102 protein-coding genes and 6 pseudogenes are annotated in these 115,343 nt (G+C 59.6%); 56 read left to right on the forward strand and 52 right to left on the reverse strand.

All coding sequences use genetic code 11. The features are described from left to right. A partial coding sequence (locus PUT78_RS14215) for an IS5 family transposase (RefSeq protein ID WP_274352940.1) occupies positions 1-541 on the forward strand: 541 nt, incomplete at its 5' end. A gap of 149 nt (positions 542-690) precedes the next feature. Here PUT78_RS14215 and PUT78_RS23705 read toward each other — a convergent pair. Then, entirely contained in the window at positions 691-2,052 is a 1,362-nt protein-coding gene (locus PUT78_RS23705) for a GntR family transcriptional regulator (protein ID WP_337994686.1), read from the reverse strand. Between the two features lie 196 nt (positions 2,053-2,248). On the opposite strand from PUT78_RS23705, the gene dctP reads away from it, so the two are divergent. From dctP to PUT78_RS14260, 7 genes are all read left to right on the forward strand, one after another. Continuing rightward, the gene (gene dctP / locus PUT78_RS14230; protein ID WP_274352941.1) at positions 2,249-3,232 is read left to right on the forward strand and encodes a TRAP transporter substrate-binding protein DctP; all 984 of its coding nucleotides are present in this window, start codon (positions 2,249-2,251) and stop codon (positions 3,230-3,232) included. 82 nt (positions 3,233-3,314) lie between these two features. Continuing rightward, the gene (locus tag PUT78_RS14235; RefSeq protein WP_274352942.1) at positions 3,315-3,830 is read left to right on the forward strand and encodes a TRAP transporter small permease; all 516 of its coding nucleotides are present in this window, start codon (positions 3,315-3,317) and stop codon (positions 3,828-3,830) included. Position 3,831: 1 nt separating this feature from the next. Next, positions 3,832-5,124 carry a TRAP transporter large permease gene (locus PUT78_RS14240; RefSeq protein ID WP_274352943.1) on the forward strand — a complete coding sequence of 431 codons (1,293 nt, stop codon included), beginning with the start codon at positions 3,832-3,834 and terminating at the stop codon, positions 5,122-5,124. Between the two features lie 20 nt (positions 5,125-5,144). Next, positions 5,145-5,579: a type II 3-dehydroquinate dehydratase gene (locus PUT78_RS14245; protein WP_274352944.1), complete on the forward strand. Its 435-nt coding sequence runs from the start codon at positions 5,145-5,147 to the stop codon at positions 5,577-5,579. Positions 5,580-5,583: 4 nt separating this feature from the next. Then, a complete protein-coding gene (locus PUT78_RS14250) occupies positions 5,584-6,423 on the forward strand; it encodes a shikimate dehydrogenase family protein (protein ID WP_274352945.1) in 840 nt (279 codons plus the stop codon). Between the two features lie 76 nt (positions 6,424-6,499). After that, complete coding sequence (locus tag PUT78_RS23710; protein ID WP_337994688.1) at positions 6,500-6,799, forward strand: hypothetical protein; 300 nt, start codon at positions 6,500-6,502, stop codon at positions 6,797-6,799. Beyond that, positions 6,793-6,972 carry a winged helix-turn-helix transcriptional regulator gene (locus tag PUT78_RS14260; RefSeq protein ID WP_274352946.1) on the forward strand — a complete coding sequence of 60 codons (180 nt, stop codon included), beginning with the start codon at positions 6,793-6,795 and terminating at the stop codon, positions 6,970-6,972. The genes PUT78_RS23710 and PUT78_RS14260 overlap by 7 nt, the downstream gene beginning before the upstream one ends. 243 nt (positions 6,973-7,215) lie before the next feature. On the opposite strand, the gene PUT78_RS14265 is transcribed toward PUT78_RS14260, so the two are convergent. The 4 genes and pseudogenes from PUT78_RS14265 to tnpA form a co-directional block, all read right to left on the reverse strand. Next, positions 7,216-7,386, reverse strand: coding sequence for a hypothetical protein (locus PUT78_RS14265; RefSeq protein ID WP_274352947.1), 171 nt, complete (start codon positions 7,384-7,386; stop codon positions 7,216-7,218). Then, positions 7,386-8,334, reverse strand: a pseudogene (gene tnpC / locus PUT78_RS14270) (IS66 family transposase); the annotation flags it as partial. The gene PUT78_RS14265 and the pseudogene tnpC, both read right to left, overlap by 1 nt. A 123-nt stretch (positions 8,335-8,457) precedes the next feature. After that, positions 8,458-8,805 carry an IS66 family insertion sequence element accessory protein TnpB gene (tnpB, locus tag PUT78_RS14275; RefSeq protein ID WP_274352948.1) on the reverse strand — a complete coding sequence of 116 codons (348 nt, stop codon included), beginning with the start codon at positions 8,803-8,805 and terminating at the stop codon, positions 8,458-8,460. Then, the gene (tnpA, locus tag PUT78_RS14280) at positions 8,802-9,170 is read right to left on the reverse strand and encodes an IS66-like element accessory protein TnpA (RefSeq protein WP_274352949.1); all 369 of its coding nucleotides are present in this window, start codon (positions 9,168-9,170) and stop codon (positions 8,802-8,804) included. The genes tnpB and tnpA overlap by 4 nt, the downstream gene beginning before the upstream one ends. Before the next feature lie 121 nt (positions 9,171-9,291). Between tnpA and PUT78_RS14285 the strand changes: the two genes are divergently transcribed. After that, positions 9,292-10,332, forward strand: a complete 1,041-nt coding sequence (locus PUT78_RS14285) for an IS110 family RNA-guided transposase (protein ID WP_274352950.1) — start codon at positions 9,292-9,294, stop codon at positions 10,330-10,332. Between the two features lie 287 nt (positions 10,333-10,619). On the opposite strand, the pseudogene PUT78_RS14290 reads toward PUT78_RS14285, so the two are convergent. Both PUT78_RS14290 and PUT78_RS14295 read right to left on the reverse strand, forming a co-directional pair. Further along, positions 10,620-10,787 (reverse strand): annotated as a pseudogene (locus PUT78_RS14290) (IS6 family transposase); the annotation flags it as partial. 56 nt (positions 10,788-10,843) lie between these two features. After that, positions 10,844-11,050, reverse strand: a pseudogene (locus tag PUT78_RS14295) (helix-turn-helix domain-containing protein); the annotation flags it as partial. Positions 11,051-11,097: 47 nt separating this feature from the next. Between PUT78_RS14295 and PUT78_RS14300 the strand changes: the two are divergent. Further along, positions 11,098-11,793, forward strand: a pseudogene (locus tag PUT78_RS14300) (IS6 family transposase). Positions 11,794-11,827: 34 nt separating this feature from the next. Here PUT78_RS14300 and PUT78_RS14305 read toward each other — a convergent pair. From PUT78_RS14305 to PUT78_RS14315, 3 genes are all read right to left on the reverse strand, one after another. Further along, the gene (locus tag PUT78_RS14305; protein WP_274352951.1) at positions 11,828-12,145 is read right to left on the reverse strand and encodes a GNAT family N-acetyltransferase; all 318 of its coding nucleotides are present in this window, start codon (positions 12,143-12,145) and stop codon (positions 11,828-11,830) included. Between the two features lie 168 nt (positions 12,146-12,313). Then, positions 12,314-12,577 carry a YjhX family toxin gene (locus PUT78_RS14310; protein WP_274352952.1) on the reverse strand — a complete coding sequence of 88 codons (264 nt, stop codon included), beginning with the start codon at positions 12,575-12,577 and terminating at the stop codon, positions 12,314-12,316. 309 nt (positions 12,578-12,886) lie between these two features. Continuing rightward, a complete protein-coding gene (locus PUT78_RS14315; protein ID WP_274352953.1) occupies positions 12,887-13,252 on the reverse strand; it encodes a winged helix-turn-helix transcriptional regulator in 366 nt (121 codons plus the stop codon). Between the two features lie 125 nt (positions 13,253-13,377). Here PUT78_RS14315 and PUT78_RS14320 point away from each other — a divergent pair, with 125 nt between their 5' ends. Continuing rightward, entirely contained in the window at positions 13,378-14,019 is a 642-nt protein-coding gene (locus tag PUT78_RS14320) for a nitroreductase family protein (RefSeq protein WP_274352954.1), read from the forward strand. Between the two features lie 650 nt (positions 14,020-14,669). On the opposite strand, the gene PUT78_RS14325 is transcribed toward PUT78_RS14320, so the two are convergent. After that, positions 14,670-16,136 carry an MFS transporter gene (locus PUT78_RS14325; RefSeq protein ID WP_274352955.1) on the reverse strand — a complete coding sequence of 489 codons (1,467 nt, stop codon included), beginning with the start codon at positions 16,134-16,136 and terminating at the stop codon, positions 14,670-14,672. A 90-nt stretch (positions 16,137-16,226) separates the two neighbouring features. On the opposite strand from PUT78_RS14325, the gene PUT78_RS14330 reads away from it, so the two are divergent. Then, positions 16,227-16,799 carry a TetR/AcrR family transcriptional regulator gene (locus PUT78_RS14330; RefSeq protein WP_274352956.1) on the forward strand — a complete coding sequence of 191 codons (573 nt, stop codon included), beginning with the start codon at positions 16,227-16,229 and terminating at the stop codon, positions 16,797-16,799. 54 nt (positions 16,800-16,853) lie between these two features. On the opposite strand, the gene PUT78_RS14335 is transcribed toward PUT78_RS14330, so the two are convergent. From PUT78_RS14335 to PUT78_RS14355, 5 genes are all read right to left on the reverse strand, one after another. After that, positions 16,854-17,537: a class I SAM-dependent methyltransferase gene (locus PUT78_RS14335; RefSeq protein ID WP_274352957.1), complete on the reverse strand. Its 684-nt coding sequence runs from the start codon at positions 17,535-17,537 to the stop codon at positions 16,854-16,856. Further along, positions 17,538-18,425 carry an NAD(P)/FAD-dependent oxidoreductase gene (locus PUT78_RS14340; protein WP_274352958.1) on the reverse strand — a complete coding sequence of 296 codons (888 nt, stop codon included), beginning with the start codon at positions 18,423-18,425 and terminating at the stop codon, positions 17,538-17,540. Between the two features lie 3 nt (positions 18,426-18,428). Further along, positions 18,429-18,872 carry an RrF2 family transcriptional regulator gene (locus PUT78_RS14345; protein ID WP_274352959.1) on the reverse strand — a complete coding sequence of 148 codons (444 nt, stop codon included), beginning with the start codon at positions 18,870-18,872 and terminating at the stop codon, positions 18,429-18,431. 396 nt (positions 18,873-19,268) lie between these two features. Beyond that, positions 19,269-20,042, reverse strand: a complete 774-nt coding sequence (locus PUT78_RS14350; protein ID WP_274352960.1) for a class I SAM-dependent methyltransferase — start codon at positions 20,040-20,042, stop codon at positions 19,269-19,271. 92 nt (positions 20,043-20,134) lie between these two features. Then, entirely contained in the window at positions 20,135-21,295 is a 1,161-nt protein-coding gene (locus PUT78_RS14355) for an ROK family transcriptional regulator (RefSeq protein WP_274352961.1), read from the reverse strand. 309 nt (positions 21,296-21,604) lie between these two features. Between PUT78_RS14355 and PUT78_RS14360 the strand changes: the two genes are divergently transcribed. The 5 genes from PUT78_RS14360 to PUT78_RS14380 all read left to right on the forward strand — a co-directional run bounded on the left by PUT78_RS14360 (position 21,605) and on the right by PUT78_RS14380 (position 26,633). Next, positions 21,605-22,297 (forward strand): nucleoside/nucleotide kinase family protein, encoded by a 693-nt coding sequence (locus PUT78_RS14360; protein ID WP_274352962.1) that lies wholly within the window; start codon positions 21,605-21,607, stop codon positions 22,295-22,297. 78 nt (positions 22,298-22,375) lie between these two features. Then, positions 22,376-23,431 carry an ABC transporter ATP-binding protein gene (locus PUT78_RS14365; RefSeq protein WP_274352963.1) on the forward strand — a complete coding sequence of 352 codons (1,056 nt, stop codon included), beginning with the start codon at positions 22,376-22,378 and terminating at the stop codon, positions 23,429-23,431. Between the two features lie 45 nt (positions 23,432-23,476). Beyond that, positions 23,477-24,838: an ABC transporter substrate-binding protein gene (locus PUT78_RS14370; RefSeq protein ID WP_274352964.1), complete on the forward strand. Its 1,362-nt coding sequence runs from the start codon at positions 23,477-23,479 to the stop codon at positions 24,836-24,838. Positions 24,839-24,897: 59 nt separating this feature from the next. Next, entirely contained in the window at positions 24,898-25,791 is an 894-nt protein-coding gene (locus PUT78_RS14375) for a carbohydrate ABC transporter permease (RefSeq protein WP_274352965.1), read from the forward strand. Continuing rightward, the gene (locus tag PUT78_RS14380) at positions 25,788-26,633 is read left to right on the forward strand and encodes a carbohydrate ABC transporter permease (protein ID WP_274352966.1); all 846 of its coding nucleotides are present in this window, start codon (positions 25,788-25,790) and stop codon (positions 26,631-26,633) included. Before PUT78_RS14375 ends, PUT78_RS14380 begins: the two co-directional genes overlap by 4 nt. A 163-nt stretch (positions 26,634-26,796) precedes the next feature. Here the strand turns inward: PUT78_RS14380 and PUT78_RS14385 are convergent, their stop codons facing one another. Then, the gene (locus tag PUT78_RS14385; RefSeq protein ID WP_274352967.1) at positions 26,797-28,023 is read right to left on the reverse strand and encodes an ROK family transcriptional regulator; all 1,227 of its coding nucleotides are present in this window, start codon (positions 28,021-28,023) and stop codon (positions 26,797-26,799) included. Positions 28,024-28,205: 182 nt separating this feature from the next. On the opposite strand from PUT78_RS14385, the gene PUT78_RS14390 reads away from it, so the two are divergent. From PUT78_RS14390 to PUT78_RS14405, 4 genes are all read left to right on the forward strand, one after another. Continuing rightward, positions 28,206-29,234 (forward strand): sugar ABC transporter substrate-binding protein, encoded by a 1,029-nt coding sequence (locus PUT78_RS14390; protein ID WP_274352968.1) that lies wholly within the window; start codon positions 28,206-28,208, stop codon positions 29,232-29,234. A 95-nt stretch (positions 29,235-29,329) separates the two neighbouring features. Continuing rightward, positions 29,330-30,403 (forward strand): ABC transporter permease, encoded by a 1,074-nt coding sequence (locus tag PUT78_RS14395; RefSeq protein ID WP_274352969.1) that lies wholly within the window; start codon positions 29,330-29,332, stop codon positions 30,401-30,403. After that, on the forward strand, positions 30,400-31,170 hold the full coding sequence (locus PUT78_RS14400; protein ID WP_274352970.1) for an ATP-binding cassette domain-containing protein: 771 nt from the start codon (positions 30,400-30,402) through the stop codon (positions 31,168-31,170). Before PUT78_RS14395 ends, PUT78_RS14400 begins: the two co-directional genes overlap by 4 nt. A 200-nt stretch (positions 31,171-31,370) precedes the next feature. After that, positions 31,371-31,676 carry a hypothetical protein gene (locus PUT78_RS14405; RefSeq protein WP_274352971.1) on the forward strand — a complete coding sequence of 102 codons (306 nt, stop codon included), beginning with the start codon at positions 31,371-31,373 and terminating at the stop codon, positions 31,674-31,676. A 16-nt stretch (positions 31,677-31,692) separates the two neighbouring features. Here the strand turns inward: PUT78_RS14405 and PUT78_RS14410 are convergent, their stop codons facing one another. From PUT78_RS14410 to PUT78_RS14425, 4 genes are all read right to left on the reverse strand, one after another. Beyond that, positions 31,693-34,998 (reverse strand): error-prone DNA polymerase, encoded by a 3,306-nt coding sequence (locus PUT78_RS14410; RefSeq protein WP_274352972.1) that lies wholly within the window; start codon positions 34,996-34,998, stop codon positions 31,693-31,695. Then, positions 34,995-36,455, reverse strand: a complete 1,461-nt coding sequence (locus PUT78_RS14415) for a Y-family DNA polymerase (protein ID WP_274352973.1) — start codon at positions 36,453-36,455, stop codon at positions 34,995-34,997. The genes PUT78_RS14410 and PUT78_RS14415 overlap by 4 nt, the downstream gene beginning before the upstream one ends. Beyond that, positions 36,370-36,957 (reverse strand): ImuA family protein, encoded by a 588-nt coding sequence (locus PUT78_RS14420; RefSeq protein WP_274352974.1) that lies wholly within the window; start codon positions 36,955-36,957, stop codon positions 36,370-36,372. The genes PUT78_RS14415 and PUT78_RS14420 overlap by 86 nt, the downstream gene beginning before the upstream one ends. Before the next feature lie 111 nt (positions 36,958-37,068). Continuing rightward, entirely contained in the window at positions 37,069-38,427 is a 1,359-nt protein-coding gene (locus tag PUT78_RS14425) for a GntP family permease (protein ID WP_274352975.1), read from the reverse strand. A 419-nt stretch (positions 38,428-38,846) separates the two neighbouring features. Between PUT78_RS14425 and PUT78_RS14430 the strand changes: the two genes are divergently transcribed. Further along, complete coding sequence (locus PUT78_RS14430) at positions 38,847-40,115, forward strand: mechanosensitive ion channel family protein (protein ID WP_274352976.1); 1,269 nt, start codon at positions 38,847-38,849, stop codon at positions 40,113-40,115. Positions 40,116-40,485: 370 nt separating this feature from the next. On the opposite strand, the gene PUT78_RS14435 is transcribed toward PUT78_RS14430, so the two are convergent. Next, complete coding sequence (locus tag PUT78_RS14435) at positions 40,486-40,689, reverse strand: hypothetical protein (protein ID WP_274352977.1); 204 nt, start codon at positions 40,687-40,689, stop codon at positions 40,486-40,488. On the opposite strand from PUT78_RS14435, the gene PUT78_RS23810 reads away from it, so the two are divergent. After that, positions 40,659-40,967: a hypothetical protein gene (locus tag PUT78_RS23810; protein WP_420793503.1), complete on the forward strand. Its 309-nt coding sequence runs from the start codon at positions 40,659-40,661 to the stop codon at positions 40,965-40,967. The genes PUT78_RS14435 and PUT78_RS23810 overlap by 31 nt on opposite strands. A 247-nt stretch (positions 40,968-41,214) precedes the next feature. Here the strand turns inward: PUT78_RS23810 and PUT78_RS14440 are convergent, their stop codons facing one another. The 3 genes from PUT78_RS14440 to PUT78_RS14450 form a co-directional block, all read right to left on the reverse strand. Next, positions 41,215-43,227 carry a tripartite tricarboxylate transporter permease gene (locus tag PUT78_RS14440; RefSeq protein ID WP_274352978.1) on the reverse strand — a complete coding sequence of 671 codons (2,013 nt, stop codon included), beginning with the start codon at positions 43,225-43,227 and terminating at the stop codon, positions 41,215-41,217. Positions 43,228-43,301: 74 nt separating this feature from the next. Beyond that, a complete protein-coding gene (locus tag PUT78_RS14445; RefSeq protein ID WP_274352979.1) occupies positions 43,302-44,696 on the reverse strand; it encodes a Bug family tripartite tricarboxylate transporter substrate binding protein in 1,395 nt (464 codons plus the stop codon). 543 nt (positions 44,697-45,239) lie between these two features. Beyond that, positions 45,240-45,731 carry a YciE/YciF ferroxidase family protein gene (locus PUT78_RS14450; protein WP_274352980.1) on the reverse strand — a complete coding sequence of 164 codons (492 nt, stop codon included), beginning with the start codon at positions 45,729-45,731 and terminating at the stop codon, positions 45,240-45,242. A gap of 112 nt (positions 45,732-45,843) precedes the next feature. Here PUT78_RS14450 and PUT78_RS14455 point away from each other — a divergent pair. The 3 genes and pseudogenes from PUT78_RS14455 to PUT78_RS14465 all read left to right on the forward strand — a co-directional run. Then, positions 45,844-46,260: pseudogene (locus tag PUT78_RS14455) on the forward strand (aldehyde dehydrogenase family protein); the annotation flags it as partial. 111 nt (positions 46,261-46,371) lie between these two features. Next, positions 46,372-46,784: pseudogene (locus tag PUT78_RS14460) on the forward strand (FAA hydrolase family protein); the annotation flags it as partial. A 448-nt stretch (positions 46,785-47,232) separates the two neighbouring features. After that, positions 47,233-49,311 carry a hybrid sensor histidine kinase/response regulator gene (locus PUT78_RS14465; protein ID WP_274352981.1) on the forward strand — a complete coding sequence of 693 codons (2,079 nt, stop codon included), beginning with the start codon at positions 47,233-47,235 and terminating at the stop codon, positions 49,309-49,311. A gap of 104 nt (positions 49,312-49,415) precedes the next feature. Here PUT78_RS14465 and PUT78_RS14470 read toward each other — a convergent pair whose 3' ends face one another. Genes PUT78_RS14470 through PUT78_RS14500 form a run of 7 tightly spaced genes read right to left on the reverse strand, consistent with a single transcriptional unit; the run spans position 49,416 to position 58,115 of the window. After that, positions 49,416-50,354, reverse strand: coding sequence for an FAD:protein FMN transferase (locus PUT78_RS14470; protein WP_274352982.1), 939 nt, complete (start codon positions 50,352-50,354; stop codon positions 49,416-49,418). Between the two features lie 2 nt (positions 50,355-50,356). After that, positions 50,357-50,938: a nitrous oxide reductase accessory protein NosL gene (locus PUT78_RS14475; protein ID WP_274352983.1), complete on the reverse strand. Its 582-nt coding sequence runs from the start codon at positions 50,936-50,938 to the stop codon at positions 50,357-50,359. After that, a complete protein-coding gene (locus tag PUT78_RS14480; RefSeq protein WP_274352984.1) occupies positions 50,935-51,756 on the reverse strand; it encodes an ABC transporter permease in 822 nt (273 codons plus the stop codon). The genes PUT78_RS14475 and PUT78_RS14480 overlap by 4 nt, the downstream gene beginning before the upstream one ends. Further along, a complete protein-coding gene (locus PUT78_RS14485) occupies positions 51,753-52,646 on the reverse strand; it encodes an ABC transporter ATP-binding protein (protein ID WP_274352985.1) in 894 nt (297 codons plus the stop codon). The genes PUT78_RS14480 and PUT78_RS14485 overlap by 4 nt, the downstream gene beginning before the upstream one ends. Beyond that, the gene (locus PUT78_RS14490) at positions 52,615-53,958 is read right to left on the reverse strand and encodes a nitrous oxide reductase family maturation protein NosD (protein ID WP_274352986.1); all 1,344 of its coding nucleotides are present in this window, start codon (positions 53,956-53,958) and stop codon (positions 52,615-52,617) included. The genes PUT78_RS14485 and PUT78_RS14490 overlap by 32 nt, the downstream gene beginning before the upstream one ends. 1 nt (position 53,959) lies before the next feature. Then, positions 53,960-55,918: a TAT-dependent nitrous-oxide reductase gene (nosZ, locus tag PUT78_RS14495; RefSeq protein ID WP_274352987.1), complete on the reverse strand. Its 1,959-nt coding sequence runs from the start codon at positions 55,916-55,918 to the stop codon at positions 53,960-53,962. Then, positions 55,911-58,115 carry a NosR/NirI family protein gene (locus PUT78_RS14500; RefSeq protein ID WP_274352988.1) on the reverse strand — a complete coding sequence of 735 codons (2,205 nt, stop codon included), beginning with the start codon at positions 58,113-58,115 and terminating at the stop codon, positions 55,911-55,913. The genes nosZ and PUT78_RS14500 overlap by 8 nt, the downstream gene beginning before the upstream one ends. A gap of 125 nt (positions 58,116-58,240) precedes the next feature. On the opposite strand from PUT78_RS14500, the gene PUT78_RS14505 reads away from it, so the two are divergent. Continuing rightward, positions 58,241-58,663: an RrF2 family transcriptional regulator gene (locus tag PUT78_RS14505; protein WP_274352989.1), complete on the forward strand. Its 423-nt coding sequence runs from the start codon at positions 58,241-58,243 to the stop codon at positions 58,661-58,663. Between the two features lie 8 nt (positions 58,664-58,671). On the opposite strand, the gene PUT78_RS14510 is transcribed toward PUT78_RS14505, so the two are convergent. Then, the gene (locus PUT78_RS14510) at positions 58,672-59,112 is read right to left on the reverse strand and encodes an RrF2 family transcriptional regulator (RefSeq protein ID WP_274352990.1); all 441 of its coding nucleotides are present in this window, start codon (positions 59,110-59,112) and stop codon (positions 58,672-58,674) included. Between the two features lie 90 nt (positions 59,113-59,202). Here PUT78_RS14510 and PUT78_RS14515 point away from each other — a divergent pair, with 90 nt between their 5' ends. Next, positions 59,203-60,414: an NnrS family protein gene (locus PUT78_RS14515; RefSeq protein WP_274352991.1), complete on the forward strand. Its 1,212-nt coding sequence runs from the start codon at positions 59,203-59,205 to the stop codon at positions 60,412-60,414. Further along, positions 60,411-61,085: an NnrU family protein gene (locus PUT78_RS14520; RefSeq protein ID WP_274352992.1), complete on the forward strand. Its 675-nt coding sequence runs from the start codon at positions 60,411-60,413 to the stop codon at positions 61,083-61,085. The genes PUT78_RS14515 and PUT78_RS14520 overlap by 4 nt, the downstream gene beginning before the upstream one ends. Positions 61,086-61,271: 186 nt before the next feature. On the opposite strand, the gene mog is transcribed toward PUT78_RS14520, so the two are convergent. After that, entirely contained in the window at positions 61,272-61,808 is a 537-nt protein-coding gene (mog, locus tag PUT78_RS14525) for a molybdopterin adenylyltransferase (RefSeq protein ID WP_274352993.1), read from the reverse strand. Then, positions 61,798-62,307 (reverse strand): DUF2478 domain-containing protein, encoded by a 510-nt coding sequence (locus PUT78_RS14530; protein WP_274352994.1) that lies wholly within the window; start codon positions 62,305-62,307, stop codon positions 61,798-61,800. Before PUT78_RS14530 ends, mog begins: the two co-directional genes overlap by 11 nt. Before the next feature lie 191 nt (positions 62,308-62,498). Here PUT78_RS14530 and PUT78_RS14535 point away from each other — a divergent pair, with 191 nt between their 5' ends. After that, the gene (locus PUT78_RS14535; RefSeq protein ID WP_274352995.1) at positions 62,499-63,152 is read left to right on the forward strand and encodes a hemerythrin domain-containing protein; all 654 of its coding nucleotides are present in this window, start codon (positions 62,499-62,501) and stop codon (positions 63,150-63,152) included. A 75-nt stretch (positions 63,153-63,227) separates the two neighbouring features. On the opposite strand, the gene ubiV is transcribed toward PUT78_RS14535, so the two are convergent. From ubiV to ubiT, 3 genes are read right to left on the reverse strand one after another with little or no spacing between them, the layout of a single operon-like run. Continuing rightward, positions 63,228-64,133 carry a ubiquinone anaerobic biosynthesis protein UbiV gene (gene ubiV / locus PUT78_RS14540; protein WP_274352996.1) on the reverse strand — a complete coding sequence of 302 codons (906 nt, stop codon included), beginning with the start codon at positions 64,131-64,133 and terminating at the stop codon, positions 63,228-63,230. A 4-nt stretch (positions 64,134-64,137) separates the two neighbouring features. After that, the gene (gene ubiU, locus PUT78_RS14545; RefSeq protein ID WP_274352997.1) at positions 64,138-65,115 is read right to left on the reverse strand and encodes a ubiquinone anaerobic biosynthesis protein UbiU; all 978 of its coding nucleotides are present in this window, start codon (positions 65,113-65,115) and stop codon (positions 64,138-64,140) included. Next, positions 65,115-65,651: a ubiquinone anaerobic biosynthesis accessory factor UbiT gene (gene ubiT / locus PUT78_RS14550; protein ID WP_337994687.1), complete on the reverse strand. Its 537-nt coding sequence runs from the start codon at positions 65,649-65,651 to the stop codon at positions 65,115-65,117. Before ubiT ends, ubiU begins: the two co-directional genes overlap by 1 nt. A gap of 130 nt (positions 65,652-65,781) precedes the next feature. Between ubiT and PUT78_RS14555 the strand changes: the two genes are divergently transcribed. From PUT78_RS14555 to PUT78_RS14565, 3 genes are read left to right on the forward strand one after another with little or no spacing between them, the layout of a single operon-like run. Then, on the forward strand, positions 65,782-67,278 hold the full coding sequence (locus PUT78_RS14555) for a UbiD family decarboxylase (protein ID WP_274352998.1): 1,497 nt from the start codon (positions 65,782-65,784) through the stop codon (positions 67,276-67,278). Next, the gene (locus tag PUT78_RS14560) at positions 67,275-67,838 is read left to right on the forward strand and encodes a UbiX family flavin prenyltransferase (protein WP_274352999.1); all 564 of its coding nucleotides are present in this window, start codon (positions 67,275-67,277) and stop codon (positions 67,836-67,838) included. Before PUT78_RS14555 ends, PUT78_RS14560 begins: the two co-directional genes overlap by 4 nt. Further along, positions 67,822-68,940: an NnrS family protein gene (locus tag PUT78_RS14565; RefSeq protein ID WP_274353000.1), complete on the forward strand. Its 1,119-nt coding sequence runs from the start codon at positions 67,822-67,824 to the stop codon at positions 68,938-68,940. The genes PUT78_RS14560 and PUT78_RS14565 overlap by 17 nt, the downstream gene beginning before the upstream one ends. A 250-nt stretch (positions 68,941-69,190) precedes the next feature. Here PUT78_RS14565 and PUT78_RS14570 read toward each other — a convergent pair whose 3' ends face one another. From PUT78_RS14570 to PUT78_RS14615, 10 genes are all read right to left on the reverse strand, one after another. Continuing rightward, on the reverse strand, positions 69,191-70,480 hold the full coding sequence (locus tag PUT78_RS14570) for a molybdopterin molybdotransferase MoeA (RefSeq protein ID WP_274353001.1): 1,290 nt from the start codon (positions 70,478-70,480) through the stop codon (positions 69,191-69,193). Then, complete coding sequence (locus tag PUT78_RS14575; protein ID WP_274353002.1) at positions 70,477-71,118, reverse strand: hemerythrin domain-containing protein; 642 nt, start codon at positions 71,116-71,118, stop codon at positions 70,477-70,479. Before PUT78_RS14575 ends, PUT78_RS14570 begins: the two co-directional genes overlap by 4 nt. 19 nt (positions 71,119-71,137) lie before the next feature. Further along, positions 71,138-71,917 (reverse strand): peptidylprolyl isomerase, encoded by a 780-nt coding sequence (locus PUT78_RS14580; RefSeq protein ID WP_274353003.1) that lies wholly within the window; start codon positions 71,915-71,917, stop codon positions 71,138-71,140. A 57-nt stretch (positions 71,918-71,974) separates the two neighbouring features. After that, the gene (gene narI, locus PUT78_RS14585) at positions 71,975-72,715 is read right to left on the reverse strand and encodes a respiratory nitrate reductase subunit gamma (RefSeq protein WP_274353004.1); all 741 of its coding nucleotides are present in this window, start codon (positions 72,713-72,715) and stop codon (positions 71,975-71,977) included. A gap of 12 nt (positions 72,716-72,727) precedes the next feature. Continuing rightward, entirely contained in the window at positions 72,728-73,429 is a 702-nt protein-coding gene (gene narJ / locus PUT78_RS14590) for a nitrate reductase molybdenum cofactor assembly chaperone (protein WP_274353005.1), read from the reverse strand. Beyond that, positions 73,426-74,952 (reverse strand): nitrate reductase subunit beta, encoded by a 1,527-nt coding sequence (gene narH / locus PUT78_RS14595; RefSeq protein ID WP_274353006.1) that lies wholly within the window; start codon positions 74,950-74,952, stop codon positions 73,426-73,428. Before narH ends, narJ begins: the two co-directional genes overlap by 4 nt. After that, positions 74,949-78,689, reverse strand: coding sequence for a nitrate reductase subunit alpha (locus PUT78_RS14600; protein WP_274353007.1), 3,741 nt, complete (start codon positions 78,687-78,689; stop codon positions 74,949-74,951). Before PUT78_RS14600 ends, narH begins: the two co-directional genes overlap by 4 nt. Positions 78,690-78,745: 56 nt before the next feature. Beyond that, positions 78,746-80,140: a NarK family nitrate/nitrite MFS transporter gene (locus PUT78_RS14605; protein ID WP_274353008.1), complete on the reverse strand. Its 1,395-nt coding sequence runs from the start codon at positions 80,138-80,140 to the stop codon at positions 78,746-78,748. 62 nt (positions 80,141-80,202) lie between these two features. Then, positions 80,203-81,849 (reverse strand): MFS transporter, encoded by a 1,647-nt coding sequence (locus tag PUT78_RS14610; protein ID WP_274353009.1) that lies wholly within the window; start codon positions 81,847-81,849, stop codon positions 80,203-80,205. Between the two features lie 56 nt (positions 81,850-81,905). Beyond that, positions 81,906-82,379 (reverse strand): universal stress protein, encoded by a 474-nt coding sequence (locus PUT78_RS14615; protein WP_274353010.1) that lies wholly within the window; start codon positions 82,377-82,379, stop codon positions 81,906-81,908. A 258-nt stretch (positions 82,380-82,637) separates the two neighbouring features. Here PUT78_RS14615 and PUT78_RS14620 point away from each other — a divergent pair, with 258 nt between their 5' ends. From PUT78_RS14620 to PUT78_RS14670, 11 genes are all read left to right on the forward strand, one after another. Further along, the gene (locus PUT78_RS14620) at positions 82,638-83,372 is read left to right on the forward strand and encodes a cyclic nucleotide-binding domain-containing protein (protein ID WP_274353011.1); all 735 of its coding nucleotides are present in this window, start codon (positions 82,638-82,640) and stop codon (positions 83,370-83,372) included. 261 nt (positions 83,373-83,633) lie between these two features. After that, complete coding sequence (locus tag PUT78_RS14625; RefSeq protein WP_274353012.1) at positions 83,634-84,842, forward strand: hypothetical protein; 1,209 nt, start codon at positions 83,634-83,636, stop codon at positions 84,840-84,842. Between the two features lie 526 nt (positions 84,843-85,368). Continuing rightward, on the forward strand, positions 85,369-86,439 hold the full coding sequence (locus tag PUT78_RS14630) for a glycosyltransferase family 4 protein (RefSeq protein WP_274353013.1): 1,071 nt from the start codon (positions 85,369-85,371) through the stop codon (positions 86,437-86,439). Positions 86,440-86,460: 21 nt separating this feature from the next. Beyond that, complete coding sequence (locus tag PUT78_RS14635; RefSeq protein WP_274353014.1) at positions 86,461-88,644, forward strand: amylo-alpha-1,6-glucosidase; 2,184 nt, start codon at positions 86,461-86,463, stop codon at positions 88,642-88,644. 138 nt (positions 88,645-88,782) lie between these two features. Next, positions 88,783-90,558 carry an alpha,alpha-trehalose-phosphate synthase (UDP-forming) gene (locus PUT78_RS14640; protein WP_274353015.1) on the forward strand — a complete coding sequence of 592 codons (1,776 nt, stop codon included), beginning with the start codon at positions 88,783-88,785 and terminating at the stop codon, positions 90,556-90,558. Next, complete coding sequence (gene otsB, locus PUT78_RS14645; RefSeq protein ID WP_274353016.1) at positions 90,533-91,273, forward strand: trehalose-phosphatase; 741 nt, start codon at positions 90,533-90,535, stop codon at positions 91,271-91,273. The genes PUT78_RS14640 and otsB overlap by 26 nt, the downstream gene beginning before the upstream one ends. A gap of 73 nt (positions 91,274-91,346) precedes the next feature. Beyond that, the gene (locus PUT78_RS14650; protein WP_274353017.1) at positions 91,347-92,279 is read left to right on the forward strand and encodes a LysR substrate-binding domain-containing protein; all 933 of its coding nucleotides are present in this window, start codon (positions 91,347-91,349) and stop codon (positions 92,277-92,279) included. 128 nt (positions 92,280-92,407) lie between these two features. Further along, positions 92,408-93,925 carry an amidase gene (locus tag PUT78_RS14655; RefSeq protein WP_274353018.1) on the forward strand — a complete coding sequence of 506 codons (1,518 nt, stop codon included), beginning with the start codon at positions 92,408-92,410 and terminating at the stop codon, positions 93,923-93,925. 15 nt (positions 93,926-93,940) lie between these two features. Next, a complete protein-coding gene (locus PUT78_RS14660) occupies positions 93,941-95,224 on the forward strand; it encodes a TRAP transporter large permease (RefSeq protein ID WP_274353019.1) in 1,284 nt (427 codons plus the stop codon). Positions 95,225-95,249: 25 nt separating this feature from the next. Then, positions 95,250-96,221, forward strand: coding sequence for a TRAP transporter substrate-binding protein (locus PUT78_RS14665; RefSeq protein WP_274353020.1), 972 nt, complete (start codon positions 95,250-95,252; stop codon positions 96,219-96,221). A gap of 62 nt (positions 96,222-96,283) precedes the next feature. Then, a complete protein-coding gene (locus PUT78_RS14670) occupies positions 96,284-96,817 on the forward strand; it encodes a TRAP transporter small permease (RefSeq protein ID WP_274353021.1) in 534 nt (177 codons plus the stop codon). Between the two features lie 17 nt (positions 96,818-96,834). On the opposite strand, the gene PUT78_RS14675 is transcribed toward PUT78_RS14670, so the two are convergent. The 3 genes from PUT78_RS14675 to PUT78_RS14685 all read right to left on the reverse strand — a co-directional run bounded on the left by PUT78_RS14675 (position 96,835) and on the right by PUT78_RS14685 (position 98,280). Continuing rightward, positions 96,835-97,365, reverse strand: coding sequence for a sigma-70 family RNA polymerase sigma factor (locus PUT78_RS14675; protein ID WP_274353022.1), 531 nt, complete (start codon positions 97,363-97,365; stop codon positions 96,835-96,837). An 88-nt stretch (positions 97,366-97,453) separates the two neighbouring features. Further along, complete coding sequence (locus tag PUT78_RS14680) at positions 97,454-97,939, reverse strand: YciE/YciF ferroxidase family protein (protein ID WP_274353023.1); 486 nt, start codon at positions 97,937-97,939, stop codon at positions 97,454-97,456. Between the two features lie 116 nt (positions 97,940-98,055). Continuing rightward, the gene (locus tag PUT78_RS14685; RefSeq protein WP_274353024.1) at positions 98,056-98,280 is read right to left on the reverse strand and encodes a hypothetical protein; all 225 of its coding nucleotides are present in this window, start codon (positions 98,278-98,280) and stop codon (positions 98,056-98,058) included. Positions 98,281-99,052: 772 nt separating this feature from the next. Between PUT78_RS14685 and PUT78_RS14690 the strand changes: the two genes are divergently transcribed. The 3 genes from PUT78_RS14690 to PUT78_RS14700 all read left to right on the forward strand — a co-directional run bounded on the left by PUT78_RS14690 (position 99,053) and on the right by PUT78_RS14700 (position 105,211). Further along, positions 99,053-103,366 (forward strand): chemotaxis protein CheB, encoded by a 4,314-nt coding sequence (locus PUT78_RS14690; protein ID WP_274353025.1) that lies wholly within the window; start codon positions 99,053-99,055, stop codon positions 103,364-103,366. A gap of 161 nt (positions 103,367-103,527) precedes the next feature. After that, complete coding sequence (locus PUT78_RS14695) at positions 103,528-104,664, forward strand: extracellular catalytic domain type 1 short-chain-length polyhydroxyalkanoate depolymerase (protein ID WP_274353026.1); 1,137 nt, start codon at positions 103,528-103,530, stop codon at positions 104,662-104,664. A gap of 187 nt (positions 104,665-104,851) precedes the next feature. Next, positions 104,852-105,211 (forward strand): PRC-barrel domain-containing protein, encoded by a 360-nt coding sequence (locus PUT78_RS14700; RefSeq protein ID WP_274353027.1) that lies wholly within the window; start codon positions 104,852-104,854, stop codon positions 105,209-105,211. Positions 105,212-105,328: 117 nt separating this feature from the next. Here PUT78_RS14700 and PUT78_RS14705 read toward each other — a convergent pair whose 3' ends face one another. Continuing rightward, positions 105,329-106,306, reverse strand: coding sequence for a PRC-barrel domain-containing protein (locus PUT78_RS14705; RefSeq protein WP_274353028.1), 978 nt, complete (start codon positions 106,304-106,306; stop codon positions 105,329-105,331). Between the two features lie 304 nt (positions 106,307-106,610). Between PUT78_RS14705 and PUT78_RS14710 the strand changes: the two genes are divergently transcribed. The 9 genes from PUT78_RS14710 to PUT78_RS14750 all read left to right on the forward strand — a co-directional run bounded on the left by PUT78_RS14710 (position 106,611) and on the right by PUT78_RS14750 (position 115,248). Beyond that, a complete protein-coding gene (locus PUT78_RS14710; protein ID WP_274353029.1) occupies positions 106,611-107,138 on the forward strand; it encodes an Lrp/AsnC family transcriptional regulator in 528 nt (175 codons plus the stop codon). After that, positions 107,107-108,756, forward strand: coding sequence for an aminotransferase class V-fold PLP-dependent enzyme (locus PUT78_RS14715; protein ID WP_274353030.1), 1,650 nt, complete (start codon positions 107,107-107,109; stop codon positions 108,754-108,756). The genes PUT78_RS14710 and PUT78_RS14715 overlap by 32 nt, the downstream gene beginning before the upstream one ends. Further along, entirely contained in the window at positions 108,753-110,219 is a 1,467-nt protein-coding gene (locus PUT78_RS14720; protein WP_274353031.1) for an NAD(P)-binding domain-containing protein, read from the forward strand. The genes PUT78_RS14715 and PUT78_RS14720 overlap by 4 nt, the downstream gene beginning before the upstream one ends. After that, entirely contained in the window at positions 110,216-110,692 is a 477-nt protein-coding gene (locus PUT78_RS14725; protein WP_274353032.1) for a CMD domain-containing protein, read from the forward strand. Before PUT78_RS14720 ends, PUT78_RS14725 begins: the two co-directional genes overlap by 4 nt. Then, positions 110,689-111,270 (forward strand): peroxidase-related enzyme, encoded by a 582-nt coding sequence (locus tag PUT78_RS14730; RefSeq protein WP_274353033.1) that lies wholly within the window; start codon positions 110,689-110,691, stop codon positions 111,268-111,270. The genes PUT78_RS14725 and PUT78_RS14730 overlap by 4 nt, the downstream gene beginning before the upstream one ends. Positions 111,271-111,329: 59 nt before the next feature. After that, positions 111,330-112,304 (forward strand): TRAP transporter substrate-binding protein, encoded by a 975-nt coding sequence (locus tag PUT78_RS14735; RefSeq protein ID WP_274353034.1) that lies wholly within the window; start codon positions 111,330-111,332, stop codon positions 112,302-112,304. A gap of 62 nt (positions 112,305-112,366) precedes the next feature. Next, the gene (locus tag PUT78_RS14740; RefSeq protein WP_274353035.1) at positions 112,367-112,876 is read left to right on the forward strand and encodes a TRAP transporter small permease; all 510 of its coding nucleotides are present in this window, start codon (positions 112,367-112,369) and stop codon (positions 112,874-112,876) included. Between the two features lie 4 nt (positions 112,877-112,880). Next, the gene (locus PUT78_RS14745) at positions 112,881-114,182 is read left to right on the forward strand and encodes a TRAP transporter large permease (RefSeq protein ID WP_274353036.1); all 1,302 of its coding nucleotides are present in this window, start codon (positions 112,881-112,883) and stop codon (positions 114,180-114,182) included. 121 nt (positions 114,183-114,303) lie between these two features. After that, positions 114,304-115,248 carry a Bug family tripartite tricarboxylate transporter substrate binding protein gene (locus PUT78_RS14750; protein WP_274353037.1) on the forward strand — a complete coding sequence of 315 codons (945 nt, stop codon included), beginning with the start codon at positions 114,304-114,306 and terminating at the stop codon, positions 115,246-115,248. Positions 115,249-115,343: the final 95 nt, after the last annotated feature.

Raw genomic sequence — 115,343 nt, forward strand, 5'->3', positions numbered from 1 at the left:
CGAGTGGCAGGCGCGCAAGCAGGGCGTTCAGGGCAGACGCCAATGGCGCAAGGTCCATCTGGCCACGGACACCGCTACGTCCGACATCCGGGCGGTGGAGTTCACCTCCAGCAGCAACGGCGACAGTCCGATCTTGCCAGACCTGCTGGACCAGATCCCCGAGGGCGAAGACATCGGCTCGGTAACTGCCGACGGCGCCTATGACACCCGCCGCTGCCATACCGCCATCATCGACCGTCATGCCACTCCGATCATCCCTATCCGCAAGAACGGCCGACCATGGAAAGAAGACTGCCCGGCGGCAATCGCCCGGAACGAAATACTGCGAGCCACCCGACACTATGGCAGGGCGTTCTGGAAGCGCTGGACTGTATACCATGTCCGAAGCAGGATCGAAGCAAAGGTGCGGTGCCTCAAGGCCTTCGGCGAACGCATCAATGCCAGAGACCCCGACCGCCAGACCGCAGAAATCCAAATATGCATCGCCCTTATGAACCGCTTCTCGGCCCTCGGAACGGCCGAGATCGTCCGCGTGACCTGAACTGAAGGGGAAAGGCGGCATCACGTCTCAGCACTGACTTACGCAACAACGCCTATCTGAGTATTCCACATAAACAACTTGGCAACGCCTTTTAGAGTGATGAGGGTACACGATGCCGTTGGGTGGGGCCCCCCACCGCCAGTTCATGATCAGATTGTTCCGCTGTTCAGCGCATGCTGAACTCCGCCCAGCAGATGTTCCTTTAGGACAGAAGCTGCCGTCTCGTGATCACGCTTTAGCGCAGCGTCCAGCAGAGCGCGGTGTTCAGCCGCTGCGATCTGACCGCGAAACGAAAGGGCTATCATCTGATAGCGAAGGTATTTGTCAAAAACGCCGCCATGCAGATGCATCAGCGCATCGGATCCGCAGGCCGAGATCAGCGCCTGATGAAAGCCCCAGTCCAGGCGTTTCCACAGATCAATCTGCGATCGGTCGCCACGGTCCATCCTCTCTTCCATCGCCGCCAGCTTGTGATGCGCCGCGATAACACGGGCTTCCCAGTCGACATCGCCGTTCTGGAACGAATTGATCAGCGCCCGACCTTCCAGCAACAAGCGCAGCTCGGCAAGTTCGCGCAGATTATCGGCGGAAACCAGCGCCACCTCAAAACCGCGCTGCCCTTCGGCCACCACCAGCCCCTCGGTCGCCAGCCGGTTCAGCACTTCGCGCAGAATGCTGACCGACGCGCCATAATCGCTGCGTAGTCCCTCAAGCTTGAGCTTGCGGCCGGGGGCAAGGCGACCCCCGAGTATATCCCTGCGCACCTCGTTCCATGTTTTGGCAGAGACGGTCTCTCGTTGGAACGCAAAGGGGCTGGCCGGTACACCCTGCGGAAGAAGACCGCCAGCCGCTGTATGCGCGACACAGGCCGCAATATGCCCGTTTAACACAGAAATTGCGCGCTGATCGTCACGCTCCAGCGCGCAATCGCGCAGAAGCAGGTGCTCATACGCAGCATCATTGCCGCGAAAGATTACAGCGATGATCTGATAACGCAGGTAGTGGTCAAAAACGCTGGCATGAGCGGTCAGCAATTCATCGGACCCACAGGCGGCAATCAACTGGTGGTGAAATTCCTTATCGTAATGCTTCCACAACTCGGATTGGTCACGCTTTCCTTCCAGCATCTGAGCCTCGATGCGCCCCAGCTTGTGATAAGCGCCGACGACCCGCCCTTCCCATTCCAGATCACCTTTTTCGAACGACCGGCTTAGCGCATGCCCTTCAAGAAGTTCGCGCAGCGTCGCCAGATCGTGAAATTCCTCTTGCGTCACAGGGGCGACAGTGAACCCTCTCTGCCCTTGGGAAATCACGAAACGTTCGCCGGACAGTCGGTTGAGCACTTCACGCAAGGTGCTGATACTGGAACCATAATTGTCGCGCAACGTCTCGAGCCGCAAACGCTCGTTAGGTTGAAGCTTGCCGAATATGATATCCCGCCGCACCGCCCGATAACAGGCTTCGCTTGCGGTGTCGGTCAAACCGGGAATGGCGGGCGGTTGCTCCATCATATTCTCTTGTTAGACAGATTACCAGTAAACAGCAATGAGCAGTTATCATAGGATAAAAACAAAAACATCATCTGTAAGAGATAAAATATGTTGAAAATGGAAAAGGGTGGTGTACTGTGCGTGTTGCAGAGTGCAGGGGGGATGGAGCCTTCTGTGCCTTTGGGAAATACTCAGGGAGGATAAGATGAAATATCAGATGACGCGTCGCAGTCTGTTTGCGGCCGGGACGGTGGCTCTGGCCATGGCGGCGGCGCCCTTTGGTACGGCGCAGGCGCAAGATGCGCCGACGCTGCGCTTTTCGGCGGTGTTTTCCGATCAGGATATTCGCGCACGCATGATGGAGCGCCTTGCCGAATCCGTTGCTGACGACTTCACGCTGGAAGTGCACCACGGCGGTACGCTTTTCGGGCAGGGGACCGAGCTTGTGGCGCTTCAGCGCGGCAATCTGGAGATGGGCAATATCGCGCCACAGGACATCGCCAATCAGATACCGGCATGGTCGTTTCTGACATCGGCCTATCTGTTCCGTGATGCGGATCACCTGATGGCCTTCTTTGCGTCGGACGCTGGCGGAGAGATGAAAGCAATGGCCGAAGAGCAGTTGGGCATCCATATCCTTGGCCCTACCTTCTTTGGTACCCGCCATGTGGGCCTTCGTCCGGATCGGCGCATCGAAACTCCCGCCGACATGGCCGGTATCCGGTTGCGCATGCCGCCTGGCGAAGCGTGGCAGTTCCTTGGTGAAGCACTGGGTGCGAACCCGACCGCAATGGCCTATGCAGAGGTGTATACCGGCCTTCAGACTGGCGCGATCGACGGGCAGGACAACCCCTTGCCGAACGTGCAGAACATGAAGTTCTATGAAGTTATGAGTCAGATCGTGATGACCTCGCATTTGGTGGCGTTCGATCTGCTGACCATCTCGTCAAGTGCCTGGAATGCGATGTCTCCGGAGCAACAGGAAGCGTTCCAGAGCGCTGCCGACGATGCCATGGCCTGGAGCGCGGCCGAGCACGAGAGCAGCGAGGCTGCGCTTGCTGAGTATTTCCGTGAACAGGGGCTGGAAATCTATACGCCTGATCTGGAAGCCTTCCGCGCTTATGCGCAGGAGCGTTATCTGGCCTCGCCTCTGTCGGCTGACTGGCCCGAGGGCATGCTTGAGCGCGTCAACGGACTCTGACGCCCAGTTGCGGCGGCACCAGCGTGACCGCCGCAAATCAAAAACCAACCGATCAGAAGACATGACGGTGGAGGACTGAACAGTGCAGGGTTTGCGTAAACTGGCCCACTGGCTAAGCCGGGGCGCCGAGGCATTGGCGGCGCTGATGCTGGCGGTGATGTTCGGGGCGTTCCTGGTGACGATCCTGTTTCGCTATGTTCTCAACTGGCCTTCGGGCGGCGCGGCGGAGCTGAGCTCGGTCATGTGGGTCTGGCTGGTGTTATTCGGAGCCGGATTCGTGCTTCGTGAACGCGACGAGATCCGCTTTGATATCGTCTATGGTTCGGTTCCGTCATTGGTGCGCCGGGTGTTCTTTGTGATAGCGGCGGTGGGTGTCGTGGGTCTGTTCATGCTCTCACTGCCTGCAGTCTGGGACTATGTGACCTTCATGAAGGTGCAGCGCACCGCCTATTTACGCATCCGCTATGACTGGTTGTTCTCGGTCTATGTGCTGTTCGCAGTGGCGGTAATCCTGCGCTACCTCTGGCTCGCCGGTTGCGCCGTTGCCGGACATGATCCGATTGCCCCGGAACAGCAAACATCCGCGAAAGGAGACTGAGATGGAGCCTTTCACCGCCGCGCTGCTGGTGATCTGCGGGCTTGCCGTTCTGGGCTTGCCTATTGGACTGTCGATGATCTCGGGCTCGGTGCTGTATCTGTATATGCGCGGTCAGGACATGGGACTGGTGGCAGAGCGGCTGCTGAACAGCATGTTTACCGGCTATGTAATTCTGGCCGTGCCGTTATTCATTCTGGCGGCCGAGTTGATGAACACCGGCTCCATGACAGACCGGCTTTTGCGCTTCTGCAACGCCTTTGTCGGGCGGTTCCGGGGCGGGCTGGCGCAGGTCAACGTGGTTCAGTCGCTGATCTTTTCGGGCATGTCAGGTTCGGCCTTTGCGGACGCGGCGGGCACCGGGCGGATCATCGCCAACATGATGACCCGCGAAGGGCGCTACACCAAGAGCTTTGCCGCTGCCCTGACCGCAAGTGCCGCCGTGATCGGCCCGATCATTCCGCCGTCGATTCCTATGGTGCTTTACGCGCTGGTTTCGAATGCGTCGATCGGCTTTCTGTTTCTTGCGGGCATTTTGCCAGGCATCATGATGGCGCTGGTGATGATGGTTCTGGTGGCGGTACAATCGCGTCGGCTGAACTTTCCGGTTGAGCCGCCGACGCCTGTGCGCGAACTGCCCGGTATCACATTCCGCGCTTTTCCGGCGCTTATGATGCCGGTTGTACTGCTGGGCGGTATCTATTCCGGCGCAATGACACCAACTGAAGCTGCTGCTGTTGCTGCCGCTTACGCGTTGGTGGTGTCTGCGCTGCTCTATCGGTCAATCTCTCTGGGCCAGCTTTATGGTGCGCTGGTTTCAGGGGCGCGTTCTTCCACATCGATCGGTATGCTGATTGCGGGTGCGCTGGTGTTCAACTATGTCGTCACCGCTGAGAATATCCCCCAGACGTTGCGAGTGTATCTTGCGGCATGGGATCTGACGCCACTTCAGTTCCTGATCCTTGTCAATATCGTTCTTCTACTGGTCGGTGCGATGCTGGAAGGCACCGCGATCCTGTTGATCATCGTGCCGGTCTTCATTCCGACGGCGGCGGCGCTCGGAATCGACCCGGTTCACTTTGGTGTAGTGGCGGTGGTCAACATCATGATCGGACTGGTCACGCCGCCCTATGGCCTGCTGATCTTCATCATGCAGTCGATCACCGGTGCCAAACTGCGGCATATCATTCGTGATCTGGTCCCGTTCATCGGCGTTCTTCTGCTGGCGCTGGCCGCAATCACGGCTCTCCCCGATTTTGTGCTCTGGCTGCCACGGCAGTTTGGCTATCAGGGCTGACTTGAAGAAAGGTTATCCGCATGTCCGGCGCCATCCATGTTCTGAACGGCCCCAATCTCAACCGTTTGGGCACCCGCGAGCCCGAGATATATGGGGCCACCACACTGGCCGAGATCGAGGCACTATGCCACGAAGCAGCAGGCCCGCGCGCGCTGCTGTTTCGCCAGTCGAATGCCGAATACCAACTGATCGACTGGATTCATCAGGCAATTGACGACAATGCCGCCGCGATCATCATTAATCCCGCCGGACTGACCTTTACCTCGGTGCCGATCATGGACGCACTCAAGATGTTTCGCGGCACGGTGATCGAATTGCATATCACCAACATCCACCGGCGGGAAGCGGTCTATCATACCTCGCTGGTGTCTAAAGTGGTCACCGCCGTGATTGCTGGGTTGGGGCCTCAGGGCTATCGCACGGCTGTCGAGGCAGCCTGCCGGATGACCGGATAAGCCCATGACACATCTTCGCCTTGGTTTGATCGGGGACAATATCGGCGCATCGCGTGCCCCGCGCTTTCACATGTTGGCAGGCAAGCAGAACGGGATTTCCGTCACCTATGACCGTCTTGTTCCGCAGGTGATGGAGCGCGATTTCGATTCGCTTTTCGATCATGTGATGGCGGCGGGTTATCGCGGGATCAATATAACCTATCCATACAAGGAACGCGCTGCCACACGGGTGCGCATCGACGATCCCGGCGTGCGCGCGCTGGGGGCGGTGAACACGGTTTTGTTTGACGGGGAGGCGCCGCGCGGCTTCAACACCGACCACTCCGGTTTCATATCAGCATGGAGCAAGGTTTGGGGCAATGTTAACCCGGGCACCACACTGGTGATTGGCGCGGGCGGCGTGGGCCGCGCCATCAGCTTTGCAATTGCCACACTCGGTGCGCGCGAAATCCGCCTGGCCGACACTGACCTGCCCCGTGCCAACAGACTGGCGAAGGCGTTGACGGAGGCTTTCCCGGCGCTTGATGTGCGCGTTGGCGCCAACGCCGCAGCACTCGCCGCCGATGCGCAGGGTTTGGTGAATGCGACGCCGGTGGGCATGACCGGGCATCCGGGAACGCCGCTGCCGCCGCCCGCGATGCGTGGTGCCCTGTGGGCGTTCGACGCGGTGTATACGCCAATCAACACGCAGTTTCTGACCGATGCCACCAGCGCCGGTTTGAATACCCTCTCCGGGTTCGAACTGTTTATCGGGCAGGCGGTTGATGCGTGGAACCTCTTCTCTGAGCGGCCGATAGACGAAGCGCGCTTACGCGCGGATCTTGCCGCCGAGGAAATCACATGAAGACCTTCATCGCCACAGTCTCGGTCTCGGGTAGACTGAAGAAAAACTCGCTATTACTGAAGCGGGTTTCGACGGGATGGAAATCTTTGAACAGGATTTCATAGCCCCCGCGCAACTGGGCAACATGGGGCGCGATCACGGGCCGCAGTTAACGCGTTTCCAATCCCTCCGCGATTTCCCGCCATTGCCAAGTTGTATGGTCTGGGGTGTCAATGACGGTGACGCCTTCGGCAAGGTCGCGGAACAGGTACTTTGGCAGTGTCGCAACCGCAGGCAGGGGAAGATGGTTTTCGTCTGTCAGCTTTTTGCCGCGTACAGCCCGCTGCGTTTTCGGAACTGGAGCAACTCGTCGAAGGCATATGCCAGAAGATGCTGATACAACAGCTGCGGACCCTTGAAGACGACGGTATCGTCATGTGGACCATCTTCCCCGAAGTGCCTCCCAGAGTAAAATACTGCCTCAGCGACATGAGAATCGTGCTTAGCCTTTCGATGGAAGCGCTGATTGACTGCGCCTTCCTGCGGCGTGAGAAAGCTGCTCGCGGATAGCTTCACCGGACAACCCGCAGTCGGCCGCCGAGCAACCGGACGGAATCTGGTCTCAAATCTGGACCGCCGCTGATTGTTCGTTCAACAAAAGCTGATGCAGAGTAACCACCCCAATTGTTACCGCGTTGATTTAGCTTTGAGACGTTCCACGAGATCGGCGTCACTGACGAAGTCATCGAGGAACTCATGCCAGGTTCTGGTGGTGTTACGAGCGTCGCGGATCATGTCCGTCAGTTCCTCGATTCAGTCATCGGTCAGCGCAGTGACTGTTTCTTCGGGTCCTATAGAGACGCTGACGATGTTTCCATAAGTCAGGTTGTCGTCGTTGTAGATGATCGCTTCAAGAAGTTCTGCATCCTCACCCAACAACTTGGCGACGTAATCGATGGTGCATACATGGGTCACCGCAGCCATCAGGCGGCCTGTGATTGTGCAGCGGCCAGCGGTGCCCAGTTCCAGGGCAGCAATTCATCCAGTCTGTTGCTCTTGTGATCGTGGATGCGGTCGAGGATGTCAGCGGATAGGCCAGCGGATCGATACCGTTCAGTTTTGCCGTTTCGATGACCGTCATCGCACGTGCGAGGGTTTCCGCGCCGGTATCTGCTCCTGCAAGTAACCAATTTTTCCTGCCGAGCCCAATCGGGCGCAGGGCACGTTCAACGGGATTGTTGTCGATGGCCACACGCCCGTCGGGCAGAAACAGGCTAAAGGCCTCCTGCCGCGCGCATTGGCCAGGTGGCCAAGAACGTGCTCTTCTTTCCAGTCTGGCGCAAAGCGATAGACAGCACCCGGTGGCGATGCCCCGGCCCAAGGCCGCTGGTCACGCACATAGGCCCAGATCCGGCCTTGCTTGACACCCTTGCCAAGACCTTTGTCGCGCAAGCTGCGATCCAGCACCCGGTTGGGTGTGTCGTCCGCATGGAGCAGGTCGCTGGTCATGATGTTCGCCTCGATCCGTGCGATCAGTGGCGACAAGGTCTTCATGGCGCGGCCACACCAGCCCACGAGGGTGCTTTCGGAAATGTCCGCCCCCATGCGGGCGAAGATCTCGTGTTGGCGATACAAAGGCAAATGATCGTCGAACTTCGAGACAAGCACATGCGCGAGCAGGTTCGGCCCCGCCATACTGCCCGGGATCGGGCGACTGGGCGCAGGTTCCTGCACCATCCGCTCACAACGGCGGCAGGATTTCTTGATCCGGGCGATCTGGATCACTTTCATTTGCGCGGCGATCATGTCCAGCAACTCGCTGACATCCTCACCCATCACGCGCAGATCGCCACCGCAGTCGGGACAGCAGGCACCGGGGTCCAGTTCACGACGCTCGCGCGGCGTGGCATCCGATACACGCGGCCTGCAACGCAGCGATCATCGCCTTCAACAGCGCAGGATCTTCGGGCAGAATTGCGGCATCACTCGACGTGCCGCTGACTATCACAAACAATCAGGAAACACCATAAAAACAAGGTATTTCAGATGGATAAATTATCCCACCCTTGCCGGTGGCGCGCCCCAATCCGGCCATCGCCAGTCGATCCCCTCCCACATCATGGCCAGTTGCGCCGAGGTCAGGCGCGCGGCCCCGGAGGCTGTGTTCGGCCAGGGAAAGCGGCCGCGCTGGAGCAGCTTGTAATAGAGGCAGAACCCTTGGCCATCCCAATAGAGAAGCTTCAACCGGTCGCCCTTGCGACCCCGAAATGCAAACACCGCGCCGCCCGTCGGCTTTTGGCGCAACGCGTCCTGCACCAACGCCGCCAGACCTGCGATCCCCTTTCGCATATCTGTCGCGCCACAAACCAGATAGACCCGAACACCGGTGCCCGGCCCGATCATGCGCCATCCACCGCGTGGATCAATCGCGTCAGCGCAGCCTCAGAAATATCGCTCTCGAACCGCAGCATGCGCCCCTTCGCCAGACGAAGCTCGATCCAGACAGCAGGCACGGGATTGGTCATTGCGGGCAGATCTGGAAAGGATGGCACGTCAACTGGCAGAAACAGCGCACCAGCATCTGGTGACCAGAGGCCTTTACGCTTCAGCTCGTGACGCCACGCATAAATCTGTTGCCGGGTCACGTCGTGGCGCTGCGCAACCTGCGTTATAGTCGCGCCGCCCACACCAACAGCGCTCACGATCGCAAGCTTCTCGTCATCATCCCAGCGCCGACGTCGTTCGATCCCCAGAATTTCGCCCCGCATGACCCCTCCGCGCATAAGACACGTCATTAACGACATGGTGTGATTGCGGCGGTCGCTCTCCAATGGCGAACGAGGTCCGGTATGTTGGCCTCATGGATATAAGCCGTGAGGAGAACGACCTATGGAATACTATGCCGGTTTGGATGTGTCGCTGAAAGAGATTTCGGTCTGTGTTGTAGACGGGGATGGAAAGATCATCGCGCGAGGAACGTGCCCCGCCGATCCGGATGGTGTGGCGGGTTGGTTTCGCAACCGCGATCTGAAACCTCGGCGGATCGTGCATGAGTGTGGCCAGCTTTCAATTTGGCTGCAACGGGGAATGGTTCGGCTGGGATTGCCCGCAACCTGCATCGATGCCCGGAAGGCGCACAAGGCTCTGTCGGCTCGGCTCAACAAGTCCGATGCCGCTGATGCTGAAGGGTTGGCGCAGCTCGCACGCACCGGCTGGTTCACGCCTGTCCACATCCGCAGCGAGGAAGCTGATAGGCTGCGAAGTCTGGTCGGTGCGCGAGAGCGGATGATCCGGTTGCGCAAAGACCTCGAAGGGCACATCCGGGGCGTGCTGAAAACCTTCGGTATTCGAATGACCGGCATCGGCCAAGGTCGGCAGCGCCAGAATTTTCGCGACCAACTGGCCGCAGCGGGGGAAACCGATCCGGTGCTGCGCGCCATCGCCGATGGGTTTATCACGGCCCACTCCAAGCTGTGCCAAGCGGCGGACGATCTCGATAGGGCTGTGAAGAAAAAGGCAAAGGCCCACCCAGTTGCGTGTCGCCTGATGACAATCCCCGGCGTGGGCCCGGTCAATGCGCTCAGCTTCGTCGCCCTCGTCGATGACCCTGAACGGTTCAACCGAACATCCGACGTAGGCGCATTCCTCGGGTTAACGCCCAAGCGCCACCAAAGCGGCGAGGTGGATTGGTCTGGACGCGTATCGAAGTGCGGCGATGGTACGATGCGCGGGTTGCTGTTCGAGGCCGCTTCCTGCCTGATCCTCCAGGTCAAACGGTTCTCTCCGCTCAAGAGTTGGGCTGTCCGCCTGGCCGGGCGGCGTGGGTTCCGAAAGGCCGCCGTTGCTACCGCCCGCAAGATCGCTGTGCTGATGCTGACGCTTTGGAAAAAAGACACAAACTATCAATGGACAAAGGAGGCCACTGCCTGATCTGAATTTCCGCCGCTGAGAGGGCGGGAAGCGAAGTCCTGAAGGGACGGAGGCAGATTGATCTCGCTAGCGACGTTGGGGCGGAGCAAACATCCACACCCCGCTAACGACATTGGAGACGATCCGCCCCCGAACGCCATCGTGAGGCGTAGAACCTACGACCTCGGAGAGAACCATGACCCCGGACGGATACAGCCATCTCCCGCTTGACAATGCCGCAAACAGAGAACGTCGCTATGCACGTGTCTTAGGCCATCACCCCGCCACAAGGCAGGCGGTGACAATCGGACGGTTACCCACAGCCAGTGCTTTACGCCGTTGATCGGTATGACGACTTCGTCCAGATGCCATTTGCCGTTCGGGCGCGCCCGATCCCGACGGATGCAAGCGACGAAATGCACACCAAAGCGATTAACCCAGAGGCGGACGGCTTCGCAGCTGACAATGACGCCCTGCGGTTCTGTCGCAAATTTTCATCTGGGTTGCGTGTAGGCAAACGCTGGACAGGATTACGCTGCGAGCTGGCCTCAGGCCCTCCATTTAGGTAGTGGTCATACCAGCGATAAAAGGTCCGACGCGCGATGCCCAGTTTATCGAGCGTGCGTGTTGCTGGCAGATGGGATTGCTCGACCAACCTGATGATCTCGAGCTTTTCGGATGCTGGATACCTCATGCGTCGTCGTCCCCATCCGCGATCATGCTTTTTTTGGGACAGTTGCATTCAGCCTGGGTGTTGGCGATTATGGCAGTGAAAGGATTGCTGATATGCCGAGCAACCGACCGTTCAAGCGCCCCCGGTTTCCTGCGGTGACCATCTTATGTGCCGTTCGGATGTATCTGCGGTATCCACTGTCCTACCAAGATGTGACGGACCTGCTTGCGGAGCGAGGGCTTGATGTTGACCGCTCAACGGTCTTTTGATGGGTTCAGAAGTTTGGACCGGAACTGTCCAAACGTGCCGAGCGTCATCTCAGCCGCGCAAGCCTGAACTGGCACGTGGATGAAACCTATATTCGTGTTGGCGGTAAGTGGCGTTACCTGTGGCAGGCAATTGATGGCAACGGCCAATTGATCGATTTCAGGCTCACAGCCAGACGCGATGCGAAGGCAGCAAAAGCTTTCCTGAACAGTGCTCTCGAACGTGTGCGGCTGCACCGCCCCGTTTCAATCTGCACAGATAAGGCACCAACATATCGAAAGGTGATCCGTGAGATAAACCATCGCTACGATCCGCATTTTGACTACATCACCCATATCGACCGCAAGTATCTGAACAACCGTGTCGAGAGCTATCATGCCGCGCTGAAGCGGCTACTCGGAGTTCGGCAAAGCTTCCGATCTCTGAGTTGTGTCAAGGCGACACTGCCAGGGGTGGAGACGATCAGGACAATCAAGAATGGACACATACAAACGAAGCGGCCGGGTGTCCGTTGCGAAATCAGCTTCGTCCAAGGTGGCTGACGGGGCAACATAGCAAAGCAGAGATACAGAAGGCTCAAAGCCGCCTTGCTGTGGCGCGGCATGGCATCGATGACTCGTCATGGTGAACAGCCGCATAGTCGGCCCGGAGCGGAACGCCTTCGAACACGAGTTTGGCGTCCTGCGCAAATTCGAAGCGGGTGTAGCAACCCGAACTGCCCAAGATAGTGCAACCCCGGGCACTCTGGTCCAGAAGTTGCGACAGACCTGTGCGGATCAGGCCCCTGCCAATGCCTTGCCCTAGCAGGTCTGGCCGGATGGCCACAGGGCCACGTTCGAACCCACCGACGTTCTCCCCGGCGACAGTGACCGGAGAGAAGCCGATATAGCCCATCACCAGGCCCGACCAAGGACAGCGTCAGTGCCCCAGTATCGCGTAGGGTATCTATGATGGCACCCTCTGTCCCGGAACTGTGTTCTTCCGTGGCAAAGGCCGCTTCGGTGATGAGCCGGATCGTGACCTTATCAGCCGGGATTTCTTAGCGTATTTTCATTTTGTTCCTCACGATGTGCGATTGTCGAGTTGCGATTTGACCAATCTGCGACCGAGTTGAGAGATACGGTAGGGGCTGGCATTTCTCGATTCGATCAGCCGCTTGCGGCGAAGAGCCGAGACCATCCGTGGCGTGCAATTGACCAGAACCGAACCGTCATGCGTGAAGCAATCGGTCTCGATCAATTTGCCATTCGGGCCGCGCGTGTAGCGGATCAGCCCGCCCTGAGCCAGCACGTGAAGCACGCGCTGTTCGAGCTTGGAGATGTTCATGTAGTAGCCTGTTCGTTAAGCACAGAAATTCAGGCGCAAAGCGTTCGTTCGCTCCGCCCAATCTGGATCACCCCGGCTTTCCGGCGGCGATCAGTGCTTCTTAACAAGCTCCAACATCGACAATTCCATCTCTTCGCTGTGGAATGAGCCAACAACGTAAAAGTTTCGCCCATTCCAGTCAATCCGAAGCGGTGAAACAACCGCAGGCCGCGGGTTACGCTGCGATAGCGACAAATGGTTTAAGAGGGCTTTTTTCAGTCATTCGCTGTACTCAGTACGAATTGCCGCTTCAGCGACACCGATGTGCATCTACTTCGCGACACTCTTGTCATAGGCTTGGCGCGCCGCGTCGATCTTGGTCAGGTTTTCCAGCGCCCAGTAGCCCAAGGCGCTCACCGGTTCGCGAAAGGACTGCCCCATTTCGGTCAGGGTATATTCAACCTTGGGAGGGATCGTCGGGTGATAGGTGCGGTGGACAAGGCCGTCTCTTTCCAACTCCTTCAATGTCAGGCTTAACATGCGCTGCGAGATGCCAAGGTTTTTCTTGAGTTCATTGAATCGCAGCGTCCCGTCCCGGGCCAGCGAGATGACGACAAGCACGCTCCACCGATCACCGACACGCGACAGGACATCGTTGATACGTTTGCAATCGGGGCATCCGGCAGTGTCCAGCATAGTGGTTCCCTATTTGTTACCGAGGTTCAGAAATGTGCCTTCTTGTCGTGGCTGTTGGTTCTAATTAGATAGCAGGTTACAAATATATACCGCCGATTGAGGCCATTTACAATGGAAACACGACTATGACACCCAAGGCACTGAACGATCACCTGAACTGGCGCTACGCCACCAAGAAAATGGACCCTGCAAAAGCCGTCCCGCAGGACAAAATCGATGCCATCATCGAGGCGATCCGCATGGCCCCCACATCCAGCGGCACACAGCCGTTTGAACTGATCGTCGTGACGAACGCGGAAATCCGTGGCCAGATCGCCGAAGCAGCCTTCGGGCAGGCGCAGATCACCGATGGATCTCATCTGCTGGTTTTCGCAGCTTGGGACAACTACACCGCTGACCGCATTGACGAGGTCGTCAAGCTGAACGTTGAGGCCCGCGGTGACCTGCCGCAGCTGCATGACTATTACGAAACCCTCAAAGCGACTTACGTGCCGCGCGACGCTGAAGAAAACTATGCCCATGCCGCGCGCCAGGCCTATATCGCCTTGGGCGTCGCCTTGGTTGCCGCCGCCGAACAGGAAGTCGACAGCACGCCAATGGAAGGGTTTGATCCTGCGGCCGTGGATGCGATCCTTGGTTTGAAAGAACGCGGCTTGCGTTCCGTCTTGCTGATGCCTTTGGGCTACCGCGACGCGGCAGGTGACTGGCTGTTGCCAATGGATAAGGTACGTAAACCCCGTGATACCATTGTGACACAGGTCGGGTAAGATTAGGCGGTATAGCCACCTCATGCGACGACACTGCAAGGCGCCTTACAGCCAGTATCGTGCCTTGCAGCGCTCAAAAATCCGAACTCAAAGTGGTCGCTGCCACACTAGGGTCCTTGGCATGTGCAAGCTGCACCTTAATCGGCCAGAATCAAAGCGAGAACGGCTAGGCACTCTTGATGCAGATCATCGCCGTGATGATGTTTGCCTCTCACCGCGGCCAAGGGTCATTTCAGGACATATGGCAAACGCCTGACTGTGTGTATGCCTCGCGGTCACTAAGCATTAGGGCACGGCAACTCGCAGGCCCGAGCGGCGACACGTCAACAGTAAGGCCTACTTCCGTAATCTGGAAGCCCTTTGCGGGGCCTGATGATTGATGCCGCTTCGACAACACCTGCTAATATGATGCTGGCCATTCGACGCAAGTCTATTGCGCTATCGACATGCCCATGCCCTTTGATCACACTTTCCTTGGGGTCGACGCCCTTTGGATCGCGACTGTTCTCCAGACGAAGCTCAACCTCCGAGACAACAGGGTTACCGCAGCAATCCTGACCCGATTCTATCACTGATGTGGGTTCTGGCAGCCCTTCGTTGCACATGGCGTGGGTATCCCTCCCCGATAGCACTGCCTGCCTGCTTTCAATTCAATGCGCTGCCTTGCGCCAGATGCCGATTGCAGCGGCCATGACCAGCACAGTGGCCAGGGCAATGACACCAACGAAAGCCTCGTCAAACGCCCCCCGTGCCAGCGCCGTCAACCGCGCGGCCCCTGCCTCGCTCAGCGTTTCCGAGGCCAGCAACGCTTCGTCGAGGCTGTCAGCCACGGTGGCGTTCAGCCCTGCTGGAACAGTCATCGCGCGCGTATAGAGCGCGGACATCGCGCTGCCCAGAATTGCGATGCCGAGGGCGCCGCCCATCTCGAACGAGACCTCCTGAATCGATGCCGCCATGCCGGCCTGTTCTTCGGGCGCCGACAGCATGATGACGCTGGAGGCGGCGGTCATCGTGGCACCGACACCAAAGCCCATCACCGCCAAGACGAACAGCCACAGCGCACTCGGCCCCTGGTGGGTGAAGAGATAGACCACCAGTGCCAGCCCGGTCAGCGCCAGCGCCCATGTCAGCACCCGCGTCGCCCCGAGGCGCGGCAGCGCAAGGCCCGTCAGCGGCCCGGCAAGAAAGGACGCGGCCGGGATCGGCAGGATCATCAGCCCGGCCTGCAGCGGGGACAGTCCAAGCACCAGTTGCAGGCGCTGGCTGAAGACCAGTTCCACGCCGATCAGGGCAGCGGAGGCCACGAGGGCCGCAACCACACCAGAGGTAAATCGGGCGTTGCGAAATAGTGCGAAATCGATCAGCGGGCTTGAACTTGCGCGTTGTCGACGCACGAAGGCCGTCAGGGCGATCATGCCGATAACAAGGACGATACCCGCGATCAGCCATGATGGCTCGCGCTTGCTGGCTTCCTTGATGACATAGACCAGCCCGACCAGCCCCACCATCACCTGGACGGAGCCGAGCAGATCAAAGGGATGGGCCTGCACGGGCCGCTTGTTGACCAGCATCAGCGCGCCGGTCAACAGCGCCAGCAGAACAATCGGCACGTTGATAAGAAAGACCGAGCCCCACCAGAACCATTCCAGCAGCAAGCCCCCCACCACCGGCCCCAGTGCCGCACCGCCAGAAGCGACAGCGGCCCAGATGCCGATGGCAAAGGCGCGCTCCTTCTCGTCCGTAAAGGTCAGGCGGATCAGGGACAGGGTCGCAGGCATCATCATCGCGGCCCCGATGGCCAGCACCACCCGCGCGGCAATAAGCGCTGCGGGTGTCGGCGAAAAGGCCGCCGCCAGTGACGCAAGTCCGAACACGACAAGGCCGGACAGGAACATATGCTTGTGGCCGATCCGGTCCCCCAGACCACCCAAACCCGGCAAAAGCCCTGCCACCACCAAAGGATAGATGTTCACGATCCACAGCTTCTCAGTCGCCGTGGCGGCCAGAGCATGGGTCAGCCGCGGCAGGGCGGTGTAAAGCACCGTCATGTCGATCACGATCAGGAACAGGGCGCTGGACACGATGGTCAGAACAATCCAACGGTTGCGGGGAAACATCTGTGATATCCTTTTCGGGGTATTGAGCAGCAGGTTGTATTTCTGGAACGGCTTATATAAATACAGTCGTATCGTAATGAAAGGGGAAAAATGGCAGGACGACCACGCAGTATCGACCGCGACAAGGTGCTGGACGCCGCCGAAGCGCTTGTGGTGACCACAGGAGCTGCGGCACTGAGCTTTGATGCGGTGGCAAAAGCCGCCGGGATCACCAAGGGCGGCGTGCAATACGCGTTCGGGACGCGTGACAATCTGATCCGGGCGATGATTGCGCGGTGGGAAGAAGCCTTCGATGCCGAGGTGGCCGGGCGGGCCGGGCCGGACCCGTCGCCGCGCGCGATGATCCGGGCACATCTGGCCGCGACACGCGACGCGGATGAGGCCGATCACTCACGCTTCGCGGTCATGATGACGGCACTTCTGCAACATCCGGATCAACTGTCGGACACGCGCGACTGGTATAATGCGCGCCTCGCCGGTCTCGACCTGGCGAACCCGGCTGACCGTCAGGTGGCGTTGGCCTTTATGGCCGGTGAAGGCGCCTTCCTGCTCAAGGCGCTCGGATTGATGGACCTTACTGATACGCAGTGGAAGGCACTGTTCGCGGACATGCTTTCCGCCACAGCATCAGGCACGTCAGACGTGGCATCTGCTGAGGACTGAACCGGCAGGCTCCCAGCGCCGGTTGCTGTCTTAAGAGGTAAACCTTGTGACCGATCACGCGCAGGCGATCCAGCCCTTGAAGGTGAAGGCGGCATAGAACAGCTGAACGTCCGAGAAGCCCGCCGCACGCACCAGCGCCACATCCTCCTCGGGCGGAAGGACCGGCAGGCGCTCCTTCATCGTGGTCATGCCGGCCATTGCCTGCACCTCGGACATGCCGCCCGAGATCAGCCAGGCCGCATTGCGCATCAGCCAGAGATCCTGTTGCCCGCCCTCCAGCGGAAAACTGTGATGGGCCATGACAAAAGGCGCGCCCGGGCGCAGGCGGCGGTGCAATGCACGCAATGTGCGCAGGCGTTCCTCGCGCGGCAGGAAGTGCAGGGTCAGCAGGCAGGTCGCGCCGTCGAAGGGGCCGTCGGGGGCGGTGTCGATATAGCCCTGATGAAACGTGACGCGGCCACCGTCCGGCCCCAGAATGTCCCGCGCCTGGGTGATCATATCAGGCGACGGATCGACGCCATCGAAACGCCAGCCCGGTTGCGCCGCAGCGAAGGCGCGCAGCTCCATCCCGCCGCCTGCACCAAGGACCAGAACCTGCACACTGTCGGGCACGCGCTCGGCCAGCAGCAGTGCCGTCATGCGATGCAGATCATGAAGCCCGGGCACATGGCGGGCGACCCGTTCGGCATAATCCGCGGCTGCGCCCGGTTCAGTAGTCGGTGCCGGTTTCATGCCCATTCACCCCTCCGGCCAGACGAGCGAGCGGTGCAACTGCGCCCCGGCCCATGCACCATCCCCGACCGCCAGAGAGACGGAATGCGGGGCCCGCGCGACATCGCCACAGGCGAAGATGCCGGGAATGCTGGTTTCCTTTGCCTCGCTTGTCATGATCTGACTACCTATCGGCGTTCCAATCAGCGCACATCCGGCGGCCTCGGCCAGCGGGCTTGCCGGGATGGTCCGGGTCGCGGTGAAAAGGCCGTCGAAGCTCAGGACACGACCGTCGTGCAACTCGACATCCGCCTCGCCGGTGATCCGGGCGACCGGCGTTTCCTCGATGGTTACCCCGCGCGCGTGCAGGTCGTCGCGCTGATCCGGGTCGAGGGTCAGGGCCGTATTGGTCAGGAAGGTAACCTCGCCCCATTCCGGCAGCAACTGCGCCTGATGCATCGACATCGGCCCGGTGGCGATGACGCCGATCCGGCCCTGATCAAGTTCATAGCCATGGCAATAGGGGCAGTGGAACACCGACTGGCCCCACCGTTCATTGATGCCCGCAATGTCGGGAAGCTGGTCGGCGACCCCGGTGGCAAGCAGGATGCGGCGGCCGGAAAACGCCTCGCCGCTGTCCAGAACGACGCGGAAATCATCCCGCTGGCCTGTGAGGCCGCTGGCGGACCCCTCAACCCAGCGAATTGTCGGATAGGCCTCCAACTGGCTGCGCGCTTCGGCCCAGATCCGGGCAGGGTCGACCCCATCCTGACCCAGAAAGCCGTGCGAATGGCGGGCAAACCGGTTGCGGCGTTGCCCCGCGTCGATCACCAGCACCTTGCGGCGCGCACGCGCCAGTTGCAGGGCGGCGGCCATTCCGGCGTAGCTGCCCCCGATCACGATCACATCGAGCATATGCTACTCCCTGTCGGCCCGCCTTTGCGCATGGCGGTGGGTGAAATCCTCAGCCAGATCGGCCAGCGTCACATCGGCGAAACGCTCCATCAGCAGCGCCTCGGCCTCGGCAAAAGCGCCTTCCAGCGCCGCATTGACCGATTGCTCGACCAGACATTCCGGCGTCTCGTTGCGGTTGCCGATGGCAAAGATCGCGGGTTCCCCCAGGGCCTCGTGCAACCGGCGCAGGCTGACAGCCGACAGATCGGCCGAAATGCGCCAGCCCCCGGCGTGACCACGTTCGGACGTCACCAACCCCGCATCGCGCAGAAGTCCCATGGTGCGGCGCACCACCACGGGATTGGTACCAAGGCACTTACCAAGCGCCTCGGAAGTCATGGGGCCATCCTGCTCTGCCATATGCAGCAGAGCATGCAGGACGGAGGAAAGGCGGCTGTCTCGCTTCATGTAACTACATATGTTACGATTTGGGCGAAACGTCAAGAGATCTCAGATATTCTCCCAACATGGCCCGGCGGGACACCTCGAAACGCGACCAGAATCCCCTTCACTAACGGAGCGAGCTATGGACAAAGTGAGTAGCGTGGCAAAGAATTCCGCCGATCTATCATCGAGCAAAGCGCCAAGATCCTCTGGCGACGCAGGCGACTTCGATCTCGTTGAGGACTGAATAGAACGCACTTTCGGTTGAAATGCTGGTTTACCACGGGCGGCACGCTCCAAGTCCGTTTGCCCGACACATGGCCCGAAACTATGCCAGCCATCATGACGCGGCGCTTCGGGGGGCCGCTGATATGGGTTCGGGCTGGCTGCGGCAGGTATCGCGGATGCAGCAAACTTGCGCTATCGGTGGGCGGGGGCCTGCATCAGAACAACATCCTTGACGGGTACTTCGCAGCGCCAGCCCCAATCCGCCGCAAGATAGCGAAAGGTTGCCTCGCGGTAAAAGACGACATGTGTGGGGTCTTTCCGGTAATGCCATTTTGAAAAACGGGCATCATCCGTCTGAAAACATGTCATGACAGCCAGCCAGCCGCCGGGCCTGACCAATCGGCGCAGGCGCGCAAATTCCTGCATCGGGTGGTGAAAATGCTCTGCCACCTCGGTGCAGGTGACAAAATCATAGGTGTTTTTAAGCACATCCGGATCAGACGCGAAAACCGGATCGAACAGCGACATGTCGTACCCCGCCTCCTGCAGCATTGCGGCGAGGGCCGGACCAGGGCCGCAGCCGTAATCCAGCCCGACAGCAACGGGCGGGAGTCGCGCTATCAGGGGTTCTGACAACTTGGACAGAAAACGACGGTAGCGGGGGTCATCCACGTCATTTTCATGATGGCGGTAATGCGCAACTTCGTCATTGCGGCACAGGAATTGCGACGGGTGCAGGAACCGCGCCTGACAGTTGGGACAGCGGAAATAAGCACGCCCGTCAACCGTCAGAAAATGCGCGGCCCTTGTGGCGCATAACGGGCAGTGACAGTCACTTCCAGAAAGCGGGCGCGTCTGTGTCATCGCGGCGCGGCAAACAGGTGCCGCCATGACGGTGCGCGCGTTATGGTCGGATTTGTCTGTCTTTGTTTTTCCATGGCAGCGCATCAGCTTTCCCGTTGGCATGACCCGTCTGAACCGGGTTGTCAGAACAATGTCCGGCGTCCTGCCTGTGTTGTAAAGGGTGGCCGGCTGCGTCTGCGAGGCAAACCCGGCAATCAATCCCGGCCCGGTTCCTGCCGGATCATGTAGCGGTTGCAGATATGTGCCGCTGCGGCCCCCATGGCGCGGGCGACCCCGCCAAATGAACCCTGCGAAACTTCTGGATGCGGAATACCACCCAGATCAAGCAAGCTCAGGCGCGATTCCAGAATCCGCGCAAGCCGCCCGCGCACATCCGATGGAAAGGCCCCATCAATGATGACCTCTTCGAAATCGATCACCGCGCTGGCCGATACAACAGCATGGGCCAGACTACGCGCGCTGCGTAATATCCAGTCCGAGAGCGCAGGTTCCAGCGCATTCCAGTCCTGATCCGGGGCGAAAGGCGTGGCGTCGTGGCTGCCCTGCCTTTGCAGCATCTGATACAGCACCGAAAGCGAGGCGTGATCGACAAGCCGCGTCCCGCCGGGTTCTTCGGGAATGCGCAAGGGCCCGAACGCCCCGGCATTGCCGCGACACCCGCGAAACACCCCGCCATCCAGCACAACACCACCACCAATGAAGGTTCCAATGAAGAAATACAGGCTGTCCGGTTTGATCCTGCGCCCGCCGAATACCCATTCGGCGTAACACGCCGCTGTCGCATCATTCTCGACCAGAATCGGACCGGGAAGAATATCTTCCAGCGTTGCGGCGATATCGTGGTCGCGCCAGACGTCCATTTCACTCTGCGATACCCCGAAATCACCCGACCAATGCCACAGCTGTGACGGGATGGCGATGCCACTTCCGGCAATCGCTTCGGCTGAAATGCCAGTATCCCGCAGCATATTCTCCAGCTCCGCGCGGACAAAGGCAACAATGCGTTCCGGCGTGGGGTAATCATGGGCCTGCTGGCAGCGCGCCCGGATCCCGCCACAGAAATCAACAACGACCATATCAAAACCGCGCCGCCCGATCTTCAGCCCGATATGAAAGCGCGCATCGGGATTCAGACGCAAGGGTGTCGAAGGCTGGCCGATGCGCCCGCGCATCCGTTCGCCGCGCAACAGGAAGCCGTCCTCTTCCAGCGCGTTGAAGATAACTGAGATGGCATTGGGCGACAGGCCGGTTTCACGTGTGGCCTCTGCCTTGGTCATGGCCCCGTGACGACGGATCAGGTGCAGGACCAGCCGTTCATTATTGTCGCGCACGGTTGTCTGATTCGATCCCTTCATCCCCTTCCCGCCTCCGGTTACTGCGCTGCCCGGGGGACTGACCAAATCGCAGAAGCCGCCCTTCATGATCGCAAACTACTGCCTCTCTATACGAAATTCAGCCCGGCGAAGTAAAGTGTGGTGATATCGCGTCAAAAGTTTTTAATTCATCTTAAAGTTTTTATTTGACAGAAATTTTCTGCACTGCTAGTTGCGGTGCAAGGAAATGCGTCAATAAGTGGCTATGAAATTCGGATTTAATTCCTTTTGCGGTTTTTAATTGCCGCATATACGGCAAACGATGGGCGCAGGCCAAAGAAGGGGGAGATCATGTCGCAAGGGCGCATCGCGGAGCGGCTATGCATGCATATCCTGTCTACGGATGGCGGTGCAGGACGCGTGCTGATTGCGCTGGCTGGCCCACCGGGGGCGGGCAAATCAACCCTTGCGGCGGAACTTGCCGCAGCACTTGCCGCGCGCTGCGGTGCAGGACAGGTGGCGTTGGTGCCGATGGACGGGTTTCATCTGGATAATCAGGAATTACAGGCAAAGGGCCTGCTAGGGGTCAAGGGCGCGCCCGAAAGCTTTGACGCGGCAGGATTTTCAGCGCTGGTCCGGGCCGCACGGACAGGCGGCAGGGATATTCACTACCCGCTGTTTGACAGGGCGCAGGACAAGACCATTCCTGACGCCGCAACTTTGGGCGCTGATGTGCGCTTTGTGGTGTTCGAAGGGAATTATCTGCTCCTGCGCCAGGATGACTGGGCCGGGCTTGCAGGGTTGTTCGACGTGACCGTGATGCTGACTGTCCCGCTGCCGGTGCTGCGCGCGCGGCTTGTCGCACGCTGGCTGACACATGGTCTGGGCGCCGCCGCCGCAGAGGCCCGCGCTGATGGCAATGATATGATCAATGCGCGCACCGTACTGGAACAAAGCGCCCCGGCTGATTTGCAACTCAGATTGCAGGAAGACGGACAGATGACTCTGGCGATACAGAAGGATGGGGTCAGCCGCGCCGGGTGACCCCATGCAACGCCACGCAATGAATATGGAATCCGGTCAGCGATACGCTGCACCGCAAAACGATCCGGGAGGAAGTGGATGGCAGGTGTAAGCATCCAGAATGTCGAGAAAGCCTTTGGCGGCGTGCGCGTCATTCATGGAATTGATATCGAGATTGCGGACGGGGCCTTTGTCGTGCTTGTCGGTCCGTCGGGCTGTGGCAAATCCACGCTTCTGCGCATCATTGCCGGGCTGGAAGATGTGACATCCGGCGCGATCATGATCGGCGACACAGAAGTCAATGACATGGCCCCCAAAGACCGGGACATCGCGATGGTGTTCCAGAATTACGGGCTGTACCCGCATATGACCGTGGCCCAGAATATGGGTTTCGCGCTGAAACTGGCCGGTGTGAACAAGGCCGAGATTGCAAAGCGTGTCGGAAATGCTGCGGATATCCTGAATCTGGACGCCCTTCTGGACCGTTTTCCCCGCCAGCTTTCCGGCGGACAGCGCCAGCGTGTGGCCATGGGTCGCGCGATCGTGCGCAATCCGCAGGTATTCCTGTTTGACGAACCCTTGTCCAACCTGGATGCGAAACTGCGCGTGCAGATGCGCGCCGAAATCAAGCAATTACATCAGCGCCTGAAGGTCACCACGGTTTATGTCACCCATGACCAGATCGAAGCCATGACCATGGCTGATGTGATTGTCGTCATGCATGATGGGGTTGTCAAACAGGCAGGCTCGCCGCTGGATCTGTATGACACCCCGGCCAACCTGTTTGTCGCGGGTTTCATCGGATCGCCCGCAATGAATTTCATGGATGCCACTGTGACATCCGGCGCGCTTGTTTTTGCCGATGGCCAGCATTTGCCTGCGCCCGAAGGTGCCGCCCTGACCGACGGGCAGGTCGTCCGCGTGGGCATCCGGCCGGAAGATCTGGTCGTCGCGGACGCGGGTTTGTCAACGCGCGTGCGGATTGTCGAGCCGACAGGCGCGGAAATCCATGTCGGTGCGCAACTGGGCGACACGCCTGTGACAGTGGTTCTGCGTGAACGCCACGATCTGCACCCGGACCAGACCCTGACAGTCGCACCGCTTGCGGGCCGTCTGCACCTGTTCGACCCAAAGACAGAAGCGCGGCTGAACTGAACCGCGCCGATAGTATTTTCAGACATCATGGAGGAGGAAAGACTGATGACCGACCTGACCAGAAAGACCACTATTGCCGGGGGGCTTGCCCTTGGCCTGACCATGGCGGGCAGCGCCATGGCGCAGGACGTCACCATCCGCTGGGCACTTCATCCCGGTGCCGAAGCCGATGCGGTGGTCAACTATTTCGCCCCGAAATATGAGGAAGAAACCGGCATCAAGGTGATCGGGGAAATCCTGCCGCCCAACCAGCTGCGCGACCAGATGTCGATTGAAGCTATCGGCGGAACCGGGCGCTGGGATCTGGGCTATCACAGCCCGGGCTGGTTCGGCAGCTTTGCCGATCATGTCGTGGACCTGACACCGTTCATTGAAGAACACGGGTTCGATGTGGATGCCTATCCGCAACTGGTAATCGACAGCCACATGAAATCCGATGCGCGCCCGGGTGAAATCATTGCCCTGCCCACCACGCCCGCAGCACCCATGCTGATTGTGCGCCGCGACTGGTTCGAACACCCCGAAGAACAGGCCGCGTTTCAGGCTGAATTCGGGCGCGATCTGACTGTGCCTGCAACCTGGGCTGAGTTGCGCGATGTCGCGGGCTTCTTTACCCGCGACGCGGGCGAGTCGCTGGCCGGGGAAACGCTGGACCGCGCGGTCTATGGCTGGGCCGATGCGCTTGGCGCTGGCGCAGGCATCACCCGCAGCTTTATCGTGGTGCTGTATTCGACTGGTGTTTCGGGCTGGGACGCGGATTTCACCCCCGATATCGACAACCCGATCGTGGTGGAAGCGGCTGAATATTTCGTCGATCTGGCGGAAAATACCGCCCCGCGCGAAGCACAGAACTGGGGTTTCCTTGAAGGGCTGGATATGTTCCGCGACGGACGTCTGGCCACGGCAACCATGTGGCCGCAAGGTGTTGGCACGGTCGAGGATGAAGCAGGCAGCGCTGCAGGAAACACAGGCTATGCGCCCCTGCCGGTGTGGGAAGACAATATTGCCGGCCTGACGCAGGGCACCCCCTTTCTGGGTGGTGGTGGCGTGTTCATCTTTGACACACCGAATTCTGAGGAAGCCTTCAAGTTCCTGAAATGGATGTTGCAGGACAATGAAATCGAGTGGGGCAAACAATCCGAGCAATTCTCGACCGCCGGGCATTTCGCCAGCGAAGAATTGCGCAGCCTGCGTCCCTATTACCCCGATTTCCTGCCCGCCTATGAACAGGTTCTGGAATCGGTGTTCATCCGTCAGGGCATTCCCGAATATGGCGCTGTGATGTGGAACGGCACGACCGAATTCATCACTGATGTCTTCTCGGGCGATCTGACGGCCCAGCAGGCCCAGACACGCTGGGTGAATGAGATGACCAGCGCCTTCCGTCGCGCAGGCTATATCCAGTAAAAAACCGGACGGCGCGGGCAGTCGCTGCCCGCGCCCCTTTTTTGGAAGGGAAATCTGATATGGCGGCATCGCGGCGCGATAAATTTACACGCGGTTGGTGGTTCATTCTGCCGGGGCTGATCCTGATGGCGGCAATCGTCGGAACGCCCCTTTTCATGGGCTTTCGCTACAGCCTGCATGATGTATTTCTGTATTCCTTCCATACCCAGAATTTTGTCGGGCTAGAAAACTACCGTCGGGCCTTTGCCGACCCGCTATATGTGAATTCACTGCGGATCACGGCGATTTTCACCATTGGCTGCGTGATCATTTCGGTGGGAATGGGCATTCTGATTGCCTTCCTGCTGAACGCCCGGCAGGTGAAATTCCGCGCCATGTGGATGGCACTGTTCCTGATCCCCTTCGTGATGACGCCGGTTGTGGGCGGCATTGCGTGGCGCTTTTTTATCTGGCAGCAGGAAGTCGGCGTTCTGAATCAGGTTCTGACCTTTTTCGGCGGCCCCGCGCCCTATTGGTTGCTGGACCGCGAAACCGCGCTTTGGGCTACGATCATCACCAATTCCTGGCATCTGATTCCGCTGGCGACACTGGTATTCTATGCCGCGCTAACCACCATTCCCGATGAATTGCATGAAGCCGGGCGTGTCGACGGGGCCGGGCCGTTTCAGTCGCTGTGGTATATCGTGCTGCCCATGCTGCGCCCGCATATCCTGTTTGTGTCAATCATCATCATCACATCCGCGTTCCGTGAATTCGACATGATATGGGCGCTGACCGGGGGCGGGCCGGGCCGATCTACCACGGTGCTGTCGATATTCGCCTATAATCGCGGCATCGCAAATCAGGACATGGGCATGGCCAATACCATCGCATTTACCATGTTCATCATCATGGCCGTGGTGGCATGGCTGTATATCACGCTTTATCGCAAGACATTGGGGGACAAGGCATGATCTCCGCCAGAATGAAGAAACACGGCGCAATCTGGATAGTACATGCATTGCTGGGGCTTTGGCTGGTTTTCTCACTCTTGCCACCGGTCATGCTGGTCGCGGCCAGCCTGAACCGCACAGCGCTTTTCCGCAGCCCGCTGGACCTGCTGATGTTCCGCGATTTCACGCTGGAAAACTTCAGCCAGGCATTCACCCGTGGCGATTTCTGGTTCTTCTTCACCAATTCGGTGATCATTTCTGCCTCTGCGGTGGTGATCACGCTGATCGTTTGCGTGCCTCTGGCCTATGGGCTGACCAAGATTTCGGGCCGCGCGCGCGAAGCGGTGTCCTTCGGCGTTCTGGCCATGCGCTTCATTCCATATGTGGTGCTGGCGCTGCCTTTGTTCCTGATCTTCGTCAATCTGGGCCTGTCAGGGTCGCGCGTCGGGCTGTTGCTGGCGCATCTGTCCATCCACATCCCCTTTGCGACATGGATGCTGGTTGGCTTTTTCGACACTGTACCACATGAGCTGGAAGAAGCGGGCATCGTCGATGGGTGCAGCCCGTGGAATCTGTTCTGGAATGTGACCCTGCCTGTCGTGCGCTCGGGCGTAGTGGCGCTGGCGATCCTGGTCTTTATCATTTCGTGGAATGAATACCTGTTCGCGCTGTTCCTTGCGGGCAATGATGCGCAACCCCTGACCGTGGGTATCACCCGCTTTCTGGGCGGGGCCGAGGCAGGGGCCGAATACGGGATTATCGCGGCCTATGCGGTGCTTGTCATCGCGCCTGTCATCCTGTTTGCACTGACCGCCAATCGCTTCATTGTCAGCGGTATGACGGCAGGTGCGGTAAAAGGGTAACCTGTCGTCGGGGCTTTCACGGCGCGGGACAAAACCCGCAAGGTGGCCCATGCCATCGGCGGGCCGTTTCACGGCCTGCCGGTTGCGCAGTTTGGGATATTCCTAACCCCTGCACCAGGTCGGAACTGGCCAGTTTTGCGTTCCTACTTGATATGCGGAACCATTAATCGCCCGAAGTCTGACCGTTCCCCAGACCCACCTCTGTGGTGATCAGGAAGCGATCTGTCAGCGGAAGCGCCGCCGCCCCAAGCGCGCGGGCGTCACTGCCCAGACTGCCCTCGCTGATAAGGGGCCGATCAATACCCGCAAGGTTCTGCGCGTTCATTGCAGCTTGCACACTTTCCAGCAGACGCCTGCGGATAGCGGGCGGGAACCAACCGTCAATCACAACGGCCTTGAAGTCGATCACGGCAAGGCAGGCGACAGTCGCCTGTGCAATCGCCTGCGCAGCCCGGGCAATCCAGTCGGAAATCAGATGATCCGGCACAGGCCAATCCTGTGGGTCCGTCCACAAAAGGTCGGGATCCAGCCCTTCGGTTACAAGCCGCTGTTCCAGCGAAAAGATCGAGGCAAGCTCGATCAGCTGGACAGTCCTGCCATCAGGCGCGCGCACCGGCATCGACCCCAATGCGCCGGAATTTCCGCTTTCGCCAGTATGCAACGCCCCGTTCAGGACGACACCACCACCAATGAAGAAACCGATGTAGAAATATACAAAATCCCGCGGCATGGCACGGGTGCCGAAAACCAGTTCCGCCCCACAAGCCGCGCTGGCGTCATTGCGCAGGAACACCGGATAAGGCAATTGCGCGCCCAGATCGGCGCATAGATCGCAATCGCGCCAGCGGTCCATCATCGCCTGCGGGGCGGAAATCGTTTCAGACCAGTCCCATATCTGAAACGGCTGCGCGATCCCCATTCCGGCCACGCGCGCGCGGTCATGTTCCGGCAACCTTTGCACCAGTTCATGCGCGGCCTTCAGCGCAAAGGCGCGCGCGGCCTTGGGTTCGGGCCAGTCATGGCGCAGCATCCTGCGGTCGCGGATCGCGCCATGAAAATCGATCAGGATCATCTCACTGGAACGCCGCCCGATCTTGAGTCCCAGAAAATAGGCCCCGTTCGCCGCCAGCGACATAGGCACCGAAGGCTGCCCGATTCGCCCACGGACCGGATCGCCCTTTTCCAGAAACCCGTCTTGTTCCAATGCGCGGATGATGACGGAAACCGTCTGCGCCGAAAGCCCTGTGACACGGGCGATTTCGGCTTTCGGCATGGCGCCCTGCGTATGCAACAGGGTGAACAGCAAGCGTTCATTCCAGGCGCGCAAACCAGACTGATTCGAGCCGCGCATGCTTTGCGACGATGGGGTTTGACCGGAATTTTCGTTCATATGTCACCTTCTGCTGCCTCTATGATTGCGAGATAAACGCGTATTCTGTCAATACTAAATAAAAGTGATTTATTTATTGACACAGATGCGATTCTACGGTTTCTTATGATCACCGCGACAGGCCGGACGGTAACACAAGCACTGACACCAGCCCCGCGCATTGCATTCCTGGGAGGAACAGAATGACACTCAAATCCGGACTGAAACTTTCACTGATGGGTGCTGTTGCCAGCACCGCATTGCTTGCCAGCCCTGCGAGCGCTGAAATCAGCGCCTGCCTGGTCACAAAAACCGACACCAACCCGTTCTTTGTGAAAATGCGCGAAGGCGCTGTCGCCGCTGCGGCCGAACTCGGGATAAATCTGCAAACCCATGCCGGGCGTCTGGACGGGGACGTGGAAACGCAGATCGCGGCTATCGAAAGCTGCGTCGCAGGCGGTGCCAGTGGCATTTTGCTGACGCCGAATGACAGCCGCGCGCTGGTTCCGGCAGTGACACAGGCACGTGAAAACGGTGTTCTTGTCATCATGCTCGACACCCCGCTGGAACCCGCAGATGCAGCCGATTCAACCTTTGCGACCGACAATTTTCTGGCCGGTGTCCTGATCGGGGAATGGGCGCTTGCCCAAATGGGCGACGATGCAGCCGACGCGAAAATCGCCACACTGGACCTGAATGCCAGCCAGATTTCGGTCGATTACCTGCGCAATCAGGGGTTCATGACCGGCTTTGGCATTGATGTAAAAGATCCAACCGTGATCGGCGACGAAGATGACCCGCGTATTGTCGGCCATGATGTGACCAACGGCAATGAAGAAGGCGGGCGCACCGCAATGGAGAACCTGTTGCAGCGCGACCCCGGCATCAATCTGGTCTATACCATCAACGAACCGGCAGCGGCCGGCGCATATGAAGCGCTGCGTTCAGTCGGGCGTCAGGATGACGTGCTGATCGTATCTGTGGACGGGGGCTGCCCCGGTGTGCAGAATGTGGCCGAAGGTATCATCGGGGCGACATCGATGCAGTTTCCGCTGCTGATGGCCGCCAAAGGTATCGAAGCCATCAAGGCCTATGCCGAAACCGGCGAAACGCCGGAAAACACCGATGGTCTGGATTTTTTCAACACAGGTGTGGAACTGGTTACCGACAACCCGGTGGAAGGCATTCCATCAATCACATCCGAAGAAGGTCTGACCCGCTGCTGGGGCTGATCTGACCATTCGTTCCTGAAACATGACCAAGACCTTGCCGCCCGTGCTATAAGGGCGGCAGGGATATGTCATTCCAGCCCAGCCGGAGGCCGCAGATGTCCGACACCCCACGCAATACCGCTGAGTATGAGCAAGCGCTTGGCAGCGCAGATGCCCAGCTGGCAGAGTTCGAAGGACCAAAACGCACCTTGCTTGGCCATGTGCAGCATTTTCTGCATTCTCATCCGACCATGGTGCCCGTTATCGTTCTGGCGCTGAGCCTTGTTGTGTTCGGCATTCTGGCGGGCGAGCGTTTCTTTACGCCCTTTAACCTGTCGCTGATTCTGCAACAGGTGTCCATCATCGGCATTCTGGCAGCAGCGCAATCCCTTATCATTCTGACTGCGGGCATTGACCTGTCGGTAGCCGCAATCATGGTGTTGATGTCCGTGGTATCGGGCAAGCTGGCGATCACGCTGGGCGTGCCCCCGTCCCTGGCGATCATGGCATCTTTCACGCTTGGCACACTGGCAGGGATGTTGAACGGGCTGCTGGTCACACGACTGCGCCTGCCCCCCTTCATTGTCACGCTGGGCACATGGAACATTTTCTTTGCGCTGAGTCTGTGGTTATCAGGTGCGCAGTCGATCCGTAGTCAGGATATCGACCAGATGGCACCGCTGTTGAAATTCTTTGGCAATTCCTTCCGGGTTGGCGGGGCAAATATCACCTATGGGTCAATCCTCATGGTGCTTGTCTTTGCGACATTATGGTATTTGCTGAACAAAACCGCCTGGGGGCGACATGTTTATGCGGTGGGCGATGACAAGGACGCCGCCGAACTGGCAGGCATCCGCACCGACCGCATGTTGATTTCGGTTTACGCGCTGGCGGGTTTCATCTGTGCGCTCGCGGCCTGGGCCAGTATCGGGCGGGTGGGATCAATTTCGCCTCAGTCCTTCTATGAAGGGAATCTGCAATCCATCACGGCGGTGGTGATCGGCGGCATCAGCCTGTTTGGCGGGCGCGGGTCCATCATGGGGGCGCTGTTTGGCGCGCTTATCGTGGGGGTGTTCCAGTCCGGCCTGCGTCTGGCGGGGGTGGATGTGCTGTGGCAGGTCTTTGCCATCGGCTGGCTTATCATCATTGCGGTCGCAATTGACCAATGGATCAGAAAGGTCTCAGCATGACACAGGAACCCATTCTGAAGGCACGCGGACTGGTCAAGCGTTATGGGCGCGTCACGGCCCTTGATCACTGCGATTTCGACCTGATGCCGGGCGAAATTCTGGCCGTGATCGGTGACAACGGCGCAGGAAAATCCAGCCTGATCAAGGCATTGTCAGGGGCCGTGACCGTTGATGAAGGGGAAATCACCCTGGAGGGGCAGCGCATCAGCTTCACCTCGCCGTTGCAGGCGCGCGAAGCGGGTATTGAAACCGTCTATCAGACGCTTGCCCTGTCGCCTGCCCTGTCCATCGTGGAAAACATGTTCATCGGGCGTGAATTGCGTAAACCGGGGCCGCTGGGGCAGTGGTTGCGCATGCTTGACATGCCCGCCATGCAGCAATTTGCCCGCACCAAGCTGAATGATCTGGGGCTGATGACCATTCAGAATATCAACCAGCCGGTTGAAACGCTTTCGGGCGGGCAGCGCCAGGGCGTGGCGGTGGCGCGTGCGGCAGCGTTCGGTTCCAGGGTGGTGATCCTTGACGAACCTACCGCAGCACTGGGCGTGAAAGAAAGCCGCAAGGTGTTGGAGCTGATCCTTGACGTAAGATCGCGCGGGATTCCGATTGTGCTTATCAGCCACAACATGCCCCATGTCTTCGAGGTGGCTGACCGCATTCATGTGCATCGACTGGGTAAGCGACTTTGCGTAATCGACCCGAAAGAACATTCGATGTCCGATGCCGTGGCCTATATGACCGGCGCGAAACGACCCGAAGCGGCATGAATGGTGGCGCGTGCCCCTTCGGGTTAACGCCGCACCATTGAGTCCCGATCAAGGGCCGGAAACGGAAACTGCCGTACCGGCCCTGCCCATATTCCTGTGCGACGCCATTTCATTTTGCTGGATGTGACGTTCAGAAAATCTGCTAATCTGCGTCCAGGCCGGTAATTGCTGTACCGGTATTCAAACAAGGAGTCGCAAGGATGCCCGGAGCAAAGATGTTCTTGTTGCCATTGGCAGCCTGGTGTGTGGTGGTTGCCGGGACGCTGTTGGCATTCCTGTTTCTGGAACCATCGGGCGACGGTTCTACGCGCGGATTCACCTTTATCTGGATCGGGCTGATCGGGTTCATCCTGGCGTTGTTGCTGGCATTTACTGCGGCGCGCATGGCCAAAGGCGCAGCGGGCAGGCCTGCCCGGTTGGCGCGGGCACTGCCCATGGTGATGGTCTTCATCGTGCTTGTACCGATCATGCTGCGCATGTTGGTGGCGCTGTTCGCCCCCTACTGACGCCATATCTCAGTTCTCAATGGAAATCGCGGCTTGGGAAAAGACGCTTGGCCTGTTCACGCGGATGGTGGGCGCGGGGCGGATAGCGCGGCGGGCGGGGGGCATCATCGGTCTGCGGCGCAGTCAGGCCGATAACACTGTCCAGCGGGTGGCCAAGCTCTGACAAACGGTGCGAAAGATCCTCGATCTGATCGGCGATCAGATGCACCACAATCCCTTCGCGCTCCAGTCGTCCTGTCACGCGCAGCAGTCGCCCGCCCATGACAATCCGCCGGAATCGCGCATAGGTTTTCGGCCAGACCACCACATTGGACACGCCGGTTTCATCCTCCAGCGTCAGGAATATCACGCCCGACGCGGTGCCGGGGCGCTGGCGGGTAATCACCAGCCCGCAGACCGATATCCGCCCAAGTGGCGCAGTGACAAGCCGGTCATGCGGGGTCAGCCCCGCAATGGCGGGGCGCAACAATTCCATCGGATGGGCGCGCAGACTCAGGCGCAGGGCGATGTAATCTTCGACCATTTCCTCGCCCAGATGCATGGCAGGCAGGGGCACGACCGGTTCACGCAGCCCTTCGCCATCAATCGGATCGGCGAAAAGCGGCAGCGGCGCGGGCGCGCGGATGGCGCGGACTGCCCAAAGCGCCGCGCGCCGTGTCAGACCCGCCCCTGCAAAGGCATCCGCCTCTGCCAGGCGTTCCAGCACCGCAGGTGCCACCCCTGCCCGCAGCCACAGGTTTTCGGGGTCAGGATAACCATTGCCGCGTGCCGCAACAATCCAGTCAGCATCATCGTGCCCAAACCCCCTGATCTGGCGAAATCCCAACCGCAGCGCCAATGCACCATCACCGCGCCGTTCCAGGATATTGTCCCATTGCGAACGGTTCACACAAACCGGGCGCACATCCACACCATGGTCACGCGCATCGCGCACAATCTGGGCAGGCGCGTAGAACCCCATCGGCTGGGAATTCAGCAATGCGCAGGCAAAGATCGCCGGATGGTGGCATTTCAGCCATGATGACACATAGGTCAGCATAGCAAAGGCCGCTGCATGGCTTTCGGGAAATCCGTAATCGGCAAACCCTTCGATCTGGGCGAAACAGGCTTCGGCCACGTCACGCGCATAGCCATTGTTCAGCATTCCGTTGATGAAGCGTTCGCGATGCGCGCCAATTGTACCCATGCGCCGGAATGACGCCAGCGAGCGGCGCAGCCTGTCCGCTTCTTCTGCGGTGTAACCTGCACCCACGACGGCAATCTGCATGGCCTGTTCCTGAAACAACGGCACGCCCAGCGTCTTGCGCGTCACCTGTTCCAGCGCCGGGCCAAAGGGTTCGGGGGTTTCAAGCCCCTGCCGACGACGAATATAGGGTTTGACCATGCCCCCCTGAATGGGGCCGGGGCGCACAATGGCCACCTCGATCACCAGATCATAGAATTCGCGCGGCTTCATCCGGGGCAGGAAATTCATCTGCGCCCGGCTTTCCACCTGAAACACGCCCACAGCATCAGCACGGCACAACATGTCATAGGTGGCGGGGTCCTGCTGCGGCACGGTGTCCAGTGTCAGGCGGGTTTGCGCATGGGTTTGCAATAAATCAAACGCCTTGCGGATACAGGTCAGCATACCCAGCGACAGGATATCAACCTTCAGGATGCCCAGTGCGTCAATATCATCCTTGTCCCATTCGATAACCGTGCGCCCCGCCATCGCGGCATTTTCAATGGGGCAAAGTTCATCCAGCCTGCCTTTGGTAATGACGAACCCGCCGACATGCTGGCTCAGATGACGCGGGAAACCGATGATTTCCCTGATCAGGCGCAGGGTCAGGGACAGGCGGCTGTCGCGCGGGTCCAGCCCCAGTTCGTACAGGCGTGCAGGATCGGCCCCGCCATTCGAGTATCCCCATATCTGGCCGGACAGCGCGGATGTGACATCCACGCTCAGCCCCATGACCTTGCCCACTTCGCGGATGGCGGCACGGGTGCGGAAATGGATGACCGTGGCGCACAGACCGGCACGGTCACGCGTGTAGCGGTCATAGATCCACTGGATGATCTCTTCGCGGCGTTCATGTTCGAAATCCACGTCAATATCGGGCGGTTCGGCGCGGTGGCGCGAAATGAAACGTTCAACCACCATGCCTATCATGTCAGGGCTGACATCGGTGATACCCAACAGGTAGCACAGGATGGAATTGGCGGCAGACCCCCGCCCCTGACACAGAATGCCGCGCGAGCGCGCCTCGGCCACGATGTCATGCACTGTCAGGAAATAGGCGGCGTAGTTCAGGTCTGCCACCAGCGCCAGTTCCTTGGCCATCAACCCCTGCACCCGTTGCGGCGCGCCTTGCGGATAACGCCGCGCCATGCCTTCGCGCGCCAACCGTTCCAGCCGCGCTTGCGGGGCCTCTCCCTGCGCAATCTCGTCAGGGTATTCATAGCTGAGCTGCCCCAGATCAAATGCGCAGCGCCCTGAAATCTCCAGCGTGCGCCGGATCGCGGCGGGGTGGCGGCGATAAAGACGCGCCATGTCGGCATGGCCCTTCAGGCGACGTTCTGCATTGGGCAGCGCGCGGGTGCCAATCCGGTCAATGGTGATCCCTTCGCGCAGGCATGTCAGCACATCGGCCAGCGGGCGGCGCGCAGCGCGGTGCATCAGCACATCGCCCACGGCCACCATTGGCGCGCTGGTGTGCTGCGCCAGTTGCGCGCAGGCATCAAACCAGCCCTGATCGCTGCCGTCATAACGCGGGGCCGCGCCCAGAAATACCTGTCCGGGATAGCGTGATTGCAACACCTTCAGCGGGGTTTCAGCCAGTGTCGGATCGGCAGGCGGCAAGGCAATCAGGATCATGCCCTGACAGCCCTTTTCAAGGTCGCGCAGAACCAGATGACATTCGCCCTTGGCGGCGCGGCGCTTGCCCTGTGTCAGCAACCGCGCCAGCCGGTGATATGCTGCACGGTCGGTGGGCAGAGCGATCCAGTCCACCGGGCAATCACCCAGCACCAGCCGCGCGCCCACAATCAGCTTCGGCAAATCCGGCAGGTCCGGATATGGCAATTCGCGTGCCGAAATCTGCTGACGTGATGAGGCGTCCATGCGCGTTGACGACCGGACCGGCAACCCCTTGCACGCCTCCTCGCGCAGAATTTTCAGGGCCGACCATGCGCGCACCACCCCTGCCAACGAATTGCGGTCCGTGATGGCAATGGCCGCCAGCCCCAGTTCCGCCGCGCGCAACACCAGTTCTTCGGGATGTGACGCGCCAGTCAGGAAGGTGAAATTCGAGGTGACGCATAACTCTGCATAGCTCATGCGAATTCCCCCTGCACATACCATCCGGGGTTTTGCGGCGTGTAAAACAGCCACAGCCTGCGGCCCTGATGGGTATGAACGCACCAGTAATCGCGCATCCCTGACCGCCAGGTCGCATCATCCAGCCACCATTCCGGCGCAATCCGTTCTGGCCCGATGGCGCGCGCCGTGGCAAAGGCCACGCGCCGCCAGCGAAACCGCGCAGGCGGCGTGCTGCCCGTGGCCACAATCACTTCCGGTGCGAACAGGCGCAGCGGGCGGGACTTGCCACTGCGCCAGCCACTTTCAGGCGCGCTATGGGCAGCAGGCGCGATCAGAAAGCTGCGTTCGGGAATATGGCTGTCAGCGGGCAGGAAACGCTGCACATTTTCCAGCCCGATGCGGGTGCCAATCCGGGTAATCAGATCGGCCAGCCGGTCGGGGCTTTGGGGTGCAGCACTCAGCCCTGTTTGCTGCGCAGCAAGCGGTTCTACCAGCGTCGCTTCCAACCGGAGCTGGTCAATGCCGAAACCGGCATCGACGGTTGCCACGCCACGTTCAAACAAGGGCAGGATACGTGCGGGCGCGCGCATGGCTGCGGCCAGACGCAATTCCACCTGCTGGCTGCCCTGATCCACCCGGCGCAGGGTCAGCACCAGTTGCCGCGCGCCTGCCCCTTGCGCGTGCAGCTTCGCACATAACGTGTCAAGCAGGCGTGCAGTCGCCGCCATGACATCCGCGACCAGACCGATGGGATCTGGCAGGGTCAGGCGCACCCCGTAATGCGGCGGCTCAGTCGCGGGGGCGATCGGTTCGGGGATATGGCCAAACGCCTGATCCAACCGTTGCAACAGATGCGGTCCGAAACGGCGGGCAAGCGGTGCCCGCGCCGCGCCCGACACATCAGCGATACTGCGCAGCCCCAGCCGCTGCAACGCAATGCAGGTCGCATTATCCAGCCGCAGCGCCGCCACCGGCAGTTCGTCCAGCGCCTGTTCCTGCGTGCCATAATGCGCCCGCGCCCAGGCCGCGCCGCGCGTGCAGCCCAGCCCCAGCCGCACCGCCAGCCCCGCTTTGCCCAGCCGGGTGTGCATATTCGCCAGCAGCGCCGCCTCGCCGCCCCACAGATGGGCCGCGCCGCTGATATCCAGCACCAGACCATCCGCCCCATCATTCCCGACCCAGGGACACCAGCGCAGCGCCCAACGGCGCAGCACCGCCAGAAAACGGACATCCAGATCAGGCCGCGCAGGGCGACACAGCAAATCCGGGCAGAAGGCGCGGGCATCCGCCAGCGACATGTCCCGGTGCAGCCCCGCCTGTTCGGCATGGGCATTCAGGCAATAAAGCCGTTCGCTATTGTCGTGCCGCAGGGTCAGCGCAAAGGGGCCATCAACCGGATATGCCCGCAGAACCCGGTCTGTCGCCAGCCGGGGAAACCACATGCAGACGATGCGTCTGTTCATCCCATCGAACATGCCAGGCCCCAAGTGTTCCCGATTTGTTCTTAATAATTTCCCAGCGCATCAGAGTCGAGTCGCTTCTGTTCTGGTCAAGGGCGGGGGTGGCATGCCAGCGGGTTTCGGCGGCATTGGACCCCATCCCTTCGGGAATCAGGCATAACCCCATGGTATTGCCTGCCCGCGCCGCCAGTTGCAGCCTGCGCCCCTCGCTCAGATCCAGCGGATGGGTAATCTCGATCACGACCAGCGGCACCGCGCCATCCTTCAGCGCCTCTTCGGCCACGGCAAGGCTGTCGGTCTGGCTGCGCGTATGCGCCAGCAGTAGCCGTGCAGGATCAAGAAAAGCAACAAGGCCGGGTGGATGCAGCACATCAGCCAGCCGGTTTTCGCGCACCCAAAGCACCACCCCCCCTGCCCTTGCAGCAAGTATGGACGCAAACGCCGTGGCACCGGGGCCGGATACTTCATGGACACGGGCGGCGCGCAGCGGGAACGCAAGGGGCAGATCAGATGACATACCCCCAATCTATGGCACAAACGCAGGCGTTTCAAACCGCAGAATGCCAGATAAGTGACTTAAAGCCCCGGTGACAGCGTTGCATATGCAGGGGAACGCATGACCGACCGGTCAGAAACTGCCGAACACCATCCCAAGCCCGATGATCAGCACGCAGGCAATCGTGGGCACCAGCACCGCGATGACAAAAATATCGCCATAAGCCTGTCGATGCGTCATACCACATATCCCCAGAAGTGTGACCACCGCACCGTTATGGGGCAGCGTATCAAGCCCCCCGGTCGCGACCGCGACAACCCGGTGTAAAAGTGCGGGATCAACCCCCTGCAGTGCGGCCTGCGACAGCAGCGATGATCCCAGAACATCCAGCGCAATCGACATCCCCCCTGAAGCCGAGCCAGTGATACCCGCCAGCGCCCCTGATGACAGCGCCGCCGAGATCAGGACATTCCCGCCCGACAACCCTTCAAGACTTTCCCGCAAGACCTCAAATCCCGGCAGGACAGCGATGACCGCGCCGAAACCCACAAGGCTCGCGGTATTGAACAATGGCAGAAGTGCGGATTCTGCCCCTGCATTCAGCACTTGCTTGATCTGTGGTGGACGACTGAGAATCAGCGCCAGCGTCAGTGCCACACCAAGCGCCGTGATCACTGACCACAGCCCCTTGACCCGCGACAATTCCGTCGCGCCATAGGTCGGATCGGCCAGATATCCGGTATCCAGCGCAGGCAGGATGAGACTGCCCATGGCCAACGTAACCACCCCCACCGACAGGATCGGTGCCAATGCGACCCAAAGCGGCAAGGGTCGGGCACCGGGCGGGACATCTGGCGCTTCCGGCGGGGCATCACCCGCAAGCACGCGCACCCGTATCTGCAACCAGATCAGCCCCAGACCCAGCATGACAACACCCGCAATCACCCCCAGACCGGGGGCAGCAAAAGGTGTCGTGCCGAAAGTCGCCATCGGGATCGCATTCTGAATCGATGGTGTGCCTGGCAAGGCCGTCATGGTAAAGGTAAAGGCCCCCAGCGCAATGGTCGCGGGGATCAGCCGCGCCGGCAGTCCTGTTTGGGCGAATAATGCACGCGCCAATGGCCACGCCGCGAAAGCCACCACAAACAATGACACCCCGCCATAGGTCAGCACCGCACATGCCAGAATCACGGCCAGAATTGCGTTTTGCGGACCAAGGGCCGAAGCAATAGCAGATGCAAGCCGCGTCGCAGCGCCAGATGCCTCCATTACCTTGCCAAAAAGCGCTCCCAGCAGGAACAGTGGAAAGAAACCCACCACAAAACCCCCCGCCGCCTGCATGAAAACCTGCGTATATCCGGCCAATACAGGCGCGCCGGATGCCAGCGTTGCAAGCAAGGCCAGAACAGGTGCAAGCACCAGTACCGAAACACCGCGCCATGCCCCGGCTATCAGTAATACCAATGCGAAAAGGATCAGAAAAACCGCCATGTCATCTCTCCTGCTGCGGTGCAGCATAGCTGAGTTGACGACCAGATGCGAGTGCTGGCATGTGCCCGTCACCGCACGTGTGCGTACAGGCGCCCGCGTGGCGGACCAGACACAAGCACAGCAGCGCAGACAATACCTGAGATGGCCAAGCTCGCTGGCACCGGCGCGCGCAATACGCTATCCTGCGCTGGCCAGAGGATGATATCTGCGCAGGCAATGGTATGCGAGCAGGCCGTAATCAGGCGGACTGCCCCCGCAAATGCTAATCGCGCATTTAATTCCTGCAGGACATTTCTGGTGACGCACTGACAGAGAGGTAGCCGATGTGGCATAGAATTACACGCTGGTCCCTGACCACGCCACATGGCCAAAAGGCAGGTAAAATCTGCGCAATACGCCGAAGCAACCTTGCCACCCGCATGCTCCTGCCCCTTCTGCCCGGACTCTGGCTGGCCCTGGCTGTCGCCATGCCCGTATCAGCACAGACACAGCAAGAAGCCATTGAACTGACCCCGAGCGGACAGGCTGTCGCCGTGGACACTGGCCCGAGCGATGACCGTATTGCGCAACGGATCGAAGGTATCCTGAAAACCACAGGCTGGTTCGATGCGCCACGGGTTAGCGTCGAGGACGGGATTGTCTTCATGGATGGCACAACCCGAACTGCTGAACGGCGCGCCTGGGCGGCAGAACTGGCAGCCAATACCGCAGGCGTTGTTGCTGTCGTGAACCGTGTGCAGGTCGACTACGAAGTCGAGTTGACCCTGACCCCGGCCTGGCGCGAATTGCGCGCGCTTGGCGACGCAGCCCTGCGGCTGATCCCCTCGGTCATCGTGGCCATTCTTGTCCTGCCGCTGGCCTGGATCACCTCGCGTCAGGTACACCGGCTGGCGCGCTACCTGCTGACCCCACGCATGGCATCGACCTTCACCGCCAATCTTGCCGCACGCGCCATTTCGCTTCCGGTGCTGTTTATCGGCATCTATCTTATCCTTCAGGTTGCGGGTCTGACGCAGCTTGCGCTGTCGATGATCGGGGGCGCGGGGGTGCTGGGGATCGTCATCGGGTTTGCCTTTCGCGATATTGTCGAGAATTTCCTTGCGTCTGTGCTGTTAAGCTTCCGGCAACCATTCCGGCGCGGCGATCTGATCGCGGTTGCGGGCCATCAGGGCGTGGTACACAGTATGAATACACGCAGCACTGTCCTTGCATCTGCGGATGGAAATCACATCCAGATCCCCAACGCAGTGGTTTTCAAATCCACCATCGAGAATTTCACCATCAACCCGACCCGCCGCGACATCATCGAACTGACGCTGCCGCATACGACAGAGCTGGCGCAACTGAAGGCCGCCATTGCCGAAGTGGCCCGCGCCGAGGCAGCTCTCTCCGCCGATCCGGCACCCCTGATCCTGATTGATGCGCTTGGGCCTGAGGACATGAAGGTGGTCGTGCACTACTGGTTTGACGGGCAAGCCACGTCGCCTCAACGGTTACGTTCACGCTTGCTGCGGCAGATCCTGCGCAGCTTGCATGGCAAAGAAGTGTCCAGCCGTTCTGATGCGCCGGTTGGCATCGGACCTGACACGCCACCGGATGATGCCCTTGTCCCCGCCAGCGGTGTCACCCCCGAGCAACTCCGGACACCTGTAGAAGGCAGCGATCAGGGCGACTTGCTCAGCCGGTGAAACGCGCCGGAGCTGATGCGCGAACACGCGACGGCGCGAACCGGATTCGAACACGACCAGACATCGTCCTGCGCTAGTGCGTTCCGGAAGGGCCCTGAATCCTGGGTTTTCCAAGTCTGCGAATTTATGCTTCATCTTGGTTGGGAGGATGGATCATGTCAGCACCTTTGCCGATGGCACTCGCGCGCGCGATAGCATCTTCGAATGGATGCGTCCTTTGGGCGATGGGGTGAACAGATTTCCATTGTGGGCCTGACGATCCGGGGTCTGATCGCGCCATGGGTGATCAGGTGGGGCAAATCTGCAATGCTGAATTCCCGCGTCTCGGGGTGTTTTCCGGGGTAGCCCAAGGTCGGAAACTCAGGCTGCTTCAGCCTGACCGGCCGTGCATTGCGGCTATCCCGCCAAAGACCTCACCCGTAGGCGCGACCTTGCTGTCGCACGCGGCGGCAATACCGTCACTGATCCGCTGCATCTGCAAGGTGTTGGCTTCGATATACTGCTCAATCGCCTGATTGACGATGTAGTCTGAGCGAACGGTCCATCGCCCCGCCAGCGCGCCGATCTTGGCCACCCGGGCCGTGCGGATCGGCTAGCCGGGGCAAAGGGCCAATGCATTTCATTCTACCGAAAGCCGGGATTGAGGCGTGGGATCCCCCGGGCGAGGCCGCGCATCATCCCGAGGGGCAGACTGCATGCATAGCGGAGACCGAGCGCGAAATGGCGGGCCGGGTCGATAGGACGGTTCTCGATTCTCATATCAACGATGCTCCATTCTGCGATACCGCACTGGCCCAACTTGATGCCCGGGTCGCGGCAGGTGTCGTGATTCCAGGAAAGGTCACGGCATAAGTGAGCAGTTTGCTCGCAAGGTCACGCCGGTTTCGGGCGGGGGGAACGGGATCGGCGGCGCTCTCGAACGCATGGCCTTCACCCCCTCACATTCGCGAAGCTCAAACACTGGAAGCACAATGCGCCACCCTACTCGCAAGACACACTATGGCGCACCGTCGGACCGATCCTCAACCACTTCATCCCTGACGAGTGTGCAAACTACATCAAAAACGCAGGCTATGCTTCTGTGCAATCCTGAAAGATTCTAGCCGCCGAAAAGCTGATAAAGCGGGTTGGGCCAGCTTAGCCGCAGGAATTTTTCAAACAGCGCCCACCCCACAACGCTTGTCGCCACACATATGACGAACGCCTGGATCGGGCGTTCGCCCATCGCAATCATCGCAAGCAGAACGAACCCGATCAGCGCCACTGGCAGTCCGATCAGCCAGCCAAGACCACACATGACACATAGCGCGCCAAGAAACAGCCCGGCACGCCAACTGACGGTTTTTTGCGTCATCTGGCCGAAATCTGTCTCTATATCGAAATTACCCTCTGTCGCGGTCGCTGCGTCCGGCACCCTGCGATGCAGCACACATGTGACCAAGGCAATGACACAACACGCAATCCCCAGCCCGGAAACGATTTGCGGCAATATACCGGCCCGGAAGGTCCACGCCAGAGATGTTACAAAGGCCGCGAAGGTGACTGCAAGCCCCCCCACGCTGAACAGCAAATCCGCGCTTGGCCGGAATTCAACGCGCCATTGAGCAGGCGCGCGATCCTCATTCCGGCGTCTGGCCTGGAAAAAACGGCGCAACATAAGCATCACGACAAACAGCAGGCTCCCCACCAGCATGGGCCAGACGAAGGGGCGCGCAACCCAGTCCCAGCCGTGAATGTTCATCGATATATGAAAATACCGATCCACAAGCGGTGCCAGAATGAACGCCAGAAAAAACGGCGCGCGCGACCAGCGGGCGCGTTTCATCAGCCAACCCAGTATTCCGATAAGGATCACGGCAATCACATCACCCCAGGACCGCGAGGATTGCACAGCCCCGATCATGACAATGCTCAGCATGATCGGCACCAGAATGGACGAGCGCACAAAGACCAGCTTCGCCAGCCAGCGTGTCAACCCGAAGGCCAGAAAGCCACCAAAGATATTCGCAACCACGATTGTCGCTATCATCATATAGGTAAAGTCAATTTTGCCGACCAGCATATCCGGACCAGGTGCGATTCCGTGCAACAGCAGCCCGCCCAGAATAAGCGCCATCGGCGCAGAACCGGGAATGCCGAAGGTAAGCGTGGGCAGCAACGCGCCGCCGACAGTCGCGTTATTGGATGATTCAACCGCAATGACACCGCGCACATCGCCATTGCCGAATTGTGATTTACCGCGCGTTGTGGCCGACACATAGGCATAAACCAGCCACGGAATAACCGCTGCGCCAATAGCGGGAACTACGCCCAGAACCGCGCTGATCCCGCTAGATTTCGTCATCAGCCACGGGTGCGACAAGGCATCTTTCACGCCCTGCCATTCACCGTTCAGGGCGCTGCTGTTCTCTTTTTCAGTCTGGGCAATCCGGGTATTAAGAATGGCCATATCCACCAGTTCCGGAAGCGCATAAATGCCAAGCGCGACCAGCAGAATGCCCACCCCGTCCCACAGATATACCTGCCCGAAGGTCCAGCGCAGGGTCGCGGTCTGTGGGTCCTGGCCGATATATGCCAGCAAAACCCCAAGACAGGCTGCACCGATACCACGCGCCAGTGACTGACCACTGACCGCAGCCACCATGGCCAGTCCGAAAATGACCAGCCCCAACAATTCCGGCGATGTTGCCCGCATCATAACCGGCATGATGAAGGGGATAGTAGCCAGCAATACGGCCGCCCCGAAAATTCCCCCGAGTACGGATGACGTGAACGCAGCCCCCATGGCCCGGCCAGCTTCACCGCGTTTTGCCATGGGGTGCCCGTCCAGCACTGTTACCATGGATGCAGGCGTACCCGGCACGCCGAACAGAATTGCAGGAATTGAATCCGCGGTGGATGTGACAGCCAGTGTCGCCAGCAAAAACGCAATCGCGGTATAAGGGTCCAGCCCGAAGGTGAACGGCAGCAAAAGCGCAACCCCCGACAACCCTCCAATGCCCGGTAGAACTGCAATCAGCGTACCGATAACCGCGCCAAGCATGATATAAAGGATGATCTGACTGGAAAATATACCGGCCAGAACGGCCGAGAATTGGGAAATGACTTCCATGATACCCCTTATCGCCCCATAGCGACCCGTCGTATAAGGCGCGCGTACCTGCGCGCCTTATTTGCGCAGTCCGACTACTGCTGTGACAGTTGAAGGAACCAGTCACGCACGTCTTCCGGCTGGCCCATATCCGCTTCAAGACGTTCCTGCAGCCACGCGCCTGTCGCATGATTGATGGGTATCTGACGCTCGGCGGCCTCTGCCAGCAGTTCCGGATCACGCATGACCGTATCCAGTAGATCGCGGATATAATCCGTGCGCTCCTGTGGCACGCCCGGTGGCATGATCAGTGACAGGCCGATGGCTGCCGTGTTGCTGACTGTTTCCACTACACCGCGCAGCGCGTGGTCGTCCGGGGTCAGGTCCAGCAGACTGGGGTAATCACTAAGCCCGTCAATCGGGTCAATTCCGACCCAACCAAGTATGTTCAGCGTGCCATCTTCAACCAGATGCCATTTGTTTACCAGCAGGTTCGCAGGTTCCGCTGTGGTGGACTGCACCTCGCCCTGTTCCATACCCAGAAATGCGGGGCCACCGCCAGAATATCCGGGGACGGCGCGAAACTGTGTACCGATCACGTCATTCGCCGCCGCCATAACCTGATGGGTCGATGTGCCGATCGCCAGGATGGAATGCGACAGCGGCGTTTCCATGGCGTCTTCAAATGTGGAAACGCCGCTGTCAGCGCGGGCCACATAAACGCGCGGCAGGTCAACCAGCCGCCCGAGCGCTGTAAACTCATTCGGCACATAGCGCGTTGCGTCGGGCTGTGTGAATGTGTTGGTCACAATGGACGGGGTGGGCATGCCAAATTCAGTGCCGTCCTTGTTGGCGGCCGTAAACATGTGGTTCATGCCGACGATGCCACCCGCACCTGTGCGATGCTCCAGCACCATTTCGGTTCCCGCAGGAAGATGTTTCTGCGCGTATTTCATGAACAGCAGCAGATACAGATCCATTGTGCCGCCCGCCCCGGTGGAACTGATCAGCCGGATGGTCTTGCCTGCATAGAAATCCTCTGCGGTTTGGGCGCTGGCATCCAGCGCGGCAAACCCCACGCCAAGCGCAATCCCAGCAGTGCAGATTGCCGTGAGTGTACGTTTCATCATGTCTCCTCCCGTGATGATGTTGGTAGGGATGGGGTGCGCGTCACCGCGCACCCCCTTACTTGGCGCAAGTGACATGCCCGGCACCATCGGGTTCGCCCCACTATGGCGGGCTACTTGCTGAAACTGACACAACGGTCGCGTCAGGTTGGCATTCCAGTTGTCGGGTATGCAGCTATTGTCAGTGCGCAGGCTGGCCGAAACCGGGCCGGGCGCAATGTCGTTTTCCTTCCGGCCTGCAGGCGTCGCCGACAGATCGAAAGCCACTACTGCAGGGCCACCGCTGCAACAGGCCAGTGTATGTGCGTCGGCTGAAAGGACATCGCCCATTTTATCAAGGCTCAGTCTGTCCGCATTTCTCATGACGCCTTCCTCCCAAATGCGCACCATAAATTAGAGGTATGCGTTAATAGGTATCCATGTCAACTGTATGTTTGATTAACAAATTATCCTAAGCACCGCCTGATCAGATTAAGCCGGTCCCTTCGTGGATGGTTGCGGCCTGTCGCAGACCTTGCGTTTTCATATGATATGATCACAGAAGCGTTGCGAAATTTGCAGTCAATATTAATCAAATAAAAACAAAGGCATGAAGCCTTTTCATTCGCAGAACCAACGCATTTTTCGCGCATATATAGCAAATGATTTTTACCGACCGGGGCGCGGTTCAAGTGTTTGCCCGGATGGGCCAAGATGTGCAGACAGACAAAAAAGCCCACGTTGGCCACTGAAAAACCCGAAGGGTAGCCGATAGCGCCCACCCCATCTTCAACCAATACAATACGTTACGGCATCAGGCGCACATAGCTGTCACATACGGTTAACAAGTTCCGCTGCGGATTGTCTGAACAGTTTCCGGGCGGTCATGAATGTGCCGCCCGGAAGCCCTGCACCTGTATGTTTGCGTCACAAGGCAGCGCGCTGATTTACCTTCTGCTCGGCGATATCGGACATGGTTTCGTCACCGGAATGGGCGGCGTCCAGCATTCCGCTCAGTGTTTGTGCCTCATTTGGCAGCCCGAGTTGCTTGGCAAAGGCGGCGGCACAGCCGTAACCGGCAATCGCATAATGCGCCATGCGCTGATACTGCGTGATGATCACCGCGTCACGGACGGCATCATCGTCGAACTCTTCCTTCAGCGCATGGCTGCGCGCTTCGCGCACTAGGCCTTCCATACCTTTGCAATGCGCGCCGTCCGGGTCGGCGTCATGCGCACGAATAAGTGTCTCCAGCTTGCCGGTGCCATCTTCGATCCCGCTGACCCCACGTTCAAGGGCGCGCTTCAGATTGTCGCTGGCAGCAGCATTGACCAGATTGCGCACGGCTTTTAGCGCTTGCTTGTTGGCGCTGTGAAGGTCTTGTAATTGATGAATATAGACATCTTTCAGACTTTGCATGAGGAACTCCTTCGGATTGGACCCGGATGTGGGTTGTACCAAGACAACGCATGCAAGCGCCGGGTGGTTTCATGCGCCCGCCCCCTTCGGCGCCAACAACCGGATGCGCACCGCGAAAGAGGCGGGATTACCCGCCGGGCTGTTCTCGGTCATCACTGGTTCAGCCCGCGAGATCGGACAAGCCATAACCGACCGCCCAATCATGCGGAAACTGACCTTCACAGGATCGACCGAAGTTGGCGCAAAGCTCTATGCCCAATGCGCGCCCACGATCCTGACCGGCTTGACCGCCGATATGGCAATCGCCAGAGAGGAAACATTCGGCCCCGTCGCGCCCCTGTTCAGATTCGTCTCCGAGGCGCTGGATTATGGCATGGTTGGTGTGAACACCGGGCTGATTTCAACTGCCAAAGCGCCCGTCGGCCGGGTCAAGATGTCTGGCCCTGGGCGGGAAGGATCCCGCCACGGCCTCGATGATTTCCTTAAAGCCAAATATATCTGCATGGGCGGCATCGGGGCTGGAGAATAGCGCATGGACCGGGACCAGTTCGCACCCCGGAACAAACATACCACCGACACGGGCGCACAACTTCGCAGGACGCAGCGCACCCGTGCGCCGTGCGCATCATGACCAGACAACGCAATCTGTCGCGCCAAGATCGCACAGGGGTGCCGGGTGGTTGGCTGGAAAATCTGCACGACCTTCAAGACGATGCAATATGCAATGAACATCGACATTCCCGACAGCGATATCCTGTTTGACGACATGCTGTCCGAACATGGCGCAACCGTGCCCAAGGACCGGTTCATTCAACCGAGGGTCGAGCCGGAGATTGCCTTCGTCATGAAAAGCGCCACCGGTGGTAGCAATGCGACCCGCGCCGACGTTCTGGCCGCGACGGACTATGTTGCCCCGCTCTCGAAATTCTGAATACCCGCATACTGCGCAACGATCCCGGAACCGGCCAAACCCGCACTGTCTTTGACACGATCAGTGACAACGCCGTCAATGCAGGCGTGGTTCCGGATGCCATCAGAAAGATCGTGGCGGCCGACAAAGCCGCTGGAATCTTCACGCTCGACCCGGCACTTCAGCAGGAATGCCGCGCCATCGGTGCACGCTTTATTGCCGCCAATATCGACGTGACCCTGTTGGCGCGCAACATCCGGAATGCTACGGCCACCGCGCGGGCGCGCTTGTCCTGAAACAGGCACGGCGGCGGCATGGCCAACCGGCCAAGTGGGAACGGGCGCATTGAACCCGCCTGCGGCGGAACTGCCGTCAGCGTAATCAGCAGGCGTCAGCATTTCCGTAGTACCGGGAACCATACCGATATCCTTCGGCCAAGCGGAAAATGGATCGGACGCAATCTGCGTGACACTTCGTCACAAAGTGGTACGTACACCCAGTGTCCTTTCCTTCACGCGATCATTTCCTTTGCACTTAAGAAGTTCTTAACTTCATTGCGCCATCATCGTATTTCTGAAAAGTGAAACTCACATGAACGCTAAATTGCCTGCGCCGAAACGGCTCTCAGCGTTGCTGGCTCTTACAACCATTTTCGCGCTGGCCATCACGGTGGGCACATTGTCATGGGTGGCGGTAAGGCTTGCATCAGACTTCAACGCGCAAGCGCGTCAGGATGCCTTCCAGCGGGTGGAGCACGGCGTCGAATCCATTGTCGCGCGACTGAAAGCCAACAGTATCGACTATTCCAACTGGACGGAGCATTATCATGCCTTGCAGCGGCAGGACATTGCATGGCTGGATGAGAATGTCGGCGCTGGCGTTGATGGTGACGGCGTCGCGCAACTCATCATTCTGGGCGGTAGCCCGCTGGATGATCCGCTGCACTGGCTGGCCGCCGATATCAGGCCGCCCCCCGCGGCAGATTTCGCGCAAACGTTTGCATTTGCCCAATCCCTTGTCGCCGACGATGATCCTGCAACAAATGACTTTCCCATCACAGCGTTTCGCTGGATCGGCGACGAACTCTGGCTGCTCAGCGTTGATATTGTCATGCCACATACATCCGTGCCGGATGCTGTTCTTCCGTCATCGCATCTTGTGTTCGGTATAGCTGTCCCGCACCAGCTTTCGCGCCATATGGCAGACACGCTACTGCTCTCGGATGTCCGTGTTCAGTCTGTCCCCGACGAAGCGCGGGCAAGTTATAACCTCAATGTGGCAGGTGACAATCCGGCTTGGATAGTATGGTCACTGCCCGATCCCGGCACCCGTGCAATTATTTCCGCCATCCCGCCGATCGCACTCGCGCTGGGTCTGTTGCTCGCGGTGCTTGGCGGCGGGGTCTTCGCCGTGCGCCGGCTAGCGACTGACCTTGAAGGCGCGCTTGTCACCGCTGAAGCCGCCAGCAAGGCAAAATCGGAGTTTCTGACCAATATGAGCCACGAAATCCGCACCCCGTTGAACGGCGTCATGGGCATGGCGGACCTTCTGGTAGACACCCGACTTGACGCCGCGCAGCAAGAGATGCTGGAAACGATCCGGCAGTCGGGTAAAAACCTGTTGTCCCTGATAAATGACATCCTTGATCTTGCCCGCGTGGAAGCCGGGAAAATGAAGCTGGTTTCCAGACCTTTCCGGCTGGCTGACGTTATTGAACACGCAGAGGCCCTGCACCGCCCGATCGCGCAGGCCAAAAGTGTCACCCTCCGGACCACGTATGGCGCAGGCTACGCGGATTACAGGTTAGGGGATGAGACGCGCGTACTGCAGATACTGCATAATGTTCTGGGGAATGCCGTGAAATTTACCGAAACGGGGCATATAACACTAAACGTCGATGCGGAAGATCCCGGTCATGTTGTCTTTCGTATCACGGATACCGGCATCGGAATGACGGAAGAACAGATTTCCCGCTTCTTTCTTGCGTTCGAACAAGCAGAAGCGGGCACCACCAGACGTTTCGGCGGCACAGGGCTTGGCATGTCGATCGTCAGATATCTGGTTGATGCCATGCAGGGGGATGTGACCGTTGCCAGCAGACTTGGGCTTGGCACAGAGATTATCATCCAGCTGGCCGTCCCGTTGATGTTCGGGGGCACGGCCCGGCAACCGCCAGAAATTTCGCCTGAAGATGGGGACAGCATCCTGCCCGGTCACCTGAAAAGCTGCCACCTGCTGGTTGCCGAAGACAATGCCACGAACCGCAAGATCCTCTCGCTTATGCTCACGAAGCTTGGCGTGCAGGCGGTCTTTGCCCAAAACGGTGCAGAAGCGTACCAACTGTGGCAGAATACTGATTTCGACCTGATCCTGATGGATATATCAATGCCGGTAATGGACGGCTTTGCCGCATTGCAAAATATGCAGCGCTATAGCGCAACAACAGGGCGTCCTGCACCCCGCGCAATAGCAGCAACCGCAAATGTCATGAAGGAACAGATGGAAAGCTATGCGAAAGCGGGGTTTATTGATGTATTGCCAAAACCAATCCAGCGCGTGACACTTGAAAAAGCGCTTCTGCGCCAGATCAAGTCTGTGAATACCCCGACTGTTGCCACAGCCGGGAACCACAACGCAGATGAGGATCGCCGCTACTGCATTCCCGAGTAGCTGCCAAACCGGTGTGCGTCGTCTTGCCAGCGCAATACCAGCGCCCTGAAAACACCGCGCACCAGGAAATGCAGGGGGCGCTTCACTGCGCCGGGTGTGGCCCGTCACACCGGCACCAGCCGCTCAATCCGCGCCTCCGGAAACAGGCGGAGTGTCTGCGCAATTGCATGCCGGTCCATCAGGCAAAATGCCGTGCTCAACCCATCGGCCAGCCATGCCTGTGGGGCGGTCACGCTTACAAGTGACCAATATGCGGGCGCCGGCAGGCCGGTTTTCGGGTTCAGGATATGACCTGCACGACCATGCCGGTCAAAGCTGATTCCCTGTGCCGAGGAACTGGCCAGCGCGGCATCCTGCAACGCCGCGCGCCGGGACAGGACATCCCGCCCTGCCCGCAGGCCAATCTGCCATGGCTTACCATCCGGGGCGTGCCCCAATGCCCTGAATTCGCCGGTATTGACCAGCACGTTCCCTAATCCCTGCGCGTGCAGAAGCGCTGTTACCTTGTCGGCGATATAACCCTGCGCGATCCCGTTCAGGCTAAGCGCAGTGCCATGTTCAATCCGGATTTCCGCAGGGTCAAGCTGCAACCGGTCGAACCCCACCATCGCCAACGCCGCAGCGCGTATGTCGGCATCGGGCAAATCCGCGCGCCCCGTTCCCGCAAAATGGCGGGCATATACGGTCCAGAGTGCCTGGATACTCGGATCAAAAAGCCCGCCGGTTGCACGGTACAATCGCGCGCAGTGGCTCAGGCATTCCAGCAGTTCGGGCGCAGGCGCTTTCAAGCGCCCTGTGGCATTCAGCCGTTCAATCGCCGATCCGGGGGTATGCAGGCTGAATATCCGTTCCAGTCGCGCGATCTCGTGGCGGGCTATCGCGACAATCCGGGGTGCATCCGGGTGGGTCAGCGTGATCGAAGCATCTGCCCCAAGCGCAACCCCGCGCCAGTGATGCAAATGCTGCGCCGCTGTGGCCGCAGGAATGCCCGCAAGCGCAACGGCAGTTATGGCCAGAAAACGGCGGCGGGTCAGGTTGTGCATGTTCACCCTTCCGGCCCGCGCGTCAGGGCGCGCAGGCGCTTATCTAAATCGCCGTCATCATGATCGATGCCGCTATCACCTTCGAATACGACCGGGGCCAGAACCAGATCATCCGCGATAGCATCACGGTGCAGGATGGCACCCCCATGTTGAGTGACAAAATCCTGCGCGGCGGTCAGCGTGGCAAAAGGCACCAGTTCAGGGGTTTCCATCCCGCCCGCCCTGTCGGACCCGGCCACGTAATGCGCGACATCTGCCAGTATCCAGTTATCTGCGCCGGGGTCTTCCCATGTGGCACCAGGCGCGCCCATATCCGACACATAAATCGCAGTTATCATATGGCTTTGCTCCGGCATCCGGTCATAGGCGATTGCGTCGCGCACCTGGCTGAAGAACAGCGGATAAGGCAGGCCATCCAGAAACACCTGTGCTTTGGGACCGGGATGTTCCAGCATTTCCATCTGGCAGAAATGACCCACTGCCTCGGCGGTCATGGTCACGGGGGCAGGCAGGACTGCTGTGCCATCCTCGCGGCAGCCCCCCAGCGCCAGCAGCGCCACAGATAAAAACAGCGCACGTTTCATGATGTCACCTTTCTGAAGGCCAGCACAGCCAAGCCAAGGCCCAGCAATGGCCACAAAAGGATTGAAGCCAGCGCATAAGCAGGTGGAATTGCATGCGCCGCTGCGCCAACCCCCGCAGCAGCCGCCGTCGCATCGGACGCAGAAAGGTTATAAAGCCGGAACGCATCCGCAGGATTGCCCACCAGCAACCACGGGAAGATTTCGGTGGTGAAGCGCCCGCCGTCATCGGTCACAACTGCCGCCAGCAAACCCAGATCATACAGGACAATCAGCACCAGCCAGATCGCGATGGCCAGCCCCGCCGCTGCACCGGGGCGGCGGGCAATCACGGAGATCGCATAGCCGATGGCAACAAAGGCCGCGCCCAGTATCAGCGATGTCCAGAACAGCCGCACCATGGCAGGGACACCCGCACTGGCACGCGGATCAGCCCAGATAGCGACCCCTGCCGCCAGCCCATAGCCAATCGCCACGGCCAGTGTCAGGGTAAGCATATGGGCGATGAAATTGCCCAGCAGGATTTCAACCCGCCCCAGCGGATAGGTCAGCATCAATGGCAGGGTGCCGCGTTCCACCTCGCCCGCGATGGCGTCGAAACTCATCAGCAGCGCCACCAACGGTACCAGATAAACCGCAAGGCTGGTCAGGCTGGCCACAGTCACCGACAACCGGTCCGCACCCAATATGCCCGTGGGGGCACTGCCCGCGCCTGTCAGCACCAGTGAAAACAGTGCCATCATGGCAACGGCAATGGCAACCCAGCGGTTGCGCAACGCAATACGGAACTCTGCTGCGGAAATCGCGAGTATGGCATTCATGGGCGCACCTGTTTGCTGAAATGGCTGTAAATATCCTCCAGACTGGGTGGGATTACCTCGACATCCTCGATCAGCGCACCAAGTGCGGTGACCTGTGTAAGGCGCGCCAGTTTCTGGTCTGGCGCAAAATTAAGGTTGACCGTCGCCCCATTGAACCGCGCCCCACCCAGGCTTTCGGCCACCATGTCCGCCGCACCGTCGCGCGCACGAACCTGCATCTGAATCGGCAAGGCCGCTTGCTGGCGCAGTTGGGCCAGCGACGCATTGGCGACCATCGCCCCCTGCGACAGGATCACGATACGGTCTGTCCGCGCCTCCACTTCGGTCAGGGCGTGGCTGGACAACAGGATTGACGCACCATCAGCCGCCAGCCCGTCCAGCGTGGCATAGAAATCGCGGCGCGACACCGGGTCCAGCCCCGATGTAGGTTCATCCAGCACCAGCAGGCGCGGCTTGCCGATCAGCGCCTGTGCCAGCCCCACGCGCTGGCGCATACCCTTGGAATAGGTGCCGATCCGGCGCGTCGCGGCATCAGCCAGACCCACGCGGTCCAGCAGGCCCATCGCGTCACGCGCCGCTTCGCCGCGCAGCCGCAGATAGGTGCGGATCTGCTCCAACCCGGTCAGCGCGGGATGGAAGGCCACGTTTTCCGGCAGATAGGCCACCTGACGCCGTGCCGCCCGGTCACCCGGGGCGGCGCCCAGCACCGTTGCCATGCCCCCGTCAAAGGGAATCAGCCCCAGCACGATTTTCATCAACGTGGATTTGCCCGCACCGTTATGGCCCAGCAGCGCAATCCGTTCACCGGGCGCAACTGTGAAGCTTACGTCGCGCAGCGCGCGCGTTACCCCGAATGTCTTAGTGAGACGTGAGAGGATCAAGTTCGGCATCGTCCAACCTTCCATATTGCCATGCGGGCCGGGCTTCGGCTTCCATCCGGGCAATGTCATCGGGAACCGCGATTTCAGGGGCACGCATCAGCGGAAAGCTGTCGCGCACGCCACCGGGCAGGGTCGCGGGAAATTGCGCTTGTGCAAAGCGGATCAACTGCACGGCGGGCGAGCCAAGCAGCAGTCCCGCAGCAGGTTGTGACCACAATATATGGTCCATCATGTCGTTGGGACGAAACTTCGCATCGGCAATCCCGTCGCCATCCAGATCAAAGCTGGCGTGATCCGACCAGTAGTTGCCGCGCGCGCCATGACTCCATTCCATATCGCGGGTACCTACGTATTTGACCTGCGTGCGGTTGCCTATGAAGGCGTTTCCAGTCAGTGCATTGCGTTCGGATCCTGCGGTGAAATGGATGCCGATATCGCAACCCTCAAACCTGTTGCCCACAAACACATTGCGATGGGCGTTGTAGATGAAAGTGCATTTTTCATGCGTGCCGCCCCGGATCAGGTTTCCGCTGACATCGGCGTTATTGGCGAAGTTCAGCATCAGCCCATGGCTTCGATCACGCAAGGACAGGTTGCCCCGCAACTGCGTCCGGTTCGAAAACATGATGGCATAACCCAGGTGATTGCCGATCGAGGCATTGCCCGAAACCTCGCTCATGTTGGTATGCATGAAATGCACAGCAAAGCGCAGGTCGCGCAGAATGTTGTCACGAAAGATATTCTCGCGCGAGGCATTGGCGAATATCCCGTCACGCCCGAACCGGATATCATTCCCTTCGACCAGTGTTCCGGGCGCGTTCCAGACATAAATTCCGTTGCCACGGTCATTCATGCGCTGGTCCTGCCGCCCAATGATCATGTTGCCACGCACGACACTGTCAGTGGCACCAAAGACATGCACGCCAACAAGGTTTTCAATCATCAGGTTGTTTTCAATCAGCGCGCGTTCGGCGCTGCGGTCCAGTTTCACGGCAGAATCCACCACCGGGTGGGCGTTGCCGGAACCCACCAGTGTCAGCCCGCGCACCACCACATCCGGACCGGTAACGCGGATCACATCGCCCTGTCCGTTCCCATCAATGGTGGCCGCATTCCGCCCGTCCAGTGTTATGGCAAACGGCAGGGTCACCGGGCCGTCATGACGGCCCGGCGCAAGGATAAGCACATCACCGGGGCTGGCCCCGGAAATCGCAGCGGCCAGCGCCCCCGATTCCGCAGGCACAATGCGTTCCCCCGCCCCGGCAAAGACCGGGGCAAAGGCAATCAGAAGCGCCGCAAACAGACACCGCAGGCCGACCATCTTATGCGTCCTTCGGTTCGACAAACATGCGCCCGCGCATTTCCATATGCAGTGCATGACAGAACCATTGGCAGTAATACCAATAGACACCCGGTTTAGCGGCCACAAAAGTGGCCGACGCGGTCTGATTGGGGCTAAGTTCGAACGCCACACCGTGATCGCCCATGGTGAACCCGTGCGCCAGGTCTTCGATGTCATCAAGGTTGGTGATGATCACCGTCACCTCGTCACCTTCTTTCACTGTAAAACTCTCAAGCGAGAAGTTGGGCGCTGCGGACGACATATAAACGCGCACCTTGTTGCCATCGCGCACGACGGTTTCCATCCAGTCGTCGATATCAACACCATCGGCTTCGGCCTGTGCGCGTGTTTCGGCCCAGGTCGGGTCGTTGCGGTCATAGTAGTGCAACGGATTGACGATATCGCTGCGCACGATGATGGAATCATGTGGCTCTGCGAATATCGGCCCGTCATGGACAAGCCGCAGGTTGTCCCCCTCGATGACGAACAACTGCTCGTTCTCGGGCTTTAACGGGCCGACATTCAGGAAACGGTCCTTCGAGAACTTGTTCATCGACACAAACCATTTACCATCGGCTTCCAGCGTTTCACCCATCGAGGTCGAATTGTGACCGGGCTGGTAATGCACATCCACCTTGGTGATGATCGGGTCCACATCCGCGCCATTATAAAGCGCGATGGCACGTTCGATGTTCCACTTCACAATCTGGCTGTCCAGAAACAGCGTGGTGAAGGCATTGCCCTGACCATCGAAAGCGGTGTGAAGCGGACCAAGGCCCAGTTCCGGCTCGGCCACCAAAACGGTTGCGCGCGCATCAAGGCTGTCATCCTCGAACAGCAGGTCGAATTTGCTGACATCAAGCACTGAGACCGTAGGCGACAGCTTGCCCGCGACGCAAAGATGCTTCTTGTCCGGCGCCATGTTGATACCATGCGGGTTGTTCGGAATAGGTACGTAGCGGGTATAATCCTTATTCTGCCCCTTGCGCCCGTCGACGACCTTGACGCCCTGCATCTCGATATAGTCGCCTTCTTCAATCGCGCGTTCGATCGCACGGATGTTGAAAATAACCACATGGTCCATTTCAGCGGCCGTCATATCCGGCAGGGTCATCCCCATTTCCGAATTGTAGCTGGTGGAGAAGGCCCATTTCCCCTCATAATCGGCATCCGTATTATCGAGGTTGCCAGAGACCATCACCTGCCAGGCGACTTCCATCGTGTCGCCATCCAGCGCGGTGAAGAAATTCACATATTGTGACGGATCGTCCAGAATCCTACCGTCATTCACCATCGGCCCTTCATCTTCGCCATTGGCGAAAACATAGCCGGTGCGCGGGTATTTCTGCGGGCGCAGGCCGTGGATTGCCTTGGCATTGGGGATTTCAGTGATCTTGTCGCATTTCATGATGTCACAGCGCACCCGCGCAACGCGGGTATTCGCCTTGTCATTCATGAACAGGAAGCGCCCGTCATAGGTGCCCTCGGTAAAGGACATATGGACATGGTGCAGATCGCCATTGTCATGCACTTTCTTGCCATTGGCTTCAAGATAGGCCTTCGTCCGGGGCAGCATACGTTCCTGATGAATGCGGATCGATTCATTGGTCTGTCCCCAGCCGGTGGCAGAACAGCGGTTGAACACCGGCACGCGCATCAATTCGCGCATGGACGGGACGCCAAGGACACGCATTTCGCCGGACTGGCCAGAGGACCAGAAACCGTAATATTCATCCAGCTGGCCGGGGCCGACCTGATAATCGGCGGCGGCCTGCGCGCCCTTGGTTGCGGCAATCGTGCCGACGGCAGCAGCGCCGCCCATCAGGCCCAGACGGGCCGCACCGCCACCAATGCCGGCACCCATCAATGCCGCACCGCCCGCGGTTGCACCCAGCAATCCACGGCGGCTGATGCCGGGTTTTCTGGTTTGTTCAGACATGAGATATCTCCTTCTTCAGGTTGGGGTGGTTCACGCGGGCAGGATCGGTCGCCTTTGGCGGGATGCCGGTCTTGGCCGCCTCCCGCCGTTTCAGCGTGCGGATCACGACCGGGCATCTGGTTTCCGACTGATAGAGCACCTGACAATTCATGCAGTTCAGGCACTCATTCGGGTTGATTTCACCTGTCGGGTGAATGGCTTGCACGAAGCAATCATTCGCACAGGTCTGGCAGGGGTTGCCGCATTCCTTGTAGCGTTTCAGCCAGTCGAACATGCGGATGCGCGCCGGGATCGCCAGCGCCGCGCCCAGCGGGCACAGATAGCGGCAATAAAAGCGCTCTATGAACAGCCCGATGCCAAGCAGCACCAGCGCAAAAGTCACGAACGGCCAGGCGCGGTCGAATTTCAGCACGATTGCGGTCTTGAACGGTTCGATTTCGTTCAACTGGCTGGCAAAAGGCGCGGACGCGAGCGTGGCCGCAAAAAGCGTCAGGAAAATAATGTACTTGACCGGCCAGAGCCGCTCATGCAGTCCCCAAGGCAGGGTGAATTGCCGCACTTTCAGCGCGCGCGCGATTTGGTTGGTCAACTCCTGCAGCGCCCCGAACGGACACAGCCAGCCACAATAGGCCCCCCGTCCCCAGAAAATCAGCGCCGCCGCCACCGCCCACCACAGAATAAAGGTCAGCGGGTCCAGCATGAAGGCCTGCCAGCTGAACCCTTCCCGTAGGGATGCCACCAGCGCCAGAATATTGACCACAGACAATTGCGCCGCCGCATACCAGCCCAGAAAGACCAACGTGAAAGACAAAAAGCCCATGCGAAACCAGTATGTCGCGCGCGCCGAACGGGTCAGGTACATCTGGAAGAAGAACGCCGCAGTCAGAATGCCAAGCATCAGCACCAGCCCGGCGATTTCCCCGCGACGATCACGCCAGATACGCTCTATCAGTGCCTGCTGTGCGGCCAGTTCGGAACCGGGGTCATGCAAGCCGGCCTGCGCCACAACCGGGGCCGCGATTTCGCGCAGATAGGGGCGCGGCATCTGAAAGCCCAGGTCAAAGGTGGTAAACACCCGCTCCAGCGCGGCGACATCCCGGCTTACCAGCAATTGCAGCCGCCATGGTGCGGTCGGGTCAAACCCGTATTCGGCGGGAACGCGGAACAGGTCCAGCTCGTCGAAAGTTGGTGCGCCCGCAACATCCAGTACCCGCAGCCGCCGGTTGTCGCGGTCGCGGAATCGGATCGACTGCTCGCCCTGAATAAGCACGATCCGGTCGAATACCCCGCCGCGCACATAGCCTGACCCCTTGAAAGAATAGATTCCGCGCCCGCCGATCAGCAACGCATGATCACCATCTTCCAGCCAGCTTTCCAGATTGGCGAATTCACGATCACCAATCAGCTTGCGGCCAATCGTCGGCACGCTGGCAACAGTGGTATACATGTCGATGAAGCGCGCATCATCAGGTTCGGTCAGGGGGCGACGTGATGCACGCGGGTCTTGCATGGCGACAAAGGCTGCGTTGACTTGCCCGATATCCAGCGACATGCGCCGTACGGTTCCATCGCCGACAAGCGTGAACCAGTCATCCGCCGCCTGTGCATCGGGGTTCAGTACAAAGCGCGGGCCAGCAGGCCCTTCGCGGGGGGCAAGCCCCCCCAACCCCAGACTGCGCGCCACGCGGATACCCGAACGCACGATCGAATCATCGATGACCATGATGGTTACCGTGACGCCAGAAATGATGTTGAGTTCCTGAATATCGCCACCAGCCCTGGCCGCAGCGGCCAGATCCAGCCCGATATGACCTTGCATCAGATCATGAATACGCGCTTCCGGGATGCCGATCAGAACGATCGGTTCGGAATGTGCCACCATCTTCAGCCCGATGATGCGCGCATCATCGTCAATGGCGACCAACGTGTGGATGGGCTTGCCGGAATATCCAGTGGTTCCGACAAAATCCGAGGTGATGAAAACCCAGCCGATTCGCACCCCTCCGTGCAACAATGGGGCTGCGGGGATGTCGTCGCGCATCGGGCCAAAACCGGTTGCGCCCTCGACCAGTGATTGCGGGGCAATATCGGTCAGAAAGCGTGGCAGATGCGTGGTCTGCGCTGCGGCTGGTATCGCGCTCAGCAGCACGCTCAGGGCAAGCAGCACGGATATAAAAGGGGTGATACGACAGATCATGGGCGCAATTTATCAAGGATATTTCATTTGACCTTGATCAGGATCAAATAAAATACCCCTTTGTCTGAAAACTTCTGTTTAATATACGTTGGAATAAATCCCACTGAACCGTGTCTGGACCGCGCATGCAGCTTTCCAAATTTACCGACTATGCGCTGCGGGTACTGCTTCTGGCCGCCAGCAACACTGATCGCAACACCACGATCCGCGAAGCAGCGGCGCATTATGACATCTCACATGCACATCTGAAAAAGGTCGTGCTGCATTTGTCACGGCATGGCTATCTGGCAGCAGAACGTGGGCACGGCGGCGGGTTCCGACTCGGCATGCCGGCAGAACAGATCAATCTCGGCGTGTTGATCCGCTCCACCGAAACAGATTTCGCGCTGGTCGAATGTTTCACGCCGGAATCGCAATGCTGCATCCAGCCGGATTGCCATTTGCCCCGCATTCTCGCAGAGGCCCTTGGCGCCTTCTTGGATGTGATGGACCGCTATTCCCTTAAAGATATTGTTTTGCGTCCGGGCGCGTTCCCTTTGCCACTATAGCGCCTGCCTTATTGCCGCGCCATATCCGCCACCCGCGCGTCCGGGGGTGTCGGCCATGCGATATCGGCAAGGGTGCGCTGGTCCAGATGCGCCAGAAACGCTGCTTCGGCCCCGGCCAGTTCACCACGCAGGCGGCAGCCGGGCAGAAGCGTACATCTGGCCTTGCCGGGCGCAAAACATTCGACCAATGCCTGCCCGTCTTCAAGCGCGCGCACGATCTGGCCAAGTGTGATTTGCGCAGGATCCCGCGCCAGCTTCGCGCCGCCCCCGCCGCCGCGCCGGGTTTCCACCAGCCCTGCCACGGCCAGTTGCTGTATGATCTTGGCCAGATGGTGGCGGGAGAGGGCGAATTCTTCGGCCAGTTCCGCGGTCGAGAAACTGCGCGTCGGCGCGCCAGCCATGCACATCAGCGCACGAAACCCGTAATCGGTGAAAGAGGTCAGGCGCATGATTTCCGACTGTTTTGCTTGAATTGGTATTTACGATACCTATTCGTAAGCGTATGGTCAAGCCAACCAGTTGATGAAGGACGCACGCCCATGACGACCACTGCCAGCCAGACCCGCAGTTGGAACGGCCCTGCCCTGTTCAGCTATGGGTTCCGCCCGTTTTTTCTGTTCTCGGGCCTTTGGGCTGCGTTTGCGATGGGGTTCTGGCTGGTGCTGCTGGCCGGGCACAACCCCTTGCCCATCGCCTTCCCGCCCATGGACTGGCATGTTCATGCATTTGTCTTCGGCTATCTGTCCGCTGTAGTCGCAGGATTTCTGCTGACAGCGGTGCCGAACTGGACAGGCCGTCTGCCCGTGGTGGGCTGGCCGCTGGCGGGCATGACCGGGTTATGGGTGCTGGGGCGGCTGGCCGTGCTGATCGGCGGGGACTGGCCATCATGGGCGGTCGCGCTGGCGGATCTGGCCCTGCCCGCGGCATTGATCGGCTTTCTGACCCGAGAGATTATCCGCGGACGGAACTGGCGTAACCTGCCGGTACTGGCGCTGATGACGCTTTTTGCAGTCGCAAACGGGCTGTTTCATCTGGAAGCCGCGCATGGCCCCACAACAGACGGGTATGGCCTGCGGCTGGGGCTTGCGGCGGTGCTGATGCTGATTGCCCTGATCGGGGGACGTATCGTGCCAAGCTTCACACGCAACTGGCTGGCCAAACGGCAAGCCACAGGGCTGCCGGTGGCGTTCAACCGCGCTGACGGCGGCGTGATGGTAGTGACGGGCGTGGCACTGCTTGCCTTCGTGATCACCCCATATGGCATACCAACAGCAATATTGTGCGTCGCGGCAGGAGTTGCGAATTTCTGGCGCATGACCCGCTGGCAGGGACTACTGACCGGGCCAGAACCGCTGGTATGGGTACTGCATGCGGCCTATGCATTACTGGCATTGGGGTTTGTGACCGTGGGGGCCGCAGCGATTGATCTGATGCCCCAGTCCGGCGCACGGCATGTCTGGCTGGCAGGGGCCATCGGGTTGATGACCCTTGCGGTGATGTCTCGCGCCAGCCTTGGCCATGCGGGCCTGCCGCTGACGGCCAGCCGCGCGGTGGCTGCCCTTTATCTGGCGCTGATCGGCGCCACTTTCGCGCGCCTGGCAGCAGGTATCTGGCCGGGAGAGGTCTGGCTTCTGCACTTGTCGGCAACCCTGTGGATTGTGGCTTTCGGGGGGTTCTCATTTATCTACTGGCCTGTCCTGACCCGTCCGAAACGCGCCCCCAAACCCACCAGCATCGCGCGCCCTGCATGAGCGGCTGGGGCACATATGCCGCCGCATGGGCACTGTTCGTGTTCACACATGCGGTGCCGGTGCGCCCCCCTGTCAAACCCTGGCTGGTGGCGCGGCTGGGCAAAGCGGGTTATGGGATCATCTATTCGGCATTGTCACTGGCGGTGCTGGCGTGGCTTTTCGTCGCAGCCGCACGCGCGCCACATGTGGTTTTGTGGTCCATGCCGACAGGTGCGCACTGGATCGTACTGACCGCGATGCTGCTGGCCATGCTGCTGCTTGCACTGACATTGGGGCGGCCCAACCCGTTTTCCTTTGGCGGCGCAGGAAACGCGGATTTCATACCTGAGCAACCCGAAGTCATCCGCCTGACGCGCCATCCTGTGCTTGTCGCGTTGGGCCTGTGGGCCGGGGCGCATGCGGTCGTCAATGGCACGCTTGCGCATGCGCTGATGTTCGGCGGGTTCACCGCCTTCGCCATTCTTGGGACTGTGCTGATTGATCGGCGCAAACGGCGCATGATGGGTGTGCATGTGTGGCAGGATTTGCGCGAACGCACACGTGGCGCGCGGTTAACATTACCACCCAAGGCGGGGCTGCGCGTAACACTTGGCCTTGGCGCTCTTGTCGGTGTGATTGCAGGTCATCAATGGCTTTCGGGCGTGATCATCTGGCCACGCTTCCTGCCATAGCGCATGCTGCGCAAATCCGGGAACCGGTTTGCTGCGTCCAAGGCATGCGAAATAGCAGGTCAGCGCCGACTGCGCGCGTATACATGACCCCGCAGAACAAAGGGCGCGGTCCGGTGCGCGCCCTTTCGGCGACAAAAGGCTACAATCACCCTCAAACGGGCGATTATACTCAGAACAGAGCACCCGCTAACCGGAAACCGGCCGAAAGGCCTCGCAACGGGCAGTGTCAGTTTCGATCCGCGCCCCACCGATCAGGTCCAGACAATAGGGCACGGCGGCAAACACCGCGTTCAGACAGGTCGCGATTGCAGCGGGCTTACCGGGCAAGGTGATGAACAGCGTTTGCCCGCGCACGCCAGCGCTTTGCCGCGACAGGATCGCTGTCGGCACTTCCAGAAGCGAGGCGCGGCGCATTTCCTCGCCAAAACCCGGCAGGTCAAAATCGATGACATCGGCCAACGCTTCGGGCGTGCGGTCGCGGGGTGCAGGGCCGGTTCCGCCGGTCACCAGCACCAGATCAGCGCCATCTTCCGCCAAGGCGCGCAGGGCATCTGCCACCGCATCGCGCCCGTCCGGTACAATCCGGCGGGTAATGTCCATGGCCGACGTGATCGTGTTGCGCAACCAGACCTCCGCTGCGGGGCCACCCAGATCGGCATATTCCCCCCGCGCGGCACGGTCAGACACTGTCAGGATGGCAATCCGCGCACATTCAGGCGGCATGACACAGACCGGCGCGCAAACACCAATCAAGTACGCTCCGCAGATCTTCGGGCAGCGCTTCGGCCAATCCCCCGGCAAAATCTTCAAACATGGGCAGGTTCAGCTTGTTTACGCCAACCAGAACAGGCAGCCCAAGGCAAAGCGCCTCGCCAATGACAGGCGCAAAGCCACCGCCTCCGGTCTCGGTCTTGCCGAATTTATTGACAATCAGAAGGTCAGCACCCGACAGCGCAGCGCCGGTTGCGACTGTGGCCTGTGCCAATACACTTGTATCCAGCGTACACCCCCGCGCCAGCGCCCCCCGATCTTCGCTGATGCGCAGTACCTCACCTGTCGACAAAAGCTGCAGATCCATATCGCATTTGCGCCGGTCTGCACGGTCGGTATTAGTCTGGACCGTACCACAAAGACGCAATCGCCCGCTCAGGCCTTTCGCGACATCCGCCAGGAACAGATCATTCGCTCCACGGCCTTGCAGGCTGATATATCCAAGTTGCATTGCGCATGTCCTTTTGTCGGCGGTCATGCACAAAACTAGGCGCGGATTGGGCCATCTGCCTTGACATGTATCAAACACTGCACAGCATATCGGATATTTTTGTATATTTTAGGAAGACGTTTGATCTCAATCAACGATCAATAGTTGATTATTATCAATTATGGCGCGGTCATCCAATGAAAGTATCGCACATGACAATGATCGACTATTCCATCCGCACCGGGGATATTGCTGCGACCCTTCCCGGTCTTGCACAACTTCTGCGCGGTCTGGGCGTGACGCATTGCTTCGGTGAAGCACGGCCACTATCCGAACTGCTGCCGGAACTGGGTCTGGCCGCAGCGGAGTTGGAAACCAGAAGCGCCGCGCTGGTTGCCAATGCAGCAAAGGATGTGCCGCAGGCAACAGGCACAATGATCGACTATATTCTGCGCCGCTATCATGACACCCACAGACGCGACCTGGCTGAACTGATCCTGCTGGCCGACAAGGTGGAAAATGTCCATGCGGATGATCCCGGCGCGCCAGCGGGGCTGGCCACCTGTCTGGCCAGGATAGAAGCGGAGCTGGAATCCCATATGGAAAAGGAGGAACAGATCCTGTTTCCAATGATGAAATCCGGCGGGCACCCGATGATCGCCCAACCGATTGCCGCGATGATGGCCGAGCATGACAGCCATGCCAGCCAGCTTGCCCGGCTGGAGGCGCTGACAAATGCCTTCACCGCGCCGCCTGATGCATGCGGATCATGGCAGGCGCTTTACAATGGGCTGGAAAGGCTGACTGCGGATCTGGTAGCCCATATGCATCTGGAAAACACCGTATTGTTTCCGCGGTTCCTGTAACAAAAGGCCCCGGCCATAACAGCCGGGGCAAGTTTCAGATCGCACAAGGATTCCAATGCGGCCTGAAGGGACTTCTTATGCAGGGGCCGCGCGCCCACGCCAGCTTGCACCTGCCTGACCACGCCCGAACCCGTCGCAAAGCTGCATCTGCGGATGCGCGGCACGAAGATTGTCCGCCAATCTGTCGGCGCAAATCTCATCCGCCAGAAGCCGCGCATAATCCGCGCAGATCGCCGCGAACCCCACCGACTGCGGCTGCAACCGCAAGGCGGCCACCCCCATTTCCCGCAACTGCCCAACATGATCGGCCATGCAGGCATAGGCCTGACTAAGGGTTTGCACGCCATTCACAACCAGAAAGCGCTGCCCGTCCAGCGTGTCCACATCGCGGCCATCCGGGTCTGTATCACAGACGAACTGACAGGAATCCTTGGCGCGGTCATGCAGGCGCGCATGATAACACCGCCCCGAAATTGCCAGTGGCAACCGCCCGTGTCCCCAGACTTCCAGCGCGACGCCTTCGCCCTGCGCAATATTGGCAAGGATGGCCACTGATCTCATCGGCAATTCTGGCGGCAGGCAAACGCGCGTGGCCCCGCGCCGTACCAGCCAGCGCAATGTGCTTTCATTATAGACATTGACCATCGGCCCGACCCAGAAGGGCACACCCGGCGCGATATGGTGCAGCGCTGAAAGATCATTCACCTCGACCGGGAGGCCAAGCCCCGGCAACTCCGCCATCTGTTTGCGTTCGCGCTTCAGGGTGATCAGCGCAAGCGAGGTCAGCGCAACCTGTTTGCCCCCCGCCTGCAGATTATCTATCGCCTGCGGGATTTCGCCCTGCCAGAAGGGCAGCCGCTTGGAACAGACCAGTTCCCCCAATACCACCCGCGCGACCGGTGCACATGCCAGCGTGCTGTAGAAGCTGCGCACAGTATCGGCATTCCAGAAAAACGGGTTCGGCGCGACTGTCAGGTCCATCGCATCACCTCCATGTCTTGGCATAGGCGCCAGTGGTTGCGGCCTGCCCTTCCGATAATCGTGCCAGTGCCAACGCAGGCGGCGCACGCCCCGCGTCCAGCGCGTCGGTCACAGCACGAAAGGCCCGCACAATCTGCGCGACATAAGCCCGCGAGCGTTGCCGCCCTTCGATCTTAAGCGCCGTAACGCCAGCATTTACCAGCCTTGGCACAAGCGCCGAGGCATCCAGACTAACCGCATCTTCGAACACATGCCCGGTCTTGTCCTCAGATGTGAAGCAACCCTTGCATAGCGTCGGATAAGGGGCGGCCGCCCCTTTGTGGGTGCGATGAATGGTGAACCCCCCGAGGCGTGCAACACTGTCGCCACCCTCTTGCGAGTAATCCACATGTTCGGGTGGTGAACAGACGCCATTCATGTTGGGTGACCGGCCCGTCGCATAGGATGACAGCGAACAGCGCCCCTCTGCCATGACGCAAAGGCCACCAAAGACGAACACTTCGGTTTCCACATCGATTTCGCGGTTGATCGCGGCGATTTCGTCAACACTCAGGACGCGCGGCAGAACCACACGCCGCACCCCGAAGGCGCTTGCGTAGAAATTGATTGCATCCGGGTTGGCCGCAGCCGCCTGCACGGACAAGTGGCGGCGCAGGTCCGGATGATGTTCTGCCGCATGGGCCAGAAGGCCGGGATCGGCCAGAATGACCGCATCCGCACCTGCGGCTTCGGCATCGGCGACGGCGGAACGCCACAGCCCCTCATTCCCTGCTGTCGGAAACGTGTTGATCGCCACCAGAACTTTGGCCCCGCGCGCATGGGCATAATCCACGGCACTGTCCAGTTCCGCACGCGAAAAATTCAGACCCGGAAAGTTGCGCGCATTGGTGTCATCGGCAAAACCGCAATAGACGCAATGCGCGCCCGCATCGACAGCGGCGCGCAATGCGGCGGGGGTACCCGCAGGGCAGACCAGTTCCATTAATACACCTCCTGGGCAGGGCGACGCAGGTGCAGGCCGGTCAGTCGCTCCAGCGGGGCAAGCGCCGCGCGCAAGGGGGCTGACAGCGCGGGCAAGGCGCTGGCGATTTCCGCACTCAGGTCAAGTTCGGCATCATCCAGCGCATTGCGCAGTGCCAGCACGGCAGATGTGTCGCCCTCGATCTGCAACGCGCCGGAAAAATACAGCGTATCCCCATCCTCTACCCCGTGCAGCATGGCAAGAAACGCCGCGAAAGTGCCCGCGATCCGCGCATCACCCGCAGGCGCAGCCCCGCGCCGAAAGGCACGCAATCCGGCACGGGCCGGATCAAGCTGCAGGATGAAAGGCAGATCAGTTATATCCAGCACGAAATGATGATTTTGATATTTATCAATTCTACGCAATATTTCTGGATGTGCGCGCAAAAGGGAACGCGCAAGCAGGTCAAGCGCTGCAGAAACTGGCCAAAGTGGTAAAATCTGCATTGGCACCGATAATATCACGGGAATGCGAAGGTCTTTTCCATCTCGTTGCATTGCGCCCTCTTGCTTATCCGGATCATGCGTCGCTCAACCGATATATCAGCCTATCATTCCATTAATTGATTTATATCAATCTATGCGGAATTTTAAGCTGCTATGTCACGCAAAACATCAAGGCTCCGACATGCGCCAACTTCCGCCCTTTGCTGATCTGCGTGCCTTTCTGACATGGCTGGAAGGGAGCGGCGATCTGCTGACGGTGCCCCAGCCTGTTGATCTGCGCCATGAGATGACGGCCCTGCAACTGGCCACCCTGCGCGCGAACGGTCCCGCACTGCGTTTTGAACAGGCTCATTCAAGCGGTGCTGTGGCAAAAATGCCTGTCATTGCCAACCTGTTTGGTACGCGGGCGCGGGTGGCCGCTGGGCTGGGTATTGTGCTTGCTGACCTGCCCCGGCTTGGCGAAGCCCTTGCCGCGTTGCGCACCCCTGCCCCGGTTGATGGGCTGCGCGATGCGCTGTCGCGCTGGCCGATGCTGCGCGCGGCGCTTAGCGCGCGCCCGCAGATTGTGAACCGTGCAGCCGTGCAACAAGGCAGTGATATTGCCGATTTGACACAGATCCCCGTCCAGACACCCTGGCCAATGGATGCAGGTCCGCTGATTACCTGGCCGGTGGTCATCACCCGTCCGCACGGATCAGCGCCTGCACAGACCGCCCGCTACAATCTGGGGGTTTACCGTGCGCAGGTGCTGGGACCGGACCGGCTGATACTGCGCTGGCTGGCCCATCGTGGCGGTGCAGCCCATGCGCGCACATGGGCGCAGGCACACGAACCCATGCCTGTCGCGATCGCGCTGGGGTCAGACCCGGCAACGCTGCTGTCAGCCGCCCTGCCCTTGCCCGAAACCGTGTCGGAGCTGGGCTTTTCCGGCGTGTTGCGCGGTGTGCGCACCACGCTTGTCGCCGCGAAAACCGTGCCGCTGCTGGTGCCCGCGCAGGCTGAAATCATACTGGAAGGCTGGGTTCACCCCGGCGACACGGCCCCTGAAGGGCCATTTGGCGATCATACTGGCTATTACAACGCGGTTGAACAATTCCCGGTCATGCGCGTTTCGGCCATCACCCACCGGCGCGATCCACTGTACCTGACCACCGTGACAGGCCGCCCGCCCGATGAACCGTCCGTCATTGGCGAAGTCTTCAACGATCTGGCCCTGCCCGTGATCCGCGCACAAATTCCCGAAATCCGCGATCTGTGGTTGCCGCCTGCAGGCTGTTCCTACCGCATTGCGGTGGTGCAGATCGACAAGCGCTATCCCGGTCAGGCGCGGCGCGTGATGATGGCGCTTTGGGGAATGTTGCCGCAATTCAGCTACACCAAACTGGTGATCGTGGTTGATACAGATATCGATCCGCGAAACTGGGACGATATCGCATGGGCGCTGTCCACCCGCATGGATGCTGGCCGCGACCTGATGGTGCTGGAACGGACACCGATGGATTACCTTGATTTCGCCGCGCCGCTTGAAGGGCTGGCGGGCAAACTGGGCGTGGATGCCACCACCAAGATCGGTGCGGAAACAACGCGCGACTGGGGGCAGGTAATGGCCCTTGATCCAGCGCATGAGGCCCGCGCGATGGAATTTGTCACAAAGTTTCTTAAGAAAGGTACAGGATGAACACACGCGTTGTTCTGGGTGTTTCCGGTGCATCCGGCGCTGCCCTGGCGCTGGATTGCGCACGATTGCTGGCGCGTATGGCGATTGCGGTCGATCTCGTCTTGACCCGTATGGGGTGCCATACCTGCGCGCTGGAACTGGGGGCAGATGCGACAGCGGAACTCAAAATGCTGGCTGCCCGAATTCATGATGGTGCAGATATGGCCGCAACCATCGCCTCGGGCAGTTGTCCGGTGGCGGGAATGATCGTTGCCCCCTGTTCCATGCGCAGCCTTGCCGCGATTGCCAGCGGGCTGGATGACACGCTGCTGACACGTGCCGCCGGCGTCCAGTTGAAGGAACGCCGCCCCCTTGTGCTGCTGGCGCGCGAAGCGCCGCTGACACTAGCCCATCTGCGCAACATGACAGCGGTCACCGAAATGAGCGGAATCATCCTGCCACCAGTCCCGGCCTTCTATCTGAAACCTGACAATATGCAGGCCATGACCGCCCAGATTGCAGCCCGCGCGGTGGATCTTTTGCGCCTTACCGTGGCGCAGGCCGATGCCTGGCCGGGCTGAGGCATACCGTGTCTTTTTTGGCCTCGCCGCGCTCTGGGCTGCGCTGTCCGTTCCGCTGTGGCACTGGGGCATAGCCGCCCATGTGACATTGCACTGGCATCTGTCCGAAATGGTGCTGGGGTTTGTTGCCGCGCTGATCGCGGGCTATGCACTCAGCGCATGCGCGGCATGGTCCGGCCGCGCCCCGCTGCGCGGGGGTGTCGTGCATGTCCTGGCGCTGATCTGGCTATGCGCACGTGCGGCAGCACTGGTTGCGCACCCGCTGTCCGAGTTGGTGGCGCGCGGTCTGAACGCAGCTGTATTTGCAATTATCGCGGGGCTTGTCCTGCGCGAATGGCAACACGGCGGGCGCAGCGCTGTCGTACCGCCGCTTGTCATTGTCGTCTGCCTGCTGCTGGCGGCAGCGGCGCTTTTCGTGCGGAACATGCCACCACGGATGGTGCTGGTGCCTGTCTGGCTGGTCATCGCCATAGGTTGCCGGATGCTGGCGGCCTTTCTGCAAGCGGTCGCGGATCGCGCGAGCATGCCACATTTTCAGCCACGCTGGCGGTTGCGCCATGCAGCACTGATCACGCTTGGCGCTGCGTTTCTGTTTTGGGACAATGGTCCGCCGATGATCGTATCTGCCCTGCTGTTGGGTACAGCGCTTTCACTTGCAGGGTTCATGGCATCCTTGCACCTGAGGCTTGTGCGCGGGGATACACTTTTGCTTATGATGTCCATCGCGTTAGGATTTATCCCAGCCGGGCTGATCATCCATGCGCTTGCATTTGCGGAATGGACGTGGAACTGGCTAGGCACCAGCGGCGCGTTCCATGTCATCGCGATTGGCGGGTTGGGCGGCATGGGCATTGCCGTGATGTCCCGCGCCAGCGCCCTGCGTTGCCCCGGTCACCTGAAGGCCCGGCGCTGCGCGGTTGCGGGATTTTTCTGCGTGGCGATGGCCGCCCTACTGCGGATGTCGGGCGCACTGGTTCCGGCACTGGCATGCTGGTCATTCGGCTGGTGCCTGGTTCTGGTGGCGCACATGCAGGCCTGCCGCCTGCCGGTGCCGCATCCTGTATTCAGCACGACCTCTGGCAGCGCGGACAGGCCACAATAGTCAGACAAGATTCAGACGTGAACGCACAGACAGCGTGGAACACAGGGACAGAAGGTCAGCAGCGCGGAGTCAACGGCTGTGACGGCCTGGAACGGATAGTCGCGCGTATAATGCCGCGCCAGCGGCGACCGGGCAGACGTTGAAGAAGCTTATTTTCTGCAGGCGGTATACGCCCAGGTTCAAAGGCTTGGCATGTCGCTGGCGCCTTCGGACACCCCTTTTCGCCCACACATCAATCAGCGCCAGCGTTTCAACCTGACAGGATCATGCCATGAAGCGGCAGAACCTCCACCAGATCGCCGCATGCCATCTGTTCTGCCTCTGACGGGATCATGACCAGCGCATCTGCGCGTGCCAGTTGCGCGATCTGCTGCGCGCCTGCGCCGTCCATGCAGGCCACCTGCAATACGCCCCGTGCATCGTGGCCAAGGATATGCGCCGGACGGTATTCGCAACGCCCCGGCTTATGCCGGACAGGTGCGGCAAGCGCGGCAAGCGTCTTGACTGGCCCGGTCGTGGTCAGTCCGGCCATGCGCCCCGCAAGAATCTGCCCCACCACATGCCATGTCACATAGGCCGCGACCGGGTTGCCCGGCAGGCCCAGCCATAATGCCCGGCCAAGCAGCCCGACCGACAGCGGCTTGCCGGGCTTCATGGCCAGTTTCATGACCGCAATCCGCCCCCCAAGCCGCGCGATCACGCGGGCCATATGATCCTCATCGCCCGTGGAAACCCCGCCTGTCGTGATCACGATATCAGCCTGTGTCGCCGCTTTGTCCACGGCAGCGCATAGCGCATCCACATCATCCGCGCAGGCGGGCAAGGCAATACGTGCAATCCATGCCCGGTCCAGCGCGGCGGCCAGCATGGCGTGATTTGAATCCCATATCTGGCCGGGCGCAAGCGATGCGCCGGGTGTGACAAGCTCACTGCCAGAACACAGAATCGCAACACGCAGACGGCGCGTCACGGGTACGTCACGAAGGCCCGCCGCTGCCAGCGCAGCGGCTTCGCGCGCACCGATGGTGCGGCCAGCGGCAAGCAAGCGCGCACCGATGGCAATCTCCTCGCCACAGCGGCGGATATGCTGACCCGGGCGCGGCGCAGTCGCGATTGAAATGGCCCCGCCCGAACGCATAACCTGTTCCTGCGCAATCACCGCATCCGCGCCATCCGGCACAGGCGCGCCGGTCAGTATGCGCTGCGCTTGCCCGCGCCTGATAACCCCCGGCCTGTCACCCGCGCGGGTCTGTCCCGCGACAGGCAGAACCCATGGCCCCGGGCCTGACAGGTCATCCAGACATAGGGCATAGCCATCCATCGCGGCATTATCGAACAACGGCAACGGGACCGGCGCTGCAATATCCTGCGCCAGAACCCGGCCCGTCGCAGCACCAGTTGGCAGCAAATCCACACCATGCAACCGCGGCGCCAGTTCCAGAGCACGCGCGATCGCCTGATCGACAGGAACAAGCCCCGGCGCGCTGTCACAGCCGCAAATAGTGGGGTCAGGGTGATGAAGCGGCTGGCGCAGGGTCATTCGGGGCCTCCGGGGAACAAAAGGTCAAGGCGGGCAAAGACGCGGGCGCAGGCGAAATCCGTTCCGCGCGGCTGCCGACGCCTTGCGCGCATCCCGGCCATCAGCGCTGATTTATCTGCATCGCTCAGCCGCAGCCGTGCAAGTGGCAGTAAAATAGCGTTTTCAACGATAAGATGGCGCCGTTCAGCCGCCGCCAGACGGTAGAGCGCATCGCGATCCCCGGGACCGGGCAAATCTCCACCGGCCATACATGCCAGAGCAGGAATCAGAAGCACGAAGGCGGCATGCGCAGCTTCATGTGTATGTGCCAGCCGCGATAATGTCTTGTCCAACCCATCCATGGGAAGCGCCCGCGCGCGCAATCGCGGGAACAACCCTCTTGCGTCATCCTCGAAATGCGCAGGCTGGTCCCGGCACAGATTCACCAGAATCCGGCGCGCAAGTTCCGGCCTTGGCCAGGTGGTAGCGGCCAGCAATTCCATATCAGTGCAAAGCCGGCGCTGGTTGAAATTCTCTTCATACATTACCTCAATAGGGCATTCGGTACCGCAGCATGGTGGCGGCGCCGCCCGCGCACCGCGGATTGTGCCAGCCTGACAGACCACTGGACTTTCAGTCGTTGGTGTCTTGTCGGGCATCGCCAACCCCCTTTCCTGCTCATGCGGCCTGCAGCCGCACGCCCTTCACTTCCGCTTTTGCAACAAGTCCCGCAGTGAATTCCGACGCGGCGCGTGCCCAGGCGGCTTTGGCATGGGCATCGCGCAGGCGCGGCAATACCACGTCAAACGGCAAGACATCGCCCCTTGCGCGCGCAGCAAGCCGGATCAGATGCAGACCAAAGCGGGTTTCGACCGGATGGCTGATCTGGCCCTCGCCCAACTGCTCCAGCGCGGCCTCGAATTCAGGTACTGTGTCGCCCTGCCCCAGCTGGCCCAGCAAGCCGCCATTGTCCTTAGATGAACAGGCGGAATGGATGCGCGCCAATTCGGCAAAGCGGCGAGGCTCTGTCCGCAACTCCGTCAACACACCTTCAGCATGGGCGCGCACGGTTTCCATATCGTCCTGGCGCGGGAACAGAATATGCGCGGCTTCATATAGCGATGGCGCGCGGAACCGGTCTGGCTGCGCATCATAGACAGCGCGCAGTCCGGCCTCATCAGCGGGGGCGGGCTGGATTGCCGCTTCGCTTAACTGGCGGATCAGCGCCTCATCTTCGGTTTCCACCTGCCCCGGCGATACCTCTGCCGGGTCAGGGGTCAGGCCGCGCGCGCGGGCCTCCTGCAGCATCAGTTCCCGGACAGCCAAAGCGCGCGCGGCAGCTTTCCAGGCCAGTCCCGGTTTTTCCTTTGGGGCCGGGTGGTTCTGTGCCTCGGCCGCAATGCGTTCAGCCGGGATTTCAACGCCGTTAACAAAAACAGGCGGCAGAAGCGGTTTCATGTCATTCTCCAAACTGAAAAGAAGGGCGCGCACGTATGAATGCGCGCTGACTCCGATTTACTTCGACGATTTCATGGGTTTGAGGCCGGTGCGCACAGGTTTCGCCCCATCGCGCGAGCGCACGATCTGATAGCCCGGCCGCCACAGAAAGCGGATCGGGACCGACAGCATGTGCACCAGACGGGTGAAGGGGAACAGCGCCACGATCACCATGCCAAGGAAAATGTGGAACTTGTACAGCCAATGCACATTCACCACTTCCTGCCACGCGTTGATCTGCAACCCCATGACCGATTGTGACCATGTCATGAACTGGATCATCTTGGACCCGTCCATATGGCCCAGCGTCAGAATGATGGTCCCCATGCCAACCACGATCTGCACCCACAGGATCGCCAGAATGCCGATATCGGCAAAGGTGGAATTGTTGCGGATGCGCGGGTCACTCAGCCGCCGGTGCAGCAGCATGGTGCAGCCAATGAACGCCGCCGTGCCGGCAGCGCCGCCGATGATCACGGCCATCCACTGTTTCAGCCCGTAGCTGATACCAAGCGCATCCAACAGCCAGATGGGCGTGAACAGGCCGATCAGATGGCCAAAAAACAGCACGATGATGCCCACATGGAACAGCACCGAACCCCAGATCAGTTGTTTGCGCCGCAGCAATTGGCTGGACGAGGATTTCCATGTGAAGGGGTCACGCTCATACCGCGCTATGGTCCCGATCAGCGCCACAGCCAGCACCGCATAGGGCAGGATGCCGAAGATCAGATAGTTGATATCGAAATTACCGAACATTTTCCTGTGCTCCTAGATCTGGCCCGGCGCAGCGGGGCGCGGGGCGGCGGGCATGTCCATTTTTGCAAGAATGTCACGACTGACCGGACATCCGGCATTGGGGTCAGGACCGAAAGTGACCATCGCTTCTTCCCAGACCGCATCGAGTGCTTCCAGGTCTTCGGGGTCATCGTCTTTCTCAGACAGAAGTGCTTCGGCCTCGGGGCTGGTTTTGACCTGCGCCAGCGACACGATAGCGGCCATGACCGGAGCATAGACGCTTTCGCGCCGTGCCAACCGTTCCGCCAACGCCAAGATGATATGGCCCGCATCGGCCAAAATGGCGCGCGCCTGATCGGGCGTGCGGGTGGACAGGAATTCCAGCAACACCGGCAGGTGATCGGGCAATTCCGGCCCGACCAGATCGAACCCGCCCGCGCGGTAGGTTTCCAGCAGGTCCACCATTGCACCACCCCGGTCACGGCTTTCGCCATGGATATGTTCAAACAGGTTCAGCGACAGCGTGCGCGCACGGTCGAATTGCAGGACATAGCGTTCCTGCAAGTCATAGATGTCGCCAGTTTCCAGCTCATTCAAAAGCGGTTCCAGCGTTGTCAGATCGCTGGTGCGCAGCAGACCCTCTTTCAGGAGGATCTGCCGGATTTCAGGAACAGCCGCTTGCAGGTCCGGCGTCGGATAGGTCAACAAGGCTGACAGGGCGTGATAGGTTTTCATGACTGGATAAACTCCTGCGGGCTGCGGAATTTCTTGCCGCCGCTGAACAGCGAATTGCCGCTGCTGCCGGTGGAACAGCCATTGCCATCGGTGAAGCCGCAGCCCCCCTTCAGATCATAGGCATCTTCCACCAGTTCGCGGTGCGTGGTCGGGATGACGAAACGATCCTCATAGTTGGCAATCGCCATCAACTGATACATCTCGTCGATCTGCTGGGGTGTCATGCCCACACGCTTGGCGACGCCCAGATTGACCACACCATCCACGGTTTTTGACCGCATGTAGGACCGCATTGCCAGCATCCGTTCCAGCGCATTTACGACAGGGGCTTCATCACCTGCGGTCAGCATATTGGCCAGATAGCGAACCGGAATGCGCAAGGATGCGACATCGGGCATGTCATCCTGCGCGCTGATCTTGCCCGCCTCTGCCGCGTTCTGGATCGGCGAAAGCGGCGGGATATACCAGACCATGGGAAGCGTGCGGTATTCGGGGTGCAGCGGAAACGCGATCTTCCATTCCATCGCCATTTTCCAGATGGGCGAGTTCTGCGCGCCCTTGATCCAGTCTTCGGGGATGCCCTCGGCGCGGGCGGCCTCGATCACGGCTGGATCATTGGGGTCAAGGAAAACACCAAGCTGCGCGTCATACAGGTCGTGCTCGTTCTCCACGCTGGCGGCCTGGCTGATCTTGTCAGCATCATACAGCATGACCCCCAGATAGCGTATGCGCCCGACGCAGGTTTCCGAACACACCGTCGGCTGGCCGGATTCCAGGCGCGGATAGCACAAGGTGCATTTCTCGGATTTGCCCGAAGACCAGTTGTAATAGATCTTCTTGTAGGGGCAGCCCGACACGCACATGCGCCAGCCACGGCATTTTTCCTGATCAATCAGGACCACACCGTCATCTTCGCGCTTGTAGATCGCACCAGACGGGCAGGACGCAACGCAAGCAGGGTTCAGGCAGTGTTCGCACAATCGCGGCAGATACATCATGAAGGTGTTTTCATATTCCCCATAGATGTCTTTCTGAATCCCCTCGAAGTTGTAATCCTGCGAGCGCTTGGCGAATTCCCCGCCAAGAATTTCTTCCCAGTTCGGCCCCCACTCGATCTTCTCCATCCGCTCACCGGTAAGCTTGGAGCGGGGGCGCGCGGTCGGAAACGCCTGCATTTCAGGCGCTGATTTCAAGTGGTCATAGTCGAAATCGAACGGTTCATAGAAATCGTCGATTTCCGGCAGGTCGGGATTAGCGAAAATATTTGCCAGAATCCGCCATTTGCCGCCCTGCTTGGGCTGCAAGGTGCCCGACGCGCTGCGCGTCCAGCCGCCATTCCAGCGTTTCTGGTTTTCCCAATCCTTCGGGTAGCCGATGCCGGGCTTGGTTTCGACATTGTTGAACCACGCATATTCAACGCCCTCGCGCGAGGTCCAGACGTTCTTGCAGGTGACAGAGCAGGTGTGACACCCGATACATTTATCGAGGTTCAGCACCATACCGATCTGGGCACGTACTTTCATTCTGCGGCCTCCACTTTTACGGGTTGGTCCAGCCAATCCACGTTTTCCATTTTCCGCACGATGACCATCTCGTCGCGGTTCGCCCCCACAGTTCCGTAGTAGTTGAACCCGTAGGACAGTTGCGCATACCCGCCGATCATATGCGTGGGCTTGGGCACTGTGCGCGTGACCGAGTTGTGAATACCGCCGCGCTGGCCGGTGATCTGGCTGCCCGGAGTATTCACGATTTTTTCCTGCGCGTGATACATGAACAGCGTGCCGTCCTTCATGCGTTGGCTGACCACGGCACGCGCCGCGATGACACCATTGGAATTGAACACCTCTACCCAGTCATTATCGACGATGCCCGCTTTTGCGGCGTCCACTTCCGACAGCCAGACGACCGGACCGCCCCTGTTGAGCGTCAGCATCATCAGGTTGTCGGAATAGGTGGAGTGAATGCCCCACTTCTGGTGCGGGGTGATAAAGTTCAGCACCACATGCTTTTCTGCGGATTTCAGCGATTTGGTCGCGTCATGCGTGATGGTTTTCAGGTCCACCGGCGGGCGCCATGTGACGAAAAACTCGCCGAAGACACGCATCCATTCATGGTCCTGATAAAGCTGCTGGCGGCCCGTGACAGTGCGCCACGGGATCAGTTCATGCACATTGGTCCAGCCCGCGTTATAGCAGACCTCCTCTGACTCAATGCCCGACCAGGTAGGCGAGGAAATGATCTTGCGCGGCTGCGCGGCAATATCGCGGAAACGGATCTTCTCATCCCGCTTCACCTCCGCCAGATGGGCGTGTTCCTGCCCTGTGGCCTTTTCCAGGGCATGCCACGCCTTGACCGCCACTTCGCCATTGGTTTCGGGGGCCAGCATCAGCACCACCTCGCAGGCATCGATGGCGGATTCGATCCTTGCCATGCCCTTGGTCGGCCCATCCGTATGGGTGCCATTCAGCGCCTTCAGGTGGTGGACCTCGGTTTTCGTATCCCAGGCAATGCCCTTGCCGCCGTTGCCGAGCTTTTCCATCAACGGACCAAGTGCTGTGAAACGGGCATGCAGGTTCGGATAATCGCGTTCCACCGCGATATAGGCAGGCGCCGTTTTACCGGGGATCAGGTCACATTCGCCGCGCTTCCAGTCACGCACAAAGGGCTGCGCCAACTCGCCGGGGCTGTCATGCTGCAAGGGCAGCTGCACCACATCGGTTTCCACGCCCAGAATTTCCGGCGCGACATCTGAGAATTTCTTGGCAATCGCCTTGAAGATTTCCCAGTCGGTCTTGCTCTCATAGGCCGGGTCCACCGCCGCCTGCAGCGGGTGAATGAACGGGTGCATGTCGGATGTGTTCAGATCATCCTTTTCATACCAGCTTGCCGTCGGCATGACGATATCGGCATAAACCGCCGTTGTGGACATGCGGAAGTCGATGGTTACCAGCAGGTCAAGTTTGCCTTCCGGCGCTTCATCATGCCATTTCGCCTCGACCGGTTTTTGCCGCCCTTCCTGCCCCAGATCCTTGCCTTGCACCCCGTGGCTGGTGCCCAGCAGGTGTTTCAGGAAATATTCATGCCCCTTGCCCGATGATCCCAACAAGTTGGACCGCCACACAAACAGGTTGCGCGGCCAGTTTTCAGGGGCGTCCGGGTCTTCGCAGGACATTTCCAGCGTGCCGACCTTCAACTGTTCTGCAACATAGGCGGGAATATCCTTGCCCGCAGCTTTTGCCGCAGCACCCACCTTCAGCGGGTTGGTTTTCAATTGCGGGGCAGATGGCAGCCAGCCCATGCGTTCTGACCGGATATTGTAGTCAATCAGGCTCAGGCTTTCCCAATCGCCTGCAGGCGCTGTGGGCGACAGGATGTCTTTGGCGGTCACTGTCTCATAGCGCCACTGATCGGTGTGGGCGTACCAGGCGCTGGTCGAGTTCATGTGCCGGGGTGGGCGCGCCCAGTCCAGCGCAAAGGCAAGCGCTGTCCAGCCGGTTTGCGGGCGCAGCTTTTCCTGGCCCACATAATGCGCCCAGCCACCGCCCGACTGGCCCACGCATCCGCACATCACCAACATGTTGATGACCGCGCGGTAGTTCATGTCCATGTGATACCAGTGGTTCATCGCAGCGCCGATGATGACCATGGATTTCCCATTGGTTTTCTCGGCATTGTCTGCGAATTCACGCGCCACGTGGATGATCTTGTCGCGCGATACACCGGTGATGCGTTCGGCCCATGCTGGCGTGAAAGGCACATCGGCGTTGTAATCATCGGTCACATGATCACCGCCCAGACCCCGGTCGAGCGAGTAATTGGCGCAGAACAGGTCGAACACGGTCGTGACCAGAACTTCCGCGCCATCGGCAAGGACAATCTTCCTGACCGGGACATTGCGGGTGAGGATGTCGCCGCGCGCGTCATTTTCCCACTGGGTGGTGGCCATACCGCCGAAATAGGGAAAATCAACGCCCACAACATCGTCGCGGTCTTCTTCAAGGATCAGTGACAGCTTGGGCCTGATCTCGGTGCCCTTTGCCTTCTCCTCCAAGTTCCACATGCCGTGTTCGCCCCAGCGAAACCCGATCGATCCATTGGGCGCGACCATCTGGCCGGAGTTTTCGTCAATGCAGATGGTTTTCCATTCGGGGTTATTCGCTTCACCCAGGTTGTCTATCAGATCGCTTGCGCGCAACTGGCGGCCCGGCAGATAGCTGTCGCCCTTCTTGTCCAGCTGAACCAACATCGGCATATCACTGTATTTGCGGCAGTAATCTTCAAAATACGGAACCTGCCGGTCCAGATGGAATTCGCGCAGAATGACATGACCAAAGGCCATGCCAAGCGCGGCATCGGTGCCTTGCTTCGCGTTAAGCCAGACATCGCCGAATTTCGCGGCTTCCGAATAGTCAGGGCAGATCACGGCGGATTTCGTGCCACGATAGCGCGCCTCGGTATAGAAATGGGCGTCCGGCGTGCGTGTCTGGGGCACGTTCGACCCCCAAAGCAGCAGGTAGCCCGCGTTATACCAGTCAGCGGATTCCGGTACATCGGTCTGTTCACCCCATGTCATGGGGCTGGCAGGCGGCAGGTCGCAATACCAGTCATAAAAGCTCATGCAAGTGCCGCCCAGAAGCGACAGGTAGCGCGAGCCTGCAGCGTAGCTGACCATCGACATGGCGGGAATGGGCGAAAACCCGAACACCCGGTCCGGCCCGTATTCCTTGGCGGTGTAGGCGTTGGCGGCGGCCGTGATCTCGGTCACTTCGTCCCATGTGGCGCGTACAAACCCGCCGGTGCCGCGCTTGCGGGTGTAGCTGGCACGTGCAGCGGGGTCAGCCTGGATGGCCGCCCACGCCTGAATAGGGGTCATATTCTGGCGTTTCTCGCGCCACAGCCGCATCAGCGCGCCGCGCACAAGGGGCGTCTTCACCCGATTGGCGGAATACAGATACCAGCTATAGGACGCCCCGCGCGCGCAGCCACGCGGTTCATGATTGGGCAGGTCCGGGCGCGTGCGCGGATAATCGGTCTGCTGGGTTTCCCATGTCACAATGCCGGATTTGACATAAATCTTCCATGAACATGACCCGGTGCAGTTCACCCCATGGGTGGAACGCACAATCTTGTCGTGCCGCCAGCGATCACGATAGACATCTTCCCAGTCACGGTTTTCGGTTGTGGTTTGGCCGTGCCCGTCTGAAAATGTGTCCTTGCGGTTCGGTTTCAGAAAGTTCAGCCGGTCAAGAAGATGGCTCATAGCTGTCTCCGTTCAGATGTTGGGGGAGCGGGCGCAACACTGCGCCCGCGCATGTGTCAGCAGGGCGTCGCAGCGCCCTTGCGGGTGTAGAAGAACCAGGTCACCAGCACGCACAGGACATAGAAGCCCGCAAACGCCCAGAGCGCGCCTGCCGGGCCGCCGGTCATCGCAATCGACGTGCCATAGGACTTGGGAATGAAGAACGCACCGTAAGCCGCCATCGCAGACGTGAATGCAATGATGGCACCTGCTTCACGCTCTGCGGTTTTCAGGATTGCGGCCTTGTCCAAATGTGGCATCAGCAGCGGGATTTCCTTGCGCATGATCACCGGGATCATCTGAAATGTTGACGCATTGCCAACGCCGGTCAGGAAAAACAGCGCCATGAAGCAGGCAAAGAAGCCCCAGAAGTTCCCCTCGGTGCCTGCAAGCGGCAGGAACCAGATCACGCCCATAACTGTGAAGATCATCGCGATGAACACCCACAGCGTCACCCGGCCACCGCCGAACCTGTCGGAAATCCAGCCCGTGAACACACGCGACAGCGCGCCGACAAGCGGCCCGAGAAAGGCGAATTGCAGCGCGTCGACAGCAGGAAACTGCGTGCGCATCAGCAATGGAAAGCCTGCGGAATAGCCGATGAAGCTACCGAATGTCCCGATATAAAGCAGGGACATGATCCAGTTATGCTTGCGCTTCAGGATCGACAGCTGATCGGACAGATTGGCGCGGGCATCCGCCAGATCATTCATCCCGAACCATGCGGCCAGTGTGAAGATCACCAGAAACGGCACCCAGATAAAGCCCGCATTCTGCAACCACAGCTCGCCGCCGCCGGAAATGCTTTGTGACTGGCCGCCCATGGCACCGAACACGCCCATGGTGATGACAACAGGCACAACAAACTGCACCACCGACACACCCAGATTACCCAGTCCCGCGTTGATGGCCAGCGCGTTGCCTTTTTGCGCCTTAGGGAAGAAATAGTTGATATTCGACATGGAGGACGCAAAATTGCCCCCCCCGAACCCGCATAGAAGCGCCAGGATCACGAAGATCGCATAAGGCGTTTCCGGGTTCTGCACGGCAAAACCGATCCCCAGCGCAGGCAGCAGCAGTGATGCGGTGGAAATTGCCGTCCAGCGCCGCCCGCCGAAAATCGGAATGACGAAGCTGTAGAAAATGCGCAGCGTCGCCCCCGACAGCCCCGGCAAGGCCGCCAGCAAAAACAACTGGTCCGTGCCGAAGGCAAAGCCGATGGCGGGCAGGCGTGCGACGACAACCGACCAGACCATCCAGACGGCAAAAGCCAGCAGCAGGCAGGGGACAGAGATTATCAGATTGCGATTGGCGATGCGTTTGCCAGAGTCGTTCCAGAACGCGGGATCTTCTGGCCGCCAGTCGGTCAGAACCGGCCCTTTGGAATTCTGTGTGGCGGTTGTCATGGACATGTGCCTTTTCCTATTGGGGATGGGTGAGTGGGGCAGACCCGGTCAGGCGGGTCCGCAGGAATTCATTCAGCGGGTTGGGGTCTGGTCCGCAACCGGTCGAGGGCCGCGCGCAGATCAGCGATAGTGGCAAAGCGCGCGTTCACCTGCACGACCCCGCCCCCGCGTTCGGTCAGTTCGATCTTTTCCGACCCGCCCAGAAGAACGGCCAGATCGGCCTCAACCTGTTTCTTCACAGTGGCTTCGGCAGCAATCTCGCGGTCAACGGAAGAAATGATGTATTCATCACCAAACCCGCCTTCCGGCTCCACCAGCCAGAAATAACAGACCAGCCAGCTGATCAATGCGCCCGCCGCGATGATGAAAAAGAACTGCTGCGGCGTGACGAACATGAAGACGAACAGATAGAAGACCGCGCCGACATTGCCGTAAGCACCCGCCATGCCCGAAATCTGGCCCGTCACGCGGCGCTTGATCGACGGAATGATTCCGAAGGTTGCGCCCTCTGCGCCCTGTACAAAGAAGCTGCACATGATGGTGATCGCAATCGCGATGATCAGCGGCCAGTTGGAGTTCAGCAAACCCATCAGCACGAAACCTATGGCAATGCCGAACATATAGGCCAGCATCACGAAGCGGCGGTTACCGAACCGGTCGGATACCAGCCCGCCCATGGGCCGCGCGAACAGGTTGACGAAAGCAAAACTTGCCGCGATCAGGCCAGCAGCGGCGGCAGTCAGCCCCCAGGTTTCCTCAAAGAACATCGGCAGCATGGACACCACTGCCAGTTCCGCGCCGAAATTGGCGAAATAGGTGGCATTCAGGGCCGCAACCGAACTGAAAGGGTATTTGTCATCTGCCGGTACGCCACGTTTCAGGATCGGCACATTGACCCTGATTGCCTGCCAGACCTGCCATGTCACAATCACCGCAATCGCCGCGTAGATGAACACCGCAGTCATCGGGTCGATATAGCCCATCATCTGTACGCGGTAGACAAGGATCGACAGTATCCCCACCATGGGCACAGTGAAGATGCACAGCAGGATCAGATCGCGCCAGCTTGACACTTCCAGCGCGGACGCCTTGCGCGGTTTCTTGTGGGTGTCGGCACTCGGACCGTCGGTGATGGCAAACCAGTAGAACACACCATATGCAGCCATCACCACGCCGGATGTGGCAATCGCGTGGCGCCAGCCATCATCACCGCCATACATGGTCAGCGCAATCGTGGGCAGCGTGATCGCGGCTGCCGCAGACCCGAAATTACCCCAGCCAGCATAGAACCCTTCGGCAAAGCCGATATCACGCGGCTTGAACCACAGCGCGGTCATATGGATGCCTACCACGAAGCTGGCCCCGATTGACGACAGCACCAGACGCGACATGAACAGCACTTCGCGCGTGTCACCAAAGGCAAAGACGAATGTGGGGACAGCCATCAGCACCATCAGCACCGAAAACACCCGGCGCGGACCAAACCGGTCCAGCGCCATGCCGACAATAATTCGTGCGGGAATGGTCAGGGCCACATTGGCAATGGCAAAAAGGCGGATATCATCGCGCGTCAGCCAATCGACCGAACGCAGCATGGATGACGCCAGCGGCGCCATGTTGAACCAGACATAGAAGCTGATGAAAAAGGCAATCCATGTCAGATGAAGCGCCTTGATTTCAGCATTCCTGAAGCGAAAAATGTCGCTGACTTGCATGTCAGACCTCGAAAGTTTGAAATGGGTTCGCGCGCTTTAGTGTCATGATTGTCATGTCATCCGGCATGCGTCGGGATGATCAGCAGCGGACAGGGGGCACGCCGCGCCAGAAACGCGCTGGTGGACCCGAAAGTCATGTGATCGAATTCCTCAACCAGCGCATCAATCCGCTTGGTGATGAAATTCAGCGGGCCGGGGTCGGGTTTGTAGCTGTGGCGGGCCATGACCAGAAGGTCAGGCTTGCGGTCCTCCACAGCGCGCAGGATCATCTTGCGCGCATCCCCTTCCGCAATCAGAACAGATGCGCTGAAACCTGCCGCCGCAAGCCCTGCAGCAGCCGCCTCAGTGCCCGCTTTCTGTTCGGCGTATTGTGCGGAGAACAGCTCATCCGCACCGGAAGTGGAACTGCCAACATCTTCGACGACCGAGATCAGCGTGATCCTGGGTTTTAGTGCTGACAGCAGTTCGCGCACGGCATCCAGCGCGATCCGGGCATTGCGGGAATTGTCATAGGCCAGCATCACATGCATCGGCGTCTCCTTGCCACTCGGATGCGGTCAGGCACCCGTTCGCAAGCAGACAGTCATAGCCAAGCCGCAGAAAACTTGATCGAGATCAAAATGAAACGATGTAAATCCGGCATTCGTATCGGATTTGGAATCTGTTGTTTCCGGTAAAATATTATACACTGTCAGCATCCGAAAAACGCCCCGGTAGCGCTTGATCTTGCTGTCCTTGTGACTTGATGATAGTCAAGCGAAAGACCCCAGAAATAATCAGGCAGCATCATGCGACCCGAAGAATTGCCAGAGATTCGCCATCTGCATCTGTTCCGCGACATGACGCAGGCTAATTTCGAATCCCTGATGGCCAGTTCCTATGCCCAGAATTTCCCGCAGGGGCTGGAAATGATCCGGCAGGGTGATCCGGCCGATTTCCTGCATATCGTGCTGGAAGGGTCGGTTGAATTATTCTCGCAATGGTCAGGGCGCGAATGCACCATGGCCGTGGTCCGCCCGGTTTCCACCTTCATTCTGGCGGCCTGCATCCGCGATGCACCCTATCTGATGTCGGCGCGCACGCTGGAACGCACACGGATTATTCTGGTGCCCGCATCCGATATCCGCGCCATGTTCCGGCGCGACACCGAATTCGCAGTGTCCGTGATCAACGAACTTGCTGCCTGCTACCGTTCCGTGGTGCGCAACGCGAAAACCCTGAAGCTGCGCAATTCGCGCGAACGTGTGGCGTCATACCTGTTGCGGCAATGGATGCTGGCCGGGGGCGGCGCGTCCTATATCCTGCCTATAGAGAAACGGCTTCTGGCGTCCTATCTTGGCATGACGCCGGAAAACCTGTCGCGCACCCTGCGTTTGCTGGAAGCGGATGGCGTCAAGATAAACGGCGCGCGGGTCATCATTACCGACCATGAGAAACTGACAGCCCTCGCAAAACCCGACAGGTTGATTGACGGACCGGATACGATTGCGAACGGAAATGGTTCCGGCTTGCCGGTCACATAGAACATGATGAGATCGGCCTGAAACCATCCGTCTGCGGGCGAGGATGGTCCACGCACAAGTCTGCCATCCCGCAGCCAGTGGATGACGCGGCCTTGTACGCGGCCGAAGGCCCCCGGCACGCCAGAACCGGCCACAAACAGAACATTCACGATAACTGCATCGGCTGTGATTTGCGCAATCCGCAATGCTGCCCAAAAACGCGCTGGCAGTCGTGATTGTTATGTTATAACATTTATTAATCATATCATAACGGAGGTGGGAATGCCCCGCATATCATCAGTCACGAAACGTCGTTGGGCGACAGCCGCCGCAACGGGCCTGCTGGCCAGTTCAGCCATCGCGCAGGAAGGTACCGTCTACCGCCTTTTCATCGGCGATCATGCCGACGGGATCATCCGCGCAGTGGACCTCGCAGATGGCACCGATGCCGGAACATTCGCAATCGACCAATCCCCCGCAATGACGCGCAGCACCAGCGGGCGCACCATCTTTGCCGTGCAGGGGGATGCTGGCAAGGTCGCGGTCATCGACACCGGAATCGCGTTCGAGGATCACGGCGACCATCAGGATATCAAGGTCACAGAGGCGCAATTACTGCCAATAGTGATCGAAGGCACCCGCCCGGCGCATGTCGTCGAAGGGTCCGGCAGAATCGCGGTCTTTGACGATGGCACCGGCGATGTGACGCTGTTTTCCGAAAGCGATGTCATGGGCGGCGGGTTTGACCCCGTAACCCTTGCACCCGGTGCAGCGCATCACGGGCTTGCCGCGCCGATGGGCGATTTCCTTGTCGTCTCGGTCCCGCATGAAGACGCTGATCAACCGCGCCTTGGGCTGCGGGTCGTCGACATGGAAGGTGCAGATGCCGGTGACATTGTGGAATGCCCCGGGGTGCATGGGCAGGCACAATCGGCGCGCATCTTGGCCTTCGGGTGCCGCGACGGAATTGTCGTTGCGACCCCCGGCAGCGGGTCCGCCCCGCCAACCCTTGAACATATTCCGACCGCTGATTTGGGTGACGGGAACGTGTCAACGCTTGCTGGCGGAACAGCGATGCAATTCTTCCTTGGTAATTTTGGCCCCGCCGCCGTGGTCATCATCGAGCCGGGCAGCGAATATCCGTTTCGCAGGATTGACCTGCCGACCCGTCGCGTGGACTTCGCACTCGATCCGGCGCTGGCGCAGAATGCCTATATCCTGACCGAGGACGGCCAGCTGCATCTGCTGGATATCCTGTCAGGCGAAATTACCCAGACCCTGCAGGTGACCGAACCCTATTCGATGGACGGGCACTGGCGCGACCCACGCCCACGTCTTGCAGTCGCGGGTGAGCACATCGCCATTACCGATCCGTTGCAGGGCCTGATCCGCCTGATCTCGACCCGGAACTTCGAAGAAGACCGGACAATCGAGGTTGAAGGCGTACCCTATACCATTGTTGCCGTCGGCGGTTCTGGCGCCACACACTGACGCCTGAACCAACCAGTGACGACCACGCGGGACGGGATCCTGCGCATTTGTCACGGCACTGACGATATCAGATCTGCATCAGGCAGGTTTAATCCCCTGGCGGCGCAGATCTGTCCGTCATGGCTTGCGCCCGCGCCCATGTGACCCTGTCAGCGGGACTGCGCTGCGATGTGGTATTCATCACCCCGCCCCGGCCAGAGTAAGCGGGCATTGCAGCGCTGGCCGGGTGTTCGCCCCATAGATGGGCGGGGGTATGCCTGTCCCTTGTTGGATAGGTTCGCTTTATGCACGCTCCACCCTCCGACAGTCAGAGGTTGAACTGACATCGGTATAATCGGCGCAGACAACGGTCGCGCTGCCAGTCCGCCGGATCAACCTTCCCGCCCACGCAAAACCGCCCTGTCGCCCTTGCAGCGCGTCATGGTGGCGGGCTGCAATCAACAGACCCGGAAGCGGAAAACCCACGCAGCCATGGAACACAATGACCTGCAAGCGCATTACTTGATTACCCAAGGAGATCGGACATATGCGCATTGCTCAAGTGGCACCGCTTTTTGAGACGGTTCCACCCGGGGCCTATGGTGGCACCGAACGCATCATCGCGACATTATGCAACTATCTTGTCGGATTGGGGCATGATGTGACGCTTTTTGCTGCCGCCGGGTCAGTGACCTCGGCCAGGCTGGTCGAAAGCCGGGCATGCGGGTTGCGCGACGACAGCGCCCCGCGGGTTTCGGCAACAGCGGCGCATCTGGCAATGCTTGACGATGTCTGCATGCAACAGGCCAAGTTTGACGTTATTCATTGCCATCTGTCACATTTTCTGCACTTCCCCCTTTTTGCGGATTTCGCAGCCAAGACGCTGACCACGCCCCATGGCAGGCTGGATTATGCCGACTTACCCACCGCACTTGGCCACTGGCCCGACATGCCGATGAACTCGATCTCGCTCAGCCAGCGTCGACCGTTGCTGCAGGCGAACTGGGTCGCCAATATCTATCACGGGATCCCGGTTGATCTTTATGCACCGGCGCCGCTGAACAAGACGGATAACGGACCGCAATATCTTGCTTTCATGGGCCGCTTCTCTCGCGATAAGCGGGCGGACCGGGCCATCGCGATTGCAGCAGCGGCGGGCCTTCCGTTGAAGTTAGCGGCAAAGATCGACGAAGAGGACCGCGCATGGTTCCGGCAGGAAATCGAGCCTCATTTCGACGGGAACAGGGTCGAGTATATCGGCGAGATATCGGAGTCGGAAAAGCCGCAGTTTCTTGGCAACGCCGCGGCACTGCTGTTTCCCATCGACTGGCCGGAGCCTTTCGGCCTTGTCGTCATCGAGGCGATGGCACACGGCACGCCGTCAATCGTCTGGCGCAATGGTGCGATGGCGGAAATCATCGACGAAGGGCTGTCAGGTTTCGTGGTGGACTCAATGGCGCAGGCGATTGCGACCGTGCCCCTGGCGCTGGCACTGGACCGCGCCAAGGTGCGGCAGTGCTTCGAGCGTCGTTTCGACGCGGCACGCATGGTCGATGAATACGTCGCAACCTATCAGGACCTGCTTCGCACCGACAGACCTGTCAGCGCGGTTCTATGAACCCAAGGCCGGAGGCCGCATATGGATACCCCTATCCCGACATTTGACGAACATATGGTCGACCCCCTGAGAGCAATGGCTGATCATGAGGATGCGCCCAATCTTGGTATCCGCCAATTGTCGCTGAAAGATGCGGATTGTTTTCTGCTGGCGGGCACAAACGGCGACATCGAGGGGTTTGCAGACGGCTTCTTTCATGACGACACACGGCTTCTGTCCTGTTTTGTGCTGCGCATCGGCGGGCGGCGCCCGGTGCTGCTTGGATCGGCGGTTTCCGGGGATCACGTGTATTTCGAGGTCAACCTGACCAATGCCAGCGTCATGCTTGACGCCAGCGCGCCCCTTGCACAGGGCAGCATCCATGTGAACCGCACGCGCTTTGTCAGGAGCGGGCGGATGTTCGAACGCATTGCGATCACGAATTACGGGCTTACCCCGCTGGAATTGCCACTGGATTTCCAGATCGCTGCGGATTTTCGCGATATATTCGAAGTGCGGGGCATGAACCGTGCTGCGCGCGGCCGCATGCTGCCGATCGAAACCGGACCCGACCATGTTGGTTTTGCGTATGAAGGACTGGACAGACAAACACGATCTCTGCATCTGAGCGTGTCGCAACCAATCACTGTCGCCGCAGAGGGGCGCGAAATCCGTCTGGTGGTGCAGGTGCCGCGCGGTGCGCGCCGGGTTCTGTATCTGGAGGCAGGCGCTGATCGCACGGAACCGGGCCGGTCGCGCCACAGGAAAAATCTGGCCGCCGCGCATCGGGCCATGAAAACCAAACGCCAGAGAGGGGCAACAATCCAGACCTCTGGCCCGCTGTTCAACGACTGGCTAAGCCGCACACGCGCCGATATAGCGCTTCTGTCGTCTGAGTTGGACACCGGCCCCTATCCATTTGCCGGAATTCCGTGGTTTTCCACTGCATTCGGCAGGGACGGTATCATCACAGCGCTTGCCACGCTTTGGTTTGACCCTGATCTTGCACGTGGTGTGCTGCGCTTTCTCGCCGGGACACAAGCCCACGGGTATGACGAGTTTTCTGACGCCGCGCCGGGCAAGATCCTGCATGAAATCAGGGGCGGCGAAATGGCGCAGCTGCGCGAAGTCCCCTTCGGCCGGTATTATGGGGGCGTCGATACAACACCCCTGTTTGTGCATCTGGCCGTCGAATACGCCCAGCGAACTGCCGATGACGCGTTTATCGACACGCTTTGGCCCGCACTCCGGGATGCGGTTTCATGGATCGAGACCACACGTGCGCAAGACGCACATGGTCTGGTTTCATATGCCCGTGCCCATAATACCGGCCTGCAAAATCAGGGATGGAAGGACAGCGCGGATGCAGTATTCCATGCAGATGGATCACTGGCGCAAGGCCCGATCAGTCTGGTGGAGGTTCAGGGCTATGCTTATCTGGCGCTTACCGGAATGGCAGAGATGGCCACCCGCAGAGGGGACGAAGACTACAGCGCGACGTTGCGCATAAGTGCCGATCGTCTGCGCCAGACTGTGGAGGACCGGTTCTGGATGCCGGAACAGGATTTCTACGCGATTGCGCTGGATGGTACCTCAAAGCAATGCGCTGTGCGAACGACGAACGCAGGGCATTTACTGTATTCCGGGTTGCCTTCCGCTGAACGCGGGCAGGCTGTGGCGGCGGCGTTTCTGAAGCCTGATTTTCTGTCGGGCTGGGGCCTGCGCACTGTGGCCATCGGCGAGGCCCGCTTCAACCCGCTTTCCTACCATAACGGCTCTGTCTGGCCGCATGATACAGCGATCTGCAGCGCGGGAATTGACAAGTACGCCCAACCCGAAGCCGCAGCGCGCGCGCTTGCCCGGCTGTTTGAAGCGTCATTTCATTTCGACAAGAGTGTGCCCGAACTGTTCTGCGGCTTTGCGCGGGTCGCAGGTGAGGGGCCGGTTGGATACCCGGTCGCCTGCATGCCGCAGGCATGGGCAGCGGCTTCGGCATTTTTGTTATTGAAAACGACGCTGGGCCTGCAAATTGATGCCTACGCGCGGGAAATCCGGGTCGTGGCCCCCAGTCTGCCCGCCGGAATCGACCATGTCAGTGTCACAAACCTTGATATCGGTGGTGCAAAGGTCTGTATCGAATTCCATCGAAGGGATGACCAGGTGGCCTGCGCTATCAACAGGCCCGGCTGCGCGTCCATTCCGACGCTCGTTCATCATCTGGAATGACCGGTTGGAACAACTCCCGCGTAGAAAGGGTTTAACGAACACAGACCTATTCTTTGAAGCCGGGCCGTAGTCGACCAGACGGCCCTTCCGTCAATCAGGTGCGCGCCCATGATCTAGCGCAGAACAATGCAGGTCCAGATGAGCACGCAGGATGACACTTCCGACCACGACCCTTTCCCGGCGGCAATGATCGACCGGATCAGGACATTCCTAAGGCCCGGATGGGCAGAAACCGCCGTGTCACAGACCAACACGGGCGTGAAAGAAGCGCCATCCCGGAAGTTCGACACACCAGCCCCCAAAATGATTACTCACGCCCGCAACCCCGATGACTGGGATGTGACGCGCTTGCGCACCCTTATCAGGAATGAACTGGCGGGCACGGATGTGATACTTGTGTCAAACCGCGAGCCCTATGTGCATACAACGCAAACAGATGGCATCCGGTGCGAGATACCGGCAGGCGGGCTTGTTTCTGCGCTGGAACCGATCGCGCGCGGCTGCGGTGGGACATGGATTGCCCATGGCAGCGGGTCGGCGGATCGCGAAACTGTGGATGCCCATGACAGGATTCAGGTTCCCCCCGGCAATCCGGGCTACACATTGCGCCGCGTCTGGATCACCCCGGAAGAGGAGAAAGGATATTATGTCGGCTTCGCCAATGAAAGCCTTTGGCCACTGTGTCACAATGCCTTTGTCCGCCCGGTTTTCCGCGCGGCGGACTGGTGCCACTACCGCGCGGTCAACGCCCGTTTCGCCGACGCGGTGAAGCAAGAGGCGCGCACTGACTCGCCCATCGTGATCGTGCAGGATTATCATTTCGCGCTTCTGCCGCGCATGATCCGCGAACGCCTGCCGAATGCTACCATTGTCAGTTTCTGGCACATCCCATGGCCAAACGCCGAGGTCTTTGGCATCTGCCCCCATGCTGCGGAAGTTCTGGACGGGATGCTGGGGTCGGATATCATCGGGTTTCAGGTTCCGCTGTTCCGGATAAACTTCATCGATTGTGTCGAACGCACATTGGAAAGCCGTATCAATCCCGAAGATTGTTCAGTGCGATATGGCAGCAAGCTGTCGCGCGTCCGGACCTACCCGATTTCCATCGCCTGGCCCCCCGATCCCACAGGGCAAGAGATGCCTGCCACACTTAGTGCCCGCAAGGCCATGGGCGCCAAGTCCGGGGCGAAACTGATCCTTGCGGTGGGGCGGCTTGACTACACAAAGGGCATCCCCGAATTCCTGTCAGCCTTCGAGGAATTGCTGGTCCTTCATCCGGAATGGCGCGGGAATATCCATCTGTTTTATGTCGCCGCCCCCAGTCGCGGAGAGGTTGCATCCTACCGCAGTCTGCACAAGCAGTGTCTGCGCCTCAGCGAAGCGATCAATGATCGCTTCGGCACCCCTGACTATACGCCGCTGCTGTTCATGGACCGGCATGTTGACCGCGATGATCTGCGCCACCTGTACCGCGAGGCCGATATATGTGTTGTTCCCAGCCTGCATGACGGCATGAATCTTGTGGCAAAGGAATTTGTCGCCGAACGTCGCGATGAACAGGGCGTATTGATCCTGTCCCGCTTCGCCGGAGCGACACAGGAAATGCCCGAAGCACTGGCAGTCAATCCTTTCGATATTTCGAAGCTTGCCGCCACGTTGAAATCTGCACTTGAAATGCCGCCGGATGAGCAGGCCGCGCGCATGCGACGCATGCGCGAAACGGTGCGCAGCAAGAATATTTACAGATGGGCCGGGCGCTTGCTGGAAGACGCTGTACATTTTCGTCGCCGCAATCAGCTTCTGAAACGGGGTGGGCCGGTGCAGGACCGGTTGCGCCGCGTCACCTTCAGGGCACAGCCAGAGCCAGCAATCCTAACCAGTGAGAGAAATGATGCAGAAACCCCCAGTACCTGAATTGACAGAAACGGCCCTGTTTCTGGACATCGACGGTACGCTGGTCGAACATGCCGCGCACCCTGATGCTGTCATTGTCCCGCCAGCGTTGCCGGGCATTCTGGGTGACCTTAACCGAAAGCTTGATGGTGCAGTGGCCTTTGTAACAGGGCGCAATCTGGCGATGGTGGAACGGCTGTTCGGTCAGACAGGCCTTGCGGCGGCTGGAACCTTCGGGATTGAGCGGATGCTGGGCGATGAACTGGAAAGCGGGCACGAAGCCGCCGCCGCAGTGACCCCGGTCTTCACGGAGTTGGAAAAGCGGTTTTCGCAAACCAAGGGTGTCTATTTCGAATATAAAGGCCCGGTTCTTGCCGTTCACACACGCGCCGCGCCCGAGGCCCTGCCGGCTGTCATAGCCGCTTGCCGGAACACCCTGACCCGCCTTCCCGCAGGTTATAGACTGCTTGAAGGGCATGCAGGCGCAGAGTTTCTGCCGGAAGGGGCAACAAAAAGCGCGGCCATCGCATGGTTCATGTCACGCCCGCCGTTCCGGGGCCGCATTCCGGTGTTTCTTGGCGACGACACTTCCGATGAAATCGGCTTTGAATGGACCAACCGGAACAGCGGCATTTCAGTTCGGATCGGACCTGAAATACAAACCCAGGCCCACCACACGCTGCGGACAGTGACTGACGTGCATGACTGGCTGACCCGGCTTGCGCGTTCCGGCTGAAAACACGCCCGGTGTCGACGGCTGACGCCGGGGCGGTTATGATGCGCAATGTATCTGAACCCCGGAGGCCGCTTTGTCCGACACCCGATGGCACAACAGGCTGACGCTGCGACATTTCAGGATGCTCGAAAGCCTCGAACGGCTTGGTCTGGTGGCGCGTGTGGCAGAGGCGTTGAATGTCTCGCAGCCCGCGATCTCCAAACAGATAACGGAACTGGAGCAGATCGTCGGCAGGCCGGTTGTCACGCGCGACAGGAACCGCCTCTATCTGACACCCGTCGGCGTGCAGCTGGCACGGCACGCCCGGCAAGTGCTGACCCAGATCGAACGCGCCGCACTGGACATTGACGCCATTGCGGCCGGGATTTCGGGTACAGTTTCGGTCGGCGTGGTGGGTTCAGTGGCGCCGACCCTTATGCCGCAGGCGGTCGTGCTCATGGGTAATATCGCGCCGAATGTGAACCTGTCGATCATTGAGGGGCATTTCAATTCGATGTTGCCGCTGCTGAACGACAACAGCATTGACTATCTGATCGCGCGGGCGTGGCAGCCGCAGGAGTATCCGGGCATTGCCCAACGCAAATTATATAACGAACGGTTAACGGTGGCCGCTGGCCCGGCCCATCCGCTGGCGCGCAGCCGGGTTCTGTCATGGACCGATGCGATGCGCTGGCCCTGGATATTCCCTCATGAGCGATCTATCGCCCGGCAGGCTATAGCCTCGATGCTTGCGCAGCATGGGCTGGCAATGCCTGAAAAATTCATCTCGTCCGTGTCGTTGATGCTAAACATGGAATTATTAAAGAAATCAAAGTCTCTTACGCTGTTTCCAGAGAGTTTTGCGCAGGCCCATGCACAGCGTGGTGATCTGGTTATCCTGCCGGTCGAAATGGGTGATCTGCTGTCAGAAGTGCGCTGCTACTGGCGCACCGACATGCAGGAAGCAAAGAGCACGGTTCTGTTTCTGCAATGCCTTTCGCAAAGCGCCGCGCAACTTGGAGATTAACCAATGGTTATGATCAACGGCGAAGATTTCATTTTTTTATGACGGCTTTTGCCCCTAGCCTCTTCTGATCAGGTTGGGGGAGAAACTTGGGATGAGGCCGTTTTCCACGCGTTCCGCAGGGGTTTTCAGTGGCTGAGAACGCGCTGGCACAGATGTCCGCCGCAGAAATGACGCGCGGTTTCGCCGCGCGCACTATCACGCCCGACGATGTGCTTGACGCCTGCCTTGCGCAGATTGCGCGCTGGAATCCGATGATCAATGCCGTAACCACTCTTGATACCGAGGGCGCGGTGCGACAGGCGCGGGCGTCGACCCGTCGCTGGGCGGATGGCGCCCCCATTGGCCGCCTTGACGGCGTTCCCGTGGGCATCAAGGACATGCAGGATGTTCAGGGTCTGCGCACCACCCATGGCAGCCTGTTGTTCCGTGATCATGTTGCGCCAAGCGATCAACTGATCGTCTCGCGCCTGCGCAACAGCGGCGCGGTGATCGTGGCGAAAACCAATGTGCCCGAACTCGGGGCCGGCGGAAACACCCGCAACCCGGTCTGGGGCGTCACCTGCAACCCGTTTGACACGCGCCTGATTGTCGGCGGTTCATCGGGCGGGTCGGCTGCGGCGCTGGCCACTGATATGCTGCCGCTTTGCACGGGATCAGATACCGGCGGCTCGCTCAGGCTTCCGGCGGCACTGTGCGGGGTGGTCGGCTATCGCCCCTCGGTGGATGTTGTCGCCCATCCCAACCGGTCGCTTGGCTGGTCGGGTATTTCGGTGCTTGGCCCCATGGCGCGCAACATGGATGACCTGCTGCTGATGCTGGGCTGCATTCAGGGCCATGATCCGGATGACCCGCTTTCTGCCCCCTCCTCCGCTGACCGCTTTGACGCCCTCGCCGCCAGACCACTGGCGCAACTGCGGGTTGGCATCAGCGAAGATTTCGGCGGGGTGGCCGTTGACCCCGCTATCCGCGCAGCCTTCCGCGACCGCGTTGCGCGTATCGTGCCGCATGTGGCATCTGTAACTGAAATTGACCTGTCGCTGGGCGATATGGACAGGGTGTTTGATATCTTGCGCGCCGAAAGCTTTGTCGCAGCCTTTGGCGATGCAGTCACGCACAAACCGGATGATTTTGCCGACCAGATCAGGGTCAATGTGGCAATGGGGCTGGAGATGAGCCTGCGCGAACGCGCCTGGGCACACGCCGAGCAGACGCGGATTTTGCGCCGTTTCAACAAGCTGATGCAGGATGTCGATATCATCCTTCTGCCCACCGCGCCGGTTTCGCCATTTCCATGGACTGAACCCTTTGCCGATATGATCGATGGCCAGAAGCAGGACGTTTACTATCGCTGGCTTGCCCTGACCTATCGCGGGTCACTTATGGGTGGCCCCGGCCTGACACTTCCGACTGGGCGCGATGCGAAGGGGATGCCGTTTGGCCTGCAGCTTCTTGGCCCGGTGCGCGGCGACAATGCATTGCTGGCGGCCGCAAGGTCACTAGAGGCGCTGCTGGAACAAGACACGCATACGGCACGGCCCAAGCCCGATTTCGCCACGCTCACACCCGCCCCGATTGACCCGCGCAGCATCATCGACCGCCGCGCGCGCCCCGGCCATCAACCCGCTGCCGCGCCTACGGCTGTCTGAGAAAGGGCGCCTGACATGTGGTTTATCCCCATCCTGTTCATCATCTTCCTGATCAGCGGCACGGCTTTTGCCTATCTGATGGGTGCTGTTTCCGTGGCGACATTCATCGCCATGGACCGGTCACAGTTTCTGTCGATCATGCCGCAGCGGATCTTCTCGCAACTGGATGTATTCGCCTTCATGGCGATGCCGCTTTTCATCCTGACCGCCGAAATCATGACCCGCGCGGGGGTGATGCGCTCGCTGATTGATTTCGCGCTGTCCATCGTCGGGCGGTACAAGGGTGGGCTGGGGCATGTAAACATTCTGACCAGCGTATTCTTTGCCGGTGTGTCCGGTTCGGCAGTGGCCGACAGTGCCTCGCTTTCACGTTCATTCGTGCCAGAGATGGTCAGCCGGGGATATGACAAATACTATGCAGGCGCGGTCACCGCAGCGTCATCCATGATCGGGCCGATCATTCCGCCGTCGATCATCATGATCATCTATGGCGGGCTGACCAGCACATCCGTGGCGGCTTTGTTCGTTGCCGGTATCGTGCCCGGCCTGCTTTTGGCCGCCGCGCTTCTGGCGCTGAATGCCTTTCTGGCGCACCGGTACAACCATCCGGGCGGCAAAAGCGACGATCTGCCACCCTTCCTGCCCAGCCTGATCCGCGCGCTTCCCGCGCTGTGCCTGCCGCTGGTCATTCTGGGTACGCTGGTGCTGGGTCTTGCCACACCGACCGAAGGCTCGGCTATCGCTGTTCTTGTCGCGGTGCTGGCCGGGCTGGCCTATCGCGGGCTGAGCTGGTCAATCTTGCTGGAGGCCATCGAATCCACGGCGCGGCTGACCGGCACCATCTTCATCATACTCGCTGCAATCTCCATTCTGGGGTATCTGGCCGGCCAGATGGGCTGGTCCGGCGCGCTCGCCCGCTGGGTAGAGGCGATGGGGCTGACGGGCTTCAGCTTTCTGGTTTTCCTGATGATCGTCTTCCTGTTGGTCGGCATGATCATGGACACAACGGTGGCGATAACCCTGATGGTGCCCTTGTTTGCAACACAGGCCATCGCGCAGGGCGTCGATCCGGTGCATCTGGGCATTCTGATCTGTCTGAACCTCTGCATCGGTCTGATCACGCCCCCTTTGGGGAAATGTCTGGTCGTCGTGTCGGCGCTGACCTCGCTGAACTACTGGCGGCTTGCTTGGGTGACCATGCCGTTCATAGGCGTACAGATTGCCCTGCTTTTCGTGCTTGCACGCTTTCCGGAAATCACTCTGGCGCTGCCGCGCGCACTGGGCTTCGCCATCAACTGACGCAAATGGAGAAGGAGGAAACGCAATGAAAATCCCGACACTGGCTTTCAGCATGCTGATGGCCGCCACAATGGCGACAGCAGAAGTGAAAATCGCGCTCGACACTCCGCCGGATATGGCGACATCCGGATCGTACAATTGGGTCGCTGCATTTGACGAAGTGCTGACAGCCAATGGCATGACAGTCCGCCAGATGCCGCGCGGTTCAATCGGCAACGAGGATGAGATCTTTGACCAGATATCAACCGGCCTACTGGAGGTTTCCGTTTCGGATGTGCGCGCGGTCGCCCGGATCGACAACCCACTCTATGGGTTGCGGCTGCCCTACATCTTTGAAGACGCAGCACATATGGACCGCGTACTAGAGGCGGGGGATATCTTCGCGCAGGCGAACACCAATCTGGCACCGCATGATGTGGTGCTTCTGTCGATCGTTCCCATCGGCCCGGCTTCGGGGTTCATCACCACAAATGCCACGATCCGCGCGCCCGCTGACATGTCCAACCTGCGGATGCGGGCGCTGGATGATGCGCAGCTTGCCATGTATGCGGCCTGGGGGTCATCGGGAACAATCGTGTCCTGGGGAGAGATCATGACCGCGCTGCAGACCGGGGTTGTAGACGGGTATCTGAACTCGCCTTTCGTGCCGATATCCTTTGGTCAGACCGATGTGGTGCGCAACTTCTCGGACGCGGGGGTGATTATTCCCATTCGTGCGGCACTGGCATCCCGGTCATGGTATGAAAGCCTGTCCGACGATGAACGCGCCGTGCTGGACGAGGCCGTCACCGCAGCCGACCGGGCAAACCGCGCATGGCTTGAAGAGGCATCGAACACTGTGCTGAGCGAGCTTGAGGAGCTTGGCGTCAGCGTTCAGCGGTTGACAGCTGAAGAGCGCGCGCTCTTTCGTGAAGGGGCGCAATCGGTCTATGAATCTAGCGTGATGTCAACCGAGGACACCGAACGCTGGATGGCACTGGCCGAAGAAACGCGCTGAAATCCGGCTGCATGGCGGATTTTCGCCATGCGCCATCCATCGCAAACAAGGGCTGATCCCTCATGCGCCGTTCCATCATCTTTGCAAGCGATCTACTGCACACCATCATCCGGCGGGTTTCTGTCGCCGCGATCATCGTGATGTTCTGCACTGTGATGCTTCAGGTCATCGCGCGCTATATCTTTTCGTCGCCCCCGGTCTGGACCGAGGATGTCGCGCGCTACATGATGGTCTGGACCGGCCTTCTGGGGGCAACGCTGTCGTTCAAGTCCAAGACCGATGCAGTGCTGATGCAAAGCGTGTTTCCCCGTCGTCCGCATGTGCTGAGTTATCTGGCGGACGCTGTGCACACGCTAGCGGTTCTGGCATTCGTCGGCCCGGTGATCTGGTATTGCTTCTTCAACATCAACGGTGATTTCGGGCGCGGCTATCTTGGCCGCCAAAGCGGCCTAGTCGCCGATACGCTGGGCATTTCCATGCTCGCGATTGTGGCGGTGGTGCCGATTACCATGATCGTGATTGTGATTCATCTTTGCGCCCATTGGGCGCAGGATGGGTTGCAGCCGGCTGAAACCGAGCAAGGCGTGCCAACCTGAACCGGGGGTGGGAGGTGTTACAGTTCCGGCATCTGGCGCGGGGCGCGGTCCTGTCCGGTCATCTCATGGTCCAGCACGGAACAAAGGGTTGTGCGCCCCCTGCTGACCCGGCTTTTGATTGTGCCGACCGTGCATCCGCAGGCCACCGCAGCTTCCAGTTGCGAGAACCCATAGGCACCCATCAGAACGATCGGTTTGCGCTGTTTCTGTGGCAACTCCCCAATCGCGGAAATCAGTTCTTTCAGGGCAAGCACATGGTCCTGGCGCGGTTCCTCGCACATGGCAGCGGCGCGAAGGCCATCGACATCTTCGACCTCGCGCCGGTATTTCCGCAAATCCGAATAGAAAGTGTTGCGCAGGATCGTGAACAACCATGCGCGCAGATTTGTGCCCTGCTTGAAGCTGTCGCGCTTGGTCCAGGCCTTCAGCATCGTCACCTGAACCAGATCCTCGGCGCGGTGGTCATTTCCGGTCAGCCGAAATGCGAATTGCTTCAAGGCGCGCGTTTGTGGTGTCAGCAGAACGTGAAAGGGATGGCGCTCGGTCATTGAGAGTCCTCTCTGAGAATGTGTCTGGTATTTGATCTGTGATGCGGCAGGCTGCCGATATGCGTACCCATGAGCATAAACACGCAGTTCAGGCAGCCGCGTTCAGGCGTTCTTCGGCCAATTGCGACAGTGCCTTGTCGGCGCCACATTCTTCTTTCAATGTTTCATTCAGAAGATCCGCCGCTTGCGGATAACCAAGCTGCTTTGCCCAGGCGACAAGTGTGCCGTAGCGCGCAATCTCGTAATGCTCGACCGCCTGCGCCAGCGAGATGAGCGCCGCATCCATCGTTCCGGTATCATCTATTTCCGCTGTCAGGCCATCGGCCTCGTCAATCAGGCCTACCATGGCGTCGCATTTCGCGCCGCGCGCGGCTTTGCCAAGGCCCTTGAACACCTCTTCAAGTCGGATAACGTGGGTCTCTGTCTCGTCGCAATGCGACGAAAGGGCCGCCTTCAGCTTCGGGTCGGTTGCCTTGCGCTCCATTTTCGGCAGCACCTTTAGGATCTTGCGTTCGGTATAAAGCACGTCTTTCAGTGTATGAAGGAATAGGTCGTCCAGAGTCTCAATGGTCATTGGATCGCTCCTGATGGTTATGGGCCTTGGCATTTCACTGCGGGCCTTTCGATACGGCCTGCGACGACAAACTACGGGACCGGATTGTGCATCCGGTGCAGGTTACTGCCTGAAGGTCATCCCGGGCGCCGGTCATGGATGTCCACAGCCATCAACTGAACGCAGTCCAGCGGTTCCAGGGCATCGCTGAACTGACGAAGGGCTGTCAGTTGCTGGTGCCTGAACTTGTCCGCCTGCGCCTTGTTCTGCGCCGAAAAATTCGCTGGCCGGATCAGGCGATCAGCCTCGTAGGCATCGGAAAGCAAACGAATAAGCAGCGCTGCAGAATTTCTCTTGGGCATCGGTGTTTCCTTATGGCGCGGATATGGCGTGACGTTCGGGATAGCTGGCGCTCAGAGAAGGACCACAATGATGATGATGACCAGAAGCGGGACACCAAGAAACCAGGCGATGATGGCAGGCATGGAGTCTTTCCTTTCAGGGTTCAGAAGCAGCAGTCGCGGAAAGAAGGCGACACCGGTATCCCATGCCCGTCCGTCGCGGACTGGCGAACAACCGCTATCGCTGCAGTCACGTCATCAACACAGACCTTGGGCGCTTCTTCGTTCAGGTTGCTGCCGGCCGCTACAAACTGTGGCAGATAGCGGCGACCGCGCCCGGAAATCGTTGGAATTATCCTTTGTCCTGATGCGCTGGCTCAGGCCAGTCCCACAAAACTGAGGATAGCGATGACAACGACAATGGCGCCGACGATATAGATGATCTGATGCATGGGTGGCTCCTTCAGATGTTTTCGTGCGATCGTGCCTGAAGCACGCCCGGGCAGTCAGAAAACTATTACCGTGAAATTACAGATGCTGAGGAAGGGGAGGGAAAGCCCCGGCTGCATTCTCACTGGCCCGACTGCCCGGCCTACTCGTGACACGCTACGCTTCGTGACATGAAGTTACGGCTTTCCTGCGCGCGTCGGTAGGATCGGAATCTACTCATGCGTGCGTGGGGTTCATGTTGTCGGTGACTACTCAGCAGGCGCAAGATTGACGTTTCGGGATGTGCGGAACTCTGATACTGGTGTGATCGCAGGTACAAAATGATGTACCTCTGGAGGTCGCCATGTCCGAGCACGAAGCGCGCACCGGCCTGCCTGTCATTGCGATTGGCGCGTCTGCCGGGGGTCTGGAAGCGAGTCGTGCGCTGCTGAAAGAGCTGCCGGGCGATGTGCAGGCAGCATTCATCCTGATCCTGCACCTTGATCCTTCGCATGACAGCATGATGGTGGATCTTCTGGCAAACCACACGAAGCTGAAGGTTGTTCAGGCTGCGGACGGTATGACGTTACAGGCGGGTTATCTGTATGTCATCCCACCCGGGGTTTTCCTGACAGTCGCGCAACGAACGATGTGTCTGACCGCACCCGATGGCGGTAAGTCGGTCCGGCTGCCTTATGATGTTCTGCTGCGCTCGCTTGCAAAAGATGCCGCAGAGCTGTCGGGTTGCATCGTTCTGTCGGGCACAGGATCAGATGGAAGTCTGGGTATCGCCGATATTCATGCGGCTGGGGGGCTGGTGATTGCACAAGACCCAGAAGACGCAGGATATCCCGGCATGCCCGAAAGCGCCATCGCAACCGGGTTTGTCGCCCGGACACTGCCAGCCAGCCAAATGGTTGCCGCGCTGGAACAATTCGCAGGCCGCGCGCCGCACGGGATCAGCCCCGCCAAGAACCAGTTGCCAGAGCAACACGACACGGCTGATCCCGCGTCCATCGCGCCAGCGGTGGATTACAGAGAACTTCTGTCCTTTCTCGACGACCATACGACGCAGGACATTGCGCTTTACAAACCTGGCACGTTGGAACGGCGCATCGGGCGTCGTATGGCGATGGTTGGTCTTGGGGCGGGCGAGGTGGCGCGCTATCTCGACATTCTGAAAGCAGATGCTGACGAGCGGGCGCAGCTTTCGGCTGATCTACTTATCCATGTAACCAGTTTTTTCCGTGACCCAGGGGTGTTCGAGCATTTATCCGCGCGTGTTGTGCCCGACCTTTTGGCAGGATTGGCAGCGGATCAGCCACTACGGGTCTGGGTGGCCGGGTGCAGCACTGGCGAAGAAGCCTATAGCCTTGCCATGACGTTCACAGAGGTCATGGAAAACATCGGCAGCAAAGCCGGATTACAGATCCTTGCTTCTGATATCGATCCGGATGCCATCACCGCAGCGCGGGCGGGTTTTTTCACCAAAGACATAGAGGCCGATGTATCGCCGGAGCGTCTGGCAAGGTTTTTCGTCCCAGAAAACGGGGGCTGGCGGGTCACTTCGGCGCTGCGCGACCAGATCGTTTTCACTGTGGCGGATCTGCTGTCGGACCCGCCATTTTCCAGAATTGACCTGGTGTCCTGCCGCAATGTGCTGATCTATCTGGGACCGGAAGCGCAGAAACGGGTGATTGCGCGCTGCTGTTTTGCCCTGCGTCAAGGGGGGTTGCTGCTGCTCGGGTCGGCAGAAATGCCGGGTCAGGGCGATACATGCTTTGCGGTGGCCGACAAGGACTCTCGCTTATGGCAACGGGTCGGGAAAAGCCATACCGGGGATTTGCATTTTGCCGCTGGAAAACGGGAAGAAACGGCCCTCATGCCCGGCCAGACCCTAGGTCGCCGCAACTCTCTGGCTGATCTGTGCAGAAGGCTGGTGCTGGAAAATTACGCGCCTGCGGCGGCATTGCTGAACGCGCAACTTGATTGTGTTTACCTGCTTGGACCCACTGAAAAGTATCTGAAGGTTTCGCAGGGCCATCTTGGTCCTGGTATTCTGGGCATGCTTCCCAAAAGCCTGCGCGTAAGATTCCGCGCGGCTGTTGCGTCCTGTAAAGCCGGGAATCCTTTGGCAAGGGTCACAGGTGGCCGCATTTCAGGGACGTCAGGATTTGACATTGCCCTGCATACTGTCTCCGGTGGGCCAGAACCACTGTTTCTTGCCTGCTTTATTGATGTTGTGCGTGCGCGCCCTGAAACATCCGGGTCTGATGCAGCCGCCGCTCAGGACAGGCAGAAATCTGATCTGGAAGCCGATCTGGAAGCCACGCGCAGTGATTTATCTGACGCGCTGCGCGATCTGGAAGACGAGGTAGAGGCGCATGGGGCAGATCGTGCCGAGGCACTCTCGATCAATGAGGAGTTCCAGTCCACAAATGAAGAACTTCTGGCGTCGAAAGAAGAACTGCAATCACTAAACGAAGAACTGACCGCGCTGAACAGCCAGTTGCAAGAAACGCTGGAGCGGCACCGCATCACGGCCAATGATCTGCAAAACGTGCTGTTCAGCACCGATGTCGCGACCCTGTTTCTGGACCTCGATCTGAACATCCGTTTCTTCACCCCTGCCACGCGCGCGATCTTTCGCCTGATCGCGTCGGACATTGGTCGCCCGCTGGCGGATCTTGCCTCGGTCACGCGCGATGATGACCCAACCGAAGATGCCCGTGCCGTGCTTCGCTTCTCCGAACCGATCGAGCGTGAAATTGCCGGTGCTGATGCACAATGGTTCCTGCGCCGTGTCCAGCCATATCGCGCCGAAGGCGGGCATTTCGAGGGTGTGGTGATCACCTATGTCGATATCACCGAACGGAAAAGCATAAACGCGGCGCTGGTCGCGGCCACACTGGAGGCCGATCGCGCGACCCGTGCCAAATCGCGGTTTCTTGCCTCTGCCAGCCACGATCTGCGCCAGCCAATGCAAGCAATGGCACTGCTGAATGCGCTGATCGCAAGGCATAAACGTTCCAGCGAAGGGGCGCGGCTGACCGCCCTTCTGGACCAGACTCTTACCTCCATGACAGCGATGCTGGATTCGATGCTGGATGTGAACCGGATCGATTCCGGCGTAGTTCGTCCGGTGATGCGGCCTGTGGCCATCGCGCCCCTGCTGCAGCGCCTTGAGGATGAGTTTGCGCCGCAATGCGAACTGAAGCGCCTGAAACTGCGTTCCGTGCCCTGCACAGCATGGGTGCAGACGGATCCGCAACTTCTGGAGCAGATGTTGCGAAACCTGTTATCCAATGCGCTGAAATACACGCTGGACGGCGGAATCCTGTTGGGCTGTCGGCGGCGTGGCACGTCACTGACGGTTCAGGTCTACGACACCGGGATCGGTGTGCCGAAATCCGAAACCAGCACGATTTTTGACGCTTATCATCAGGGATCAGAAGTACAGGCGCTTGCCGGGCATGGGCTTGGACTGGGCCTGTCCATTGTGCAGCGGCTGGGAAAACTGATGGATCATCCGGTCGATGTCCGTTCAAAACCTGGCAAGGGATCGGCCTTCATGGTGACTCTTCCGATCGTCGAAGCCGCACCTGATGAAGCCCTGCCCGTACAGCAGTCACTTGCCGCTGCGCCCCCGGCAGTCCGCCACGGTGTCATCCTGCTGGTAGAGGATGAAGGACCGCTGCGGGAATTGCTGAAAGAATATCTTGTCAAAGAAGGGCATACAGTCATTGCCCATGCGAATGCAAAGGATGCACTGTCCTGGGCCAGCGATGATGCAGCCCAGCCCGATCTGCTGCTGACGGATTACGATCTGCGCGGCGGGACCAGCGGCCTGCGTCTGGCCCAGGATCTTCCCGATGTGCTGGGCAATGCGGTGCCGACCATCATGCTGACAGGCGATATTACAGCCGAGACATTGAAAGCCATTGGCGCGACAGATTTCAGGCAGGTTACCAAACCGGTAATGCCGCAGGTGTTGCTGGCACTGATTTCCGACATGCTACAAGCAACGCATCGTGCAAGATCGCGTAAAGCGCTGCGCACGGACGCATCCGATTCAACGGTACATGTTGTTGATGACGACCCGATGATCCGTGAAACCATGCGCCGACTGTTCGAAGCAGAAGGCTGGAACGTTATCTGTCACGCCTCGGCCGAAGATTTTCTTGCCTTGCCGCGCCCTGATTCCGTTGCCTGCCTGCTGGTTGACGCCATCTTGCCCGGAATGAGCGGGGTTGACCTTCTGACCCTGTTGCAGACCGAGAATTCGCAGATGCCCGCAGTGATGCTGACCGGCCATGGCGATGCCGCAATGGCGGTCGCCGGGATGAAGGCCGGCGCGTCGGACCTGATTGAAAAACCCGCAAGCGCTGCGGAACTGCTGGCAAGTGTTCGCCATGCCGTCAGGATGGCGCGGAACGGCCCCGCGCGAACTGGCTCTCGCAAAATCGCCAATCAGCGCTTCGCCAAGCTGACAGCCCGCGAACGCCAGGTTTTGGCACATGTCCTGGCGGGCGAACCCAACAAGATTATTGCCGCCGATCTGGGGATCAATCAACGCACGGTCGAAAATCACCGCGCTGCGGTGATGCGCAAGACCGGGGCCGCGTCATTGCCCGCGCTGGTGCGCATGGCGTTGGCGGCTGATGTGCAGGAAGCGTAGCGCGCGATCCGGTTTGCCGCCCAAACGCCCGAAAGCCAGCGTGGCAGGACGCGTCGTTTTCGGAACACAAGTCCGGTTGCGGGGTTACTTGGACAGGGAGGTCGTTGCGTTGGCACGGCTTACGTAGGCCATGCTGACCGCCCATCGCCAAGGAAAATCTCATGTCAACCAGTCTCGCGGCCTCGATGCGCCGCAATATGCGCCACCTGCGTGGCCAGGCCAAGGCCGTTCGCAAAACCCAAAAGGCCGTGGCCATCACCGTGGTCAATGCCGCCTATGCCCCATTGACTGCGTTCAATGCGAAAGTGGCAAAGCAGCGCAAGGTACGAAAACAAGCCGTCGGTCGGTCACTTGGCGTTGCGGTAAACCAGTTGCGCGCAGGGCAACCCCTGATGCCCGCAGCGTTTGCAAGCACGGGGCAACGTCATCTTGTGCCCAAGGTTCCCGACGGGGCGCGATACCTTACGCGGCGGTATCGGTGCATGGCTGGCGCACGGCGCTATAAATTGTATCTGCCAGCCAGTCAGCCGAAACAGCCCAAGGGCCTGATCATCATGCTGCATGGTTGCCGCCAGTCCCCGGATAATTTTGCTGCAGGCACCCATATGAACCAATTGGCTGAGAAACATGGCCTCGCCATCGCTTACCCGCAACAAACCCGGCAGAACAACGCAGCCTTGTGCTGGAACTGGTTCAGGCCGGGTGATCAGGCGAAAGGGTCGGGCGAGCCTGCGATACTGGCGGCGCTTACGCGCAAGCTGATGAAAGAACTCGGCGTGGGCAGGGACAGAACCTTTGTGGCCGGATTGTCGGCAGGCGGCGCAATGGCTGCGATTCTTGTCGATGAATATCCGGAGGTTTTTGCAGGTGCCGGAATCCATTCAGGTCTGGCGAGAGGCGCGGCAAATGATGTGATCTCTGCCATGTCAGCCATGCGCAATGGCAGCGCTGTGGAACATACCCCTGCCATCGTGGTGGCATCCCGATCCGTGCGCCGCATCATCTTTCATGGTGGCAGTGACAGCACGGTTCACCCTTCCAATGCGGTAAACATCGTCACGGCTGCACTGGGAAAAGATGCGATACCTTCGCAAGTCGTTACCCGATCAGTACGTGGCCGCGCTTATATCAAAAGCACTTATCCGGCATCGGCGGGTGCTGGGCCGCTGGAACTGTGGTCCGTGACAGGCGCAGGGCACGCCTGGTCCGGTGGCCGGAAGTCAGGATCATATACCGACAGCAGGGGTCCGGACGCATCTGCTCAGATGATCCGGTTCTTTCTGGCAAAACCCGCCTGAGGCAGGCTGCATGTGGAACGACAGGTATACGCGCGCGTTCTCTCTCTGTAGCTGATCGTGATTAAACCGGCTGTGTTCCCGATACGATTGCCCGGAAGCGCGCGCCAGATATTCCACGACCAGTCACAACCCGACAGGGGCCACCTGTTGCCATAAATCCCGAACGACAGGGATCAAGGAGACTGTTATGACACAACCAGCCAATACCCAGACCGGAACCGGCACTGGCGGCGCCTTCGCCTTCGTGCGCGATGGCTATGCGCGGGTCGAACCGCATGATCTGAAAGCATCCGATATCGAAAGCGCCACGGTATACGGCCGCAATGACGAAACTATCGGCACCATCAACTCACTCAGGGTCGGAACGGACGGCAAGATCACCGACGCCGTTGTCGACGTTGGCGGATTTCTGGGCATGGGCGCGCATTCTGTTTTGCTGCCGTTCAACCAGTTGAATGTCCAGCGCGAAACAGGCGGGTCTGCCGTGCGTGTAAATCTGGACACCACGAAAGAAAAGCTCAAGGCGATACCTCAGTATACTGCCTGAACTGCCCCCTGATGACTGACGACAAAGGCCGCACAAGAAATTGTGCGGCCTTTTTCAGTAAAGTCCCGGCATGATCAGTCATGGCCGGTCTGGCCATGCTGACAGGTCAGGATGGTATCAGTTTGACGCCTGATAGCGCGGCAGTTCCTGAATCTGGTCTTTGGACGCATCAACATAGATGCGCACATCCGCAAACCCTTCGGTTGTCATGATGCTCAGTTCATCAAACCCGATAGAGGCTTGGCTGCTGCCAATGCCAAGGAATCCGCCGAAATCGATGATGATACTTGTGATGGTACCGTCTTCATCAAGGATCATGTCATCGACCGTGCCGACGGTCTCGTCGTTCATGTCATAGACTTCCTCGCCGATCAGCATCTCTGTAGAGACATCACCTGCCTCTGCACGGACATAACCTTCACGGTCGACCTGAGGGGCGGCGAAACCTGTCCGGGCACGTTGGTCTTGTTGTGTGCCTTCGGCATCTGCCGTTGCGTCGGTCATTGCAGCAGTCCGATCATAGGCCGGTGCCTCCGTGAGCATTTCGGCATCAGCATTCACCATCACATAGATCTGCGACCGGTCATCAGCGTCCGAGGCAAATGTGATCTGGTCCATCGTCACGGCGATGTCCTGTTCGCCCAGACCAAGGAATCCACCGACACCAACGATAAGCGCGCGAACCTGACCATCATTCGACAGAATGATTTCATTGATCTGACCGATATGTTCCATATTCTCCAGATCGGACGGGTTCATCATCGACATGCCACCGCCGCCGTCTGAATGCTGACGCGCCTGATTGTCATCAGCGCGGGCCTGCCCATCCGCCGCGGCTGCCTGACCTTCTGCTGCGCTGGATTGACCGTCGTTGGAACGGGCTTCGTTCTGGCCAGTGAGCCGTGCATAGACGTTCTGGCCCATCAGTTCGGACGCGAAGATATCCGACTCTCCGCGCGCAGACATGAAGGCAGAACCTGTGCCGTTCTGCTGCTGCGTTTCAGTTTGCGCCGCAGAGCCAGTCGTCTGTGCAAACGCCATGCCCGGAACACCAAGTGCAAGGACAAGGGCTGTGGTTGAAAGTAGCTTGTTCATTTGGAAACCTCCACGGGCAGGTGACATATCGACAGCCGATCGTCTGTCCGCCCAACAAGATAGAAACGTGGGCCCGCCCGCTCCGTTCCTTTTGCCGCCGCGCTTGCTGTTCGCTGTCTGTCTGGTGCGCGCGTGTCATCCCGCTCCTGGATTTCCTTCATTTGCCGATGAGAAGGTTTTCATGAATCACAGCTGCCGCACCACGTCTACTGTCCGAAGACCCGCATAAACATGCAGGATTCGCGCGCGATGATCGATTTGTATGAAATGATTGTTTTCTCAAGCACAGCTAATTGCTATAGTGGTGGATGAAAAATTTCACTTTTTTCGAAATGGTAGTACGTTCATGCGAATTGATGACTTCGATAAGAAAATACTTGTCACTCTTCAGTCTGACGGTAACATGTCTGTTGCTAAGGTCGCTGATGTGGTCGGGCTTTCGGCCACACCCTGTTGGCGGCGAATTCAACGCCTTGAAAAAGAAGGGTATATCGAAAAGCGTATCGCTGTTCTGAACCCCGCGAAACTGGGGCTGGCGCTGACGGTCTTCGTCATGATCAAGACCGACCGGCACAACCTGGAATGGCTGGAACGGTTCAAATTCGTGGTTTCCGGCATGCCGGAAATCATTGAAGTCAACAGGCTGGCGGGCGAATTCGATTACCTGCTGAAGGTCATTACGCAGGATAACCAATCCTATGATGCATTCTACCGGCGCCTCATCGCCAAGGTCGAGCTCAGCAATGTCACCTCCTGTTTCTCGATGGAACAGGTCAAACGCATCACCGAACTCCCCATCGGTGCCGTCGGATTGGATCACACGGATCCGTGAGGGGCTGATCGGAGAGGGGCAGGCCATCTGCGGCCCCTTCGGTCCCCGCCCGCTTGTCTATACTGATTACACCGCATCGGGCCGCGCACTGGATTTCATCGAAGATGCAATCGCGCTGTCGGTGCTGCCACTCTATGGAAACACGCATACAGAAACGTCGGCGACGGGCATGCACACTACCCATCTGCGCGAACTGGCCCGCAAGGCGGTGCGGGAAGGGCTGGGGGCAACCGACGATCATGCGGTTATCTTCACCGGATCGGGCGCGACCGGCGCGATCGACCGCTTCGCCCGCATCCTGGGCCTGCACCGGGGACAGAACCCGCGCCCCGTGGTCTTTGTCGGCCCGTTCGAGCATCATTCCAACGACCTGATCTGGCGCGAGTCCGAGGTGGACCTGGTTCGCATCCCGACCGATCCGCATGGCCGACCTGATGTTTCCGTCTTGCGCACAGAACTGGCCCGTCGACGTGACACAGGGCTGAAGCTGGGCGCATTCTCCATGGCGTCGAACGTGACAGGGGTGTGCAGCGATCTGCGTTCATTGGCACGCGCAATGCACGATCATGGTGGAATAATTGCCTGCGATTTCGCCGCTGCCGGTCCGTATGTTCCCATCGACATGGCCGAAAGCACACCTGGCGCGGGTGACGGGTTAGATGCGGTCTTCTTGTCACCACACAAGTTTCCGGGCGGGCCGGGCACATCCGGCGTACTGGCCCTGCGACGGGATCTGTGTACCGGACCGGTGCCTGCCCTGCCGGGGGGTGGCACTGTCAGCTATGTCACGGAACACGCCCATGCTTATGTCACCGACCCCGAGCGGCGCGAGGAAGCGGGAACCCCCGGCATCGTGGAGAATATCCGCACCGGCATGGTGTTGCGCCTGAAACATCTGGTCGGCGCAAACGAGATGGAGCACCGCGAAACAACAGCCGTGTGCCGCGCGCTGGACGCCTGGACCACCACACCGGGAATCGAGGTACTGGGTCCGCAAGGCACTGACCGGCTGGGTATTTTCAGCCTCAATATCCGCGTGGGCCAACGACATCTGCATCACAACCTTGTCGTCGCAATGCTGAACGATATTTTCGGTATTCAGGCACGCGGCGGTTGTTCCTGTGCCGGACCTTACGGCCACGACCTGCTGAAGATAGGCCCCGAACAGGCAGCGCGCCATCAGGCGCTGGTCAGCCGGGGCTTGTCGCTGTACCGGCCCGGCTGGGCGCGACTGGGACTGACCTGGTTCCACGACGAAGCCACGATTGCCTATGTCATCGACGCGCTGCGCTTCATCGCCCGTCATGGCACCGATCTGATGCGGCTTTATGATGTCGACCGGTCCAATGGCGTCTGGCGCGCGCGCGGTGCGGCGCAGGCGGATATGCCTGTCGATCTGGCGGAATTGTTCGATGCGCGGCCGCAACCTGTACTGCCACCCGATTTCGGGGCATGCATGGACAAGGCGCGCGAATTGGTTAAGACAGCACAGACGACCCAACCGGTTCCTGCGCCCGATACCTGCGCCGAGGAAGATGCACTGCGCTGGTTCTGGTGGCCTGCCGAGGCCGATGAGGCCGCAAAAGCAAGCGTCGCGATGTACGAGGGAACAATATGAACACACAACACCCCTGCCCGACCAAACAGCTGCGTGGACTAAAGGCCCTGAACGCGCGCGTGCGCTATGATCTGGACTGTCTGAACCTGCCAGCGAACAACTGGGTGCCGCCCACCACCTCGCCCACCGGGGAACATGTGCATGACGTGGTGGTCATGGGGGGCGGCATGTGCGGCCTGGTCGCCGGATTCGCGCTGATTTCCGGCGGGATGCGCAACATGCGCATCCTTGATCGCAACCCCGCCGGGGCCGAAGGTCCCTGGATCACCTATGCACGGATGGAGACGCTGCGCTCGCCCAAGACCCTGCCGGGGCCATCCTTCGGAATGGGTTGCCTGACATTCCGTGCCTGGTTCGAAGCACAGTTCGGTACTGCAGAATGGGATGCGCTGGACAAAATCCCGCGCACCATGTGGATGGATTATCTGCGCTGGTATCGAGATGTCCTCGATCTGCCGGTGGAAAACGGCATCGAGATTACCCGGGTCGTGCCCGAGGGCGAACTCTTGCGCCTGATGCTGAAAGGCGGCGAGCAGGACAGCATTCTGACCCGTCATCTGGTGATGGCCACAGGCCGTGACGGGACCGGCGGCCCGAACATCCCTGATTTCGTACAAACGCTGCCCGACCACGCCTGGGCCCATTCGGCCGACGAGATCGACTTCGGTGCCCTGCGCGGCAAGCGGGTCGCGGTTGTGGGCGTAGGGGCGTCGGCGGTGGACAATGCAGCCGAGGCGCTGGAACACGGCGCATCAGAAGTGCGCCATCTTATCCGCCGCACCGAGATGCCCACAATCAACAAGATGATGGGCATCGGCAGCTTTGGCTTCACCCACGGCTATGCCGGTCTCAGCGATATGTGGCGCTGGAAGATCATGCATTATTCCTTTGTCACCCAGACACCCAGTCCACGGGGGTCCACCTTGCGGGTCAGCCGACATCCCAACGCCTATTTCCATTTTGGCACCGGTGTTCAATCCGCCCGGATGGACGGCGAGGAGATCGTGATCACCACCCCCAAGGGCGAGCTACGCAGCGATTTTATGATCCTTGGCACTGGCTTCCGCATCGAGGCAGCGGCCCGGCCCGAACTGGAAGGCTATGCCGACAAGATCCTGCTGTGGCGCGACGTATACCAGCCCCCGCCGGAACTCGTACATCCGGAGTTGGGCAACTTTCCCTATGTCGCCCGGGATTTCGCCTTTCAGGAACGCACGCCGGGCACCGCCCCCTGGCTGAAACGGATTTACTGCTTCAACTACGGCGCCACGGTCAGTCTGGGAAAAGTCAGCGGCGACATTCCCGGCATCTCCAAGGGGGCCAGCTGGCTTGCAGGCGGAATCGCGCGGGCCCTCTATGCCGAGGATGTCAATAAACACTGGCAGGCCCTTCTGGATTACGACAAACCTGAACTTCTGGGCGACGAATGGCGGGCCTCAGACTGGCCGGAGGATGCAAAATGAACGATCACATTCTTGAACGCGCGGCGAATGTGCCTGCCACCGGTCCCCTGGCCGAGGCACTGCGGACCCGCTCCCGCCTGATGGAACTGACGCAGGCGAGCCATGACGCGGCGCTGCGTCCCGCGACACCGGGCAGTATTTCCTTCACCGAACGCGCAGCACTTGCCGCACGCATGGTGCAGATATGCAAGGATTCGGCCCTGGCAGACCATTACATCGGTCTGGCAGGTGCCACCGTACCTGCCTGGGCCACCCCCGACACGCGGGCCGATGATGCCCGCCTTGATGCCCTGATCGCTTATGCGGACAAGATCACCCTCTCCCCCCGCGACGCGACGCCCGAGGATATCGACGCATTGCGCGCGGCGGGCATCGACGAGGGGGATATCGTGCGTCTGGCCGGGCTTGTCGCCTTCGTGAATTATCAACTGCGCGTGGCCAAGGTTCTGCGGGCGATGGGAGGAACCAGATGAGCCGCGTTATCCGAAAATTCACCACCCGTGTGCCGCAATGGCGACCCCATGTCACCCCTGTGGATCTGGACACCGCCACCGATGAGCAGCGCGACGCCCTGTCCGAAACGCCGTCCAACACCAAAATCTCGGATTACGTGCTGGTGCTGGCACATGACCCGCAGGCACTGGGCGCGCGCACGCCATTGTTCAACGGCATCATGTATGACGAAGGTGGCTTGAGCCGGGCCGAGCGCGAGTTGGGCGCAGTCGCTGCCAGCTTCGTGAACCGCTGCATCTATTGCGCCGCGGTACATGCAAGCCGCTATAACAAACTCAAGGGCGAGGAAAGCACCATGCAGAAGGTGTTTTTCGATGGTGAGAAAGCTGATCTGCCGCCCCGTGAAGCCGCTATCCTGAAATTTGGCGTCCGCCTGTCGCAATGCCCGCCAGAGATCACACCAAAGGATATCGACACTTTGCGCGAACAGGGGCTGAATGAACTGGCAATCCTTGATCTTACATTGTCCACGGCACTGTTTGGCTGGGCGAACCGCCTGATGCACACACTGGGCGAACCTGTGGACAACCGTATCTGACCCCCCCAAGAAACGAGTGCGGCCAGAAGCCGCCCTTGCCACAACAGGAGAAAGCAGACATGAAATTTATCAAACCTCTACTGATAACCGGCGCTGCGATGCTGATCGCGGTTCCCGCCGCCGCGCAGACCCTGCGTCTGGCCACGGTGGTCAACGCGCCTCATCCGTGGATCGATGCTGCCGAACTGTTCAAGGCCGAGCTTGAGGCGAACACCGGCCTGACTGTCGAAATATTCCCCGGCGGCCAGTTGGGCGACGACGCCACTGTCGTGGACGAAATGCGTATCGGCACGGTCGATGTGATCATCGGCGGTGTTGGCAATATTGCCCCTTTCGTGCGCAGCTTCGAGTTTTTCGCTCTGAACTATCTGTTCGAGAACATGGACGAGTTTGAGGCAGTGACCGACCCGGAGAGCGAGATCTTCGGTTATTACGCCGATCAGGTGGCGGGGGCAGATGTAGGCCTGCACCTGCTGGCATTGACCGGCGGCGGCACGCGCAATCTGTCCAGCGCGGCCGGCCCTGTAAGTGAACCCGGCGATCTGGAAGGCGTCCGGATGCGCACCACCGGCGCGCAACTTGATCAGCGGATGTGGCAGGCGATGGGCGCGGTGACCTCCTCCTTGCCATGGACCGAACTTTATACCGGGGTGCAGACCGGCGTCGTACAGGCGTTCGAAAGTACGATCAGCGGCTATTACGGCAGCCGCCTCTATGAGGTTGCACCATATCACGCCCGGACCGAGCATCAGATCATGATGAGCCATATCTCGATCAGCACCCTTACCTGGGACCGGCTGAACGAGGAAGAAAAGGCCGCTGTGACCGACGCCGCCCGCCTGGCCGGTCTGCATGGCACAGAGATGGGTGTGAAATACGACACAGAACTTCTGGAACGCTTCGCAGAGCAGGGCATAACGGTGACAGAGGTGGACACTTCGGCTTTCGCCGCCCGCGTGGCCGATCTGCACGATCAGATCGCCGAAGATCTGGGCGTCAGCCATCTGTTGCAGACTGTACGCGAGCTGCGCTGAGCAACCTTGCGCCCGGCGGCCCCTGCCGGGCGTTTTCACCGTGATCCTTTGTCGAGGACAAAATGAACACCCTCCGCGCTGTCAATTCGATGATCGAACAGGTGTTCATGCTGATCGCCGGAAGCTTGTTCGCAGTCTTCATAGCCACGATTTTCTATCAGGTTCTTGCGCGGAACTGGCTGGTAATCTCTGTCGGCTGGACAGATGAGATCGCCCTGATGTGCTTTGTGTGGTCGGTATTTCTGGGGGCAGCGGTGGCGCTGCGGCGGCGGGTGCATTATGTCGTAGAAATTTTGCCTGACACATGGGTGAATTCTACAAACGCATTACGGCTGTTCGGTGCGCTGGCCTGCATTCCGGTGATCTACGTGCTGGTGTTCAACGGCTATATCCTGACCGGCATGGGCTGGCGGCGGGCTTCGGTCGCGCTACGTCTGCCGCTTGCCTGGATATTCATGTCCATTCCGGTTGCGGGTGTGGCGATGGCACTGTTTTCGGTCGAGGTGATCCTTGACGATATCCGGCGGTTCCGATCAGGCCAGCCCGCAGAACACCCCCCAGAGGATCTCTGAACTGATGCCTCCCATTTTCACCCTTATCGTCAGCTTTCTGGTCCTTATCGTCCTGCGCGTGCCGATTGCCTTTGCCATCGCGCTGGCCTCGATGCTGACGATCTGGCAACTGGGCCTGCCGCTGACTTCGGTGGTGAACCAGATGTTCGCGTCGATAAATTCCTTTCCCCTGCTCGCGGTGCCATTCTTTCTGCTGCTGGGCAGGCTGATGAATGACGGCGGGATTACCGACCGGCTGCTGAAATTCGCGGATTCGACCGTGGGCCATATCCGCGGCGGGTTGGGGCATATCAACGTCATGGTATCGATGATGTTCGCGTCCCTCTCTGGTTCTGGGGCGGCGGACACGGCCAGCATCGGCGCAGTGCTGATACCAGCAATGAAAAAGGCGGGCTACCCTGCGGCCTTCGCAGTGGCCCTGACTGCTGCCTCAAGTGTGCTTGGTGGTATTATTCCCCCTTCAATTCTGATGGTGATCTATGGCGCCTTTGGCAATGTCTCGATCGGGGCCTTGTTTCTGGGGGGCATTGTTCCCGGCATTCTGATCGGGTTGAGCCAGATGGGCTACACCTATTATATCGCGCGCAAACTCGACATTCGGCCCGAGGGCAGCTTCTCGATGTGCAACGTCGCGCGGACAGGCGTTCACGCCCTGCCGCCCATGGTCCTGCCCGTCATCATTCTGGGCGGGATCACGTTGGGAATATTCACCGCGACCGAGGCCGCCGCAATCGCTGTCGTGATCGGGCTGGCGCTTGCCATGCTGCTTTACCGCTCGATCGGTATCATGCAGTTGCCGCGCATCCTGTCGGATTCTGTCATTGCCTATTCCTTGCCGATGTTCGCGGTCGCGGCGGCCGGCATCATGGGCTGGCTGATCTCTTATATGGGTATCGCGCGTGATGTCGCGGAATTCATGATCTCGGTCACGCAGACCCGGATCGGACTGATGCTGATGGTGGGCGGGTTCCTTCTGATGATCGGAACAGTGCTTAGCCCGGTAACTGCGGTGATCATATTCCTGCCGATCATCCAGCAAATCGCCAATGTTGGCGGAATCGACCATGTTCATATGGGGCTGGTTGTGGTGCTGACTCTGACACTCGGGCTGATCACACCGCCCTATGGCATCTGCCTGCTTATCGCGACACAGATCGGCAATGTCTCCACCCCGCGGGCGTTCGTCGCGATTGCGCCGCTGATACTTCTTGTGCTGTTGATCATTGTGGCCGGGATCCTCTTTCCGCAGCTGTTCCTGTTCCTGCCACAGACCTTCATGCCCGATGCTTTCCCGGGACTTCGCTAGGCATGGTCGCACAGATGTCACCTTGATTGCCCCCCCGGCACACGGCTGTTAATCTGAAGGCAGAGCATTGAAAACTACACTGAAACTACCCCCGAACGAACAAACAACAGGAGAGTAAGATATGCTTCGAATATTCCTTTGCAGTTCCGCGCTGTTGGTGGCAAACGCCGCTGGTGCCGATACGCTTCGCATTGTCGTGCCCTTTTCCCCGGGCGGGGCGCAGGACACGCTGGCGCGCTGGTATGCCCAGCATATCGACGAACGGACTGAGTATTCTGTGATCGTGGACAACCGCCCCGGCGCAGGTGGTTCGCTGGCTGCTGACGAAGTTGCACAGGCCGATCCTGACGGCTGGACAATCCTGCAGGCCTCAGGTGGGGCGATCACCATCGCACCGCATCTGCGCGACCTGCCCTATGACCCGCAAAGCGACTTCGCCCCTGTCGCCCTTTTCGCCGATACGCCCATGACCCTTGCCGTGCGCGCCGACAGCGCGTTCGAAAGCATCGAAGACGTGATTGCCGCCGCCGAGGCCGATCCCGGCGGGGTGGCCTATGCCTCGACCGGGCATACCTCGGTTTCGCACCTGACCGGCGCGCTGCTGGCGCAGGCTGCGGGCATCGATTTGATGCATGTGCCGTATCAGGGGGCGGCCCCGGGCCTTGCGGACCTTCTGGGCGGGATTGTGCCGCTGATGGTGACCAGTGCGGCCTCTATCGACCAGATGGTGGAATCGGGTGACGCCCGGGTATTGGCGGTATTCTCGCCCGTGTCGCTGTCCAACCTCGAAGGTGTGCCCACGATCGAAGATGCGTTGGACGCCGAGAACCTTAATAGCCCCGTATGGGCCGGGTACCTTGCCCCTGCGGGCACACCGCAGGAACGTATCGATGAATTGAGCCAGCTCATCGTCGATATCTGTGAAATGCCCGAGACACAGGAACGATACCTGAGCCTTGGCGCGACGCTGGTCTGTGGTGATGCAGACGCATTGGCCGCTGTCATGGACGAAGACTACACCCGCTGGGGCGCGGTGATCGAGGCCGCTGGCATCGAGGCAGAGTAACCGCGCGCGCCTGACCGCGTCCGGCCGGCCCTTTGCGCCGATGCCGGACGCGGCCCCATTGCCCACCGCCACGCGCGAAACTACCGGAGTGGACC

Source organism: Roseinatronobacter alkalisoli, from assembly GCF_028745735.1.
In the GTDB taxonomy this organism is placed as follows: Bacteria; Pseudomonadota; Alphaproteobacteria; order Rhodobacterales; family Rhodobacteraceae; genus Roseinatronobacter; species Roseinatronobacter alkalisoli.

Coding starts and splice junctions, on each gene's coding strand:
- PUT78_RS23705 (WP_337994686.1), bottom strand. CDS start 2,052: ATGATGGAGCAACCGCCCGCCATTCCCGGTTTGACCGACACCGCAAGC.
- dctP (WP_274352941.1), top strand. CDS start 2,249: ATGACGCGTCGCAGTCTGTTTGCGGCCGGGACGGTGGCTCTGGCCATG.
- PUT78_RS14240 (WP_274352943.1), top strand. CDS start 3,832: ATGGAGCCTTTCACCGCCGCGCTGCTGGTGATCTGCGGGCTTGCCGTT.
- PUT78_RS14245 (WP_274352944.1), top strand. CDS start 5,145: ATGTCCGGCGCCATCCATGTTCTGAACGGCCCCAATCTCAACCGTTTG.
- PUT78_RS14250 (WP_274352945.1), top strand. CDS start 5,584: ATGACACATCTTCGCCTTGGTTTGATCGGGGACAATATCGGCGCATCG.
- PUT78_RS23710 (WP_337994688.1), top strand. CDS start 6,500: ATGGAAATCTTTGAACAGGATTTCATAGCCCCCGCGCAACTGGGCAAC.
- PUT78_RS14260 (WP_274352946.1), top strand. CDS start 6,793: ATGCTGATACAACAGCTGCGGACCCTTGAAGACGACGGTATCGTCATG.
- PUT78_RS14265 (WP_274352947.1), bottom strand. CDS start 7,386: ATGGCTGCGGTGACCCATGTATGCACCATCGATTACGTCGCCAAGTTG.
- tnpB (WP_274352948.1), bottom strand. CDS start 8,805: ATGATCGGGCCGGGCACCGGTGTTCGGGTCTATCTGGTTTGTGGCGCG.
- tnpA (WP_274352949.1), bottom strand. CDS start 9,170: ATGCGGGGCGAAATTCTGGGGATCGAACGACGTCGGCGCTGGGATGAT.
- PUT78_RS14285 (WP_274352950.1), top strand. CDS start 9,292: ATGGAATACTATGCCGGTTTGGATGTGTCGCTGAAAGAGATTTCGGTC.
- PUT78_RS14305 (WP_274352951.1), bottom strand. CDS start 12,145: ATGGGCTATATCGGCTTCTCTCCGGTCACTGTCGCCGGGGAGAACGTC.
- PUT78_RS14310 (WP_274352952.1), bottom strand. CDS start 12,577: ATGAACATCTCCAAGCTCGAACAGCGCGTGCTTCACGTGCTGGCTCAG.
- PUT78_RS14315 (WP_274352953.1), bottom strand. CDS start 13,252: ATGCTGGACACTGCCGGATGCCCCGATTGCAAACGTATCAACGATGTC.
- PUT78_RS14320 (WP_274352954.1), top strand. CDS start 13,378: ATGACACCCAAGGCACTGAACGATCACCTGAACTGGCGCTACGCCACC.
- PUT78_RS14325 (WP_274352955.1), bottom strand. CDS start 16,136: ATGTTTCCCCGCAACCGTTGGATTGTTCTGACCATCGTGTCCAGCGCC.
- PUT78_RS14330 (WP_274352956.1), top strand. CDS start 16,227: ATGGCAGGACGACCACGCAGTATCGACCGCGACAAGGTGCTGGACGCC.
- PUT78_RS14335 (WP_274352957.1), bottom strand. CDS start 17,537: ATGGGCATGAAACCGGCACCGACTACTGAACCGGGCGCAGCCGCGGAT.
- PUT78_RS14340 (WP_274352958.1), bottom strand. CDS start 18,425: ATGCTCGATGTGATCGTGATCGGGGGCAGCTACGCCGGAATGGCCGCC.
- PUT78_RS14345 (WP_274352959.1), bottom strand. CDS start 18,872: ATGAAGCGAGACAGCCGCCTTTCCTCCGTCCTGCATGCTCTGCTGCAT.
- PUT78_RS14350 (WP_274352960.1), bottom strand. CDS start 20,042: ATGCCAACGGGAAAGCTGATGCGCTGCCATGGAAAAACAAAGACAGAC.
- PUT78_RS14355 (WP_274352961.1), bottom strand. CDS start 21,295: ATGAAGGGATCGAATCAGACAACCGTGCGCGACAATAATGAACGGCTG.
- PUT78_RS14360 (WP_274352962.1), top strand. CDS start 21,605: ATGTCGCAAGGGCGCATCGCGGAGCGGCTATGCATGCATATCCTGTCT.
- PUT78_RS14365 (WP_274352963.1), top strand. CDS start 22,376: ATGGCAGGTGTAAGCATCCAGAATGTCGAGAAAGCCTTTGGCGGCGTG.
- PUT78_RS14370 (WP_274352964.1), top strand. CDS start 23,477: ATGACCGACCTGACCAGAAAGACCACTATTGCCGGGGGGCTTGCCCTT.
- PUT78_RS14375 (WP_274352965.1), top strand. CDS start 24,898: ATGGCGGCATCGCGGCGCGATAAATTTACACGCGGTTGGTGGTTCATT.
- PUT78_RS14380 (WP_274352966.1), top strand. CDS start 25,788: ATGATCTCCGCCAGAATGAAGAAACACGGCGCAATCTGGATAGTACAT.
- PUT78_RS14385 (WP_274352967.1), bottom strand. CDS start 28,023: ATGAACGAAAATTCCGGTCAAACCCCATCGTCGCAAAGCATGCGCGGC.
- PUT78_RS14390 (WP_274352968.1), top strand. CDS start 28,206: ATGACACTCAAATCCGGACTGAAACTTTCACTGATGGGTGCTGTTGCC.
- PUT78_RS14395 (WP_274352969.1), top strand. CDS start 29,330: ATGTCCGACACCCCACGCAATACCGCTGAGTATGAGCAAGCGCTTGGC.
- PUT78_RS14400 (WP_274352970.1), top strand. CDS start 30,400: ATGACACAGGAACCCATTCTGAAGGCACGCGGACTGGTCAAGCGTTAT.
- PUT78_RS14405 (WP_274352971.1), top strand. CDS start 31,371: ATGCCCGGAGCAAAGATGTTCTTGTTGCCATTGGCAGCCTGGTGTGTG.
- PUT78_RS14410 (WP_274352972.1), bottom strand. CDS start 34,998: ATGAGCTATGCAGAGTTATGCGTCACCTCGAATTTCACCTTCCTGACT.
- PUT78_RS14415 (WP_274352973.1), bottom strand. CDS start 36,455: ATGTTCGATGGGATGAACAGACGCATCGTCTGCATGTGGTTTCCCCGG.
- PUT78_RS14420 (WP_274352974.1), bottom strand. CDS start 36,957: ATGTCATCTGATCTGCCCCTTGCGTTCCCGCTGCGCGCCGCCCGTGTC.
- PUT78_RS14425 (WP_274352975.1), bottom strand. CDS start 38,427: ATGGCGGTTTTTCTGATCCTTTTCGCATTGGTATTACTGATAGCCGGG.
- PUT78_RS14430 (WP_274352976.1), top strand. CDS start 38,847: ATGCTCCTGCCCCTTCTGCCCGGACTCTGGCTGGCCCTGGCTGTCGCC.
- PUT78_RS14440 (WP_274352978.1), bottom strand. CDS start 43,227: ATGGAAGTCATTTCCCAATTCTCGGCCGTTCTGGCCGGTATATTTTCC.
- PUT78_RS14445 (WP_274352979.1), bottom strand. CDS start 44,696: ATGAGAAATGCGGACAGACTGAGCCTTGATAAAATGGGCGATGTCCTT.
- PUT78_RS14450 (WP_274352980.1), bottom strand. CDS start 45,731: ATGCAAAGTCTGAAAGATGTCTATATTCATCAATTACAAGACCTTCAC.
- PUT78_RS14465 (WP_274352981.1), top strand. CDS start 47,233: ATGAACGCTAAATTGCCTGCGCCGAAACGGCTCTCAGCGTTGCTGGCT.
- PUT78_RS14470 (WP_274352982.1), bottom strand. CDS start 50,354: ATGCACAACCTGACCCGCCGCCGTTTTCTGGCCATAACTGCCGTTGCG.
- PUT78_RS14475 (WP_274352983.1), bottom strand. CDS start 50,938: ATGAAACGTGCGCTGTTTTTATCTGTGGCGCTGCTGGCGCTGGGGGGC.
- PUT78_RS14480 (WP_274352984.1), bottom strand. CDS start 51,756: ATGAATGCCATACTCGCGATTTCCGCAGCAGAGTTCCGTATTGCGTTG.
- PUT78_RS14485 (WP_274352985.1), bottom strand. CDS start 52,646: ATGCCGAACTTGATCCTCTCACGTCTCACTAAGACATTCGGGGTAACG.
- PUT78_RS14490 (WP_274352986.1), bottom strand. CDS start 53,958: ATGGTCGGCCTGCGGTGTCTGTTTGCGGCGCTTCTGATTGCCTTTGCC.
- nosZ (WP_274352987.1), bottom strand. CDS start 55,918: ATGTCTGAACAAACCAGAAAACCCGGCATCAGCCGCCGTGGATTGCTG.
- PUT78_RS14500 (WP_274352988.1), bottom strand. CDS start 58,115: ATGATCTGTCGTATCACCCCTTTTATATCCGTGCTGCTTGCCCTGAGC.
- PUT78_RS14505 (WP_274352989.1), top strand. CDS start 58,241: ATGCAGCTTTCCAAATTTACCGACTATGCGCTGCGGGTACTGCTTCTG.
- PUT78_RS14510 (WP_274352990.1), bottom strand. CDS start 59,112: ATGCGCCTGACCTCTTTCACCGATTACGGGTTTCGTGCGCTGATGTGC.
- PUT78_RS14515 (WP_274352991.1), top strand. CDS start 59,203: ATGACGACCACTGCCAGCCAGACCCGCAGTTGGAACGGCCCTGCCCTG.
- PUT78_RS14520 (WP_274352992.1), top strand. CDS start 60,411: ATGAGCGGCTGGGGCACATATGCCGCCGCATGGGCACTGTTCGTGTTC.
- mog (WP_274352993.1), bottom strand. CDS start 61,808: ATGCCGCCTGAATGTGCGCGGATTGCCATCCTGACAGTGTCTGACCGT.
- PUT78_RS14530 (WP_274352994.1), bottom strand. CDS start 62,307: ATGCAACTTGGATATATCAGCCTGCAAGGCCGTGGAGCGAATGATCTG.
- PUT78_RS14535 (WP_274352995.1), top strand. CDS start 62,499: ATGACAATGATCGACTATTCCATCCGCACCGGGGATATTGCTGCGACC.
- ubiV (WP_274352996.1), bottom strand. CDS start 64,133: ATGGACCTGACAGTCGCGCCGAACCCGTTTTTCTGGAATGCCGATACT.
- ubiU (WP_274352997.1), bottom strand. CDS start 65,115: ATGGAACTGGTCTGCCCTGCGGGTACCCCCGCCGCATTGCGCGCCGCT.
- ubiT (WP_337994687.1), bottom strand. CDS start 65,651: ATGCAACGAGATGGAAAAGACCTTCGCATTCCCGTGATATTATCGGTG.
- PUT78_RS14555 (WP_274352998.1), top strand. CDS start 65,782: ATGCGCCAACTTCCGCCCTTTGCTGATCTGCGTGCCTTTCTGACATGG.
- PUT78_RS14560 (WP_274352999.1), top strand. CDS start 67,275: ATGAACACACGCGTTGTTCTGGGTGTTTCCGGTGCATCCGGCGCTGCC.
- PUT78_RS14565 (WP_274353000.1), top strand. CDS start 67,822: ATGCCTGGCCGGGCTGAGGCATACCGTGTCTTTTTTGGCCTCGCCGCG.
- PUT78_RS14570 (WP_274353001.1), bottom strand. CDS start 70,480: ATGACCCTGCGCCAGCCGCTTCATCACCCTGACCCCACTATTTGCGGC.
- PUT78_RS14575 (WP_274353002.1), bottom strand. CDS start 71,118: ATGCCCGACAAGACACCAACGACTGAAAGTCCAGTGGTCTGTCAGGCT.
- PUT78_RS14580 (WP_274353003.1), bottom strand. CDS start 71,917: ATGAAACCGCTTCTGCCGCCTGTTTTTGTTAACGGCGTTGAAATCCCG.
- narI (WP_274353004.1), bottom strand. CDS start 72,715: ATGTTCGGTAATTTCGATATCAACTATCTGATCTTCGGCATCCTGCCC.
- narJ (WP_274353005.1), bottom strand. CDS start 73,429: ATGAAAACCTATCACGCCCTGTCAGCCTTGTTGACCTATCCGACGCCG.
- narH (WP_274353006.1), bottom strand. CDS start 74,952: ATGAAAGTACGTGCCCAGATCGGTATGGTGCTGAACCTCGATAAATGT.
- PUT78_RS14600 (WP_274353007.1), bottom strand. CDS start 78,689: ATGAGCCATCTTCTTGACCGGCTGAACTTTCTGAAACCGAACCGCAAG.
- PUT78_RS14605 (WP_274353008.1), bottom strand. CDS start 80,140: ATGTCCATGACAACCGCCACACAGAATTCCAAAGGGCCGGTTCTGACC.
- PUT78_RS14610 (WP_274353009.1), bottom strand. CDS start 81,849: ATGCAAGTCAGCGACATTTTTCGCTTCAGGAATGCTGAAATCAAGGCG.
- PUT78_RS14615 (WP_274353010.1), bottom strand. CDS start 82,379: ATGCATGTGATGCTGGCCTATGACAATTCCCGCAATGCCCGGATCGCG.
- PUT78_RS14620 (WP_274353011.1), top strand. CDS start 82,638: ATGCGACCCGAAGAATTGCCAGAGATTCGCCATCTGCATCTGTTCCGC.
- PUT78_RS14625 (WP_274353012.1), top strand. CDS start 83,634: ATGCCCCGCATATCATCAGTCACGAAACGTCGTTGGGCGACAGCCGCC.
- PUT78_RS14630 (WP_274353013.1), top strand. CDS start 85,369: ATGCGCATTGCTCAAGTGGCACCGCTTTTTGAGACGGTTCCACCCGGG.
- PUT78_RS14635 (WP_274353014.1), top strand. CDS start 86,461: ATGGATACCCCTATCCCGACATTTGACGAACATATGGTCGACCCCCTG.
- PUT78_RS14640 (WP_274353015.1), top strand. CDS start 88,783: ATGAGCACGCAGGATGACACTTCCGACCACGACCCTTTCCCGGCGGCA.
- otsB (WP_274353016.1), top strand. CDS start 90,533: ATGATGCAGAAACCCCCAGTACCTGAATTGACAGAAACGGCCCTGTTT.
- PUT78_RS14660 (WP_274353019.1), top strand. CDS start 93,941: ATGTGGTTTATCCCCATCCTGTTCATCATCTTCCTGATCAGCGGCACG.
- PUT78_RS14665 (WP_274353020.1), top strand. CDS start 95,250: ATGAAAATCCCGACACTGGCTTTCAGCATGCTGATGGCCGCCACAATG.
- PUT78_RS14670 (WP_274353021.1), top strand. CDS start 96,284: ATGCGCCGTTCCATCATCTTTGCAAGCGATCTACTGCACACCATCATC.
- PUT78_RS14675 (WP_274353022.1), bottom strand. CDS start 97,365: ATGACCGAGCGCCATCCCTTTCACGTTCTGCTGACACCACAAACGCGC.
- PUT78_RS14680 (WP_274353023.1), bottom strand. CDS start 97,939: ATGACCATTGAGACTCTGGACGACCTATTCCTTCATACACTGAAAGAC.
- PUT78_RS14685 (WP_274353024.1), bottom strand. CDS start 98,280: ATGCCCAAGAGAAATTCTGCAGCGCTGCTTATTCGTTTGCTTTCCGAT.
- PUT78_RS14690 (WP_274353025.1), top strand. CDS start 99,053: ATGTCCGAGCACGAAGCGCGCACCGGCCTGCCTGTCATTGCGATTGGC.
- PUT78_RS14695 (WP_274353026.1), top strand. CDS start 103,528: ATGTCAACCAGTCTCGCGGCCTCGATGCGCCGCAATATGCGCCACCTG.
- PUT78_RS14700 (WP_274353027.1), top strand. CDS start 104,852: ATGACACAACCAGCCAATACCCAGACCGGAACCGGCACTGGCGGCGCC.
- PUT78_RS14705 (WP_274353028.1), bottom strand. CDS start 106,306: ATGAACAAGCTACTTTCAACCACAGCCCTTGTCCTTGCACTTGGTGTT.
- PUT78_RS14720 (WP_274353031.1), top strand. CDS start 108,753: ATGAACACACAACACCCCTGCCCGACCAAACAGCTGCGTGGACTAAAG.
- PUT78_RS14725 (WP_274353032.1), top strand. CDS start 110,216: ATGAACGATCACATTCTTGAACGCGCGGCGAATGTGCCTGCCACCGGT.
- PUT78_RS14730 (WP_274353033.1), top strand. CDS start 110,689: ATGAGCCGCGTTATCCGAAAATTCACCACCCGTGTGCCGCAATGGCGA.
- PUT78_RS14735 (WP_274353034.1), top strand. CDS start 111,330: ATGAAATTTATCAAACCTCTACTGATAACCGGCGCTGCGATGCTGATC.
- PUT78_RS14740 (WP_274353035.1), top strand. CDS start 112,367: ATGAACACCCTCCGCGCTGTCAATTCGATGATCGAACAGGTGTTCATG.
- PUT78_RS14745 (WP_274353036.1), top strand. CDS start 112,881: ATGCCTCCCATTTTCACCCTTATCGTCAGCTTTCTGGTCCTTATCGTC.
- PUT78_RS14750 (WP_274353037.1), top strand. CDS start 114,304: ATGCTTCGAATATTCCTTTGCAGTTCCGCGCTGTTGGTGGCAAACGCC.